Source organism: Halomonas sp. HG01 (genome assembly GCF_000968715.2).
Lineage (GTDB): Bacteria > Pseudomonadota > Gammaproteobacteria > Pseudomonadales > Halomonadaceae > Halomonas > Halomonas halophila.
Window position 1 is genome coordinate 1,398,990 of sequence record NZ_CP022134.1, and the last position, 113,060, is coordinate 1,512,049.

The 113,060-nt window shown below is 63.9% G+C and carries 105 protein-coding genes and 5 pseudogenes (2 of these 110 cut by a window edge); 71 read left to right on the forward strand and 39 right to left on the reverse strand.

The window, feature by feature from the left end; genetic code table 11:
• A protein-coding gene (locus tag UN84_RS06625; protein ID WP_237022372.1) for an ABC transporter substrate-binding protein crosses the window boundary here: on the reverse strand, positions 1-240 show its start. 894 nt of this gene lie to the left of the window's left edge; 240 of the gene's 1,134 nt are visible here — the first part of the coding sequence; its start codon is at positions 238-240; the stop codon falls past the left edge of the window.
• Entirely contained in the window at positions 230-2,020 is a 1,791-nt protein-coding gene (locus tag UN84_RS06630) for a chloride channel protein (protein ID WP_237022373.1), read from the reverse strand. The genes UN84_RS06625 and UN84_RS06630 overlap by 11 nt, the downstream gene beginning before the upstream one ends.
• Positions 2,021-2,114: 94 nt before the next feature.
• Between UN84_RS06630 and UN84_RS06635 the strand changes: the two genes are divergently transcribed.
• Positions 2,115-2,543, forward strand: a complete 429-nt coding sequence (locus UN84_RS06635) for a GFA family protein (RefSeq protein WP_046079600.1) — start codon at positions 2,115-2,117, stop codon at positions 2,541-2,543.
• Positions 2,544-2,619: 76 nt separating this feature from the next.
• Here the strand turns inward: UN84_RS06635 and UN84_RS06640 are convergent, their stop codons facing one another.
• Positions 2,620-3,828: an ammonium transporter gene (locus UN84_RS06640; RefSeq protein WP_046079599.1), complete on the reverse strand. Its 1,209-nt coding sequence runs from the start codon at positions 3,826-3,828 to the stop codon at positions 2,620-2,622.
• Between the two features lie 405 nt (positions 3,829-4,233).
• Complete coding sequence (locus UN84_RS06645) at positions 4,234-5,631, reverse strand: aminotransferase-like domain-containing protein (protein ID WP_046079598.1); 1,398 nt, start codon at positions 5,629-5,631, stop codon at positions 4,234-4,236.
• A 100-nt stretch (positions 5,632-5,731) separates the two neighbouring features.
• Between UN84_RS06645 and UN84_RS06650 the strand changes: the two genes are divergently transcribed.
• From UN84_RS06650 to UN84_RS06675, 6 genes are all read left to right on the forward strand, one after another.
• Entirely contained in the window at positions 5,732-6,331 is a 600-nt protein-coding gene (locus tag UN84_RS06650) for a LysE family translocator (protein ID WP_173834974.1), read from the forward strand.
• 96 nt (positions 6,332-6,427) lie between these two features.
• Positions 6,428-7,654: an RNA polymerase sigma factor gene (locus tag UN84_RS06655; protein WP_046079597.1), complete on the forward strand. Its 1,227-nt coding sequence runs from the start codon at positions 6,428-6,430 to the stop codon at positions 7,652-7,654.
• An 85-nt stretch (positions 7,655-7,739) separates the two neighbouring features.
• A complete protein-coding gene (locus UN84_RS06660) occupies positions 7,740-8,555 on the forward strand; it encodes a YciI family protein (RefSeq protein ID WP_046079596.1) in 816 nt (271 codons plus the stop codon).
• A gap of 15 nt (positions 8,556-8,570) precedes the next feature.
• Entirely contained in the window at positions 8,571-8,948 is a 378-nt protein-coding gene (locus UN84_RS06665; protein ID WP_046079595.1) for a YciI family protein, read from the forward strand.
• Positions 8,945-9,298 (forward strand): DUF1428 domain-containing protein, encoded by a 354-nt coding sequence (locus UN84_RS06670; RefSeq protein ID WP_046079594.1) that lies wholly within the window; start codon positions 8,945-8,947, stop codon positions 9,296-9,298. Before UN84_RS06665 ends, UN84_RS06670 begins: the two co-directional genes overlap by 4 nt.
• A gap of 4 nt (positions 9,299-9,302) precedes the next feature.
• Positions 9,303-9,779, forward strand: a complete 477-nt coding sequence (locus tag UN84_RS06675) for a VOC family protein (RefSeq protein WP_046079593.1) — start codon at positions 9,303-9,305, stop codon at positions 9,777-9,779.
• A gap of 9 nt (positions 9,780-9,788) precedes the next feature.
• Here UN84_RS06675 and UN84_RS06680 read toward each other — a convergent pair whose 3' ends face one another.
• Positions 9,789-10,694 carry a cation diffusion facilitator family transporter gene (locus UN84_RS06680; protein WP_046079592.1) on the reverse strand — a complete coding sequence of 302 codons (906 nt, stop codon included), beginning with the start codon at positions 10,692-10,694 and terminating at the stop codon, positions 9,789-9,791.
• A gap of 144 nt (positions 10,695-10,838) precedes the next feature.
• On the opposite strand from UN84_RS06680, the gene UN84_RS06685 reads away from it, so the two are divergent.
• From UN84_RS06685 to UN84_RS06725, 10 genes and pseudogenes are all read left to right on the forward strand, one after another.
• Complete coding sequence (locus tag UN84_RS06685) at positions 10,839-11,351, forward strand: GNAT family N-acetyltransferase (RefSeq protein WP_046079591.1); 513 nt, start codon at positions 10,839-10,841, stop codon at positions 11,349-11,351.
• 3 nt (positions 11,352-11,354) lie between these two features.
• Positions 11,355-11,432: pseudogene (locus UN84_RS17385) on the forward strand (hypothetical protein); the annotation flags it as partial.
• A gap of 130 nt (positions 11,433-11,562) precedes the next feature.
• Positions 11,563-12,273 carry a LysR substrate-binding domain-containing protein gene (locus tag UN84_RS06690; RefSeq protein ID WP_237022374.1) on the forward strand — a complete coding sequence of 237 codons (711 nt, stop codon included), beginning with the start codon at positions 11,563-11,565 and terminating at the stop codon, positions 12,271-12,273.
• A 3-nt stretch (positions 12,274-12,276) separates the two neighbouring features.
• Positions 12,277-12,486, forward strand: coding sequence for an amidase family protein (locus UN84_RS06695; protein ID WP_046079590.1), 210 nt, complete (start codon positions 12,277-12,279; stop codon positions 12,484-12,486).
• 58 nt (positions 12,487-12,544) lie between these two features.
• Positions 12,545-12,781, forward strand: coding sequence for a hypothetical protein (locus UN84_RS06700; protein ID WP_035595660.1), 237 nt, complete (start codon positions 12,545-12,547; stop codon positions 12,779-12,781).
• Positions 12,774-14,297: a sodium:solute symporter family protein gene (locus UN84_RS06705; protein ID WP_046079589.1), complete on the forward strand. Its 1,524-nt coding sequence runs from the start codon at positions 12,774-12,776 to the stop codon at positions 14,295-14,297. Before UN84_RS06700 ends, UN84_RS06705 begins: the two co-directional genes overlap by 8 nt.
• Before the next feature lie 517 nt (positions 14,298-14,814).
• Entirely contained in the window at positions 14,815-15,921 is a 1,107-nt protein-coding gene (locus UN84_RS06710) for a porin (RefSeq protein WP_152662865.1), read from the forward strand.
• 245 nt (positions 15,922-16,166) lie between these two features.
• Complete coding sequence (locus UN84_RS06715) at positions 16,167-16,514, forward strand: DOPA 4,5-dioxygenase family protein (RefSeq protein ID WP_035595651.1); 348 nt, start codon at positions 16,167-16,169, stop codon at positions 16,512-16,514.
• Positions 16,515-16,787: 273 nt separating this feature from the next.
• Complete coding sequence (locus UN84_RS06720; RefSeq protein WP_046079587.1) at positions 16,788-17,678, forward strand: hypothetical protein; 891 nt, start codon at positions 16,788-16,790, stop codon at positions 17,676-17,678.
• A gap of 128 nt (positions 17,679-17,806) precedes the next feature.
• Positions 17,807-18,283 carry a hypothetical protein gene (locus tag UN84_RS06725; protein ID WP_152662864.1) on the forward strand — a complete coding sequence of 159 codons (477 nt, stop codon included), beginning with the start codon at positions 17,807-17,809 and terminating at the stop codon, positions 18,281-18,283.
• Between the two features lie 24 nt (positions 18,284-18,307).
• Here UN84_RS06725 and UN84_RS06730 read toward each other — a convergent pair whose 3' ends face one another.
• Both UN84_RS06730 and UN84_RS06735 read right to left on the reverse strand, forming a co-directional pair.
• The gene (locus UN84_RS06730) at positions 18,308-18,754 is read right to left on the reverse strand and encodes a DCC1-like thiol-disulfide oxidoreductase family protein (protein ID WP_052719369.1); all 447 of its coding nucleotides are present in this window, start codon (positions 18,752-18,754) and stop codon (positions 18,308-18,310) included.
• A 259-nt stretch (positions 18,755-19,013) separates the two neighbouring features.
• Complete coding sequence (locus UN84_RS06735) at positions 19,014-19,979, reverse strand: integron integrase (RefSeq protein ID WP_046079585.1); 966 nt, start codon at positions 19,977-19,979, stop codon at positions 19,014-19,016.
• Between the two features lie 249 nt (positions 19,980-20,228).
• On the opposite strand from UN84_RS06735, the gene UN84_RS06740 reads away from it, so the two are divergent.
• On the forward strand, positions 20,229-20,912 hold the full coding sequence (locus tag UN84_RS06740) for a sigma factor-like helix-turn-helix DNA-binding protein (protein ID WP_173834975.1): 684 nt from the start codon (positions 20,229-20,231) through the stop codon (positions 20,910-20,912).
• Here UN84_RS06740 and UN84_RS06745 read toward each other — a convergent pair.
• Positions 20,856-21,233: pseudogene (locus tag UN84_RS06745) on the reverse strand (integrase core domain-containing protein); the annotation flags it as partial. The gene UN84_RS06740 and the pseudogene UN84_RS06745 sit on opposite strands and share 57 nt — an antisense overlap.
• Before the next feature lie 100 nt (positions 21,234-21,333).
• Between UN84_RS06745 and UN84_RS06750 the strand changes: the two are divergent.
• Positions 21,334-23,352 carry a type I secretion C-terminal target domain-containing protein gene (locus UN84_RS06750; RefSeq protein WP_237022375.1) on the forward strand — a complete coding sequence of 673 codons (2,019 nt, stop codon included), beginning with the start codon at positions 21,334-21,336 and terminating at the stop codon, positions 23,350-23,352.
• A 102-nt stretch (positions 23,353-23,454) separates the two neighbouring features.
• Positions 23,455-23,787, forward strand: a complete 333-nt coding sequence (locus UN84_RS06755; protein WP_046078518.1) for a hypothetical protein — start codon at positions 23,455-23,457, stop codon at positions 23,785-23,787.
• Positions 23,788-23,870: 83 nt separating this feature from the next.
• On the opposite strand, the gene UN84_RS06760 is transcribed toward UN84_RS06755, so the two are convergent.
• The 5 genes from UN84_RS06760 to UN84_RS06780 form a co-directional block, all read right to left on the reverse strand.
• Positions 23,871-25,787, reverse strand: a complete 1,917-nt coding sequence (locus UN84_RS06760; protein WP_046078519.1) for an EAL domain-containing protein — start codon at positions 25,785-25,787, stop codon at positions 23,871-23,873.
• Positions 25,788-25,790: 3 nt separating this feature from the next.
• The gene (locus UN84_RS06765; RefSeq protein WP_046078520.1) at positions 25,791-26,507 is read right to left on the reverse strand and encodes a transglutaminase-like cysteine peptidase; all 717 of its coding nucleotides are present in this window, start codon (positions 26,505-26,507) and stop codon (positions 25,791-25,793) included.
• Positions 26,508-26,582: 75 nt separating this feature from the next.
• Positions 26,583-27,746: a cation diffusion facilitator family transporter gene (locus UN84_RS06770; RefSeq protein ID WP_046078521.1), complete on the reverse strand. Its 1,164-nt coding sequence runs from the start codon at positions 27,744-27,746 to the stop codon at positions 26,583-26,585.
• Positions 27,747-27,809: 63 nt separating this feature from the next.
• Entirely contained in the window at positions 27,810-28,964 is a 1,155-nt protein-coding gene (locus UN84_RS06775; protein WP_146909757.1) for a 1-acyl-sn-glycerol-3-phosphate acyltransferase, read from the reverse strand.
• Between the two features lie 28 nt (positions 28,965-28,992).
• Positions 28,993-29,925 carry a recombination-associated protein RdgC gene (locus UN84_RS06780; protein WP_046078523.1) on the reverse strand — a complete coding sequence of 311 codons (933 nt, stop codon included), beginning with the start codon at positions 29,923-29,925 and terminating at the stop codon, positions 28,993-28,995.
• A 159-nt stretch (positions 29,926-30,084) separates the two neighbouring features.
• Between UN84_RS06780 and UN84_RS06785 the strand changes: the two genes are divergently transcribed.
• The 8 genes from UN84_RS06785 (at position 30,085) to UN84_RS06820 (ending at position 41,302) form a co-directional block, all read left to right on the forward strand.
• On the forward strand, positions 30,085-30,504 hold the full coding sequence (locus UN84_RS06785) for an acyl-CoA thioesterase (protein WP_046078524.1): 420 nt from the start codon (positions 30,085-30,087) through the stop codon (positions 30,502-30,504).
• A 205-nt stretch (positions 30,505-30,709) separates the two neighbouring features.
• On the forward strand, positions 30,710-33,412 hold the full coding sequence (gyrA, locus tag UN84_RS06790; protein WP_046078525.1) for a DNA gyrase subunit A: 2,703 nt from the start codon (positions 30,710-30,712) through the stop codon (positions 33,410-33,412).
• Positions 33,413-33,435: 23 nt separating this feature from the next.
• The gene (gene serC / locus UN84_RS06795) at positions 33,436-34,539 is read left to right on the forward strand and encodes a 3-phosphoserine/phosphohydroxythreonine transaminase (protein WP_046078526.1); all 1,104 of its coding nucleotides are present in this window, start codon (positions 33,436-33,438) and stop codon (positions 34,537-34,539) included.
• 91 nt (positions 34,540-34,630) lie between these two features.
• Positions 34,631-35,722, forward strand: a complete 1,092-nt coding sequence (gene pheA, locus UN84_RS06800) for a prephenate dehydratase (protein WP_035599783.1) — start codon at positions 34,631-34,633, stop codon at positions 35,720-35,722.
• 1 nt (position 35,723) lies between these two features.
• Entirely contained in the window at positions 35,724-38,066 is a 2,343-nt protein-coding gene (locus tag UN84_RS06805; RefSeq protein WP_173834977.1) for a bifunctional prephenate dehydrogenase/3-phosphoshikimate 1-carboxyvinyltransferase, read from the forward strand.
• A complete protein-coding gene (gene cmk / locus UN84_RS06810) occupies positions 38,063-38,752 on the forward strand; it encodes a (d)CMP kinase (protein WP_046078529.1) in 690 nt (229 codons plus the stop codon). Before UN84_RS06805 ends, cmk begins: the two co-directional genes overlap by 4 nt.
• A 177-nt stretch (positions 38,753-38,929) precedes the next feature.
• Positions 38,930-40,609, forward strand: coding sequence for a 30S ribosomal protein S1 (gene rpsA / locus UN84_RS06815; RefSeq protein WP_035593551.1), 1,680 nt, complete (start codon positions 38,930-38,932; stop codon positions 40,607-40,609).
• A 315-nt stretch (positions 40,610-40,924) separates the two neighbouring features.
• Entirely contained in the window at positions 40,925-41,302 is a 378-nt protein-coding gene (locus UN84_RS06820; protein WP_035593549.1) for a histone-like nucleoid-structuring protein, MvaT/MvaU family, read from the forward strand.
• An 85-nt stretch (positions 41,303-41,387) separates the two neighbouring features.
• Here UN84_RS06820 and UN84_RS06825 read toward each other — a convergent pair whose 3' ends face one another.
• A complete protein-coding gene (locus UN84_RS06825; RefSeq protein ID WP_046078531.1) occupies positions 41,388-42,182 on the reverse strand; it encodes a helix-turn-helix transcriptional regulator in 795 nt (264 codons plus the stop codon).
• Positions 42,183-42,493: 311 nt separating this feature from the next.
• Here UN84_RS06825 and UN84_RS06830 point away from each other — a divergent pair, with 311 nt between their 5' ends.
• Positions 42,494-42,793 carry a hypothetical protein gene (locus tag UN84_RS06830; RefSeq protein WP_046078532.1) on the forward strand — a complete coding sequence of 100 codons (300 nt, stop codon included), beginning with the start codon at positions 42,494-42,496 and terminating at the stop codon, positions 42,791-42,793.
• A gap of 29 nt (positions 42,794-42,822) precedes the next feature.
• Here the strand turns inward: UN84_RS06830 and UN84_RS06835 are convergent, their stop codons facing one another.
• Genes UN84_RS06835 through UN84_RS06850 form a run of 4 tightly spaced genes read right to left on the reverse strand, consistent with a single transcriptional unit; the run spans position 42,823 to position 45,472 of the window.
• A complete protein-coding gene (locus tag UN84_RS06835; protein WP_046078533.1) occupies positions 42,823-43,695 on the reverse strand; it encodes a DNA replication terminus site-binding protein in 873 nt (290 codons plus the stop codon).
• Between the two features lie 4 nt (positions 43,696-43,699).
• The gene (gene yacG, locus UN84_RS06840) at positions 43,700-43,930 is read right to left on the reverse strand and encodes a DNA gyrase inhibitor YacG (RefSeq protein ID WP_035593542.1); all 231 of its coding nucleotides are present in this window, start codon (positions 43,928-43,930) and stop codon (positions 43,700-43,702) included.
• A 43-nt stretch (positions 43,931-43,973) separates the two neighbouring features.
• Complete coding sequence (coaE, locus tag UN84_RS06845; protein WP_046078534.1) at positions 43,974-44,603, reverse strand: dephospho-CoA kinase; 630 nt, start codon at positions 44,601-44,603, stop codon at positions 43,974-43,976.
• A 17-nt stretch (positions 44,604-44,620) separates the two neighbouring features.
• Positions 44,621-45,472, reverse strand: coding sequence for a prepilin peptidase (locus tag UN84_RS06850; RefSeq protein WP_046078535.1), 852 nt, complete (start codon positions 45,470-45,472; stop codon positions 44,621-44,623).
• Between the two features lie 177 nt (positions 45,473-45,649).
• Here UN84_RS06850 and nagZ point away from each other — a divergent pair, with 177 nt between their 5' ends.
• A complete protein-coding gene (gene nagZ, locus UN84_RS06855) occupies positions 45,650-46,663 on the forward strand; it encodes a beta-N-acetylhexosaminidase (RefSeq protein WP_046078536.1) in 1,014 nt (337 codons plus the stop codon).
• Between the two features lie 35 nt (positions 46,664-46,698).
• The gene (locus tag UN84_RS06860) at positions 46,699-47,277 is read left to right on the forward strand and encodes a hypoxanthine-guanine phosphoribosyltransferase (RefSeq protein ID WP_035593534.1); all 579 of its coding nucleotides are present in this window, start codon (positions 46,699-46,701) and stop codon (positions 47,275-47,277) included.
• An 82-nt stretch (positions 47,278-47,359) separates the two neighbouring features.
• Here UN84_RS06860 and UN84_RS06865 read toward each other — a convergent pair whose 3' ends face one another.
• From UN84_RS06865 to UN84_RS06875, 3 genes are all read right to left on the reverse strand, one after another.
• Positions 47,360-47,800, reverse strand: coding sequence for a DUF411 domain-containing protein (locus UN84_RS06865; protein ID WP_046078537.1), 441 nt, complete (start codon positions 47,798-47,800; stop codon positions 47,360-47,362).
• A 153-nt stretch (positions 47,801-47,953) separates the two neighbouring features.
• The gene (locus UN84_RS06870; RefSeq protein ID WP_082090830.1) at positions 47,954-49,645 is read right to left on the reverse strand and encodes an AMP-binding protein; all 1,692 of its coding nucleotides are present in this window, start codon (positions 49,643-49,645) and stop codon (positions 47,954-47,956) included.
• 76 nt (positions 49,646-49,721) lie between these two features.
• The gene (locus UN84_RS06875; protein WP_035593526.1) at positions 49,722-50,165 is read right to left on the reverse strand and encodes a MerR family transcriptional regulator; all 444 of its coding nucleotides are present in this window, start codon (positions 50,163-50,165) and stop codon (positions 49,722-49,724) included.
• A gap of 223 nt (positions 50,166-50,388) precedes the next feature.
• Between UN84_RS06875 and UN84_RS06880 the strand changes: the two genes are divergently transcribed.
• From UN84_RS06880 to mmsB, 3 genes are all read left to right on the forward strand, one after another.
• On the forward strand, positions 50,389-51,555 hold the full coding sequence (locus UN84_RS06880) for an acyl-CoA dehydrogenase family protein (RefSeq protein ID WP_046078539.1): 1,167 nt from the start codon (positions 50,389-50,391) through the stop codon (positions 51,553-51,555).
• Between the two features lie 78 nt (positions 51,556-51,633).
• Positions 51,634-52,773, forward strand: coding sequence for an enoyl-CoA hydratase/isomerase family protein (locus UN84_RS06885; protein ID WP_046078540.1), 1,140 nt, complete (start codon positions 51,634-51,636; stop codon positions 52,771-52,773).
• 60 nt (positions 52,774-52,833) lie between these two features.
• Positions 52,834-53,730, forward strand: coding sequence for a 3-hydroxyisobutyrate dehydrogenase (gene mmsB / locus UN84_RS06890; protein WP_046078541.1), 897 nt, complete (start codon positions 52,834-52,836; stop codon positions 53,728-53,730).
• Between the two features lie 127 nt (positions 53,731-53,857).
• Here mmsB and UN84_RS06895 read toward each other — a convergent pair whose 3' ends face one another.
• Positions 53,858-54,442, reverse strand: a complete 585-nt coding sequence (locus UN84_RS06895) for a cupin domain-containing protein (RefSeq protein ID WP_035593518.1) — start codon at positions 54,440-54,442, stop codon at positions 53,858-53,860.
• Between the two features lie 209 nt (positions 54,443-54,651).
• Here UN84_RS06895 and mobA point away from each other — a divergent pair, with 209 nt between their 5' ends.
• The 7 genes from mobA (at position 54,652) to UN84_RS06930 (ending at position 59,884) form a co-directional block, all read left to right on the forward strand.
• Positions 54,652-55,254, forward strand: a complete 603-nt coding sequence (gene mobA / locus UN84_RS06900) for a molybdenum cofactor guanylyltransferase MobA (RefSeq protein WP_272899150.1) — start codon at positions 54,652-54,654, stop codon at positions 55,252-55,254.
• Positions 55,251-55,838 carry a molybdopterin-guanine dinucleotide biosynthesis protein B gene (mobB, locus tag UN84_RS06905; RefSeq protein ID WP_046078542.1) on the forward strand — a complete coding sequence of 196 codons (588 nt, stop codon included), beginning with the start codon at positions 55,251-55,253 and terminating at the stop codon, positions 55,836-55,838. Before mobA ends, mobB begins: the two co-directional genes overlap by 4 nt.
• On the forward strand, positions 55,835-57,085 hold the full coding sequence (gene moeA / locus UN84_RS06910) for a molybdopterin molybdotransferase MoeA (protein ID WP_173834978.1): 1,251 nt from the start codon (positions 55,835-55,837) through the stop codon (positions 57,083-57,085). Before mobB ends, moeA begins: the two co-directional genes overlap by 4 nt.
• Before the next feature lie 10 nt (positions 57,086-57,095).
• Positions 57,096-57,905, forward strand: a complete 810-nt coding sequence (gene moaC, locus UN84_RS06915) for a cyclic pyranopterin monophosphate synthase MoaC (RefSeq protein ID WP_046078545.1) — start codon at positions 57,096-57,098, stop codon at positions 57,903-57,905.
• Positions 57,906-57,907: 2 nt separating this feature from the next.
• The gene (gene moaE, locus UN84_RS06920) at positions 57,908-58,369 is read left to right on the forward strand and encodes a molybdopterin synthase catalytic subunit MoaE (RefSeq protein WP_046078546.1); all 462 of its coding nucleotides are present in this window, start codon (positions 57,908-57,910) and stop codon (positions 58,367-58,369) included.
• Positions 58,366-59,358: a GTP 3',8-cyclase MoaA gene (gene moaA, locus UN84_RS06925; RefSeq protein ID WP_046078547.1), complete on the forward strand. Its 993-nt coding sequence runs from the start codon at positions 58,366-58,368 to the stop codon at positions 59,356-59,358. Before moaE ends, moaA begins: the two co-directional genes overlap by 4 nt.
• 232 nt (positions 59,359-59,590) lie before the next feature.
• The gene (locus UN84_RS06930; protein ID WP_035593505.1) at positions 59,591-59,884 is read left to right on the forward strand and encodes an H-NS family histone-like protein; all 294 of its coding nucleotides are present in this window, start codon (positions 59,591-59,593) and stop codon (positions 59,882-59,884) included.
• A gap of 211 nt (positions 59,885-60,095) precedes the next feature.
• On the opposite strand, the gene UN84_RS06935 is transcribed toward UN84_RS06930, so the two are convergent.
• Entirely contained in the window at positions 60,096-61,694 is a 1,599-nt protein-coding gene (locus UN84_RS06935) for a ribonuclease J (RefSeq protein ID WP_046078764.1), read from the reverse strand.
• 236 nt (positions 61,695-61,930) lie between these two features.
• Here UN84_RS06935 and purU point away from each other — a divergent pair, with 236 nt between their 5' ends.
• Positions 61,931-62,785 (forward strand): formyltetrahydrofolate deformylase, encoded by an 855-nt coding sequence (gene purU, locus UN84_RS06940; protein ID WP_046078548.1) that lies wholly within the window; start codon positions 61,931-61,933, stop codon positions 62,783-62,785.
• Positions 62,786-63,023: 238 nt separating this feature from the next.
• Positions 63,024-63,368, forward strand: coding sequence for a hypothetical protein (locus UN84_RS06945; protein WP_046078549.1), 345 nt, complete (start codon positions 63,024-63,026; stop codon positions 63,366-63,368).
• A gap of 141 nt (positions 63,369-63,509) precedes the next feature.
• Here the strand turns inward: UN84_RS06945 and dinB are convergent, their stop codons facing one another.
• Entirely contained in the window at positions 63,510-64,559 is a 1,050-nt protein-coding gene (gene dinB / locus UN84_RS06950; protein ID WP_082090831.1) for a DNA polymerase IV, read from the reverse strand.
• A 190-nt stretch (positions 64,560-64,749) separates the two neighbouring features.
• A complete protein-coding gene (lexA, locus tag UN84_RS06955; protein WP_046078550.1) occupies positions 64,750-65,412 on the reverse strand; it encodes a transcriptional repressor LexA in 663 nt (220 codons plus the stop codon).
• Positions 65,413-65,656: 244 nt separating this feature from the next.
• Between lexA and UN84_RS06960 the strand changes: the two genes are divergently transcribed.
• Positions 65,657-66,301, forward strand: a complete 645-nt coding sequence (locus UN84_RS06960) for a TetR/AcrR family transcriptional regulator (RefSeq protein WP_046078551.1) — start codon at positions 65,657-65,659, stop codon at positions 66,299-66,301.
• Positions 66,302-66,369: 68 nt separating this feature from the next.
• On the opposite strand, the gene UN84_RS06965 is transcribed toward UN84_RS06960, so the two are convergent.
• Positions 66,370-67,596, reverse strand: a complete 1,227-nt coding sequence (locus UN84_RS06965) for a type II secretion system F family protein (protein ID WP_046078552.1) — start codon at positions 67,594-67,596, stop codon at positions 66,370-66,372.
• A 27-nt stretch (positions 67,597-67,623) separates the two neighbouring features.
• A complete protein-coding gene (gene pilB, locus UN84_RS06970; RefSeq protein WP_046078553.1) occupies positions 67,624-69,408 on the reverse strand; it encodes a type IV-A pilus assembly ATPase PilB in 1,785 nt (594 codons plus the stop codon).
• 306 nt (positions 69,409-69,714) lie between these two features.
• Between pilB and UN84_RS17515 the strand changes: the two genes are divergently transcribed.
• Both UN84_RS17515 and UN84_RS06980 read left to right on the forward strand, forming a co-directional pair.
• Entirely contained in the window at positions 69,715-70,104 is a 390-nt protein-coding gene (locus UN84_RS17515) for a pilin (protein ID WP_336885272.1), read from the forward strand.
• 172 nt (positions 70,105-70,276) lie between these two features.
• Positions 70,277-71,731, forward strand: a complete 1,455-nt coding sequence (locus tag UN84_RS06980; RefSeq protein WP_046078554.1) for an O-antigen ligase family protein — start codon at positions 70,277-70,279, stop codon at positions 71,729-71,731.
• 193 nt (positions 71,732-71,924) lie between these two features.
• Here UN84_RS06980 and UN84_RS06985 read toward each other — a convergent pair.
• The 5 genes and pseudogenes from UN84_RS06985 to UN84_RS07005 form a co-directional block, all read right to left on the reverse strand.
• A pseudogene (locus UN84_RS06985) lies at positions 71,925-72,098 on the reverse strand (C4-dicarboxylate ABC transporter permease); the annotation flags it as partial.
• A gap of 55 nt (positions 72,099-72,153) precedes the next feature.
• On the reverse strand, positions 72,154-72,441 hold the full coding sequence (locus tag UN84_RS17330) for a transposase (protein WP_202020712.1): 288 nt from the start codon (positions 72,439-72,441) through the stop codon (positions 72,154-72,156).
• Positions 72,442-72,583: 142 nt separating this feature from the next.
• Positions 72,584-73,888 carry a TRAP transporter large permease gene (locus tag UN84_RS06995; RefSeq protein WP_046078555.1) on the reverse strand — a complete coding sequence of 435 codons (1,305 nt, stop codon included), beginning with the start codon at positions 73,886-73,888 and terminating at the stop codon, positions 72,584-72,586.
• On the reverse strand, positions 73,889-74,449 hold the full coding sequence (locus UN84_RS07000; RefSeq protein ID WP_046078556.1) for a TRAP transporter small permease: 561 nt from the start codon (positions 74,447-74,449) through the stop codon (positions 73,889-73,891). It lies immediately after the preceding gene.
• Positions 74,446-75,492 carry a TRAP transporter substrate-binding protein gene (locus UN84_RS07005; RefSeq protein WP_046078557.1) on the reverse strand — a complete coding sequence of 349 codons (1,047 nt, stop codon included), beginning with the start codon at positions 75,490-75,492 and terminating at the stop codon, positions 74,446-74,448. Before UN84_RS07005 ends, UN84_RS07000 begins: the two co-directional genes overlap by 4 nt.
• A 565-nt stretch (positions 75,493-76,057) precedes the next feature.
• Here UN84_RS07005 and pgm point away from each other — a divergent pair.
• Complete coding sequence (gene pgm, locus UN84_RS07010) at positions 76,058-77,692, forward strand: phosphoglucomutase (alpha-D-glucose-1,6-bisphosphate-dependent) (RefSeq protein ID WP_272899151.1); 1,635 nt, start codon at positions 76,058-76,060, stop codon at positions 77,690-77,692.
• 23 nt (positions 77,693-77,715) lie between these two features.
• Here the strand turns inward: pgm and UN84_RS07015 are convergent, their stop codons facing one another.
• The 5 genes from UN84_RS07015 to UN84_RS07035 all read right to left on the reverse strand — a co-directional run bounded on the left by UN84_RS07015 (position 77,716) and on the right by UN84_RS07035 (position 82,298).
• Positions 77,716-78,363: a transposase gene (locus tag UN84_RS07015; protein ID WP_046078559.1), complete on the reverse strand. Its 648-nt coding sequence runs from the start codon at positions 78,361-78,363 to the stop codon at positions 77,716-77,718.
• Positions 78,364-78,466: 103 nt separating this feature from the next.
• A complete protein-coding gene (locus tag UN84_RS07020; protein WP_082090833.1) occupies positions 78,467-80,563 on the reverse strand; it encodes a YjbH domain-containing protein in 2,097 nt (698 codons plus the stop codon).
• Entirely contained in the window at positions 80,551-81,324 is a 774-nt protein-coding gene (locus tag UN84_RS07025) for a capsule biosynthesis GfcC family protein (protein ID WP_161796800.1), read from the reverse strand. The genes UN84_RS07020 and UN84_RS07025 overlap by 13 nt, the downstream gene beginning before the upstream one ends.
• Positions 81,325-81,331: 7 nt before the next feature.
• Positions 81,332-81,928, reverse strand: a complete 597-nt coding sequence (locus UN84_RS07030) for a hypothetical protein (RefSeq protein ID WP_052719309.1) — start codon at positions 81,926-81,928, stop codon at positions 81,332-81,334.
• A gap of 163 nt (positions 81,929-82,091) precedes the next feature.
• Positions 82,092-82,298, reverse strand: a complete 207-nt coding sequence (locus UN84_RS07035) for a hypothetical protein (protein WP_161796801.1) — start codon at positions 82,296-82,298, stop codon at positions 82,092-82,094.
• A 478-nt stretch (positions 82,299-82,776) separates the two neighbouring features.
• On the opposite strand from UN84_RS07035, the gene UN84_RS07040 reads away from it, so the two are divergent.
• Together UN84_RS07040 and UN84_RS07045 are read left to right on the forward strand one after the other, a co-directional pair.
• Positions 82,777-83,907: a polysaccharide export protein gene (locus UN84_RS07040; RefSeq protein ID WP_046078562.1), complete on the forward strand. Its 1,131-nt coding sequence runs from the start codon at positions 82,777-82,779 to the stop codon at positions 83,905-83,907.
• A complete protein-coding gene (locus UN84_RS07045; protein ID WP_046078563.1) occupies positions 83,907-84,344 on the forward strand; it encodes a low molecular weight protein-tyrosine-phosphatase in 438 nt (145 codons plus the stop codon). The genes UN84_RS07040 and UN84_RS07045 overlap by 1 nt, the downstream gene beginning before the upstream one ends.
• A 360-nt stretch (positions 84,345-84,704) precedes the next feature.
• Here UN84_RS07045 and UN84_RS07050 read toward each other — a convergent pair whose 3' ends face one another.
• Positions 84,705-85,046, reverse strand: coding sequence for a four helix bundle protein (locus UN84_RS07050; RefSeq protein ID WP_082090836.1), 342 nt, complete (start codon positions 85,044-85,046; stop codon positions 84,705-84,707).
• Positions 85,047-85,144: 98 nt separating this feature from the next.
• On the opposite strand from UN84_RS07050, the gene UN84_RS07055 reads away from it, so the two are divergent.
• From UN84_RS07055 to UN84_RS07065, 3 genes are all read left to right on the forward strand, one after another.
• Positions 85,145-87,349 carry a polysaccharide biosynthesis tyrosine autokinase gene (locus UN84_RS07055; RefSeq protein ID WP_046078564.1) on the forward strand — a complete coding sequence of 735 codons (2,205 nt, stop codon included), beginning with the start codon at positions 85,145-85,147 and terminating at the stop codon, positions 87,347-87,349.
• A 167-nt stretch (positions 87,350-87,516) separates the two neighbouring features.
• Entirely contained in the window at positions 87,517-88,281 is a 765-nt protein-coding gene (locus tag UN84_RS07060) for a Wzz/FepE/Etk N-terminal domain-containing protein (RefSeq protein ID WP_152662838.1), read from the forward strand.
• Positions 88,282-89,491: 1,210 nt separating this feature from the next.
• The gene (locus UN84_RS07065) at positions 89,492-90,928 is read left to right on the forward strand and encodes an MBL fold metallo-hydrolase RNA specificity domain-containing protein (protein WP_046078566.1); all 1,437 of its coding nucleotides are present in this window, start codon (positions 89,492-89,494) and stop codon (positions 90,926-90,928) included.
• Positions 90,929-91,426: 498 nt separating this feature from the next.
• Here UN84_RS07065 and UN84_RS07070 read toward each other — a convergent pair.
• A pseudogene (locus tag UN84_RS07070) lies at positions 91,427-91,585 on the reverse strand (IS630-like element ISHsp2 family transposase); the annotation flags it as partial.
• A gap of 172 nt (positions 91,586-91,757) precedes the next feature.
• Between UN84_RS07070 and UN84_RS07075 the strand changes: the two are divergent.
• The 19 genes and pseudogenes from UN84_RS07075 to cysN form a co-directional block, all read left to right on the forward strand.
• A complete protein-coding gene (locus tag UN84_RS07075) occupies positions 91,758-92,423 on the forward strand; it encodes a sulfotransferase family 2 domain-containing protein (protein WP_082090837.1) in 666 nt (221 codons plus the stop codon).
• 104 nt (positions 92,424-92,527) lie between these two features.
• Positions 92,528-93,560 (forward strand): annotated as a pseudogene (locus UN84_RS17390) (IS30 family transposase).
• Between the two features lie 159 nt (positions 93,561-93,719).
• On the forward strand, positions 93,720-94,805 hold the full coding sequence (locus UN84_RS07085) for a glycosyltransferase (RefSeq protein WP_152662841.1): 1,086 nt from the start codon (positions 93,720-93,722) through the stop codon (positions 94,803-94,805).
• Positions 94,798-96,066: a hypothetical protein gene (locus UN84_RS07090; protein ID WP_152662842.1), complete on the forward strand. Its 1,269-nt coding sequence runs from the start codon at positions 94,798-94,800 to the stop codon at positions 96,064-96,066. The genes UN84_RS07085 and UN84_RS07090 overlap by 8 nt, the downstream gene beginning before the upstream one ends.
• 120 nt (positions 96,067-96,186) lie before the next feature.
• Positions 96,187-97,344, forward strand: coding sequence for a glycosyltransferase (locus UN84_RS07095; RefSeq protein ID WP_052719310.1), 1,158 nt, complete (start codon positions 96,187-96,189; stop codon positions 97,342-97,344).
• 8 nt (positions 97,345-97,352) lie between these two features.
• The gene (locus tag UN84_RS07100; RefSeq protein WP_046078567.1) at positions 97,353-98,366 is read left to right on the forward strand and encodes a polysaccharide biosynthesis protein; all 1,014 of its coding nucleotides are present in this window, start codon (positions 97,353-97,355) and stop codon (positions 98,364-98,366) included.
• A gap of 29 nt (positions 98,367-98,395) precedes the next feature.
• The gene (locus UN84_RS07105) at positions 98,396-99,508 is read left to right on the forward strand and encodes a polysaccharide biosynthesis C-terminal domain-containing protein (protein ID WP_046078568.1); all 1,113 of its coding nucleotides are present in this window, start codon (positions 98,396-98,398) and stop codon (positions 99,506-99,508) included.
• 12 nt (positions 99,509-99,520) lie between these two features.
• A complete protein-coding gene (wecB, locus tag UN84_RS07110; protein ID WP_046078569.1) occupies positions 99,521-100,666 on the forward strand; it encodes a non-hydrolyzing UDP-N-acetylglucosamine 2-epimerase in 1,146 nt (381 codons plus the stop codon).
• Positions 100,641-101,864, forward strand: coding sequence for a glycosyltransferase family 4 protein (locus UN84_RS07115; RefSeq protein WP_082090838.1), 1,224 nt, complete (start codon positions 100,641-100,643; stop codon positions 101,862-101,864). The genes wecB and UN84_RS07115 overlap by 26 nt, the downstream gene beginning before the upstream one ends.
• Positions 101,861-102,733 (forward strand): sulfotransferase family protein, encoded by an 873-nt coding sequence (locus tag UN84_RS07120; RefSeq protein WP_082090839.1) that lies wholly within the window; start codon positions 101,861-101,863, stop codon positions 102,731-102,733. The genes UN84_RS07115 and UN84_RS07120 overlap by 4 nt, the downstream gene beginning before the upstream one ends.
• A 25-nt stretch (positions 102,734-102,758) precedes the next feature.
• Positions 102,759-103,307: a sugar transferase gene (locus tag UN84_RS07125; protein WP_237022390.1), complete on the forward strand. Its 549-nt coding sequence runs from the start codon at positions 102,759-102,761 to the stop codon at positions 103,305-103,307.
• Position 103,308: 1 nt separating this feature from the next.
• A complete protein-coding gene (locus tag UN84_RS07130) occupies positions 103,309-104,472 on the forward strand; it encodes a DegT/DnrJ/EryC1/StrS family aminotransferase (RefSeq protein WP_046078572.1) in 1,164 nt (387 codons plus the stop codon).
• A 175-nt stretch (positions 104,473-104,647) separates the two neighbouring features.
• Positions 104,648-105,037 carry a hypothetical protein gene (locus UN84_RS07135; protein ID WP_052719311.1) on the forward strand — a complete coding sequence of 130 codons (390 nt, stop codon included), beginning with the start codon at positions 104,648-104,650 and terminating at the stop codon, positions 105,035-105,037.
• A 5-nt stretch (positions 105,038-105,042) separates the two neighbouring features.
• A complete protein-coding gene (locus UN84_RS07140) occupies positions 105,043-106,428 on the forward strand; it encodes a lipopolysaccharide biosynthesis protein (protein ID WP_161796802.1) in 1,386 nt (461 codons plus the stop codon).
• A 585-nt stretch (positions 106,429-107,013) separates the two neighbouring features.
• The gene (locus UN84_RS07145; RefSeq protein ID WP_046078573.1) at positions 107,014-108,780 is read left to right on the forward strand and encodes an SLC13 family permease; all 1,767 of its coding nucleotides are present in this window, start codon (positions 107,014-107,016) and stop codon (positions 108,778-108,780) included.
• A gap of 253 nt (positions 108,781-109,033) precedes the next feature.
• Positions 109,034-109,882 carry a 3'(2'),5'-bisphosphate nucleotidase CysQ gene (gene cysQ / locus UN84_RS07150; protein WP_046078574.1) on the forward strand — a complete coding sequence of 283 codons (849 nt, stop codon included), beginning with the start codon at positions 109,034-109,036 and terminating at the stop codon, positions 109,880-109,882.
• A 186-nt stretch (positions 109,883-110,068) separates the two neighbouring features.
• Entirely contained in the window at positions 110,069-110,986 is a 918-nt protein-coding gene (gene cysD, locus UN84_RS07155; RefSeq protein WP_046078575.1) for a sulfate adenylyltransferase subunit CysD, read from the forward strand.
• Positions 110,987-111,163: 177 nt separating this feature from the next.
• Positions 111,164-111,508 (forward strand): four helix bundle protein, encoded by a 345-nt coding sequence (locus UN84_RS07160; RefSeq protein WP_046078576.1) that lies wholly within the window; start codon positions 111,164-111,166, stop codon positions 111,506-111,508.
• 73 nt (positions 111,509-111,581) lie between these two features.
• Positions 111,582-113,060, forward strand: partial view of a sulfate adenylyltransferase subunit CysN gene (gene cysN / locus UN84_RS07165; RefSeq protein ID WP_046078577.1) — the 5' portion only. 453 nt of this gene lie beyond the right edge of the window; the window shows 1,479 of its 1,932 coding nt (coding positions 1-1,479); its start codon is at positions 111,582-111,584; the stop codon falls past the right edge of the window.

The window sequence follows — 113,060 nt, forward strand, 5'->3', positions numbered from 1 at the left end:
GCGCAGCGCCGCCAGCCCGCCGTCGTAGCGTTCCACCGCGACCGGGATGCCGGTGGCCTCGGTGAAGGGGGCGAACAGCGCGCGTCGCTGGGCCCGCTCGTAGGCGCCGCCCCAGCTCAGCACCGTCAGCGGCCCGGTGCCGGTCGCAGGGCTCGTCTGGCCTGTCTGACCCGGCGCCATGCCGCCTGCGGCGAGGCCGGACAGCAGCGCCATCACGGCCAGTATTCGTCTAGCCCGCACCGTGCTCCTCCTTTCGTAGCTCGTCGCTGTAGCGCAGGAAGGCCCGGGCGATGCTCGACTCATAGACCACGCCGTGGAAGACGTCGTCCTCGTCGACCACGGCGATGGCCTCGCCGGTCATCTCCTGCAGCTGACGCATGGCGGCCCAGATCGAGGCCTCGGGCCCCAGCACCGGACGCGGCGTGGCCGGGCAGTCGGCGATGGGGGCGTCGCCCCGGTCCTGCTCGCGCATCACCTCCAGGTCGGCCAGCGTCAGGCTGCCGCGGTAGCGGCCGTCGGCGTCGACCCGATAGGCCTCGCCGTGGCCCGCCTGACCCAGGGCGTGAATGGCCGCCGTGACCGTGGTCTCGGGACGCAGCGTCACGCCCTCCTGGCTGAGCAGGTCGCCCAGTCGGGCGTCCTCCAGCACCGCCCGGCCGCGGCCGGAGGACAGGTCCAGCCCCCGGGCCGTCAGCTGGATGTCGAACAGCGAGCGGCCGAACAGCTGGGCGGCGATGGGGCTGGCCAGGGTCACGCTGGCCAGCGCCGCGGTGGTCAGCGCGTAGCTGCCGGTGAGCTCGAAGACGATCAGCAGGCTGGTCAGCGGCGCGCCAATCACCGGGGCGGTGACCGCCACCATGCCGCAGATGGCATAGAAGACGAAGGTGTCCTGGGCGGCTCCGGCCAGGCCTATCAGGGTGCCGCACAGCGCCCCGAACAGGGTGCCGATTACCAGCGCCGGGCTGAACACGCCGCCGCCGAAGCCCATCCCCAGGCACAGCGCCGTGGCGGCCAGCTTGAGCCCCATCACCACCGCGAGCTCCACGCTCCCGAAGGCGCCGGCGATGGTGGCGAAGCGCAGCGTCTCCTGGCCCATGCCGAGGATATCGGGCACCCACAGCGCGGTCACGCCGAGCCCGGCGCCGGCCAGCGCCGGGCGCAGCGGGGCGGCCAGCGGCAGGCGCCGGGCCAGCCGGCCGATGCCGAGGATGGCGTGCATGTAGCCGCCGGCCACCAGTGCCCCCAGCCCGCCGATGACGAGAAACACGCCGAACTCCCAGGGGCGGGGAATGGCGAGCTCGACCACGTGGAAGAGGGCGCCACGGTCGAGCACCTCGGCGGCGATCACGTGGCCGACCAGGGCGGCGGCCGCCACCGGGGCGAAGGCGCGCAGGGCGTAGTGGCGCAGTACCACCTCGTGGGCGAAGACGATGCCGGCGAGCGGGGCGTTGAAGGCGGTGGCGATGGCCGCGGCCACGCCGCAGGCGATGGTGATGTTGTCCTCGGAGCGGCCCAGCCGCAGCAGGCGGGCGCCCGCCGAGCCGAGGCTGGCGCCCATGTGGACCAGCGGCCCGTACTGGCCCACCGACGCGCCGGCGCCCAGCGACACCAACCCCGACAGCGCGGACAGTGCCCCGGCGCGTGGCGGCAGGCGGCCGCGGCGGGTCTGCACGGCGGCGATGGCGTCGGCGGGCGTATGGGGGCGGCCCTCGGGAATGGCGCGATGCAGCTGGCCGACGATCAGCCCGCCCAGCGTCGGCACCAGCACCGTGGCCACGGCCAGCCACTCGGGGTGGGCGAACATCATGCGCCCGCGTGGCGACACCAGCAGCAGGTCATTGAGCCATACCACGGCGCCGACGAAGCCCACGGCGAGCAGCGCCGCCAGGCCGCCGGTCACGCCGCCCAGCGCCACCAGCCCCAGAAAGCGCAGCACGCCCCGCGCGCCGCGGCCCTCGACTTTCCCTGTATCCGCTCGGGTCATGTTGAAGGTGTAGGCGCTGGGGCGTGGATGGTCCACTCGCCGCGCGTTTGGGCATGGCATTGGGGGAGGGGCCGGCCGACGGGGCACTACACTGAAGAAGCCAGGCGAGACGTCATCGGAGGGCCATGCAATGAGCGAACATCACACGGGCGGCTGCTTCTGCGGCGTCGTCCAGGTCGAGGTCGAGGGCAAGCCGGAGGCCATGGGCTATTGCCACTGCGAGTCCTGCCGGCACTGGTCGGCGGGCCCGGTCAACGCCTTCACGCTATGGAAGCCGGAGGCGGTGCGCATCACCCGGGGGGAAGACGCCCTGGAGAGCTTCGAGAAGACCCGCGCCAGCCGACGCCGCTGGTGCCGCCACTGCGGCGGGCACGTGCTGACCGAGCATCCCGGCATGGGGCTGGTCGACGTCTATGCGGCGCTGCTGCCCGATCTGGACTTCACGCCTCAGCTGCACGTGCACTACCAGGAATCGGTGCTGCGCATCCCCGACGGGCTGCCCAAGATGAAGGACGTGCCGGCCGAGCTCGGCGGTTCCGGCGAGACGCTCGAGGAATAGGACGGGCCGAACGGCTTGAAAAGAACGCGGGGCCCGATGGGCCCCGCGTCGTGATCGGACAGGCGTCGGGCCCGGCTCAGTCCATCGAGGTGGCGCCGATGCGGTGAATGCTGAGGTCGGCACCGTCGAATTCCTCTTCCTCGCTCAGGCGCAGGCCGGCCACCTTGGCGATCGCGCCATAGACCACCAGGGCGCCGATCACGGCGACGGCCACGCCGGCCAGTGAGCCGATCAGCTGAGCCATCAGGCTGACGCCGCCCAGGCCGCCCAGCCACGATTGTCCGAAGATACCGGCGGCGATGCCGCCCCACACGCCGCACACCCCGTGCAGCGGCCACACGCCCAGCACGTCGTCGAGCCGCTCGACGCGGTTCTGCGCCCACTCGAAGAGCACCACGAACAGCGCGCCGGAGACGCCGCCGGTGATCAGTGCACCGATCGGGTGCATCAGGTCGGAACCGGCGCATACCGCTACCAGGCCGGCCAGCGGACCGTTGTGAATGAAGCCCGGGTCCTTCCTGCCCAGCACCATGGCCACCAGGATGCCGCCGACCATGGCCATCAGACTGTTGACCGCCACCAGGCCGCTGATGCCGTCCAGTGTCTGGGCCGACATCACGTTGAAGCCGAACCAGCCGATGGTCAGGATCCAGGCGCCCAGCGACAGGAAGGGAATATTGGAGGGGGCGAAGGCCACCACCTTGCCGCCGCGGTAGCGGCCGCGACGGGCGCCCAGCAGCAGCAGCGCCACCAGCGCCACCCAGCCGCCGAAGGCATGCACCACGACGGAGCCCGCGAAGTCATGGAAGCCGGCGCCGAAGGTCGCGGCCAGCCAGGCCTGCAGCCCGACGTTGCCGTTCCAGACGATGCCCTCGAAGAAGGGGTAGACCACGCCGACGATCACCGCGGCGGCGAACAGCATCGGGTAGAAGCGGGCGCGTTCGGCGATGCCGCCGGAGACGATGGCCGGAATCGCCGCGGCGAAGGTCATCAGGAAGAAGAACTTGACCAGATCGTAGCCGTTGCCGGCGGTCAGTGCCTCGGCACCCTGGAAGAAGTGGGCGCCATAGGCGATCTGGTAGCCCACGAAGAAGTAGACCAGGGCCGACACGCCGAAGTCGGTCATGATCTTGACCAAGGCGTTGACCTGGTTCTTGTGACGCACCGTGCCGACCTCGAGAAAGGCGAAGCCGGCGTGCATGGCCAGCACCATGATGGCGCCTATCAGCAGGAATAACGTGTTGGCGCTCTGGGTCAGCGACTCGACAGCACTGGTGATATCCACGGGATGATCTCTCTTGATGCATGAAGGGAACGGAATGCGCTGGAGAGATGCAAGACATGTTCCAGAAAGGCGCGTTTTTCGTGCTCACAGGAAATTCAAGGCACCGGTGGGCGGCATCCTGTGGTCTATCACGATGCCGATGCACCCAATGAGTGCTCGTTGCCGCGGCTGCTCACCCGGATGGTGCGTTCCGGCCAACGATCGCGTTCGGCCAGGTTTGGTGCGAAAAGTCGGCGAGCGATGGCCAGGGCTAGGCCCGCTCCCGGCGGGCCAACGCACTTCCCACCTCCCCGTGGGTTGCAAGGCGAAAATCGGTGAAAAGACGGAGTTTACGCGGTGTAAATGAGGGCTTTGAGCCGATTTTTAACGCCGTATGGGCGAGCGCAGACCGTTTTCGTGAAGCACCTAGAGCGTCTGCCAGGGCGAGGTGGGTGGCTCGCTCAACAGCTCGTCGACGATGGTCAGCGCGTGTTTGAGCGTCTCGCGGGTCTCGGCCGGCCCCAGGCACAGGCGGATGGCCTGAGGTGCCGGCTCGCTGCCCATGCAGAACGGCTCGGGGGTGGACACCTTGACCCCGCGGCGGGCGAGCAACGCCTGCACCTCGCTGCTGCGGCGGCCCGCCGGCAGCGGCAGCCAGATCAGCGACGAGCCCTCGCGGCTCTGCGGCCCGTAGTCGGCCAGGCGTTCAAGGGCCAGCGTGCGGCGCGCGGCAAGTTCCTCGACCTGCCAGCGCAGCAGCTCGCGACTGTCAGGATCCTCCATCCAGCGGCAGGCCGCCTCCACCATCAGCGGCGGTACCATCCAGCTCTGGGAGCGCAGCGCCGAGCACAGCCGCTCCTGCAGCCGTTCGGGCACCGTGAGGCTGCCGATGCGCAGGCCGCCGGCCATCACCTTGGAGGTGCTGAAGACGTGCAGCGTGCGCTCCGGCGCCAGGGCGATCAGCGGCGTGCCGCGCTGCTCTTCGGGGAGGTACTGCACGGCGTCCTCGATGATCCAGATGTCGTGCTCCCGGGCCAGGGCGACCAGGCGTTCGCGTCGGGCCTCGCCGAGCCGCGCGCCGGTCGGATTGTTGAGATCCGGCGTGGAGTAGATCAGGCGCGGCGGCTGGCGGGCGCACAGCCGGGCCAGGGCGTCCATGTCCATGCCGTCGGCGTCCATCGGCACCGCCATCGGGCGCAGGTGAGCCTGCTGGGCGGCACACACGAAGCCCGGGTAGGTGAGGGCGTCGGCGGCCACCAGGTCGCCGGGCTGGGCGAGGTGATGCACCAGCAGGTGGATGCCGTGCTGGCCGCCCTGGGTGATCAGCAGGCGCTCCGGGTCGTCGGGCAGACCGAGACGACCCTGCCAGGCGGCGATGCGCGCCCGCTGGGCCTGGCTGCCGGCCTCGGGCTGATATTCGGTGGCGGCCTGCAGGGCCTCGGGGGACGCGGTAATGCCCTCGAGGGCGCGTTGCAGGCCGCGGGCGCGCAGCGGGTGTGGAGGCGGCAGACTCATGCTGATGTCGATCACGCCGTCGCCCGCCGGCTGGCCGGCGCGGAAGAAGGGCAGGTGATCCTCCTCGGCGGCGCGGCGCACGTAGGTGCCGCTGCCGACCCGGGATTCCACCCAGCCCTGGCGTTGGGCCTCGGCATAGGCGCGGGTGATGGTGCCGACGGTCACGCCGAGGCGATCGGCCAGCTGACGCTGTGGCGGAAGCTTCTCGCCCGGGGCGAGCTCGCCGTTGCCGATCGCCGCGGCCATGGCCTCGGCGATGCGGCGATAGCGCGGGCCGCCGTCGGGCAGCGCGGGTGTCCAGATTGTCATGGTGACAATAAAACCTTTGACGGCGTAATTGTGCCCATTATGCTCAGAAAAGCCGGCAGAAAGGAACCAATTAACTCAAAAATGTAGGGGTACAATTTCGATGGACACTCTGGCCGCCCTGGGGCCCGCCGCCCTGTTCATGATTTCCATGACGATCACGCCGGGGCCCAACAACATGATGCTGACCGCCTCCGGGGCCAACTACGGCTACCGGCGCACCCTGCCGCACCTGCTGGGCATCATGGGCGGCTGCTTCGTACTGTTCACGGCGGTGGCGCTGGGCCTGGGACTGGTCTTCGAGCGCTTCCCGATGGTGCAGACGGCGCTACGCGTGGTTGGCAGCCTCTACCTGCTGTACCTGGCCTGGGGCATTGCCACCGCGCCGCCGCCCAGCTTCGGCGACACCGAGGGCCGCCCGCTGAGCTTCTGGCAGGCGGCCGCCTTCCAGTTCGCCAATCCCAAGGCCTGGGTAATGGGCCTGACGCTGATGGCGAGCTTCCTGCCCGAGGGCGGCAATACCGTGATCAACGCACTGCTGCTGGCCGGGGTCTCCGAACTGATCGCCTTCCCCTGCATCTCGCTGTGGGCCGGCTTCGGCATGGCCATCGGCCGCTGGCTCAAGGGACCGCGCGCCTGGCGAGCGTTCAACGGCACCATGGGCGCGCTGACCGCCGGCTGCGTGGTGTTCATTCTTGGCTGAGGGCGGGGCTGCCCGCGCCTCTCGGCATGATGGCGGCTATGCTGGTGGCTGACGTCGAGCGCGTCACTACTCCGCGGCGCCCGGAGCCGACCAGCCATGCCGGACCATGTCTCCATCGCCTCACTCTATCGCCAGCACGCCCCGAGCGTGCTGGCGACGCTGATTCGTCACCTCGGCGATTTCGATGCCGCCGAGGAGGCGCTGCACGACGCCTTCACCGCGGCGGTGTCCCGCTGGCCGGAGGAGGGCATGCCCGACGCGCCGGTGGCCTGGCTGATTCGGGTCGGTCAACGGCGCGGCATCGACCAGATCCGGCGCCGGCAGACGGCTCGCCAGCATGCTCACTTGCTGGTGCTCGACCAAGGTGAGGCCGAGGGGAACCGCGATATCCAGGACGATCTGCTGCGGCTGTTGTTCATCTGCTGCCACCCCGTCCTGTCCATGCCGGATCGCCTGGCGCTGACCCTGCGCGAGATGGCCGGGCTGACCACCGAGCAGGTCGCCAGCGCGCTGCTGCAGCGGCCGGCCGCGCTGGCCCAGCGCATCGTCCGCGCCAAGCGCCGGCTGCGCACCGCCGGCATTCCCTTTGACGTGCCCGAGGCCGCCGATCTGCCGGTGCGGCTTCCCGGCGTGCTGGGTGTGATCTACCTGATCTTCAACGAGGGCTATTCGTCCAGCCGCGGTGAGCGAGTCGTCGACGTGCGGCTGGCCGATGAGGCGATCCGGCTCGGCGAGTCCCTGGCCGGCTTGCTGCCCCGAGGCGAGGTGTTCGCGCTGCTGGCGCTGATGCACCTCCATCATGCCCGACGCGAGGCGCGCCAGGATGACCACGGTGAGCTGGTGCCGCTGGAGGCGCAGGATCGCCGCCGCTGGGATGTTGGGGAGATCGAGATCGGGCATGCCTGGCTGGAGCGCGCCCTGGCGCTGTCGCCTGTCGGTGCCTATACCCTGCAGGCCTCCATCGCCGCCGTGCATGCCGAAGCGCCTCGCGTCGAGACCACCGACTGGGGGCGAATCGTGCGTCTCTACGAGGCCCTGCTGCGGATTCAGCCTTCGCCGGTGATCGAGCTGAATCGGGCGGTGGCCGTGGCCATGCGCGATTCCCCCGACGTCGGACTGGTCCTGCTCGATCGCCTGTCCCAGCGTCATCGTCTCGATCACTACCATCTTTTCCACGCTGCCCGCGCGGACTTGCATCGGCGCGCCGGCCATCTCGAGGCGGCCCGGCAGGCCTATCGGCAAGCCCTGGCGCTTGCCGTGCAGGAGCCCGAGCGGCGCTTGCTGGCGCGTCGACTGGAGGCGCTCGTCGGCGCCGGCGGGTGACGCGACGGAAAAAAATTTCGCCGGTCTGTCGATTCTCGGCGGCGCCGCACGACTCATGACTACCATCCCCCAGAAGAGTGATGTCATGCGATACATGCTGATGCGCAAGGCCGATGCCGCCACCGAGGAAGGCGTGCTGCCCAGCCAGGAACTGCTGCAGGCCATGGGAGACTACAACGAGCGCATGATCCGGGCCGGCGTCTTCGTCACCGGAGACGGCCTGCGACCCAGTCGGGAGGGCTGTCGCATCGCGTTTCGCGACGGCGAGCCGCGAGTCACCGAAGGCCCCTTTTCTGCCACCGACGACCTGCTGGCAGGCTATACCGTGCTTGAGGTGGACTCCCTGGAAGAGGCCGTCGAGTGGGCCAGGGACTGGCCGCGGGAGGACAGCGACGTCACGCTGGAACTGCGCCGCTACTTCACCTTCGAGGACTTCGCGCCGGGAGCAGGGCTGCAGCGGCATGCTGCCCAGGCGCGCATGCCTCGGGGGCTCCAGGTCCACCTGAGCTTTCCGGGCAGCTGCCGCGAGGCCATGGCCTTCTACGCCGAGGTCACCGGCGGTCATCTGGAAGCGGCCCTGACCTACGGCGAGACGCCAGCGGCCAAGGACGTGCCGCCCGAGTGGCACGACCGTATCGCCCATGCCTCGCTCAATGTCCGCGGTCATCGCCTGATGGGGGCTGATATGCAGGGCGATGGCGACCGGCCGCCCCAGGGCGCCCAGCTGTTTATCGACTACGACGACGTTGACCAGGCGGCTCAGGTGTTCCAGCGCCTGGCAGAGGGCGGTCAGGTGCTGATGCCGTTCGAGGCCACCTTCTGGGCCAGGGGCTTCGGCATGGTCAGCGACCGTTTCGGCGTGCAGTGGATGGTCGCCACCCCGAGCGATCAATGCCCCTGACGGGAGGAGAGGATCATGAAATACGTGGCGCTGGTGTACTACCAGGAGCGGTTGATCGAGGCCATGTCCGAGCGCGAGTGGCACGACCTCAACCAGGAATGCATCGAGGGTGTCGAGCGACTGAGCGAGCAGGGCCACTTCGTGGCCGGCCAGGCGCTGCAGCCGACAGGCAGCGCCACCAGCGTGAGAGTGCGCGACGGCGAGGTCCTGGTCTCCGACGGCCCCTTCGCCGAGACCAAGGAGCAGCTGGCCGGCTTCTATCTGCTCGAGGCCCGTGACCTCAACGAAGCGCTGTGCCTGGCCGGGCGCATTCCTCCGGCGCGCCTGGGCACCATCGAGGTGCGCCCGGTGCGCGACTTGCCCCCGAAAGACGAGACAGGAGAGACACCATGAGCTACGTGGATGGCATCGTGGCCGCCGTGCCCACCGCCAACCGGCAGGCTTTCATCGAGCATGCGCGCAAGGCGGCGGCGGTGTTCAAGGAGCATGGGGCACTCAAGGTGGTGGAGTGCTGGGGCGATGACGTACCGGAAGGCGAGGTGACGTCCTTCCCCATGGCGGTAAAGTGCCAGCCCGACGAGAGCGTGGTCTTTTCCTGGCTGGTCTGGCCGTCGCGGGAGGTGCGCGACCAGGCCATGGCGCGGATCATGGAGGACCCGCGCCTGTCGCCTGAGGTCAATCCCATGCCCTTCGACGGCAAGCGGCTGATTCATGGCGGGTTCGCGATGGTGATCGAGGAGTAGCCCCATGAGCCGTATCACTCCTTGCCTGTGGTTCGACGGACAGGCGATCGAGGCGGCGCGCTTCTACGTCTCGGTGTTTCCGGATTCCCGCATCGAGCGGGTGCTCGAGGCGCCGGCCGATACGCCGAGCGTGCCGGCGGGCGCGGCGCTGCTGGTGGCATTCACCCTCGACGGCTCGCGCTACCTGGGGCTGAACGGCGGGCCCGACGTACCGTTCAACGAGGCGGTGTCGCTGCATGTCGACTGCGCCGACCAGGCCGAGGTGGACTACTACTGGGAGGCCCTGAGCGAGGGTGGCCTGGCGATCCAGTGCGGCTGGCTTCAGGATCGCTGGGGGCTTCGCTGGCAGGTGGTGCCCCGCAGAATGCACGAGCTGCTGCACGATCCCGACCCCGAACGGGCCCGGCGGGCCATGGAGGCGATGATGCAGATGGAAAAGCTCGTCATCGCCGACCTGGAACGGGCCGCAGACGGCGGCTGAGAGGTGGCGTCAGGTCCAGGCCGGATCGGCGGTGAAGGACACCGTGAACCAGCGATGCTCGGCGGGAATGCACAGGCCCGCGGCGATGGCCGCGCGGATCTCGTCGAGCTCGGCCACGCCGCGTCCGGCGGCAAAGTCGGTCCGGGTGACGATATGGATCTCGATGAAGTGACCGCGGCCGGCCTTGGCCACGTGGCTGCTGTACTCCAGCAGGCCGTCCTGTTCCATCACCGGCGCCATGGCGGCGTGCACCTCGCGGTCGACCGCGCTCGGCGCGATCAGGAACACCTCCTTCATGGCGCGGCGCACGATGCCGAGCGGCACCGGCAGGAAGGCGAGGGTCAGGATCGCCAGCAGCAGTGAGTCCACGTAGGGCGTGAAGGCGGCGTAGCGGGTCTGTTGGAGAATCAGGGCGATGGCGAAGGCCACCAGCAGTGCGCCGGTGATCAGGGCAGCCAACAGCCAGCCCTGCATGTCGATGCGCACGAACTCCGAGTCGGCGTCACGGTTGAGCCGGCGCTGGTAGGCGAACATGGTGAAGCACGCCGAGGCGACGATCACGGCATAGATGATGGCCACGCCGAAGGCCAGTTCGTGGCCGCCCGACATCAATCCCTGCACGGCATTCAGAAACGCATAGAAGCACAGCAGCAACAGGATGGCGCCGTTGAGCGCCGCGGCCAGCGGTTCCAGGTGCCAGTAACCGTGCTGGAAGCGCTGGCTCACCTCGCGGGCGATCAGCCGCGTCACCACCAGCGCCAGGGCCGACATGGCCGCGTCGATGGTCGAGAAGACGCCGTCGAAGAGAATCGAGCGTGAGCCGGCCATGAGGCCGAAGGCGATGCCCAGGCTCGATACGAGCAGGGTCATCATGATGGAGCGCTTGAGGGCGCGTTGTTCGAGCGTAGTGGACATGGACCGCTTCCCTGTTGGCCAGACGTCGAGTCTAGCCGAGTCGCCTGCCTTTGGGCGATGCGCCTGGCGAGGCGACATGAGAATCGGGATACTGAGCGGTTTCGTCGTTTCTTCCCGTCGCTCGCCCCAAGGAGGCCCCCCGCCATGGATTCAGGCTTGTCACTCGCTCGCATCACCGTTCATTCGCCTCATGTGCCGACCCTGGCCGGCTGGGCCCACGACGAGTGGGGGCACCTGCACCCCGGTCGCAGCCGTGCCGCCGCCATCGCCACCTTCCGCGCCGACTGCGGCTCGGAAGGCGTGCCCTCGGTATTTGCCGCCATGGACGGGGAGCGCCCGGTGGGCATGGCCAGCCTGGTCGTCGACGACATGGACGACCGCCACGACCTGACCCCCTGGCTGGCGTCGGTCTATGTGCTGCCGGCGTGGCGGGGGCAGGGCATCGCCTCCGCTCTGGTGCGCCGCGTGGAAGCCGAGGCGCAGGCGCACGGCGTCGAGCGCTTCTATCTCTACACGCCGGACCAGCAGCCCCTCTATCGCCGCCTGGGCTGGGAAGACGTGGAGGATCGCGAGTACCACGGCGAGACCGTGACCATCATGCGGCGGGATCTCTCTCCGCGAGGCCCCGCGCCGTCTGCTGCCGCGCGGCCGGTCTGAGCCATGCAGTGGAGAGCGCTTCACTACTTCGACACGGTCGCCCGCTGTCGCTCGCTGCGCGAGGCTTCGGCACGGCTGCATATCGCGCCTACCGCCATCAGCCGTCAGATCGATCTGCTCGAGCACCAGCTCGGAGCGCCAGCTCGGAGCGCCGCTGCTCGAGCGTGGCCCCGGTGGTATCCGCCTGACCTCGGCCGGGGAACTGCTGGCGGTGCAGGCCAGACGCACTCTGCGAGACCTGGAGCGGGTCCAGGAACAAATCGGCGATCTCAAGGGGCTGCGCACCGGACGTGTCAGTCTGCGGGTGGCCGAGGGCGTGGTGGCGGGTCTGCTGGCGCCGACGCTGGCCGACCTGGGGCAGCACTACCCGCGCTTGCGCTTCGATATACAGATCGCCAGCGCCGGCGAGATCGTCGAAGCGCTGCGCAGCGGTGATGCCGATATCGGGCTGGCCTTCTTCCTGCCGCATCATGACGATATCCAGCCGTTTGCCAGCAGCAGTCTGGAGCACCATGTGGTGATGGCACCGAGCCATCCGCTTGCCGGCAGGGGGGAGCTGCGCCTGGCCGAGATTGCCGAGCACCCGCTGGCGTTGCCCGACGAACACTACGGCGTGCGTCAGGCCCTGGACGAGGCCGCTCGTGACCAGGGGGTCACGCTGATGCCCACCTTCCATACCGCCTCTCTGGAGACCCAGAAGGCTCTGGCGCTGGCCGGTGCCGCGCTGCTGATTCTTCCGCCCATGGCGGTGGCGCGGGAATGCCGCGACGGCCGGCTGGCGAGCGTGCCACTGGCGCCGGGCGAACTGTCGCGCACCCGTCTCGACCTTTGCCTGCATCGGCATCGTCAGCGCAGTTTCGCCACCGACGCCTGCCTGGGGCTGCTGGCCTCGGCGCTTCAGGGACTGGGGGATCAGGACTGATTCGTGTCGCAGGCTGAAGAGGGCAGTGGCCGGCCTGGGGGCGAGCAGCCGGCGCTGTCGCTCAACGCCGGTTTTTCCCGCGATGGCATGCCGTTAGGCGTGCAGCTGATCGGCCCGCGGCTGGCCGACCACTTCGTGCTGAAGCTGGCCAAGGTGCTGGAGACCCGTCTGGCGCTTGCGCCGAGCTGGCCTTCTCCCCCCGTGGCGCAGTAAGGTCCGCGTCCATCGTTCAGGCATTGCCTCACATCGTCATCGTGGGAGAGTTCTTGTCATGTCATCTCGTCTTGTCGTCCTGCCCACCAGTCGCGCCGGCTGGGGGCTGCTCATCGCTTTCGTCGCCCTGGTCGCCGCGGGCATCTGGCCGGTGATCGGCTGGGTGAATCGTGCCGTGCTGGTCCTCGGCCTGCCGCTGCTGGTGGTCTGGAGCTATGTGGTGATCTTTGCCTGCTTCGCCGTGATGCTGATCGCCAACCGCGTGCTCGAACGCAAGGAGGGGGAGCATGACTAGTCCCTGGCCGCTTCTCATCACCCTGGCCTACGTGGCCATCGCCATGGTCATTGGCCTGCGCGCCCGGGCCGGGCGACGCATGAACAGCCTCGAGGAGTGGGGCGTGGCAGGACGCAGCATGGGCCCGGTGACGCTGTACCTGCTGATCGCCGCCGGCAGCGTGAGCGCCTACACCTTCATGGGCGCGCCGGGCTGGGCCTATTCCAAGGGCGTGCCGGTGTTCTACGTCGCCGTCTATCTGGCCTACCTGGCGCTGGTGGCCTGGTACTTCGGGCCCAAGGTGTGGCGCTTCGGCCGGCAGTTCGGCCATGTCACCCAGGCCAGCGCCATCGCCGACCGCTACCAGAGCCCGCTGCTGGGGGCGCTGGCGGCGCTGGTGATGTCGATCGGCTCGGTGGCCTACGCGGTGCTGCAGACCATCGGTTCCGCCTACATCCTCAACGTGATGAGCGGCGGGGCGATCCCGATATGGCTGGCGGTGCCGCTGGTGCTGGCCTGCATCGCCGTCTACCTGTTCGTCAGTGGCCAGCGTGCCATCGGCCGTACCAACGCCTTCCAGGGCGTGCTGATGCTGGTGGTGGCCTGGGCGGTGGGGCTGTGGGCGCTGCACGGTGCCACCGGCGGGCTCGATGTCGGTGCGCTGTTCGGCCGGCTCCAGGCCGAGCACGGCGACTTCCTGACCCTGCCCGGCGGCGGTGGCGACATGAGCTTCAGCTTCTGGACCACCTCGATCATCGTCTCGATGCTTTCCTTCATGCCGCCGGTGTGGACCCAGTGGATGAGCGCGTCGTCCGCACGCACCATCCGCCGCAGTGCCACCTGGCTGCCGACCTACTACGTGGTGATCCTGCCGATGGTGGTGGTGGGCTTCATCGGCATCTTCGCGCTGCCCGACCTGGCGCGTAGCGACACCGTGGTCCTCGAATATGCCATGCAGTTCCTGCCGGTATGGCTGGTGGGGCTGCTCGGTGCCGGCACCCTGGCCGCGTCGATGTCCTCCAGCGAGCCCTTCATCCACTCGGTGGCGCTCTCCTGGAGCAAGGACGTGCTCCAGCCACTGCTGGGGCTCTCCGATGCGTTCACCGGCAAGCTGGCGCGCTGGATGATCGTGCCGCTGATGGCCCTGGTGATCGCACCGCTGGCGATCGCTGAACCCGGCAGCCTGGTGATGATCCTGCTGGTGGGGCTGGGCTTCGCCACCCAGGTGCTGCCGGCCTTCATCGGCATGTTCCTGTGGCCGCGCGCCTCGAAGTGGGGCGTGATGGCGGGCATCGTCAGCGGCTTCCTGGTGACCGTGGCCTTCACCACCGTGTGGAAGCATCCGCTGGGCATCCACGCCGGCTTCTGGGGGCTGATGCTCAATCTGCCGACGTTCGTCGCGGTGTCGCTGCTTACCCGGCCGGCCCCGAGCGAGGTGGTGGAGCGCTTCTTCCGCATCGCCGCGCCGAACGGCCTGACCCGGCTGGGCGGTCGCGAGCAGGGCGGCCGTGTCCTCGGCCGAGAGATCTCGTCATGATCCCCGCTGCCGGCCATCCCTCGGCGCTGGAGCCGCCGGCCCGGGTGAACGCGGTGATCCGCACCCTTCTGGCCGGCCTTGGCTAGCGGCCCATCGAGCGCCATCGGCCCCGCGTCAGCGGGGCCCGGACTGCCTGTGTCGTTGTCCTGACATCTAGCGCCTTTCCTCCATCTCTCCTCCAGCTCTCTTTTTTCTGCCGTTTTCGCGGCATTTTCCTTCATTTTGCTTCTTTTTCCTGCCCTGGCCACTTTGGCGGGGCGCAACGTCGTGCTCGATGCTACTGGCGTGATTCGATGTCGCAAAACAAATTAACTTGCTTACATTATGGATGACAAAGATTTGCTGGTTTATTATCTGTTCTGGCGTATTCGTTCATGCCAATTTCGCTCAGTGGTGGTGACCGATCCCGAATCCGCCGCGTTTTGCTTTCTCAATCGTCAATGTCGAGCCCAGGCTCGCAGTTACCAACAGGATCAGAATGATGTCGTTCAAGCGTAAACATGCCGTCACGGGTCTCATGCTCGCTGGAGTCATGGCCGGCCACGCCTCGCTGGCCCAGGCCGAGGTCACGCTGGTCGAGGCCAATCCCGACGGCGCGGGCTTCTGGGACCCGCTGGAGGTTCAGATCGGTGGCAGCATTCGCGCCCAGTACTTCAATGAGATGGGCAGCCAGGATGACGGCAGCTACAAGCACAACGTCTACGACGGCGGCAGTCGCCTGCGTTTCTCGGCCGACTACGCCGTCAACGACGACCTGACGCTGCTGGGCTACTTCGAGCCGGGCTTCGACCTGATGCACGTGCTGCGCCTGCACGGCCAGTACGACCGGGACGGCCGCCGCACTTCCCGGCGTCAGGCCTACTTCGGCGTCGAGAGCCAGCGTTACGGCACCCTGACCCTGGGTAAGCAGAACAGCGTCTACTACGACGTGGTCGGCGCCAAGACCGACGTCTGGGATAACGACATGCAGGCCCAGGCGCCGGGCGTCGGTCTGGACGGCGACTACGATGGCTCCTATCGCGCGCGTCGCAGCGCCAAGTATCGCTACGATGTCGGCCCCGCCTCGCTCTACGTCGGCGCGCTGTTCCAGGACGAGGACCTGCACGTCGGCAACGGCATCGACTACCGTCGCAACGGCGGCGGCGCCCTGGGCCTCGACTATCGGCTGACACCGGACCTGGTGCTCAGCGCGGCCTACAGCAACACCGGCGCCACGGTGCATGGCCAGGGCAGCGAACACTATCGTCAGGAAAACAGCGGCGCCGCGGTCACCTGGACGCCGAATCAGTGGTATCTCTCGGTGGGCGGCGGCTACTATCGCAACTTCGTGCCGTACATGACCGGCGATACCGACCGGTTCTTCCGCGGCGATGCCGCCGGTGTGGAGTATGTCGCCAAGTACGCGATCCTGCTGGACACTGCCGTGGTGAAGGAAGTGACTCCCTACGTCGCCGGCGACCGCCTGGAGATGCGCAACGGCAGCGACGATCACTACGATCACCAGTACGTGGGCGTTTCGACCCGGCTGCCGCACGGCTTCCAGGTCGATCTGGAACACACCTTCGCCGATACCTCGGATGACCAGGCCGACGCCACCCTGGCCCGCGTGCGCTACGACTTCTGATCCATTTCCCGTCCTCGATCTTCCCCCGGTCGCCGTCAGCGGCATCCCCGGCCGGGGGAGCTCCCATCAGGCCCTGCTCACGCGGCCCCTCCGCCTTGGCTGGCGTCTCCAGGCCGGCAGCATGACGGAACATCGCCTACCGTTCATACGAGGGGCAACGTCGGCTGCGGCTCACCGCTTCATGCCGTCATGGATCAGTGGTAGCGTTAAGATGTAAAGAAAAATTGCCGATAAACGAGGCTGAGATGAACGAACCGAAGCGCCCGGTGAATATTCACAAGGGCTACCATGCTCACGTCTACTTCGATGAAGAGACGGTGGACTTCGCATCCCGCCTTTGCGCGGAAGCGGGGGAGACATTCGGCCTGAAGGTCGGGCGCGTGCACCAGAAACTGGTCGGGCCGCACACCAGGTGGAGCTGTCAGATCACGTTCAGCCATAAGTCCTTCGACGCGTTCATTCCCTGGCTGGATGAACACCGCGGCAACCTGAGCGTGCTCGTTCACGCGCTGACGGGAGACGATTACGAGGACCATACGACCTATGCCTATTGGCTGGGGGATAGCGTGGAGATCAACCTGGACGGCCTCTAAACCGGAGGAGTCGCCCTGATCAGCCGCAGAACATGCCGCGGGCCGACTGGCCGGCGGCATTTTCATGAACCAGTGCGACCGGCCATTCGTGCGCCGCACGCATCGGTACCTCGCGCCACCGGCTGGAGACCTCGGGCTTCCTGCATGTGGTCGATTTCCTACAGGCTTGTCAGCGATAGCGCATTAAGAATGATGAAGTTTCTGTTAGTTTGGCCGGCCGCTTAGCCAAGACAAAGCGGTATCTATTCGAATCGAGTTAAAGGAAGTTCAAGGATGAACGAGCAATACGATGCCTTTTCACATGAGTCGACGGCGATCAGCGTGCGCAAGATCAAGTCAGGCCCGCCGCTGAGCTGGATCGTGGACGCGTTTCGGCTGGTTCGTGCGCACTGGAAGACGATCATTCCCGCTTACCTGATCGTGGTCGTGGTCTCCACGCTGCTCCAGGTCGTTGTCGGATCGCTTCAGCCGTACCATATCGGCATCGGAACGATGGTTGTCCTGGTGGCGGTGACTTTCCTTGCCGCTTTGTTGCAATCGGGCATGATGGCCGTCTTACACGGGGCGGCCGAGAATCGTCCCCGGGTAAGTGACGTGTTTCGTGGCTTCAAGGGAAGCAACCTCCTGGGCATGTTCCTGCTGTTCGTCAGTGCGCTGGCGATCTTCGCGGTCTTCGCGCTGGTGATGTTCCTGCTGATGAAGCTCTTCGGGGGGAGCTCGATGATGGGTGCCATGAACTCGTATGGCAGCCCTTATGGCTACTCCTATACCCGCATGATGGCGGAGATGATGGGCGGTTCGTCGCTGGTGGTCATCTTCTTCCTGGCCGGGGCCCTCATGGTGACGGCATTGCTCTTCTACGCGGTGCCGCAGATCATCGTGTCCGGCGAAAGCGTTTTTTCCGCATTGAAGAACAGCTTCCTGGCCACCTTCAAGAACCTTCTCCTGCTGCTGGTCTTCGGCGTTAACGCCGCAACGCTCTATGCTCTATTGCTGCTGGTTTCCATGGCCGGCGCTGCCCTCACCACCTCGATGGCCCTGATTGTCGTCGTCATGGTGGTAGTGATCTCGGGGTTCTTCCTGATCTTTAACGGGGCCTATTACCTCTCTTTCCGCGAGGTGCTGCTGGCCCGCCCGGAAGCCGCGAAGGTGGAGAACGCTTAAGCTAGATGGCGTGCCGCGCACCCACGAAAGCCGTGCATCATGATGCGCGGCTTTTTGGTGGATGGATCAGGAGCTCGAAGCTTCCAGGGAGCCGAAATGATATCTGGGGGTATTCCATCGGGGGGATCTTGAAACGAGGTCTCATCCCGGCATTGATGCTGTGCGGCACCGCTGCCGTGGCGGACGAGCTGGCCGAGGTCAACGGCGAGTGGCTCCATCGGCATGAGGCGGAGATCGTCGATCTTCTGCAGCACAACGAGACCTCCGTCGTGCCGGTCATCAACCTGCTCGGCAACACCTGGGCGGTGCGGGATGGCGTGCTGGGTAGCGAGGTATCCCCCTACATCGCCGAGGCCCTGGTGTATCGAACGGATTCCATGCTGGCCTGGTTCGCCGCGCATCGCTCTGCGCTGGACGCATGGCTGGCGAGTGTACCCGACAGCCTGTTCACGAATTACAGCGGCCGCGCGGCCTACGCCGAGTATCTGGCCGATCTGAAAGCCCGGCTTCTGGCGTCCCTCGAGGGCTATCGGGGAGAGCATCAGGCCGAGGCCGCACGCATCGCAGATGTGATCGCCACCGCCGAGGTGAGAGAAATCCGGTAGCGGGACATCACGACCCGCCGTCGCCTAGCGGCGCAGATTGTCGATGGGAGGGATGCGGCACAGCCGCAGCAGGGCGTTGCGACAGGCCTTGAGCCAGGGGTAGAGGCGGGCGGCTCGCCCGGGGCTGGCAAACAGGCGATACATCAGCCGGTTGAACACGCCGCTGCGGGTGCCGAGCAGGGTAAGGCGATGCAGGGCCTCGCTGCCGTGGTACCAGCGCTCGCCGATCTGCAGGGCGAAGCCCTGGTCCAGGTCGATGCCCTGGGCGCTGAGCTCGCGGCGGGCCTCGCTTTCCTCGCGCCCGTCGATCAGCTCCAGCTCGCCGACATCGCGGCGGATGCGGTACCAGAGCACATAGCGCCGACAGATCGGGCAGTCGCCGTCGTAGACCAGGCGCATCCGCCGGCCTGGCGCCTCGTCGCGCGCGGGCCTGTCGTGGCCGTATTCCAGATGATCGTTCGGTCCTGACATGCCGTGGCTCCCACCATGCGATGTGGCTTCCAGCCTACCTGTGCCTCGAACCGCTGCAAACCCGCCCATTTCTGCGCCATTCGGCATAGTTCAAGACGCGCCTTTTGCAGCCGATATCCCCTTCGAATAGGATCGGCTAATAAGGCTGCAGAAGACGGCCACAAAAGGGACTCAGGGGCTACCGCAGAGACGGCTGGAGTGTCGTCGCATCATGCAGGTCGGCAGGCGGTAGCGTGGCCGAGCATTCACGACGGCACGGCTAGTCCAGAGGGCTCCTGACACCCGCGAAGCCGCTTCCCAGCACATGAGTGTAGATCTGGGTGGTTTCGACGCTTTTGTGGCCCAGTAGCTCCTGAACCGTGCGTATGTCCGTGCCTCGGCTCAGCAACTGGGTAGCGAAGCTGTGTCGCAGGGTATGGCACGAACCCGGCCGCGGGAGATTCGCGGCACGCATTGCCTGTCTGACCGATTTCTGCACCGAGGAGGTATGGATATGGTGCAGTACCACTTTCCCGAAAGGGTCGAAGCAGGGTTTGCTGGAGGGAAATAGCCATTGCCACGCCAGCGACAGGCCGGCATTGGGATACTTACGATCCAGGGCATGGGGCAGGGTGACAGGAACCCGACCATTTTCGAGGCGACGGTTCAGCAAGTTCTGGGCCTCTGTTATTCGCTGTTGTATTGGCACGATGCAACCGGGGGGCAGCAGCGTGGTGCGATCCTTGTCGCCCTTGCCGGATCTCACCGTCAGCACTTGTCGATTGAAGTCGATATCTCGCACGCGCAACCGACAGGCCTCCGTCACGCGCAGGCCTGCCCCATACATCAGCGCGGCCATCAGATGCATCGGGCCTACAAGATGGCTCAGTACACGCATCACTTCGTCGTGCGACAACACTACCGGCAGCCGGCGAGGGCGCTTGGCGCGTGAGAACTCCCCGATCTCTCCCAAGGGCTGTTCGAGCACATGGCGATACAGGAAGACGAGGGCATTCAATGCCTGGTTCTGTGTGGCCGCAGCCACATGCCTCTCCACGGCCAGGTGCTCCAGGAAGGCGTGAACCTCGGAGGCTCCCATACCTGATGGGTGCCGTATCCCATGGAAACGAATGAAGAAGCGAATCCAGTAGCAGTAGGTCTTCTCGGTTCGCAGGCTGTAACGTTTCACCCGCAGGGTGGCCTTCACGCGACTCATCAGCTTCGGCGGCTTGCTGTGCGTATCCATGGTAGCCCTCTCTGGCATGGATGCCTATACAGTATTATTGGTGCCGGCAAAACGCGCAAGCACGCGAATCCTGCATAGGGGGCCGAGCTTTTCTTAGCTTTATGTGATATCAATGAGTTAGGTGTGAAATGGCTGGCTTGATAACGATGTTGAACGGGTCGGCGCGTTCATCCAATATCAGAGCGTTCCACCTAATCACTGTTAAGCCAAAGAATACCTAATTAGAGAACAGGATTAAGGATTTAGGAATTGAACCTCTTAGAAGAAATTGAAGACCTAGCCATTCGAACAGCCCAAGCCAGTTCTAGAAAAGAAAAGGATCGGAACACTGACATTATCAAGAAACGATTCTGTCTCAAGGGCGAAAATTTCTACACTCTTGAGGAAATCGGAGACTACTACGACATTTCTCGTGAACGAGTGAGGCAGATCGAAGCGAACACGATAAGCAACCTTCGTAAAGTTCTGTCTGGAGCAGCGCTTCAGAGTGGCGTGGCCGCCTCTGACACGGTTGTTCTTGAGTATGAAGGTCTGAAACAGGAGCTTTACGAACAAGATTATATACTTGTCGAGAACGATGTATTGCGCAGCATAGAGGAAAGGTTCTGCCTTAACGAAGATGCGGTTGTACTAAACGTGGTTCCTCTAGTGTTAGAGCTCCTAGGATTTTTTAAACTTCCAAATAAGATAAATGGCTACCCAGGGCAGATATTAAGTTGCTGGTGCTTGAGCGAAAGCTTTGATAGAAAATCAATTGAAAATGTGCTCAAGGCCCTAAAAAAATATAGGCCAAGGGCGGAGAAGATAAAGATATTTGACCTTATTGTTAAGGCAAAGAGAGAGCAAGGGGAAAAAATAGGCAAAGAGCTCCTTCATTTAATATTGAAAGTATGTGTCGGGTCCCGTGTGATTGACTACCCGCTTGGTGAATAACTTCGGCCGCTTGGCCTGCCATTCCTTCATCGCTGCAATCGGTGATTGATGATGCAGCGCCTTCTGAGGGATGTGGTGATTGTACAGCCAAGCGTAGCGTTTGAGCGTCTGCTCCAGATCCTCGCCTGAGGTATAGCGCCGGGTCGCCAGCACGTCACTGATGCGGCCGTTGAACCGCTCCACCATACCGTTCGTCTGTGGCCTTCCCGGCTTGATCAGGCGATGTTCGATATCATGGGCCTGGCACTCCTGGTCGAAGGGGTGGCGGCCGCTGGGCTTGCGCTCACCTGCCCGTGTGAAGCGATCGGTGAACGACTTGCCGTAGTACCTTCGGAACAATCTGGTGAGCGGCAGCCATCGTGACNTCGAAGACGGTGACGGCGACCGCTCCACCACCACACTGACCATCGACGTGGCCGACGTGACCCTGGTCGCCGATAACGCCAGCGAGACGGTGAACGAGGCCGCGCTGGACGATGTGGGCAGTGACCCGACGAGCCCTGCGGAGACGGCCAGCGGCCAGCTGGCGGTCGCCGGCACCGGGGTGACCTACACGCTCGACAGCGGCACGAACACCTACGGCACGCTGACGCTCGATGCCAACGGCAGCTACACCTACACGCTGACGCAGCCGTTCGACACCACGCCGGATGCCGATAATGGTGCCCACACCGAAATCGGCGCGGAGAGCTACGGCTACACCGCCACCGATGCGGCCGGCAACACGGTCACCGGCACCATCACCATCGACATCGTGGACGACGTGCCAATGGCAATCGCCCCCCAAAATGCCTACCTGGTCAATACGACCACTAATGCACTGACGGGGCTGCTGGATGTCGACGGGCAAGTTGAGGACAACTTCGGTGCTGACGGGGCAGGATCGGTTCTGTTCTCGGATTCATTGAATGGAGCCACGGCCTTGGACGCCGATGGTGATCCTCTGACGTCCGGTGGTCTGTCGATTACCTATAGCGTCTCGGCGGATGGTCAGACATTGACTGCCTCGACGTTAGCAGGAGAAATCTTCACGATCGATCTGAGCATCAATGACAGTGGGCAAGATACCTACGTTATCGAAATGTCGGGCACCGTGGATGGCGGGGCTAGCAGTATTGATTTCAGCGATGATAACTATGACTTCATCGGTGGGAATAGCGCGTGGGCGGGCTTCAATACCGCTGCCGATGATGATAGCCGTGACTTGTTGCTGACACCAATGATCGACGGTGCCAGTGCGGGATCTGTCAATACCAATGCCAATGAGGGTGGGGTAAGTGGCGGCAACTCAGTTGGTGCAAACGAAGCGATACGTGTTGATTATGTCGTCGACCTTAGTGGCACTCCTGTCAATGGAACGGACTATGAGGACGCTGGTGCCGATAACCATGTCTTCGATGGCCACTACCAGGTCAATGGGGCTGCGGCGACTTTTACTAGAACGTCTGGATCTACTGTCCTGTTCAAGGCTTTCGACGATGCCGATGGTGATAATACGGTAGGCGATGGCACACAAGACGATATCACCGCGGTTGGGATAAGCTTCGGCGGTGACTATGAACTGGTAGCCTATGACGGTACCGGCGGCCCATTCGTTACCAACGTGGGAGGAGAGGAGTTCATCGTTGTGTTCGCAGAGAACGGTGCTGGCAAGCTCGAGGCGAGCGTCGAAGGCATTGTCGGAGGGGCTCAGGTCTCGGTCTTCACTGCCGATGGCTATAACAGTGTCGAGTATCACTATGCTGCGGGAAATACCTTCAAGATCGGTGACTTCGGCACGACGGCCATCGAGCCAGGAGAGGAAGTGGCGTTCAGCGTGCCCGTCGAAATCGTGGATGGTGATGGTGATGTTGCGAGTAGCAGCCTCGATGTGCTGCTGCTTCCTGAAGGGACGCAGGACTACTCGAGCGAAAGCGCCGGTGTCTCCGTAACCGCGTCGGATGTGTCACCGGACATTATCGGGTCGGATTACGATGATATCCTGACCGGTAACGCTGACAGCAATATCCTGATCGGTAATGAGGGCAACGATACGATCAGCGGGCACGGCGGAGACGACCTGCTGATTGGCGGTGCGGGGGATGACATCCTCACCGGTGGTCCGGGTGCTGACGTTTTCGCCTGGAACCTCGGCGATGAAGGCATCAGCGCGACCCCCGCCGAGGATACGGTCACCGATTTCACGCCGGGTACCTTCGGCACCGATGCCAACGCGGACAAGCTGGACCTGTCGGACCTGCTGTCCGGCATGCAGGATGGTGAAGACCTGTCCAGCTATATTCAGTCGACCGATGATGGCACCAATACGACGCTGCATATCAGTACCTCGGGGGATATGACGTCGGGCGACGTCAGTGCGGCGGACCAGACTATCCAGCTGCAGAATGTGGTGACATCCGTGTCGGACCTTCAGAACAACGGCCAGCTCGATATCGAGTGAGTTCGGCTGGATCAGTCACCACTGCGCCCGGCCCATGCCGGGCGCGTTTTCTTGGTCCGATGCCTGCTAATATGCAGTCAGTGACCCAGAGGAGAGTGAATCATGTACGTCCAGCGTGACGAGGGTGGGAACATCCAGCTGGTGAGTCGCGAGGAGACGCCGGACTGCGCCGAGTTTCTGCCGGCGGATTCGCCGGAGCTGCTGGCGTTTCTGTCGGAGGGTGAGTCCGGCAAGGCGCGTTTCCAGGCCTCCGATCTGGCCTTCGTGCGAGTGCTGGAGGACGTGATCGCCCTGCTGATGGACAAGGGGCTCATTCGCTTCACCGAACTGCCCGAGGCGGCTCAGCAGAAGGTCATGGAGCGACAGTCATTGCGTCGCCGGCTCAATGGGCTGCACCTGGTGTCGGATCGTGAGGGCGGCGATGATGTGATCTGACCGTCCTCTTCGGGAGACTGAAGAAAGCCATGATTACACCGCCGGCCTTGTGGTCGGCGGTGTTCATTGGGGCGTGAAAACGGCTAGAAGCCGGTCTTGTCATTGTGGCGAATGCCCGGGCCGGTCACCCCGTCGAGCCCCAGTTCGAAGAGTGCCCGGGCCTGGTCGTGGGTCTCGACGCCCTCGGCGATGGCCAGGATGCCGAGCGAGTGGCAGAGCGTCGCCATGCCTCGCAGGATCGTCTGCTGTTCATGGCTTTCCGAGATGCCCTGCGTGAGCGAGCCGTCGATCTTGAGATAGGCGAGGCCAAGGTCGTGAAGGTTGGAGATGCGCGTGAACTCGGCGCCGACGTGCTCGAGCCCCACCCGGCAGTCCAGAGGCTGGAGCGCCTTGCACAGGCTGCGGAAGTGCTCGACATCCTGAATGGCCAGATTGCCGGGGATTTCGATCCACAGCCGACGGGCGGCCTCGGGGCGGGCGCTGAGACGCGCGCGAAGCTCCAGGGCGAAGCGAGCATCCCGCATCGCGTCGGCGGAAAGGTTGATACCCACCGGCTGATGGCGCTGGGTGATGTCCCGCAGGGCGGCATCGACGACGGCCAGGTCGAGCTGCGTCGTCATCCCCAGACGTGAGACCCAGGGGATGAACACGCCGGCGGCGTGCCACTGCTGCTTCAGGCGCAGCCGTGAGGGGCACTCGAAGTGCAGCAACTTGCCGTCGCGATCCAGTACCGGATAGTGGGCCAGGTCGACGCCTTCCTGAAGGGCGCCCTGGAGTGCCTCTCGCCATTCGGCATGGTTCTTGAACAGGCTGCCCGGCTGGTCGCCGTCGAGGATGACGATGTCCTGTTGTCCGTGGGATTCGGCCATCGACAGGGCGCCGTCGAGGCCGGCCAGCAGCGTGCCGCGATTGTCACCCTGGACATAGTGGCCGATCGCACCGGGTAGCAGGATGGCGGTGTCGCGGGCCTCGGCCAGCGCCTGAATCCGGGTGCTCAGCTTCTGCTGGGCGAAGGTCAGGTCGTCGAGCCCGGGCAGCAGCAGGGCGAAGTCGCTGCCGTTGAGGCGCCCGACCAGGCCGCTGCCGTGGTCCTGGGTCAGCTGTTCCAGCGAGGACACGAGCTCCTTGAGCAGGGCATCGGCGCCGGAATGACCGAGCCGCTCGTTGATGTCAGCCAGGTGGCTGACGCGGATCAGCGCCAGGCCTCCGCTGGCCCGGACGTCCTGGCTCTCCAGGTGGATCTGCAGCTGGGTGAGGAAGGCCTCGCGGTTCAGGGCGTCGGTCACCGCGTCGTGCTGCAGGCGGCGACGCAGTACATCGAGCTGCTGGCTCTCGCGCCCGAGCATGTCGCCCACGTCGCGACTCAGCTGGTTCATGGCCTCGACCACGTCACCCAGTTCCCGGGTGCGTGGCACGGGGGAGGTGGTGAAGCGGCGCATGCCGATGTCCCGTGCCTGCTCCACGACGCGGTGCAGGGGCAGGCGGATGCCGCGAATCAGCCAGCCGCCCAGCAGCAGGCCGAGGGTCCCGGCCAGCGCGAACCAACCGGTCAGCTTCAGGGTGCTGTGCCAGAGCGAGCGGTAGGCGTAGCTGTGCTGGCTTTCCACTGTCAGGGTGCCGAACTGCTGCCAGCCGTCCTGGATAACCGCCACGCCGGGCGCCACGTTGAAGTCGATCAGATCGACGAACCAGGCCGGGACATCGCCGATGGCCTCGTCGGCCTGACGGGCATCGATCAGCTCGCCGGTGGGGGTGCGCAGCTCGATGCGTCGATAGTAGCCGGTATCGAACTGGGCGGCGATCAAGAGCTCCAGGGTGACGTCGTCCTTCGGCATCTGGGTCATCGTCAGCGCCAGGGCGTTGGCATTGTCGGCGTTCTTGATGCGCACTTCCTGTTCGATGTAGGCGCGGCTCGTGGTCACGCCGATGAACAGGCTGGCTCCGAAGGACAGCAGCACCAGCCCGACGATGATCAACCACAGCTGCTTGATGAGTGACATGCGTTATCCCCCCTGGATGAATCCTTGCTGCCGCATGCGGTCGATGGCGCTGCGCCAACGCGAGAGACGCGCCACCGGATCGGCGCGCGACTGGCTGGAGCCCCCGGCCCACAGGCCGCTGCCGTTGAAGCTGAACAGCGGGTCGAGATCGGTGCGTCGGCTGGCCGGCGTGATCGACGTCACCAGATTGTCCAGCACCATGGGTTCCGCGCCGGGCGAGGCATAGTAGCCGAGCACCATGTGCGCCTGGGTGATCCGGCTGCGGCCGATGCGAGCCTTGACGTAGATCAGTCGCAGCTGTGACTCGGGCACGTCCAGCTCGCGCAGCGACACGTACTTGGCGATGGTGAAGTCCTCGCAGTCGCCGGCGCCGCGGCCCAGCGTCTCCAGCGGCGTGGCCCAGTAGTCTTCCTGACCCCAGACCCTTTCATCTTCCAGCCAGCGCACCCGGCGGTTGACGAAGTCGTTGACTCCGCGCAGCTGGGCGTCGATGTCGGCACCCCTCAGCTCGTCAAGCATCGCCAGCCATTCTTCCAGCACCGAGACGCCGTTCTCGCCATAGGCCTGACGCATGCTGACGCGCAGGCGCGCACGGTCGAGGCGTGCCTGAGCGTCGGCGGTATGCAGGCCCAGGACGCCCGCCGTCAGCAGACCGCCCAGCAGGGCCAGGCAGCGCCGGCGGCCGGGCGATATCGGGCCGGGGCGAAGGGCGTCGGACATGTCGTCCCGCTAATGAAGGATGGTGGCCTGCATCTTAGGCGGGTAGTGGCATCAATGCGAGAGCATGAATCGCGCTCAGGCGCGTCCCGGCCCTTGCCAGAGCCGCAGCCGGCCCAGCCAGTCGAGGTCGGCGGCCGCGCGCCGCAGGTCGGTCGCGGCATCATCCAGATCGAGCGCCTCCGGTGCCGTCAGATACAGCGACACGTCGATGCGATCGTCCAGGTAATGCAGGTCCAGGTCGATGCGGGCCCGCCAGGCCGGGGAATCGCCCCAGGCATCGTCGAGCAGCGACTCGACATCGTCACGCAGCGGCAGGCCCGGGCGCCGGCTGTGCTCGGTCTGGCCTTCGTCGTCCTCCGGGTCGATATGGAAGGTGATGTCGGCCAGGTGAGGCATGGCCTCGCGCAGTCGGCGGCTGACGGCATTGCCGATCTCGTGGGCCTCGGACACGGTGACCCGCGGTGGCACTACGATATGCAGGTCGAGCAGGGCGTCGCCAGCGATGCGGCGGGTGCGCAGCTCGTGGACGCCATGGACACCGGGCACCGTCTCGGCGGTGCGCTTCAGCAGCGCCTGCTCGTCCTCGGGCAGCGCCGTGTCGATCAGCTCCTGGCTGGACTCCCACAGCAGGCGCCCGCCGATCCGGCCGACCATCACGCCGACGACGATCGCCGCCAGTGCGTCCATCCAGGCGTACCCCAGCTGGGTCGCGACCAGGCCGACCAGTACCACCAGGGTGGAGAGCGCGTCGGAACGGGAGTGCCAGGCGTTGGCCTCGAGCAGGCGTGAGCCGATACGCCGTGCGGCGCGCATTGTGTAGTGATAGATCGCTTCCTTGGCGAGTAGCGAGGCGAGCGCGATGGTGATCGCCCATCCGCCGGGGGCGGGGATCGCGTCGCCGCCGATCAGCCGGCCCAGGCTCGCCCAGGCGATGGCACCGGCGACGAAGATCAGCACGCCGCCGAGCCACAGCGTGGCCAGGGTCTCGATGCGGCCGTGGCCGTAGGGATGTCCCTGATCGGGCGCCTGGCGGCCGAAATGCGTGGCCGCCATCACAAACAGATCGGTGAGGATGTCGGAGAACGAGTGAATGCCGTCGGCGACCAGTGCCGCCGAGCCCACCATCAGGCCGGCGATGAGCTTGGCCATGCCGACCAGGAAGTCCACCACCGCGCCGACCAGCGTGACTTTGTGGGCTTCCCGAGCCTGGGTGGCTCGCTGTTCGTGGCTCGGGGTCATTCAGGCTCTCCTGTCGGCGCTGGGGCGACGCTCCCTGTCACCCCACAGCATACGACAGCCGGGCTATATCCTGCCGTGAACGTGGCGTACCGGATTGGCGTACTGGGCCAGCCACCAGTCGCGCAGTTCCGCCGGCACCTCGGCCAGGCGAGCCTGGAAGCGGGCGCGATCGGCGTCGGTGACCTCGCTCAGGTCGAGCAGCTCCGGGGCGTCCCCCAGCGCCTCGAGGGCCAGGTAGTGACTGGGGAAGAGGTGATAGCCGCCCAGTACCTGGCGGTCGATCTCCGCGGCGACCGCCTCGGGGCTGTCGAAGTCCGCCGAGAGCGGGGTGCCGAAGCGCAGGTGCACACGGCCCTTCTGACCGGTGATGCCGGCGACGATGGAGCGGATGTCCTCGAACTCGCTCTTGTCGTAGCCGCCGCTGGTGTGCACGGCATGCAGCTCGCGGGCCTTCTGGACGTCGCAGGGGTCGTACTCGTAGCTGATCGATACCGGCACCACGCGCAGCTCGGCGATGGCCTCGCCGATGCCGGCATCGCGGTCCTCGCTGCGTCGCGCCATGCTCAGCATCTTGACGATCGCCGGGTCGGTGCCGTCGATGCCGTCCTTGGCGCGGCCCTCGCGCTGGGCCATCCAGATCGAGTGGTTGTCGCCGGTGATCGAGTGGCGGATATAGGCCGAGAGCTTCTGATAGGCGGCCAGCATGGCGCGCTTGCCGCGGGCACTGCGTGGCACGATGAAACTCTTGTTGAGCCGCATCAGGTCGGTGACATAGGGCTTCTGCAGCAGGTTGTCGCCGATGGCGATGCGCACCGTGTTGCGATCCGCCAGATAGAGGGCGTAGTTGACGAACGCCGGATCCAGCGAGATGTCGCGGTGGTTGCCGATGAACAGATAGGCCGTGTCGGGTTCCAGCCGTTCGAGGCCATCGACGCGAAAGTCGGTGGTCGAGTTGCGGATCATCCGCTGCATGTAGGACGCGATGCGATCCTGGAAGCCGCGGATGGAAGTGACGCCGCGCACCTCGCGGCGTACCGCGGCGCTGGCGATGGCCCGCGACAGTCGCGGCATCCACCTGGCCAGGCGCGGCAGGCGGAAACGGGTCAGGGCATCGAGCAGTTCCGGATCACGGGCGAGGCGCTCGAGGACCTCGGGCACTTCGTCGTCATGATAGGGCCGAATCTCGGCCCAGGGATCGTTGTCGTGTTGGTCTTGCATGGTCGTCATGAGCGCGGGGCCGTGTCGGTCAGGCGGAAGGGGTGGCCTGGCCGGCCTGGGCTTCGCCGCCCAGCCAGGCCAGCAGGCGCTCGATGCCGTCGGCCAGCGCCTGGGTCATCAGCATGAAATCGGTTTCCAGTCGCACCAGGGCGTCGTCGCCGTCGTCGGTCTGGCCGGCCTCGTCGATCAGGGCGTCGTCGAAGCGCAGCGACTTGACCGCCAGGTCGTCGTGGAGCACGAAGGTCAGCCGGCCCTCCAGGCCCAGCGCCATCTTGCTGGCCTGGCGGCCGCTCTCAAGCAGCTGCTGGATCTCGTCGCTGTCGAGGTCGACCTGGCGGGCCCGCAGCACGCCGTCGTCGCCCTTGGCCTTGAGCTCGACCTGGTCGCCGAGTGCCATGTCCTCGGGCCGGGAGGCGGCATCGCCGAGCCAGGTGGTCATGGCGCGCATCGGCAGGGTCTGGCTGGCCAGTGGCGTGACCTTGAGGCTGCCCAGCGTCTCGCGCAGCAGATCGAGCAGCTCCTCGGCGCGCTTGCGGCTGCTGGTATTGACGGCGATCAGGCCGCGGCGGGTGTCCCACCACAGGTCGACCTTCTGGCTGCGAACGAAGGCTCGAGGCAGCAGTTCCTCGTAGACCTGCTCCTTGAGCGTGAGCTTTTCCTGGCGGCGCAGCTTGCGGCTCTCGGCGACCTCGATCGCCTCGACGCGCTCCTCCAGCTCTTCCTTGACCACGGCGGCCGGCAGCAGGCGTTCCTGGCGCAGGGCGGTGATCAGGCGCTGGCCCTGCAGCTCGTGGAGCAGCTGAGTGCCGGCCCGTCCGGCGGGGGCGCACCAGCCGAGGCGGCGCGCCTCACTGCCGCCCAGCGGGCGAAACGCCTGCTCGCCGAGCGCTTCCTCGAGGCGGGCGGCGTCCAGCGCGGGCGCGTCGTGCAGGCGATAGAGATGCAAGTGCTTGAACCACATGAATGAAGCGTTTCCTGGGCGAAAAGGAGGCACATTATGGCGAATGGGGAACGGGGGTGCCAGCACGCGAACGGCATCGGCTTCAAACTGCTGTTTGAATGTCGGCGGCGGGCCTGACTAGAATCGGTTTTCCTTCTTTCATGGTCCCGGGAGATTCTCATGGCTGATCGTCGTTCCACCATTTCGCTGCGCGTTCGCGGCTACCACCTGGACGGCTACGGCCACGTCAACAACGCCCGCTATCTGGAATTCCTAGAGGAGGGGCGCTGGAGCTTCTTCGACGAGCGCCCGGCGCTCGGCGAGGTGGTTCGCCGGGGGGAGGTGGCCTTCGTCGTCGTCAATCTCAACATCGACTACCGGCGTGCCGCCACGGCCGGCGACGAGCTCGAGGTCGTCACCGGCCTGGCCGAGCTTGGCAGCCGCAGTGCCCGCATGCACCAGGACGTGCGCCGGGCGCGTGATGGCAAGACCGTGGCCAGCGCCGACATCACCTTCGTGCTGCTGGACGTGGCCACCAACAAGGCGGTGAGCATCAGCGGCGATCTGTACGAGGCTCTGGCGCCGCTGGTTGTCGAATGAGGTGCCGCGGCGGCACGAGAAGGCGTCAGCGTCTCCTCTGGCGGGGTATCGCCGTCGCGGCATGCCAGGACGCCGTGAACGGCGATGGCCCGTCAGACCGCTGCTTTGCGGCGCCCGGAGTGGTATGATGCTCGGCTGAAATGGCGCGCCGTCTCACGGCCAGACGGCGCGCCAACCTCTTGCAGTGCAAAGGATTCGACGACCCATGGGTGACATCGCCAGAGAGATTCTGCCAGTCAACATCGAGGACGAGCTCAAGCAGTCGTACCTCGATTACGCGATGAGCGTGATCATCGGCCGTGCGCTGCCCGACGTGCGCGATGGCCTGAAGCCGGTCCACCGCCGTGTGCTGTACGCCATGCACGAGCTGGGCAACGACTGGAACAAGCCGTACAAGAAGTCGGCGCGCGTCGTCGGCGATGTCATCGGTAAGTACCACCCTCACGGTGACAGCGCCGTCTACGACACTATCGTGCGCATGGCCCAGGACTTCTCCATGCGCCACGTGCTGGTGGACGGCCAGGGCAACTTCGGTTCCATCGATGGCGACAACGCCGCCGCGATGCGTTACACCGAGGTGCGCATGGCCCGGCTCGCCCACGAGCTGATGGCTGACCTCGAGAAGGACACGGTCGACTGGGTCGACAACTACGACGGCACCGAGCGCATCCCCGACGTGCTGCCGACCAAGGTGCCGAACCTGCTGGTCAACGGCTCCTCGGGCATCGCCGTGGGCATGGCGACCAACATCCCGCCGCACAACATGACCGAGGTGATCGACGGCTGCCTGGCGCTGATCGACGATCACACCCTGTCGGTCGACGACCTGATGGAGTACATCCCCGGTCCGGACTTTCCCACCGGCGGCATCATCAACGGCCGCGCAGGCATCCTCGAGGCCTATCGCACCGGCCGCGGGCGCATCTACGTGCGCGCCCGTCATACCATCGAGCATGACGACAAGACCGGTCGCGATCACATCATCGTCACCGAGCTGCCGTACCAGGTGAACAAGGCGCGGCTGATCGAGAAGATCGCCGAGCTGGTCAAGGACAAGCGCATCGACGGCATCGCCGAGCTGCGCGACGAGTCCGACAAGGATGGCCTGCGCGTCGTCATCGAGGTCAAGCGCGGCGAGTCCGGTGAGGTGGTGGTCAACAATCTCTTCGCCCAGACCCAGCTGCAGAACGTCTTCGGCATCAACATGGTCGCCCTCGAGGGCGGCGAGCCGCGCACGCACAATCTCAAGGAAGTGCTCGAGGCCTTCATCCGCCACCGCCGCGAGGTGGTCACCCGGCGCACCCTGTTCGAGCTCAAGAAGGCCCGCGAGCGGGGTCATATCCTCGAAGGCCTGACCGTCGCGATCTCCAACATCGACGATGTGATCGAGCTGATCAAGGCCTCGCCGAACGCCGCCGAGGCCAAGGAGAAGCTGCTCGGCCGCAGCTGGTCGCCGGGTCAGGTCACCGGCATGCTCGAGCGGGCCGGCGCCCACTCCTGCAAGCCCGAGGACCTGGAGGAAGGGTTCGGCCTCAACGACGCGGCCACCGAGTATCGCCTCTCGCCGGCCCAGGCCCAGGCGATCCTCGAGCTGCGCCTGCATCGCCTGACCGGCCTCGAGACCGAGAAGCTGCTCGACGAGTACCTGAAGATCCTCGAGCGGATCGCCGAGCTCACCGAGATACTGGCCAGCGCCGAGCGCCTGCTGGAAGTGATCCGCGAGGAGCTCGTCGCCGTGCGCGATCAGTTCGGCGAGACGCGTCGCACCGAGATTCAGGCCAGCCATCTCGACCTGTCCATCGAGGATTTGATCGCCGAGGAAGACATGGTGGTCACCGTGTCCCGCTCCGGCTACGCCAAGACCCAGCCGCTGTCCGACTACCAGGCCCAGCGTCGCGGCGGCCGCGGCAAGTCCGCCACCTCGATGAAGGACGAGGACGTCATCGAGCATCTGCTGGTGGCCTCGACCCACGACACCGTGCTGCTGTTCTCCAACCGCGGCAAGGTCTACTGGCTCAAGGTCTACGAGATGCCGGCGGCCAGCCGCGGCTCGCGCGGCAAGCCGCTGGTCAACCTGCTGCCGCTGGACGAGGGCGAGTCGATCAACGCCATCCTGCCGGTGCGCGAGTACGATCCCGAAAGCTACATCTTCTTCGCCACCGCCAAGGGCACCGTCAAGCGCACCAGCCTGGAACAGTTCTCCCGGCCGCGCAGCGTGGGCCTGATCGCCATCGAGCTGGAAGAAGACGACCGCCTGGTCGGTGCCGCCATCACCAGCGGTTCGGACCACGCCATGCTGCTGTCGTCCAACGGCAAGGCAATCCGCTTCGAGGAAAACGACGTGCGCGCCATGGGCCGCACCGCCCGCGGCGTGCGTGGCATGAAGCTGCAGGGCGGCGCCGAGGTGATCAGCCTGATCATTCCGCAGAGCCAGCGGATCGACACCGAGGGCGAGGACGCGTCGGTCGATAGCGTCGAGGACGTCAATGGCAACGGCGGACAGATCTACATCCTTACCGCCAGCGAGAACGGCTACGGCAAGCGGTCCCGCCTCGAGGAATTCCCGCTGCGTGGCCGCGGCGGCCAGGGCGTGATCGCCATGCAGACCAGCGAGCGCAACGGCGCCCTGGTGGCGGCGATGCAGGTCTACGGTGCCGACGAGATGATGCTGATCACCGACCGGGGCACCCTGGTGCGGACCCGCGTCGACGAGGTATCGATCAGCTCGCGTAACACCCAGGGCGTGATGCTGATTCGCCTGGGCGAGGCCGAGTCGCTGGTCAAGACGGTGCGCATCGACGAGCCCGAGGAAGACGCGGCGCCCGCCGAGGACGCAGAGGGTGACGAGAGCGGCGCCCCCGATGCCGAGGCCGGCGGTGAGCCGTCGGCCGCGGACGACGAGCAGTAATAGCTAACGGAACGACAACGCTGATGACACGCCATTTCAATTTCTGCGCCGGCCCTGCTGCCTTGCCGCAACCGGTGCTGGAACGTGCCCGAGACGAGCTGCTGGACTACCAGGGGCGCGGTCTCTCGGTGATGGAGATGAGCCATCGCTCCGCCGAGTTCGTGGCCATCGCCGAGCAGGCCGAACGCGACCTGCGCGAGCTGCTGGCGATTCCCGACAACTACCGGGTGCTGTTCACCCAGGGCGGGGCGACGCTGCAGTTCGCTTCCGTGCCCTTCAACCTGCTGGGCCGGGGCGGCAGCGCCAATTTCGTGCATACCGGGATCTGGGGCAAGAAGGCCATCGCCGAGGCGCGTCACCTGTTCGGTGCGGCGCCGGTGGTGGCCTCCAGTGAGGCGAACGGCCACAGCGCCGTGCCACGCCAGGCCGATATCGCGCTGACCGATGACGCCGCCTATCTGCACTACACCGCCAACGAGACTATCGGCGGTATCGAGTTCGATTACGTGCCGCAAGCGGTGCGCCCGGACGGCACCGAGGTGCCGCTGGTGTGCGACATGTCGTCGAGCATCCTATCCGGGCCGCTCGATGTCTCGCGGTTCGGCGTCATCTATGCCGGTGCCCAGAAGAACATCGGCCCGGCGGGCCTGACGCTGGTGATCGTGCGCGACGACCTGCTCGACCAGGCCTGCGCCGAGATGCCGAGCCTGATGGGCTACAAGGCACAGGCCGAGGCGGGCTCCATGGTCAACACCCCGGCGACCTACGGCTGGTACCTGGCCGGTCTGGTGTTCCAGTGGCTCAAGCACGACATCGGTGGCCTGGCGGCCATGGATGCCCTCAACGCGCGCAAGGCCGAGAAGCTCTACGCCGCTATCGACGGCAGCGACTTCTACTCGAACCCAATCGCCCGGGCCAATCGCTCGCGGATGAACGTGCCGTTCGTGCTCGCCGACGACCGGCTCGACAAGGCCTTTCTGGCGGAATCGGAACATGCGGGACTGCTGAACCTCAAGGGCCACCGCAGCGTCGGCGGCATGCGGGCCAGTCTCTACAATGCCGTGCCCGAGGCCGCCGTGGACGCCCTGATCGACTTCATGGCCGACTTCGAACGACGCAACGGGTGAGGTGGGGGCGGGCGTCCATGCGGCGCCCGCCCTCGCGCCTGATATCTCCGTATGACAACGGGGCGTGGCCCCGAGACAAAGGGAACCACCGATGAGTGATGCCCCCATCAATCTCGATTCGCTGCGGCAGCGGATCGACGAGCTGGACACCGACATCCTGCGTCTGATCAGCGAGCGAGCCGAGTGCGCCCGTCGCGTCGCCGAGGTCAAGACCCAGGGCGACCCCAAGGCCGTGTTCTATCGGCCCGAGCGCGAGGCCCAGGTGCTGCGCCGGATCATGGAGCTCAACCCCGGGCCCCTCGACGGCGAGGAAATGGCGCGCCTTTTCCGCGAGATCATGTCCGCCTGCCTGGCGCTCGAGCAGCCGGTCAAGGTCGCCTACCTGGGCCCCGAAGGCACCTTCACCCAGCAGGCCGCGCTCAAGCACTTCGGCGAGAGCGCGGTGAGCCTGCCGATGGCGGCGATCGACGAGGTGTTCCGCGAGGTCGAGGCCGGCGCGGTGAACTACGGTGTGGTGCCGGTGGAGAATTCCACCGAGGGCGTGATCAACCATACCCTGGACTCCTTCATGGACTCCGGCATGGGTATCTGCGGCGAGGTGGTGCTGCGCATTCACCATCACCTGCTGGTGGCCGACACCACGCGTCGCGACAAGGTCTCGCGGATCTACTCGCACCCGCAATCCTTCGCCCAGTGTCGCAAGTGGCTGGATGCCCACTACCCCCACGCCGAACGTATTCCGGTATCCTCCAACGCCGAGGCCGCACGCCTGGTGAAGACCGAGTGGCACAGCGCCGCCATCGCCGGCGACATGGCCGCCAAGCTCTATGGCCTGACGCGACTGGCCGAGAAGATCGAGGATCGCCCGGACAACTCCACGCGCTTTTTGATCATCGGCAATCAGCCGGTGCCGATGTCCGGCGAGGACAAGACCTCCATCGTGGTCGCCATGCGCAACCAGCCCGGCGCCCTGCACGACCTGCTCGAGCCGTTCCACCGCCACCAGATCGACATGACCCGCCTCGAGACGCGTCCGTCGCGCAGCGGCGTGTGGAACTACGTGTTCTTCATCGACTTCAAGGGCCATCGCGACGAGCCCCGCGTCGCCGCGGTGCTCGAGGAAGTGCGCCTGCGCGCCGCCGAGCTCAAGATCCTGGGCTCCTACCCCCAGGGCGTGCTCTAGGATGCAGCAGAAGGCAATGCCCTCCCGGCTGCTGATCGTCGGCCTCGGCCTGATCGGCGGCTCGCTCGCGGCGGCCCTTCGCAAGGCCGGTTTCGGGGCGTCTGAGAAAGGCGCGGCCGGCTTCGGGGCCGCTGAAGGGGTCACGGCCGGCTTCGGGGCCGCTGAAAAGCGTGCCGAGATCCTGGCCTGCGATCCCGACGCCGACGAGATCGCTCGAGGCATCGAGATGGGGCTGATCGACCGCGGTGACACTCGGCTGGCCTCGCTGCTCGAGGACGTCGACCTGGTGGTGCTCGCGGTGCCGGTGCTGGCCATGCGCCAGGTGATGGGCGAGCTCGCCGCGGCCGGCGCCGTCGAGCAAGGCCTGGTGATCACCGACGTGGGCAGCACCAAGGGCGCCATCCGTGAGGCGGCCGTGGAGGTGTTTGGCGGCATGCCGGCGAGCCTGGTGCTGGGCCATCCCATCGCCGGCTCCGAGAAGAGCGGCGTGGCGGCGGCCAACCCCGAGCTTTACGTCGGTCACAAGGTGATCCTGACGCCCGAGCCGAGCACCGATCGCGCCGCCCTGGGCAGCGTGCGCGCGCTGTGGGAAGCCGCCGGCGCCGAGGTGCTGGAGATGGACGTGGCGCGCCACGACGAGGTGCTGGCCCGCACCAGTCATCTGCCGCACCTGCTGGCCTTCTCGCTGGTGGATACCTTGGCACGCCAGGACGAGCGTCTCGACATCTTTCGCTACGCCGCCGGCGGCTTTCGCGACTTCACCCGCATCGCCGGCAGCGACCCGGTGATGTGGCGCGATATCTTCGTCGCCAATCGCGACGCCGTGCTGCATGCCCTCGACGACTTCGAGGCCGGTGTGGCCCGGCTGCGCGAGGCGGTCGAGGGCGGCGACACCGATGCCATGCTGGCGACCTTCGATCGCGCCAGTCATGCCCGGCACTACTTCGATTCCCTGCTTAACCAGACCAGTTACCAGGCGGAATACCAGATGCAAGCACAAGACCAGCTGCGCTACCGGGTCAGCCCCGGTGGCGGCGTGACCGGGCGCATCCGCGTGCCCGGCGACAAGTCGATCTCCCACCGCTCGATCATGCTCGGCGCCCTGGCCGAGGGCGTGACCGAGGTCTCCGGCTTCCTGGAAGGCGAGGACAGCCTGGCCACCCTGCAGGCGTTCCGCGAGATGGGCGTGGCCATCGAAGGGCCGCACCAGGGGCGCGTCACCGTTCACGGCGTCGGCCTGCACGGCCTCAAGGCGCCGGCGGGACCGCTCTACGTGGGTAATGCCGGCACGGCCATGCGCCTGTTCGCCGGGCTGCTGGCCGGCCAGTCGTTCGACACCGAGCTGACCGGCGACCACTCGCTGACCAAGCGCCCCATGGGGCGCGTGGCCGATCCGCTGCGCGAGATGGGCGCGGTGATCGAGACCGCCGAGGGCGGTCGCCCACCGATGAAGATCAAGGGCGGCCAGCCGCTCAAGGGCATCGACTACGACATGCCGATGGCCAGCGCCCAGGTGAAGTCCTGTCTGCTGCTGGCCGGACTCTACGCCGAGGGCGAGACCCGGGTGCGCGAGCCGGCGCCGACCCGCGACCACACCGAGCGCATGCTCAACGGGTTCGGTTATGAAGTCGGGCGCGAAGGCGATACCTGCTGGCTGCAGGGTGGCGGTCGCCTGACCGCGGCGCCGATCGACGTGCCGTCGGACATCTCCTCGGCGACCTTCTTCCTGGTGGCGGCGGCCATCACGCCGGGGGCCGATCTGGTGCTCGAGCACGTGGGCACCAATCCGACCCGCATCGGGGTGATCAACATCCTCAAGCAGATGGGCGCCGACCTGCGCCTCGAGAACGAGCGCGAGGTAGGCGGCGAGCCGGTCGCCGACCTGCACATCCGCTATGCGCCGCTCAAGGGCATCGACATTCCGGTCGACCAGGTGCCGCTGGCCATCGACGAGTTTCCGGCGCTGTTCGTCGCCGCCGCCAACGCCGAGGGCACCACCCGGCTGCGCGAGGCCGCCGAGCTGCGCGTCAAGGAATCCGACCGCCTCAAGGCCATGGCCGATGGCCTCTCCGCGCTGGGCGTCGAGAACCGCCTCTATGAAGACGGCATCGATATCGTCGGTCGTCGCGAAGGGCAGGGCGGCGACGGCCCGAGCTACGGCGGCGGACGCATCGACAGCCTCGGCGACCACCGTATCGCCATGGCCTTCAGCGTGGCGGCGCTGCGTGCCTCCGGCGAGATCGTCATCGACGACTGCGCCAACGTGGCAACGTCCTTCCCCGGTTTCGTGGACCTGGCCCGCCGCGTCGGGCTGACTCTCGCCGAAGAGCAGGAGGCCTCATGAGCGATCAGGCGCCGGTACTGACCATTGACGGCCCGGGCGGAGCCGGGAAGGGCACCATCAGCCGGCTGGTGGCCGAGCGGCTGGGTTGGCACCTGCTGGACAGCGGGGCCCTCTACCGGCTGACCGCCCTGGCCGCCACCAAGCACGACGTGGCCCTGGACGACGAGCCGGCGGTGGCGGCGATCGCCGAGACGCTGGATGTGGTGTTCCTGGCCGAGAACGGCGAGGCGAGCGTCCTGCTCGAGGGCGAGGACGCGACCCGCACCATTCGCACCGAACAGGTCGGTGACGCCGCCTCGCGCGTGGCCTCGCTGCCGGCGGTGCGCGAGGCGCTGCTCAAGCGCCAGCGCGACTTCCGCCAGGCCCCGGGGCTGGTCGCCGACGGGCGCGACATGGGCACCGTGGTGTTCGTCGAGGCGCCACTGAAGATCTTCCTCACCGCCAGCGCGGAGGAGCGGGCGCGGCGGCGCCAGCGCCAGTTGCGAGAGGCAGGGGTGGATGCTAGTCTATCGAGTCTTCTCAAGGAGATTCAGGCACGCGATGCACGCGATATGCAGCGCAGCGTGGCCCCGCTCGTACCGGCCGAAGACGCCGTCGAGCTGGACACCACGAGCCTGACGATACCGGAAGTGGTGGATCGGCTGACGGAGCTGCTGGCCCGGCGTGGGCTCGCCTCCGACACCTGAGCTCCCTTGCGGCGCCCCCGGAACGATGTGATGACGTGGTCGGGCACCTATGTGTCCCGTGAGCCCGGCCAGGTCGAACCAGCGCCAACATCCCCGGGGGCAGTCTGAAATGGCCCGTACTCGCTGGTGGTACGGAGGAGCGGCCCTGCCGCACAACGTTGATCACGTAGGAACATCATGAGCGAAAGCTTTGCTGAACTGTTTGAACAGTCTCTCCAGGACATCAACATGGAGCCGGGCGCCATCGTCGCGGCTGCCGTCGTCGACATCGAGGGTGACTGGGTCACCGTCAATGCCGGCCTGAAGTCCGAAGGTCAGATCCCCGCGGCCCAGTTCCGCGACGACAACGGCGAGCTGACCATCGCCGTCGGCGACGAAGTCCACGTCGCCCTGGAAGCCGTGGAAGACGGCTTCGGCGAGACCCGTCTGTCTCGCGAGAAGGCCAAGCGCGCCGAGGCCTGGAAGGTTCTGGAAGCGGCCTTCGAGAAGGAAGAGATCGTCAAGGGCGTGATCAACGGCAAGGTCAAGGGCGGCTTCACCGTCGACGTGGATTCCATCCGCGCCTTCCTGCCGGGTTCCCTGGTCGACGTGCGTCCGGTGCGCGACACCACGCACCTCGAGAACAAGGAACTGGACTTCAAGGTCATCAAGCTCGACCCGAAGCGCAACAACGTTGTCGTTTCCCGTCGTGCCGTTCTCGAAGCCGAGAACAGCGCCGAGCGTGAAGCCCTGCTCGCCACCCTGCAGGAAGGCCAGCAGATCGTCGGTATCGTCAAGAACCTGACCGACTACGGCGCCTTCGTTGACCTGGGCGGCGTCGATGGCCTGCTGCACATCACCGACATGGCCTGGAAGCGCATCAAGCATCCGAGCGAGATCGTGTCCGTGGGCGACGAAGTCAGCGTCAAGGTGCTGAAGTTCGATCGCGAGCGCAATCGCGTCTCCCTGGGCCTGAAGCAGCTGGGCGAGGATCCTTGGGTCAACATCAAGGCTCGCTACCCGGAAGGTACCAAGGTGCACGCCACCGTCACCAACCTCACCGACTACGGCTGCTTCGCCGAGCTGGAAGAGGGTGTCGAGGGTCTGGTTCACGTCTCCGAAATGGACTGGACCAACAAGAACATCCATCCGTCCAAGGTCGTTCAGGTCGGTGACGACGTGGACGTCATGGTGCTGGATATCGACGAAGAGCGTCGTCGTATCTCCCTGGGTATCAAGCAGTGCACCGCCAACCCGTGGGAAACCTTCAACGCCCAGTACAACAAGGGCGACCGCGTTGCCGGTACCATCAAGTCGATCACCGACTTCGGTATCTTCATCGGTCTGGAAGGCGGCATCGACGGCCTGGTTCACCTGTCCGACATCTCCTGGACCGAAACCGGTGAAGAGGCCGTTCGCAACTTCAAGAAGGGCGACGAGGCCGAAGCCGTCATCCTGTCCATCGATCCGGAGCGTGAGCGCATCTCTCTCGGTATCAAGCAGCTGGACAGCGATCCGGTCGCCGAGTACCTGGCCGTCAACGACAAGGGTTCCATCGTCACCGGCCGTGTGGTCGAGGTCGATGCCAAGGAAGCTCACGTCGAGCTGGCGACCGATGTCGTGGCCGTGCTCAAGGCCTCCGAGATCAGCGCCGACCGCGTCGAAGACGCGCGCAACGTGCTGAACGAGGGCGACAGCGTCGAGGCCCGCATCGTCGGCGTCGATCGCAAGAATCGTCAGATCAGCCTGTCCGTCAAGGCCAAGGATCAGGACGACACTCGTCGCAACATGACCAAGCTGCGCGAACAGCAGGAAACCGACCAGGATGGCCCGACCACCATCGGCGACCTGATCAAGCAGCAGATGGGTCAGGACTGAGATTCCCGGGCTCTGCCCATGCAGTGAATCTTGGCAAGACCGGAGGCGCCGCCCGCGAGGGCGGCGCCTCTTTTTTCGTTTGGGGTCCTGTCCGAGAGGCCGGGCGTCTTCCGTTTGTGAGCCAACCGATGACAGGCGTTGAATCGCTGCTATATAAAAAGCGTTAATAAAATGCATTTTATGAGTGAGTTGGCGCTTTATATTTAAACGCCTCGGTGCGTGAGTTAAGCATTGTGTAAACGTTGCGTTATATGCCGATAGACGCAATAATGTCGAGGCATTCCCGAGACTCCTCCCTAGACAAGGAACTTTTACATGTCCTCACTGCTCAGCAACTACATGCAGAAAGAACAGCAGCTCAAGCAACTTCAGGACGAACTCGATCGACTGGAGAATGACGAGCGCCTCAAGGCCGAGCTGGAATTCAAGACCAAGCTCGAAGCCCTGATGAAGGAATTCGACAAGAGCGCCAATGACGTCATCGAACTGCTGAATCCGAAGCCTGGCGCCGCGCCGAAGGCCGCAGCCCCCAGCGCCGGCACCCGTCGCAAGCGCAAGCTGAAGATCTACAAGCATCCGCAGACCGGTGAAGTCGTCGAGACGCGCGGTGGCAATCAGAAGACCCTGAAAGCCTGGAAGGACGAGTTCGGTGCCGAGACCGTCGAGTCCTGGCTGGTGCGCACCGAAGATTGAGCACGATCGCCGGCCGAGCGACATCGGCAGACGGCAAGAGCATTCAGTAAAGACGCCGCCCGAAGGGGCGGCGTCTTTGCGTGCATCACAGCAGTGGGATGCGAAGTTCCAGACCGTGGCCGGCCTGCAGCAGCAGCGGCGCGTCGCCACTGATGGGCTCTCCCTCTCCGGAAACTCCGCGACAGGCCATGTAGAGCACGGCGGCGTCCAGTTGGCCGATGTCCTGCAGTGGCACGCAGGCGTGGCGCTGAGCCGGCAGATGAAGCGTGCGGAAGGCCGGCGGTAGTGCCAGGTTGGCGTCTCCGCCGCTCAGCTGCACGCCCAGGTCGAGTCGGGGCAGGGCGCCTTCCAGCGGTCGGTCGTGAAAGATGGCCACGGGGTGAGCCTTGTCGAGCCGAGCCGGCAGCGCTTCGGCGCCCGGGGTGTGACGCAGCCAGTCGCGCAGGTCGTCGCGAAGCCTGTCCGGGCGGTAGAGGCGTGTCAGCACGGCCTTGTGCGAGGGCTGTTCCCGAATGTCATAGTGAAAGTCTTCCGTCGCGTTCAGCCGGCGCTTGAGCGAGACGCGCACCGCCTGGCGAAACCGACGCGGAGACTGTTCGTAATGGCGCTGAAAGGCGCGTGAGAATGCGGAGTGATTCCGGTAGCCGCAGACGCCGGCAATCTGATTGATGTTGCTGGAAGTGTGAATCAGCAGGCGTGCCGCCTTCTCGAGCCGTAACCGGTCGCGATAGGCGCCCGGCGATAGTCCGAAATAATGTCGGAACCGGCGCCTGACCTGTGATGAGGAATAGCCCATCTTGCTGGCCAGCTCTTCGATTCCCTTCTGGCTGCCCATCGTGTCTTGCAGCCATATTTCCGCGCGCATCATGTCCTGGCACATGGCCTTCCCCTCGTACTGCGTTGTTCCCCGTGCGCCGCTAGTAATTCTTGGCTAGCAGATCTTGTGCCGGAATGTTGCCTGCGGTGGCAGTTGATATCGTTGTAGGGCCACAGTCACTGTTTTATGCCGCCTAACGGGGGGCGAAGGCAAGTTTGCCTCCGGGTATTGAGCGTTTCTGCACATAATGCGGGCGAGAACCGTCAGGCAGGTGCTTGTCGCAGAGCCGAGGGGTATAATCTCTGGGTATCTCGCCTGGCCATGGCCCTCGTTGTCGTCCTTCTCTGGCCAGGCCTTGAACCGACTGGTTGCGAATGAAACAGCACAAATTTCAAAAGCCCATGGATGAGCGTGAGAAGTTACGCAAGTTCCGTGAACTCGATGATGCCTTCGCCGAGGCATTGCGCGAACTCGAGACCCCCGGCGCGGCCCTGGATATTCCCGCCGAGCCTTCCTCTACGGATGCACCGCATGCACGGCAGGTGGAATCGTCGGAGAGCCGCCAGCAGCTCTTCGAGCGCCGTCTCCGTGAGCTGATGCAGGATTATTCCCAGCAGGAAGACAGCGTCAGCGATCTGCTGCAGACGCTTCAGTCACTCGGGCGTATTGCCTGAGGCGCCTCACCTGAGACCCGGTGCGGCCGTCAGCGGCGGTAGCGATAGACCCTGAGGCTCGGGAGCAGCGGCTCCTGTTCCAGTCGCTCGTCGCGGCGACGCGCACGCGTGCGCGTCTGGGGCGGGTGGTCGGGGGGCTGGTTGTGATCCGGCAGACGCCCGTCGTCGGCCGGGACGAACAGCGGCAGTGCCACGTTCATGGCGCGTCGCCGATGGCCGTCTTCCAGGGGCTCGCGAAAGAACAGGTTGGCCCGCATCAGTGGCGCCTGGGTCTGCACCTGAGCCAGGGGCTCGCCGTCCGGAATGCCGGCCAGCTGACGCAGCTGGATGCGCACGTGCGGGGCGTCGGTATCCAGGGCCAGCAGCTTCTGTTCGGCCTCGCGCACGCTCAGTCGCTTGATGGAGCGCCCGCTCGAGTACCAGGCGAAGCGCACCCTGGCCACCGGCGCCGGGGCCAGCGGAATGGCTCGCCAGCACTGCTTGAGATGCAGCCTCGCCAGGCCGCTGCCACGTAGATGGGTATGCAGCTCGGGATGGCGAAAGGGCAGCACCGCCTTGATCTCGGGCAGCAGTGAGGGCTCCTCCTCCCGGATCCTGGCCAGCAGGTCGGCGAACGCCTGCTTGGTGTCGTTAACCCGCCGGGCGGCCTCCATGACCGCCGGCGTGGCGGCCACCAGGCCGACATGACTGCGCGTGCTGCGTCCGTCCTGCCCATCCTGATACCAGACGTCCAGCAGCGCCTCGTGCAGCCAGGCGGCATCGGCCTCTTCACGCCCGAAGGCCCAGGCCTGGCCACCCTCGTGACGCCAGGTGTTGACCAGTGTCTCGCTGGCCTCGACCAGGCCATCGAAGGCGGCCTCCAGTCGGGCCAGCAGCTGGTATTCGGGCGCGGGGGTGGTCATCGGCTCAGACGCCGCCGTCGCGGTCGGCGCGGGCCAGCAGGGCGTCGATGTCGGTCTCGTCCATGGCGGGCTCGCCGGCGATGCGATGCGATTCGTCGGCCCAGGCGCCCAGGTCGAGCAGGCGGCAGCGCTTGCTGCAGAAGGGGCGGTAGGGATTGTCCTCGCTCCAGGCTACCTTGGTGCGGCACTGGGGGCAGGCGACCTCGAGGGGGCGCTCGGACTCGGCTTGGCTCATAGGGATTCTCTCGGCGTCAGTCAATCGAGGAAAGGATGACGAATCAGCGCGCCGGGGGCAAACCGGAAAGCGTTCGATAGTGCCGGTCCAGCTCGGCCACCCGGGCGGCCAGGCCGGCCTCGTCGGTGGCGTTGTCCAGCACGTCGTCGGCGCGGGCCAGGCGCGTGTTGCGGGGCATCTGGGCGGCCACGATGGCGCGGGCCTGGGCGTCGTCGACGCCATCGCGGGCGGCGGTGCGTTCGATCTGCAGCGTCTCCGGCACATCGACGACCAGCACCCGGTCGACCAGTGTGTGCTGGCCCGACTCGAACAGCAGCGGCGAGACCAGCAGCGCGTAGGGGGCCGGGCTTTCGCGGAACTCGGCGAGGCGTTCGAGCAGGCGTTCGCGGATGCGCGGATGCGTCACGGATTCCAGCCAGCGCCGCTCGGCCTCGTCGGCGAACACGATCTCGCGCAGGGCTCGGCGATCCAGGCGGCCGTCCGCCTGCAGCACTTTCGTGCCGAAGCGCTCGGCGATGGCGGCGAGGGCAGGCTCGCCGGGCTCGACCACCTCGCGGGCGACGTCGTCGGCGTCCACCCAGGGAATGTCGTGCGCGGCGAAGGCGCGGGCCACGGTGGACTTGCCGGACGCGATGCCGCCGGTCACGCCGATGATCAGGGTCGTGTCGCTCATCTCTCTGTCATCTCCCATCACATCATCAGGGTCAGGTAGTGGGCCATCAGCGGCTCACCGACCAGCAGCGCGATCCAGCCGGCCGCGGCGAGCCAGGGGCCGAAGGGCAGGGGGGCGCCGCGCAGTCGCGGCACGGCCAACTGGACGATCACGCCGACGATGGCGCCAGCCCCGGCGGCCAGGATCAGCACCAGCGGCAGGTAGACCCAGCCCAGCCAGGCGCCCAGCGCGGCGAACAGCTTGAAGTCGCCGTAGCCCATGCCTTCCTTGCCGGTCACCAGCTTGAACAGCCAGTAGAAGCCCCACAGCGAGAGATAGCCGGCCATGGCGCCGATCACCGCGCTCGGCAGCTGCAGCGGCTGGAACAGCAGCTGGTACAGCAGGCCGGCCCACAGCAGCGGCAGGGTCAGGGCGTCCGGCAGCAGCTGGGTGCGCAGGTCGATGGCCGCCATCGCCAGCAGGCTCAGGCAGGCGCCGAGGACGAACAGCCCCTCGAGGGTGGGGCCGAACAGTGCCGTCACCGCGAGCGTCAGCAGGGCGCCGGCCAGCTCCACCAGTGGATACTGGGGGCTGATGCGGGTGCCGCAGCGAGCGCAGCGCCCGCGGCGTTTCAGCCACCCGATCAGCGGCAGGTTGTCGTGCCAGGCGATGGGGGCCTCGCAACGTGGGCACATCGAGCGCGGCGTGGCCAGGTTGAAGGTCGTGGTGTCTTCCGCCTCGAGCTCCAGCGCCTCGCGGGCCTCGGCCCGCCACTCCCGCATCAGCATCACCGGCAGGCGAGTGATCACCACGTTGAGGAAACTGCCGAGGCACAGGCCGACGATCGCGGCCAGCGGCCACAGCAGGCTAGGGGGAAGATCGACAGGCAAGGGATGCTCCTTATCCGCGAGGAGAGGGTGGTAAAGGGTGATGCGCATATTCTACGGAGGTGGCGACGGCTTGTCCGGGGTCTTCTATCTTCACATGCGAGGCGATATCGGGGCGGACTGTCGTCGGCGCCGGCTTTGGTCTAGAATCGCCTCCCTTCATCCGTCAGGAAGGCGAACATGACCCAGACGCTCGGACCGGTGATGCTGGACCTGGAAGGGACGCAGCTGCGCGATGAGGAGCGAGCGCTGCTGGCGCGACCGGCGGTCGGTGGCGTGATCCTCTTCGGCCGCAACGTCGAAGACGCCGCCCAGGTACGTGAGCTGTGCCGCTCGATCCGCCAGGTGCGCCCTGAACTGCTGCTGGCCATCGACCAGGAAGGCGGGCGGGTGCAGCGCCTGCGCGAGGGCGTGACCCGGTTGCCGGCTATGGGGCGGCTGGGTCGCGAGCACAAGGCGGCCCCCGAGGTCGCGCGGCGCCTGTGCCAGGATGCCGGCTGGCTGCTTGGCATGGAGATGGCGGCCTGCGGGCTGGATCTCAGTTTCGCCCCGGTGCTCGACGTCGACGATGGCCAGTCCACGGTGATCGGCGACCGCAGCTTCGGCGCCGATCCTGAGGTCGTGACGCGCCTGGCCGGCGCCTTCGTCGAAGGCCTGCACGAAGCCGGCATGGCCGCGGTGGGCAAGCATTTTCCCGGCCATGGCGGTGTGGTTGCGGACTCCCACCACGAGTTGCCGGTGGACGAGCGGTCCTTCGAGGCGCTGCGCGAGCGCGATCTGGTGCCCTTCGCTGGGCTGTCGGCACGTCTGGGAGGCGTGATGCCCGCTCACGTGGTGTACTCGGCCTTCGATCATCGGCCCGCGGGTTTCTCGCCGGCCTGGCTCGGGATGCTGCGCGAGTCGCTGGGCTTCAAGGGCACGATCTTCTCCGATGACCTGAGCATGGCCGGTGCGACCAGCGCCGGGGCGCCCGCCGAACGCGCCCGCCAGGCCCTGGAGGCCGGCTGCGACATGCTGCTGGTGTGCAACGATCGCGCCGCCGCCCTCGAGGTGGTCGAGGCCTGCGAGGGACGCACCACCAAACGCGCCGCCAAGCTGCGCTACGGCCGGGCCCGGCCCGATCTCGACGCGCTCGGCGCGCTGTCCCGCTGGCGTCGGGTGCATGCGCACCTCGAGGCCATGGCCGCCGACTGACGGTTCCCTGAATTTCGACATACGACGAGCTTCCGATGCCCAAACTCGATGCCAATGCCCTTCCGTCCCTGGCGGACATGCGTGAGGTCATGGATTCTGCCGATTGCCTGATCAGCCAGGAGGAGGTCGAGCGTGCCCTGGATCGCATGGCCGACGAGATCGCCAGCGATCTCGGCGACAAGCTGCCGGTCTTCTACTGCGTGATGAACGGCGGCCTGATCACCACCGGGCACCTGCTGACCCGCCTCGGTTTCCCGCTCGAGGTCGATTACCTGCACGCCACGCGCTATCGCGGCGGCACCCGCGGTGGCGAGCTGTTCTGGCGCGTCTCGCCGGAAGTGCCCATGGCCGGCCGCCACGTGGTGATCGTCGATGACATCCTCGATGAGGGCTCCACGCTCGCCGCCATCCTCGACTACTGCCGTGAGGCCGGTGCCGCCAGCATCTCCACCGCGGTGCTGGTCGACAAGCGTCACGATCGCAAGGCGATGCCGGATCTCAAGGCCGACTACTGCAGCCTCGAGGTCGAGGATCGCTACGTGTTCGGCTTCGGCATGGACTACAAGGGCTACTGGCGCAACGCGCCGGGGATCTTCGCGCCCAAGGGCATGTGATCGCCGCCGTCGTGCGACGGTCGCCAATGAAAACCCCGCGAGCCCGAGGCTCGCGGGGTTTTTTCGGCCTTGAGGATAGCCGTTACAGCGTCATGAACGGCGAGGCCTGCTGGTCGCGGAACTGATAGACCTCGTAGGGGGCGTTCTGCGGTCCCGGCATGCCCGGGGTGCCACTCGGCATGCCGGCCAGGCCGATGCCGTCGGTGTCGGGCCGCTGCTCGAACAGCGCCTCCACGGCGGCCATCGGCACGTGGCCTTCGATCACGTAGTCGCCCATCTCGACGGTGTGGCAGGAGCCCTGGCCGTAAGGGACGCCGGCGTCCTGCTTGATCTCGCCGAGGGGCTGGTCATCGACCACGGTCACGTCGATCCCCAGGCGCTCCAGATGGCGCGCATAGCCGTCGCAGCAGCCGCACTGGGGATTCTTGTAGAGGATGGCGGTGTCCGGCAGTGCCGCGTGGACGGTGGTGGCCCCCAGGGCGAGACCGGCGGTCAGCATGACGTGCGACAGGCGGGGTGTCATGGTCGTTCTCCCGATGAGTGATAGCGCGAAACAGGGGCGGGCGGCACCGTGCGGCGTTCCCCTGAAGTGATGGCCGAAGTGTTGTCTGAGGTGTTACAGGTCATTGAAGCCGGAAGTCGCCCAGTGTGGCAATCCCCCGGCGTCGTTCGATGATCATGCCAGCCCCAGCTCGTGCGTCGCCTCCTCGCGCATCTTGAACTTCTGGATCTTGCCGGTGACGGTCATCGGAAACTCGTCGACGAACTTCACGTAGCGCGGGATCTTGTAGTGGGCGATCCTGCCCTGGCAGAAGGTCTTGAGCCCGTCTTCGTCGAGGGGCTGGTCGTCGGCAAGCTTGACCCAGGCCATGACCTCTTCGCCGTATTTATCGTCCGGTACGCCGATCACCTGGACGTCCGAGATCGCCGGGTGGGTGTAGAGGAAGTCCTCGATCTCGCGCGGATAGATATTCTCGCCGCCGCGGATGATCATGTCCTTGATGCGCCCGACGATGGCCACATAGCCGTCGTCGTCCATGGTGGCCAGGTCGCCGGTGTGCATCCAGCCGGCTGCGTCGATGGCCTTGGCGGTCGCCTCCTCGTTGTGCCAGTAGCCGAGCATCACGCTGTAGCCCCGGGTGCACAGCTCGCCGGGCTCGCCGCGCGGGACCGCGGCACCGGTGCCGGGATCGACCAACTTGACCTCCAGATGCGGATGGATGCTGCCGACGGTGGTCACGCGTTTCTGGAGCGGTGCATCGGTGCGGGTCTGCAGGCTCACCGGACTGGTCTCGGTCATGCCGTAGCAGATGGTCACGCCCTGCATGTGCATGCGCTCGATCACCTTGCGCATCACCTCGATGGGGCAGATCGAGCCGGCCATGATGCCGGTGCGCAGGCTGGAGAGATCGAAGTGCTCGAATTCGGGATGCTCCAGCTCGGCGATGAACATGGTCGGCACGCCGTAGAGCGCGGTGGCGCGCTCCTCGGCCACCGCCGCCAGGGTGGCCTGCGGATCGAAGCCGTCACCGGGATAGATCATCGCCGCGCCGTGGGTCATGCAGCCGAGATTGCCCATCACCATGCCGAAGCAGTGGTAGAGCGGCACCGGGATCACCATGCGGTCGGCCTCGGTGAGGTCGAGGGTGCGGGCGACGAAGAAGCCGTTGTTGAGGATGTTGTGGTGGGAGAGGGTGGCGCCCTTGGGGGCGCCGGTGGTGCCGGAGGTGTACTGGATGTTGATCGGCTCGTCGAACTCGAGCCCGGACTGACGCTCGGCCAGCTGCTCGTCACTGATCCGGTCGGCGTGCGTGAGCATCGTCTCCCAGCTGTGCATGCCGAGTCGTGCCCGGGCGCCATCCAGGCAGATCACCCGCTCGAGCTCGGGCAGGGTGGCGCTCTTGAGGTCGGCGGGGGTGGCGTCATCGAGCTCCGGCACCAGTTCGGCCAGCATCGCCACGTAGTCGGTGGTCTTGAACTGCCCCTGCAGGATCAGCGTCGAGGTGCCGGACTGGCGCAGTGCATACTCCAGCTCGTGGGTGCGGTAGCTGGGATTGATGTTGACCAGGATGGCGCCGATCTTGGCGGTGGCGAACTGGGTGATGGCCCACTCGGCGCAGTTGGGCGACCAGATGCCGACCCGGTCGCCCTTGGCCACGCCCAGCGCCATCAGGGCGCGGGCCGCGCGGTCGACGTCGGCCTGAAGCTCCCGCCAGCGATAGCGCAGGCCCTGGTGGCGGCTGATCAGGGCGTCCCGGTCGGGAAAGCGGGCGACCGTGTCGTCGAAGCAGTCGCCGATGGTCTGGCCCTTGAGGGGCGTGTCGCTGATGCCGCTCAGATAGCTGGCGTGTCGGGTCTGGCGTGGCATGGTGGCTCTCATTGTTGTGTTATCTCGGGACATGGCTGTGTTGTCTCGGGAAACCCTGCCGCACTGGTCGCTCCGGTTACGGGGTGTCCTCCAGCTGGCGCAGCACCTCTCGCGCCCGCTGATCCACGTCGTCGATCTCCAGACGCATCAGGCGGATATCCTCGAGCTGGCGCTCCAGGTTGGCCCGCTTCTCCGCCAGCAGCTCCAGCAGCCGCCGGAGCTGGCGCGCGTTGCCGTCCGGCATGGCGTCGTACATCATCACCACCTCGCGGATCTCGGCCAGCGAGAAGCCCAGCCGCTTGCCGCGCAGGGTCAGCTTGAGGCGCACGCGATCCTTCTCGCGGTAGATGCGCTTCTGCCCCTGGCGGGTGGGGGCCAGCAGCCCCTCCTGCTCGTAGAAGCGAATGGTGCGGGGCGTGACCTCGAAGATCTGGGCCAGCTCGCCGATGGTGTAGGTGCGCTGCTGCCGGGGCAGGGCGTCGTTCTCGCTGTCCTGTGCCTGGGAGGGCGTTCGCGTCATGTCGATCGTTCCTGTAGCCGGGTGGTCCACCGGCGGTTTCCCACCTCGTCCGAGAAACCCTAGACGAGGTTTACGTTAACGTAAAGTGCTTGTTAGACCATGGCGGGATATGGGATAACCCAAGCAGTTGCTAGGTTGGCGATAGCCGCAGGGAAGGACCCGCGGGTGCGCATCGCCGGCCCGGCATTCGGCCGTTCCCGATTCTCTCGACGGAGGTGTCACCATGGATTTTGCGCTGACCGAAGACCAGCGAGCGCTGGCCGATGCGGCCGCCGACTTCGCCCGGGCCGAGCTGGCCGACCATGCCGCCGACTGGGATGCCCGCAGCCATTTTCCCGTCGACGTCATTCGTCGGGCCGGCGAGGCCGGCTTCCTCGGCCTCTACACGCCGGAGGAACACGGCGGGCTTGGACTGTCGCGACTCGATGCCTCGCTGATCTTCGAGCGCCTCGCCCAGGGCTGCATCGCCACCACCGCCTATCTCACCATTCACAACATGGTGACCTGGATGGTCGCCAGCTGGGGCAGCGATGCCCTGCGCGAGCGCTATCTGCCGGCCATGATAGCGGGTGAGGCCCTGGGCTCCTACTGCCTCACCGAGCCGGGCGCCGGCTCGGACGCTGCCAGCCTCACCACCCGGGCGGTGCGCGATGGCGATGACTATGTCATCAGTGGCTCGAAGATGTTCATCTCCGGCGCCGGTGCCACCCAGGTGCTGGTAGTGATGGCGCGCACCGGCGAGCCGGACAGCGGCGCCGGCGGCATCTCGGCGATCCTGGTGCCGGCCGATGCCGCCGGCATCGAGGTCGGCAAGAAGGAAGACAAGATGGGCTGGAAGAGCCAGCCCACCTGCCTGATCAGCTTCGACGGCGTGCGCGTGCCGGTGGGCAACCGGCTGGGCGAGGAGGGCGAAGGCTTTCGCTTCGCCATGAAGGGGCTCGATGGCGGCCGGCTCAATATCGCCAGCTGCTCGCTGGGCGCGGCCCAGCAGGCGCTCACGCTGTCGCGGGACTACCTGGGCGAGCGCAAGCAGTTCGGGCGCGAGCTGGCGAGTTTCCAGGCGCTGCAGTTCAAGCTGGCCGACATGGCCAGCGAGCTCACCGCGGCGCGGCTGATGGTGCGTCACGCCGCCTGGCGGCTCGACCAGGGCGACCCGGAGGCCACCGCCCACTGTGCCATGGCCAAGCGCTTCGCCACCGACATGGGCTTCAACGTCTGCAACGAGGCCCTGCAGCTGCACGGTGGCTATGGTTATATCCGCGAATATCCCCTCGAGCGGATGGTACGCGACACGCGCGTGCACCAGATCCTCGAGGGCACCAACGAGATCATGCGGCTGATCGTCGCCCGTCGGTTGCTGGCCGACGGCGTCGTCGAGGGCCTGCAGTGACCTGACACCATGGCAGCGACCGGCTGACAGTTGTCGCCCCTGTACGGACTATCTCACACGGACTATCAGGAGACAGTGATGTCGGACCCCGTGGTCAGCTTCGACGAACTCCCCACGCGCGGCGGCGGCCGGATCGGCGTGGCGACCCTCAATGCGCCCAAGGCGCTGAATGCGCTGTCGCTGGAGATGATCCGGCTGCTGGAAGACAGGCTGGAGGCCTGGGCGCTGGATGAGCGGGTGGTGGCGGTGTGGCTGGAAGGCACCGGCGGCAAGGCCTTCTGTGCCGGCGGCGACGTGGTGGCGCTGTATCGCTCGCTGGCCGATGACGAAGCCCGTGACGAGACCTTCGCCACGCGCTACTTCACCGCCGAGTACCGGCTGGATCACCGCATCCACACCTATCCCAAGCCGCTGCTGGTGTGGGGTGACGGCATCGTCATGGGCGGCGGCCTGGGGCTGCTGGCCGGCGGCTTCCAGCGTGTGGTCACCGAGACCACTCTGATCGCCATGCCCGAGATCACCATCGGGCTCTACCCGGACATCGGCGCGAGCTGGTTCCTCAATCGCATGCCGCCCGGCATCGGCGCCTACCTGGGGCTGACCGGCGCCCAGCTCAACGCCCGCGATGCCCTGGACCTGGGGCTGGCCGATCGCTTCGTGCCCCGCGAGCGCCGCGATGACCTGCTCGCTGCCCTGGCCGAGGCCGATCATGGCGATCACTCCCCGGCGGCGTGCCGGTTGGCCGTGGAAGGCGTGCTCGACCGCTTCGAGGCTCGCGAGCAGGCGCCGGAGGGGCAGGTCTGGCCGCGGCGCGATCATCTGCAGTCGCTGATCGGCGAGACGAGTGCCGCCGATGCCGTGGCGCGCATTCTTGCCGACGACCGCGACGATGCGTGGCTCACGGCCAATCGTCAGCGCCTCGCTGCCGGCTGCCCGCTGACCGCGCACCTGGTATGGCGGATGCTCGAGCGGCATCGCCATACCGGGCTGGCCGACGCTTTCCGCGACGAGCTCGGGCTCTCGGTGCAATGCTGCCAGCGCGGCGATCTGGCCGAGGGCGTGCGCGCGCTGCTGGTCGACAAGGACAAGTCACCCCGCTGGTCCCATGCCGACGTGGCCAGCGTGCCCGAGGCAGACCTCCAGGCGATGCTGGCCTCGCCGTGGTCGAGTGAAGCACATCCGCTGAGAGATCTTGGGGTGGGTCAGCGTATCGGTTAATGGCGTCTGGAGACGCCCAGTGCAGGTTTATCCCATTAGAACAAGACAAGGAGCCACGCCATGAACATCGCCTTTATCGGACTCGGCAACATGGGGTCGCCGATGGCCGCCAACCTGCTGAGCGCGGGGCACGACGTCTGCGTCTTCGACCTGGTCGAGGCCGCCATGGCGGACCTCGAGGGGCAGGGGGCCAGGCGCGCCAACAGCGCCGAGGCGGCCTGTCGCGACGCCGAGGTGGTCATTTCCATGCTGCCGGCGGGCGCCCACGTGCTCGGCCTTTATCTGGGCCGCGACGGGGCGCCCGGGTTGCTCGATGCGCTGACGCACAAGCCGCTGGTGATCGATGCCTCGACCATCTCGCCGGACGATACGTGCCGGGTCGGCGCAGCGGCCGCCGAGCGCGGGCTGAGCTATCTGGACGCGCCGGTATCCGGCGGTATCGGCGGGGCCAAGGCCGGGACGCTGACCTTCATCGTCGGTGGCTCTGAGGCGGGCTTCGAGAAGGCCCGGCCGGTGCTCGAGGCCATGGGCAAGAACATCTTCCACGCCGGGGACATCGGGGCGGGGCAGGTCGCCAAGATCTGCAACAACATGCTGCTCGGCATCCTGATGAGCGGCACCGCCGAGGCGCTGGCGCTGGGGGTGAAGAACGGGCTCGATCCGGCGGTGCTGTCCGAGATCATGAAGCAGAGCAGCGGCGGCAACTGGGCGCTCAACGTCTACAACCCCTGGCCGGGGGTGATGGAGGGCTCGGCGGCGTCGCGCGACTATCAGGGCGGCTTCCTGACCGACCTGATGGCCAAGGACCTGGGGCTGGCCTGGGAGCTGGCGCTCAAGACCCGGGCCAGCGTGCCTATGGGCTCCCAGGCGCGCAACCTGTTCGCGCTGCACAGCGCCCAGGGCAGCGGCCAGCTCGATTTCTCCAGCATCCAGTGGCTGTATCGGGCGGGAGAGTAGCCTCCGCTAGATCCGCTTGGTCACTTCACTTGGCCACACCACTTGGGGTCAGACCCTTAAGCGCCCTTAGGAACTCCGTTCCTAAGGGCGCTTAAGGGTCTGACCCCGGGCCGGTACCCCTCACCGTTTACCCGTGATGCAGCTCTTCCCCGCCGTCGGAGAACGACGGCGGGGTATTGGCGCTGACGATCACGCATTCCTCGTCGCCGACGTTGCGAAAGCGGTGGGGCAGCCGTGAATCGAAGTAGTAGCCATCCCCGGCCGACAGCTCCTCCACCTCGCCGTTGACGGTGATCTCGATCCGTCCAGAGATCACCACGCCGCCTTCCTCGCCTTCGTGTTCCAGCATTTCCTCGCCGCTGTCGGCCCCGGGCGGATAGCGTTCGTGGAGCACCGACATGCGTCGATCCGGGCGGCGTGCGGCCACCAGACGCCACGACAGCTGGCCGTCGCCGATCTCGGTGAGTTCCGACGCCTTGTAGAAGGGCCGGGGATGGCTGGTCTCCTCGCCGGCGAAGAAGGTGCTGATCGACACCGGCAGGGCATCGAGGATCTTCTTCAGCGAGCTCACCGAAGGGCTGACGCTGTTCTGCTCGATCAGCGAGATGCTGCTGTTGGTCACCTGGGCGCGCTTGGCGAGCTCGCGCTGGGAGAGCCCTTTCTCCTTGCGCAGCTGGCGCAGCCTTGCGCCGACATTGAAGCCTTCATCCATCGTGGTCTTTCGCGGCCGGGCCGCGATCCTGTTGCTGGTTGGGGCGTGGAAAATAATTGACGAATGATACCCTCTCCCCGTGCCGGCGATAAGTCGGCATTCCCCCACGGGTCGGTTTCGGAACGCAAGTTGACCCTATGGTCATGGCACCCGCCGCGACGCTGAGGCATCATGACGCGATATGCAGAACGTCTGGACGGAGCCTGTTCGTGATCGATCGTGATGCGCTCACCGGCCTGGTACTGGCCGGCGGGCAGGGGCGTCGCATGGGGGGATGCGATAAGGGCCTCGAGGCCTTCGCGGGTCGCCCCCTGATCGCCCATGCCGTCGCGCCGCTGGTCGGGCGCGTGGCGGAGCTCCTGATCAGCGCCAACCGCCATCCCGAGGCCTACGCCCGGTGGGCCGATCGGGTCGTCGCCGACGTCGAGGCGGGATACATGGGCCCGCTGATGGGCCTCTACAGCGGGCTGCGGGCGGCTGCCACCGACTGGGTGGTGGTGGTGCCCTGCGATTGCCCGGCGCTGCCGGACGATCTGGTGGCGCGGCTCATCGCGGGCCGAGGCGACGCCGATATCGCCGTGGCCCACGACGGCGAGCGGCTGCATCCGGTCGTGGCGCTGATCCGACGCGACCTGGTCGACGACCTGGGCGAGGCCCTCGCCGTCGGCGAGCGCAAGGTGGGGCGCTGGTTCGCTCGCCATGCCTGGTGCGCCGTCGACCTGTCGGACCGTGCCGACGCCTTCGCCAACCTCAATACCCTGGATGACAAGCGGCGCATGGAAAGGCGCCGCAGGGAGACGCCGCGCCCATGAGCGATATACCCATCGGGGCCGTACCCCTGGAGGCCGACCTGCCGCTGCTGGGCATCGCCGCCTGGAGCGGCACCGGCAAGACGACCCTGCTGGAGCGACTGCTGCCCGCGCTGCGCCAGCGCGGCCTGCGCGTGGCGGTGATCAAGCACGCCCATCATGCCTTCGACGTGGACCAGCCGGGCAAGGACAGCCATCGCCTGCGCCAGGCCGGCGCCGAGCCCATCCTGGTGGCGTCCCGCGCCCGGGTCGCGCTGATGATGGAGACCCCCGATCGCGAAGAGGCCGATCTCGCCGAGCTGATCGAGATGGTGCGCCCCCAGCGGCCGGACCTGGTGCTGGTGGAAGGCTTCAAGGCCTGGCCGTTGCCCAAGCTCGAGCTCTACCGCGAGGCGGTGGGCAAGCCGTTGCGCGCGGCCGGGGACGGCTGGATCGTGGCGGTGGCCAGCGACGGGGCGCCTGAGTTGCCCGACGACGTCGAGCGGCTGGACCTGAACGATCTCGACGGCCTTGCCGACTGGGTCGCCGACTGGCCAACGCGCTGGGCCGGTCGGCGTGGCCCGCGAGGCGAGGGCACGGCATCATGACGCTGTCCTGTTTCGACCTCGACGAACGGACCCTGTCGCCGGACGAGGCTCGAGAGGCCCTGCTGGGCCTGGTGTCCGGCCCGCTGCCCGCCGAATCGGTGTCCCTCGGTGCCCTGCATGGCCGGGTGCTGGCCGTCGCGCTGGACTCTCCCATCGACGTGCCCCAGAACACCAATGCCGCCATGGACGGTATCGCCCTGGCGTGGACATCCGGCGAGGGGACGTCGCGCTGGCATCGGGTCGGCGAGGTGCTGGCGGGGCGCCGGCGCGAGACGCCGCTTGGTCCCGGGGAATGCGTGACCATCACCACCGGGGCACCGCTACCGCCGGGCGCCGATACCGTGATCATGGGCGAACAGCTGAACGCGTACGGCGATGCCGTCGAGGTCGAGCGCCCCGAGACCGTTCGCCTGGGCCAGAACGTGCGCCAGGCCGGCGAGGATATCGCCCGCGGCCAGCGGGCGCTGGCCGCCGGTACCCGGTTGGGGGCGGCCGAACTGGGCCTGCTGGCCTCGCTGGGATTCGCCGAGGCGGCCGTTCATCGTCGGCCACGGGTGGCGATCTTCTCCACCGGCGACGAGGTCACCGCCCCGGGCGAGCCGCTGCCCGCGGCCGGCATCCATGATGCCAATCGTTTCTCGCTGGCCGGCCTGCTGACGGAACACGGTGCCGAGGTCATCGACCTGGGCATCCTGGCCGACGATCGCGACGCCCTGGTCGCGTCCCTCGACGGCGCCGCCCGCCACGCCGACCTGGTGCTGACCAGCGGCGGCGTGTCGGCAGGGCAGGCCGACTACACGCGCCAGGCGCTGGAGTCGGTCGGTCGGCTGGCCTTCTGGCGCATCGCCCTTCGCCCCGGCCGGCCGCTGGCCTGCGGCACGCTCGGCGAGCGCGAGGTGCCGTTCATCGGGCTGCCCGGCAATCCGGTGGCGGCGATGGTCACCTGCCTGCAGTTCGTGGCGCCGCTGCTGAAGCGGCTGCAGGGGCGTCACGATCTCGCCCCCCGGCGCGAAACCGCCCTGGCCGAGGTCGCGCTGACAGGCCGCGTCGGTCGCACCGACTTCCTGCGTGCCACCTGCCGCAGCGACGCCGAGGGGCGGCGCTGGGTGCGGCCCACCGGTGCCCAGGGCTCCGGTATCCTGTCTTCCATGGTGGCCGCCGACTGCCTGATTGAGATCGACGCGGCCCGCGCCGCGGTCGAGCCCGGCGAGCCGGTGGTCATCCAACCCCTTTTCCGACTGACATGAGGCGCCCTTCATGAGCCTGACTCACCTCAACGCCCGCGGCGAAGCCCACATGGTCGATGTCGGCGACAAGGCCGAGAGCCGTCGCGAGGCGCGTGCCTCCGGGACGATCCGCATGCGTCCCGAGACCCTGGCGCTGCTGGCCGATGGCGACCTGCCCAAGGGCGACGTGCTGGCCACGGCGCGTATCGCCGGCATCCAGGCCGCCAAGCGCACCCACGAGCTGATACCGCTGTGCCATTCGCTGGCGCTGTCCAAGGTGAGCGTGGACTTCGAACTCGACGAGGCCAATGCCAGCGTCCACGTTTCCGCCACTTGCCGGCTCAACGGTCGTACCGGCGTCGAGATGGAGGCGCTGACCGCCGTGTCCGTGGCCTGCCTGACCCTCTACGATATGTGCAAGGCGGTGGACAAGACGATGGAGATCGGCGAGATCCGACTGGAGGCCAAGACCGGCGGCAAGTCCGGTGATTACGCCCGAGAGGCCGAGGCCGACGAGGTGCCCATCGTGACCGGGGAGGGCGAGGCCGGTGAGGTCTCGCTGGGCGCGCGCTGCGCCGCCGGCGAGCCCTGTATCCTGGTCAAGTGCCTGGCCGAACTTCGCGAACGACTGGGCGTCGGCGAGGTGTCGCTGCCCTTCGACGCGCTCGAACGAGCCGACGTGGGCGGGCTCAAGGCCGCCCTCAAGGCCATGGACAAACGCTTCGCCGGCCTCGAGGAAGGGCGCGTGCTGTGCGCCGTGAATCAGGTCATGGCGGGCAATGCGACGCCGCTGACCGCCGAGGACGAAGTGGCCTTCTTTCCCCCGGTGACCGGAGGCTGACCATGTCACGTGTGCGAGTACAACAACAGGCCTTCGACGCCGGCGAGGAACAGCGCCGGTTGATCGAGACGCGCACCGATATCGGCGCCGTGGTCGCCTTTACCGGCCTGGTGCGTGACTTCAACGAACGCCCGGACGTGCAGGCACTGAGCCTGGAGCATTATCCGGGCATGACCGAAGCGGCCCTCGAGGCGATCGTCGACGAGGCCGAATCTCGCTGGCCCCTGCAGGGCATGCGGGTCATTCATCGTGTCGGCCGTCTTGGGCCCGGGGATCCCATCGTGCTGGTGGTGGTCGCCAGCGCCCATCGGCGGGCGGCCTTCGAGGCTTGCGATTTCATCATGGATTATCTCAAGACCCGTGCTCCCTTCTGGAAGAAGGAGCACACCGCCAGCGGTGACTACTGGGTGGCTGAGCGCCAGACCGATCATCGCGATGCCAAGCGCTGGGAGGTGTCATCATGACCGATGAGCTCATCGACGACTTCGGTAGACGCGTGCGCTACGTGCGCATCTCGGTCACCGATCGCTGTGATTTTCGCTGCGTCTATTGCATGAGCGAGGAGATGACCTTCCTGCCGCGAGCCCAGGTGCTGACCCTCGAAGAGCTGACGCTGGTGGCCCGGGCTTTCACCGAGCTCGGGGTGGAAAAGGTTCGCCTGACCGGCGGCGAGCCGCTGGTCAGGCGCGACATCGACCGTCTGGTGGAGGACATCGGTGCACTGCCGGGGCTCAAGGACTTCGCCATGACCACCAACGGTGCGAGCCTGCCCAAGTATGCCCGTCGCCTGCGCGAGGGCGGCCTCGAGCGGCTCAACATCAGCATCGACTCCCTGGACCCCGAGCGTTTCCGGCGGCTGACGCGCACCGGCGATCTGCAACGAGTCATCGACGGCATCCGCGCCGCCAAGGCGGCCGGCTTCGAGCGGATCAAGCTCAATGCGGTCATCCTCAAGGGCCGCAACGACGACGAGGTCATCGATCTGGTGGACTTCGCGCGCCGTGAGGGGCTCGATATCAGCTTCATCGAGGAGATGCCGCTGGGCGAGGTCTCGGACCATGGGCGCGAGGAGACCTTCTGCTCCAGCGACGAAGTGCAGGCGCTGGTCGAGACACGCCATACGCTGCTGCCGACCACCGAGTCGACGCTCGGGCCGTCGCGCTACTTCCGCATGCCCGACAGCGATACTCGGGTGGGCTTCATCTCGCCGCACAGCCACAACTTCTGCTCCAGCTGCAATCGGGTTCGCGTCACCGCGGAAGGCCGGCTGCTGCTGTGTCTCGGCAACGAGCATTCGGTGGACCTGCGGGCCGTGGTACGCCGCCATCCCGGCGATATCGAGGCCCTCAAGGCCGCCATCGTGGCGGCCATGCCGCTCAAGCCCGAGCGCCATCATTTCACCACCGATGGCGATGTGCAGGTGGTGCGCTTCATGAACATGACCGGCGGCTAGTCATTGCCTTTCGGCGCCGGGCCGGAGAATTGTCTATTGCCCCGGTGCCGTTTTCCTGCTTGCTAATCCCCTTGCTTTTTTCTCTTCGCGGTTCACGGTTTCGTCTACTTTCCCGGCGACTATTCCCGAGCACCGGCCCTCGGCTTTTCTTGCCAAAAACGCTGTTGAGCATATACTTTTAATGGTATCGGCCGAATGTGGCCCACCATCAACCTGCGTCCTGGAGGGGGCAATGTCCGAGCAGACCCTGGAGCGTATCGCGCGCAACAAGAACGTGGCCCGTGCGGCGGCCCGCCAACTCAGCATGGAGCAACTCCATAAGCTGGCCGAAGTGATTGGTGAAGTCATCGAACAGAAGAATGACGAGGAGCGTCAGCGCCAGGAAGAGGAAGCCGAAAAGGCTCGCAAGCTCGCCGAAATCCGTGAGCAGATCAACGAGGCGGGCCTTTCCGTCGAGGATCTCGTGCCGGAACAGCCCCAGCGCAAACGCGGCCGTCCGCCGAAGAAGGCCGCCGACAAGGCGTAAATTCAGCGCTGAGTGACAAGAAAACCCCGAAGGTTTGGCCTTCGGGGTTTTTCTTTTGTGGGAAGCCTCTCATGGGCCATCTCTTTGGGGTCATCTCTTGGGGTCAGACCCTTAAGTAGGCTTTGGCGCGGAGCACCAAAGCCTACTTAAGGGTCTGACCCCGGCAGCCTCGATAGCGCCGATATATGACATGCCGGTTGCGTGCCCCCCTTTATCCCGACACTTCCGCTTCGGCCGCGAGTATCTGCAGATGGATCTCGGGCATTCGGCGCAGGTGGTCGCCGAACCAGGCGAGCATGCGTGGCCGCAGGGCGAGGCGCAGGTCGGCCAGGGATTCCACCTGGATGTCGTCCAGGCAATCGTCGAGCCAGTCGATGAAGGCGTCTTCGTCCAGCGGGCTCGTCTCGCTGGCATCGAGCAGCAGGCGTCCGATGCGGGTCCAGCCCTGTTCGGTGGCCATCACCGTGAGCGCCAGGTGCAGCTGGCCCTGGCCATGCCGGGCCTCTCCGCCGCCGAGGCCGGGCAGTCGGGCGACCTCGTCCTGATGGATGATGCGCGGCGTCTGGGCATGGCGAGTCTCCAGGTGGAGGCCCTCGCCGTCCAGGCGAATCATGTCGCCGTTGCGCGGGATCAGCGGCGCCGCGATGCCGAGCGACTGCGCCAGGCTCTGGTGGGCCTGCTGGTGGCGGGGTTCACCGTGCACCGGCAGCAGATGGCGGGGGCGCGTCCAGCCGTAGAAGGTGGTCAGTTCATCCTGGGCCGGGTGGCCGGAGGCATGCAGCTCCGCGTGGTTGCTCTCGTCGAGCAGCGACACGCCGAGATGCCTCAGGCCGCGCTTGAGACGCTCGATCAGGCGTTCGTTACCGGGAATCGCCTTGGAGGAGAAGATCACACTGTCGCCGGCTTCCAGCTCGACGTGCGGGTGGCGACCACGGGCCAGGCGTGACAGTGCCGCACGGGGCTCGCCCTGGCTGCCGGTGGCGATCACCAGTACCTCCTCGGGGGGCAGGTAGCCCATGTCGGAAATCGGCACCAGCGGCGGCATGTCATCCAGATAGCCGAGACCACGCGCCACGCCGACCATGCGTTCCATGGAGCGCCCCATCAGTGCGACACGCCTACCACAGCGCGCGGCGGCGCGACCGATGGCCAGCACCCGGGCCAGATTGCTGGCGAAGCAGCTGACCACCACGCGTCCCCGGCAGCCTTCGATGGCCTGAGCCAGGGCATCGGCGACCTCACCCTCGCTGCGGGAGTGGCCGGGTAACGGCGCATTGGTGGAGTCGCCCACCACCAGGTCGACCGGCGCCAGGGCGCGGTATAGTTCGGCCTCGACGGCGGGGCCGATCAGCGGTTCGGGATCGAGCTTCCAGTCGCCGGTATGCAGCACACGATGCGAGCCCGCGGTGATCAGCAGGGCGCAGCTTTCGGGAATCGAGTGGGTCAGTGGCAGGTAGCGCAGGCCGAAGGGGCCGACGCTCAACGCCTCGCCGGGCTCGATGACGTGAATCGCCGACTGCGACAAGCCGCGCTCGGCGAACTTGGCGCGCAGCAGCCCCGCGGCCAGCGGCGTGGCGTGGATCGGGCAACCCCATTGCGGCCACAACCAGGCCGCCGCACCGATATGGTCCTCGTGCCCGTGAGTGATGATCAGCGCTTCGGGGGCGATGCCCAGGGTGTCCAGGGTGGCAAGGTCCGGCACCTGCAGCGGGCTGTCCGGCAGGTCCTGGCGGATCATCATGCCACAGTCCACGGCGATCCAGCGGTCCTCGTGCTCCTTCTCTGCGTATCCGTAGAGATTGAGATTCATGCCGATCTCGCCGCAGCCACCCAGCGGCAGGAAATGCAGGGGCGGGCGGCGGCGGGGGCGGATCTGGACGCGGGGTTGTGGCATCAAGGGAACGTCGACGGAAAATGTGACGATCACTATACGGGATGGTGGCGCGGCGTCACAACGCGCCTCGTCAGGTGACGAAGGTCTGACTCGACGGACAGGATTTCGCTACAATGGGGGATTGTTCGATTCATCCAAACTACGGTCTTTCGATGTCACACTATTACCGTCTCGTGGTTTCCTGCCCCGACAATCTGGGGATCGTCTCGCGTGTTTCCAGCTTCATAGCCGGGCAGGGCGGTTCCATCACCGAGGCCAGCCAGCACTCCGACCTGGAGTCCGGGCGCTTCTTCATGCGCTACGTGATCCTCGCCGATTCCATCGGCATGTCCGCCGAGTCGCTGCGCGATGCCTTTGCGCCGATCGCCGACGAATTCGAGATGGACTGGTTGCTGACCGACACCCAGCAACGCCAGCGGTTAGTGCTGATGGTCTCCCGCGAGAGCCACTGCCTGGTGGACCTGCTCTATCGCTGGACCGCCAACGAGCTGGACTGCGACATCGCCGCGGTCATCTCGAACCATGAGGACATGCGTTCGCTGGTGGAGTGGCACGGCATTCCCTATCACCACGTACCGGTCGACCCTGCCGACAAGTCGGTCGCCTTCGCCGAGGTGCAGCGCCTGATCGACGAGAGTCGGGCCGACAGCATCGTGTTGGCGCGCTACATGCAGATCCTGCCGCCGAGCCTTTGCGAGCGCTACGCCGGCCGGGTGATCAACATCCATCACAGCTTCCTGCCGTCCTTCGCCGGGGCCAAGCCCTACCATCAGGCCTATCGGCGCGGCGTGAAGCTGATCGGTGCCACCTGCCACTACGTGACTCAGGAGCTGGATGCCGGCCCGATCATCGAGCAGGACATCCATCGAGTCAGTCACTGCCACACGCCCAATGACCTGGTGCGCTTCGGCCGCGACGTCGAGAAGACGGTGCTGGCTCGAGGGCTGCGCTGGCATCTCGAGGATCGCGTGCTGGTGCATGGCAACAAGACGGTGGTGTTCGCCTGAATCGACCGGGCGCCGGAGCTATCGCCGGCGCCCGGTCGCTCACGCCCCGAGAGAGTGGCAGTACCGCCCGAGCGTCTTGTGACTTATCGGGCATCGTCGATTGTTTCCAGGCGTAACAAAATGTTCTTGCATGGAAACTTTAATCCGATAAGGCGTCGTTCCTGCCACGTGATGTGACGATGCGTCGCTGCCCGTTTTGGCATAATGGTAGGCGATTTCTGCCTGGCTACGACTTCCCATGACCATGACGGCTACTCCCGTGGCGCGTTCGGCTCGCCTGATCCGCCGACAGATGCTTCGCCATAATCGTTTCTTCGGATTGCACCAGCTCTGGTTCGGCCTGTTGCTGACGCCGGTGATGACCTATGGTCTGGCGCTTTTCTTCGATCCGACCGGCTGGTGGCTCCTCGGGGTCGGGCTGCTGGGTGCTCTGGTGCTGGTCGAGCTGATGTTCCTGCCGCGGCGCGTGGTGATCCATCGCCTGTCGGCCAAGGAAAGCTATGACGAACGGGTCCGAGAGGCCCTGCGTCATGGTGTGTCGTTGCAGGAGGTCAAGGTGGTGGATCGAGAGGAGACGCCGTGAAAGGCGACCCATGGCTCTACCCAGGTTGGGGTCAGACCCTTAATTCCGCTTTGGAACAGAGTTCCAAAGCGGAATTAAGGGTCTGACCCCGTAGCAACTGACGGCTTCCAGCACACTTAAGGGGCTGACCCGGAGGCAGTCTTAAAACGCCAGCGTCAGCTGCTGGCGGGCGGCCTCGGGCTGTAGCCTGACGCCCACGCCCAGCAGTCGCACCGGGCGCGAGGCCCGGGCCCAGGCCTGTTCCAGCAGGCGATGATAGCTGTCGCGGTCGATGGCCTGGCCGCGGCTCTCCAGGGTGGTCAGGCTGAAGTCATCGAAGCGCACCTTCACGAACAGCCCGGCGATCGCCGGCTCCCCGTGGCGAGCCACCCGCAGGGCCAGCTTGTCGCACAGCGGTGCCAGCGCCTCCTGGGCGCTCGGCAGGTCTGGCAGGTCGCGGTCGAAGGTGGTCTCCACGCTGATCGATTTCCGCTCCCGCTCCACCTTGACCGGACGCTCGTCGATACCTCTGGCCAGCTCGAACAGCCGCTGGCCGAACTTGCCGAACTCCTCCAGCAGCCGTTCCCGCGGCAGGCGGCGCAGGTCCGCGCAGGTGGCCACGTCCAGCGCCTCCAGGCGGGCCCGGGTGGCGGGTCCTACCCCGTGCAGCTTGCCGACGGGCAGGCTCGCCACGAAGGCCTCGACACGGTTCGGCGGAATCACCGTCAGCCCGTCCGGTTTCTCCCAGTCACTGGCCACCTTGGCCAGGAACTTGGACGGAGCGGCACCCACCGAGACGGTGATGCCGGTGCGCGTCAGGCACTCCTGCTTGATCCACTGGGCCATCCAGGTGGCGCTGCCCTGGAAGCCCTCGACGTCGGTGACATCCAGATAGGCTTCGTCCAGCGACAGCGGCTCGACCAGCGGCGTGAGCTCATAGAACACGGCCTGAATCTGCCGGGAGACCTCGCGGTACTTGTCGAAGTCGCCCGGCAGCAGGGTGAGGTGAGGGCAGAGTCTCAGGGCCTGGGCCGTGGGCATCGCCGAATGGATGCCGAAGGCCCGGGCCGGATAGTTGCAGGTGGCGATGACCCCGCGATGTTCGCGCGAGCGGCCGATAGCGATGGGAATATCGCGCAGGCTCGGGTCGTCGCGCATCTCGACGGCGGCGTAGAAGCAGTCGCAGTCGGCGTGCAGGATCTTGCGCGTCAAAGCTTTTACCTCATCACTAGAACGCTTTCTGAGCGCAGTCCAGGGCTAGGCCCGTTCCCTACGGGCCAACGCACTTCCCACATCCCTGTGGGTCGCAAGGCAAAGCTCGACGAGGATGCGGAGTTGACGAGCCGTTCAATGAGCATACCGAGGAGAGCTTTAACGCCGTATGGACAAGCTCGGGAAGTGCCTAACCTAAAGCCTGGCCGTTGCCGCCGCGGATGACCCCTACACCGATGCCCTCGATCTCGAAGGCGTCATGGCGCAGGTCGACCTCGATGGGATCGAAGTCGGTATTCTCCGCCTCGAGACGCACCTTGTGGCCCTGGCGGTGGAAGCGCTTGACCGTCACCTCGTCTTCCAGGCGTGCGACCACGATCTGGCCGTCGCGGATGCGCTCCGTACGATGCACGGCAAGCAGGTCGCCTTCCATGATGCCCACATCCTTCATCGACAGGCCGCGCACCCGCAGCAGGTAGTCGGCCTTCGGGGTGAAGTATTCCGGGGGCAGCGGGCAGTAGCGGTCGATGTGCTCGGCGGCCAGGATCGGGCTGCCGGCGGCGACCTCACCGATGATCGGCAGACCCTGGCTCTGGCTCGGCTCCTCACCCGCAGCGCCCTCCGTGACCTCGGCTTCCTGGGCCGGCAGGCGAATGCCGCGGGAGGTGCCACGGATGACACGGATGACACCCTTGCGCTCCAGGGCGCGCAGGTGTTCCTCGGCGGCATTGGGTGACTTGAAGCCCAGGGCGCGTGAGATCTCCGCTCGGGTCGGCGGATAGCCCAGCTCGTTCATGGTCTTGACGATGAAGTCATAGACGTTCTGCTGGCGTGACGTGAGGGGGCGAGTCATGCGGCCTCCGGAGCGGATGGAATGCGATTATTGATCAAGTATACAGCATGGCCATTCATCCAGTAAAAGTCTCGTGATGCCGCGCTGGCATGGGCGCTGGCTCGCCATGTCGCCGCCGGCCCGATGCGTATCAAGCGTATGACGGTTGACCTCGAGGCCCTTGGCGCTGCACTCTCATGGAACATGGACAGTTTGAAACATGCGTTTCCTCACGCCTGAGACCACATAATACCGGATCGACTCGATGGCCCAGCCCGATACCGTCACTCGCATTCTCGATACCGCCGAGGTGTTGTTCGCCGAGCGCGGCTTTGCCGAGACCTCGTTGCGCAACATCACCAGCAAGGCCAAGGTGAACCTGGCCGCGGTCAACTATCACTTCGGTTCCAAGAAGTCGCTGATTCAGGCGGTGTTCGCCCGCTACCTGGACCCTTTTACCGAACGCTTCCATCGTGCGCTGGACGAGCTCGAGGCGCGGCACGCTCGTGATGGCAGCCGGATTCCGCTCGAGGAGCTGCTGGAGACCATGGCTCGCACGGTGCTCGAGGTGCCGGCCGAGCGCGACAGCCTGAAGGTATTCATGCGTCTGCTGGGATTGGCCTACAGCCAGGCCCAGGGGCATCTGCGCGGCTATATCCAGTCGCAGTACGGTGACGCCTTCAATCGGTTCATCGAGCTGGTACGGCTGGCCACGCCGGAGCTGCCCGACGCAGAACGCTTCTGGCGGCTGCACTTCATCCTCGGCTCGGTGATCTTCACGCTGTCCGGCCTGGATGCACTGCGCGACATCGCCGAGCATGACTACGGCGAGCGAGTCTCCGTTCACGAGCTGGTGCAGAAGCTGCGGCCGGTGGTGGTGGCAGCCATGCAGGCGCCGTTGCCGGAATAGCGCCGAGCTAATTCAATTCGGGATCAGACGCTTAATTGCCTTCTCCCATCTTGGGGTCAGGTGACAGGTTAAATCACACTCCCCAGCTCGAAGATCGGCAGGTACATCGAGATCACCAGGCCGCCCACCAGCACGCCCAGCACCACGATGATGAACGGTTCGAGCAGCGAGGTGAGGGCGTCGACCTTGTTGTCGACCTCTTCCTCGTAGTAGTCCGCCACCCGGTTGAGCATGGCGTCCAGGGCGCCGGCTTCCTCGCCGATGCCGACCATCTGCACCGCCAGCGGCGGGAACTGCTCGGTCAGGCGCATGGCGAAGTGCAGCTGCTGGCCGGTGGCGACGTCGTCGCGGATCTGTTCCACCGCGCGCTCGTAGACCTTGTTGCCGGAGGCGCCGGCAGCGGTCTGCAGCGCCTCCACCAGCGGCACCCCGGCGCCGAAGGTGGTGGCCAGGGTGCGTGAGTAGCGGGCCACGCAGGACTTGTCGAGGATGTCGCCGATCACCGGGATGCGCAGCGCCAGGGCATGCATGCGGTAGGCGAAGGCCTCGGAGCGCTTGATGCCGGCGCGGATCAGGACGATGGCCGCGACTACCGCACCCAGCGCCCACGGCCAGTACTGCTGGGCCAGTTCGGAGAGCTGGATGGTCATGCGCGTCATCGCCGGCAGTTCGGCGCCGAAGCCGTGGAACAGGCTCTCGAACTGCGGCACCACCTTGATCAGCAGGATCGCGGTGACGCCGATGCCCACCGTGACCACCGCCGCCGGATACCACAGCGCCTTCTTTACCCGACCCTTGAGCGATTCCACCTTTTCCTTGTAGGTGGCCACCCGTTCGAGCATGCGATCCAGCGAGCCGGACTGCTCACCGGCCTCCACCAGATTGCAGAACAGCCGGTCGAAGTAGAGCGGGTGACGCCTCAGTGTCTCGGAGAAGCTGGCGCCGGCGGCCACCTCGTTCATCAGCTCCTGCACCAGGGCGCGCATGGCCGGCTTCTTCATGCTCTCGGCGACCACCTGGAAGGCCTGCAGGGCCGGCACGCCGGCGCGGATCATGGTGGCCATCTGGCGAGCGAACAGCATGATGTCGCGGGGCTTCACCTTGCCCATGCCGTTGCCGCTCTTGCGGCGGATGGTCTTGACGATGATGTTCTGGCCGGAGAGTTCCTTCTCGACCTCGACGCGGCTCCTGGCGATGATCTCGCCGCTGACCTTGCGCCCCTGGGGCCCCTTGCCGGACCAGCGCCAGCGATACAGCTTGAGCTTCTGGGCCTTGTTCAGGCTGGCGGTTGCCATGGTGTGTTCCCCGCGTTGCGAATGTTTCTAGTCCTTGGTGACCCGGTTGACTTCGGCCAGGCTGGTCATGCCCTGCATGACCTTGAACAGGCCGCTGCGACGGAGGTCCGGGTGGCCCTCCTCGCGTGCCTGGGTGTCGAAGTCCATGGCGTTGCCATGGGTCATGATCAGCTGGCTCATGGCCTCACTGATCGGCACCACCTCGTAGATACCGACCCGGCCCTTGAAGCCCTGGGTGCAATGCTGGCATCCCACCGGTTCATAGATGGTGGCGCTTTGTACTTCTTCCTCGCTGAAGCCCTGAGCCAGCAGCGCCTCGTGCGGGATGTCGGCGGGCTGCTTGCAGTCAGGGCACAGCCGCCGGGCCAGGCGCTGGGCGATGATCAGGCTCACGGAGCTGGCGATATTGAACGGTGCCACGCCCATGTTGGCAAGCCGGGTCAGGGTCTCGGCCGCGGAGTTGGTATGCACGGTGGACAGCACCAGGTGCCCGGTCTGGGACGCCTTGACCGCGATTTCGGCGGTTTCCAGGTCGCGGATCTCGCCGACCATCACCACGTCCGGGTCCTGGCGCAGAAAGGCACGCAGGGCGCTGGCGAAGTCCAGCCCGATCTTGGGCAGCACGTTGACCTGGTTGACGCCGGGGACCTTGATTTCCACCGGGTCCTCGGCGGTGCAGATGTTGCGTTCGATCTCGTTGAGAATATTGATCCCGCTGTAGAGCGTGACCGTCTTGCCGCTGCCGGTAGGGCCGGTGACCAGGATCATGCCCTGGGGATGATCCAGCACGTCTTCGTACATGGCGCGCTGCTCGGGCGTGAAGCCGAGCTGTTCGATGCCCATCTGGGCCGAGCCGGGGTCGAGGATCCGCAGCACCAGCTTCTCGCCGTAGACCGTGGGCAGCGAGTTGACGCGGAAGTCGATGGAGCGGCTCGACGAGACCTTGAGCTTGATGGCGCCGTCCTGGGGCAGGCGGCGCTCGGAGATGTCCAGCCGGGCCATCACCTTGAGGCGCGCGGCGATGCGGCTGCGCATGGCGAAGGGCGGATGGGCCACGTCGTGCAGGATGCCGTCGATGCGGAAGCGCACCCGGTAACTGGTTTCGTAGGGCTCGAAGTGAATGTCCGAGGCGCCACGGCGGATGGCATCGAGCAGGATCTTGTTGACGAACTTGACGATCGGCGCGTCGTCGCCGGCGGTCGCCGCTGCCTGCTGTTCGTCGCTGGCATCGACCACGCCCTCGTCGAACTGCAGCTCGCCCACGGCGTCATCGACGTTCGACAGCTCGTCGAGCATCGAGGATTCGCTGCGCGCCAGATAGGCCTCCAGCACCGGGCCGAGCTGGTCGACAGGGGCCAGGATGCCTTCCAGCGTCAGGCCGGTGGCGAACTGCAGCTCGTCGAGCTGGGCCAGGGTGCTGGGGTAGGGCACCGCCACCGTGAGTCGGTGCCCTCGGCGATGCAGCGGCAGCACGCCGAGTTTGCGCAGCAGCCTGTCGGGGTAGTCGGCGGCGTCCGGCAGGCTTTCCAGTCGCAGCGCATCCAGATCGATGATCGGCAGGCCATATTCCCAGGCGGCCGTGAGCGTCGCGGAGCGGGCCTGGACCAGGCCCGTGGTGATCACGTGCTCCAGCAGCGAGGTCTCGGCATCCCGGGCTTCCTGCTCGGCACGCTGTGCTGCCGCTTCGGCCAGCAGGCCCTCCGCGACCAGCCGGTGCGCCAGTCCGCGCATGCCGTGGGAGCGGCCGGCGCCAGAAGGCGGCGCCTGAGAAGAGGTCTGATGTTCGGTGGCGGGAGGGCGATAGTCGTTCATGAGGCTCCGGGGGCTGCCTGGTCGCCGTGAATGCACGGCGGGCCGACATCGTGAAAGGGCTTGAAGCCGATTCTAGTCGTTTCGTGTGGTCAGCGACCATAGCTGTCAGCAGTCATTCATCCCTGGGCGTGGTCTCCTGTATAAGGAAAAAGAATGAGTAAAGTCTGATATATTAGAAAGTGCGAGTGTGATGAGCTTGCAGGATGGCAGGCCGTAACTTAATGTAAGCGCCAAAGCGGCGGGCTGTCGTCGTGCGATAGGCGGGCACCGGCTCGCGTGACCTGAATCGAACGAGGGGTGTAGGTAATGGCAACACAGGGCATGAAACGAGGCATTCGGAGCGCTCAGGGCGGCTTTACCCTGATCGAGCTGCTGGTGGTTGTGGCAATCGTCGGTATTCTGGCCGCAATTGCGATTCCACAATACCAAGATTATACCGAAAGAAGTGCAAATAGGGCATGTGAAGTTGATGCTCGTTCTTATGCAACAGCCATCGCAGCTTGGTACGCTGACCCATCATCCGATGATGATGCGCCTACTACTTCCGAGGTTTTGGGTGAAGAGTATGATTCGGGAGATGGGCTTAATCCCTCTTGCTCGTCATTGTCTCAAGATGGTGGTGTAGTAACTTATACTGCTGCTGACCCAGGGACTATTTCTGGTGAGACAATAACTGCGTGGGATACTAGCAGCTGATAAAACCTAGTCGCAGACATGCCAAGTTAAAGAAAATGGCCGGCCTTTTGCCGGCCTTTCTTTTGGGTTGACCGGTGAAATAGGAGGGGTGGGACCTGATCAATGGGGCAGTAGTAAGGTCTCGCATGTATCCTAAGTGCATTGAGGTGCGTCTCCGATCAATGAGAACGATATGACAAGGACGCCTGCCGCGGCTTTTATGCCACTTGCCGTGATCCTGTTCTTTTTGACGGCAGGGGTCTTCCTGCCCTGGCAGCTATGGTCGCTGCCGCCCTATGACCTTCAGCGTGTCTTTCAGGGCGGAGCGCTGGCATGGCTGGTGGCGGTCGGCGGCTTTCAGGCCCGCCGGCCGCTTTACCGCTCCCTGGCGGCTGCCGCGTTTGCTCAGCGACTGGTGTCGGCCACCGTGGCGCTTCTGATGCTGTTGGCGGCAGCTCTCTCGCCGTTTCCCGGCATCGGGTTGCTGGAGCTTGGTTATCTGCTGGCACTGGGCGTTTCAGTAGCCGTGCTGGCGATCCATGCCGCCAGGCTCACGACGCTGTGCTGGATGTTGACGGGCGGGCTGCTGGCGCTGTTCATGCTGGCTTACGGGGTCTTTGCCATCGATCATGTCCGTGTGGCCTGGGCCGTGGCCGATCGTCATGACTTCGGGCCGGGGTTCGCCAATGTGCGTTTCTTCGCCGATGTGGCGGTGGGCGTGATGCCACTCTCACTGCTGTATGTCGTATCCCGTCAGGCGCCTTCCCGGGTCGCGGCGATGCTGTGTCTGGCACCGTTGACGGTTTGGTGGTGGCTGTTGTGGGTGTCCGAGAGCCGAGGGGCGCTACTGGGATTGGTCGTCGCCGGCCCGTGTGCGCTATGGCTGCTGGGACGTGGCGCCCGCTGGCCGGTCGGCCTGTTGGCGATCTCCGGTGTTATGGGCTTGCTGGGCTGGTGGTATCTGAACCCGATTGGAGGCGCCGGCGCCAGCGCTATCTTCGTTCGTGACATTACCTCGGGTAGCGGTCGACTGGCGCTGTGGCGGGATGCGCTTGCTTATTCGGTTGAGCACTTCCCGCTGGGCCTTGGCCCTATGGGGTTTGCCGCAGATGGCCACTTGCGTTCCGCTCATGTGCATAACCTGCTGCTCAATACCGCAGCGGAGTGGGGACTGCCGTTGGCGCTATCGTGGCTGGCGCTGATGCTGCTGGGCTGCCGAGCACTGATTCGAAAGGCGCGTGACATGCCCGAGAGCAGCAAGCCGGTATTTGCCTGTCTGGTGATGGCGTTCGTCGGCATGATGGTGAATGTTCAGGTGGCCGGAGCGCAGGTCGTGCCATTGAGTGCGTTGGTGATTGTGCTGGTCACGGGGCTGGTGTTCGGCTATCGCCCGGGCTCCGGCGCGAGCTCAGCCCCTCGCGCCAAGGCGCCTGTGCCCATCGGCGCGACGTTGGCATGGGCGGCGTCGGTGCTGATGATCATCTACCTGTTGATTGCTGGATTGGCGTTATATCGGCTGGCGGTGGATTCGACACCCGAATGTTTTCGAGAGCTTGGAAGGGCGTACTTATACCCGCGCTTCTGGTCGCAGGGACGCCTGGAGTGCATGCAGCTTGTCGCCCCTGAGCACTGGCTGTTCCGGCAATGAGTAGAGGTATCTCCGCAATGTTGTCGTCGCGGTCGGCATCTTCGCTGGTGATGGCAATCTGGATGCCGCCATGGGGTCAGACCCCTGACGGCGGCGATATAGCGAGTGAAGTACCCAGTGACAGGCCCGGTGGCTTGGCCGGGGTCCGACCCCATGGAGACCCTCTTTAAACGGCCGTCGTCCACCCGATGTTCTACCCCGACAGCACCGTGGGCGGCCACAGCGCGATCTGCGGCCATACGCTGATGATCAGCGCGGCCAGGCACATCAGCAGGAAGAAGGGGGCGGCGGCCAGTGCCACACGGCCGATACTTTCGCCGGTCAGGCCCTGAAGCACGAACAGGTTGAAGCCCACCGGCGGGGTGATCCAGGTTTGGGGTCAGACCCCTAAGTAAATTGAGGGGTCTGACCCCTAAGCTGGTCTAAAGGCTTGCCGCGACGGGTCTGCTGTCGGATCTCGTCGAGCAGTCCAGCGGGAAGGTCGGTATCGAAGAGGTGGCGATAGCGCTCGCAGCGATGTTCAGGTCGGCAGGCGAGGTCGTGATAGGCGGCGTGGGCAGCAAATGCACGTGATTGGTCATCAGCACATAGGCATGAATCTCAACCTCGCAGATATGGCGAACCTCATCGAGCATGGCGAGGTATTGCATGGCATCACGGCGATGAACGAAACAGGCGCCGCGGTTGTTGCCGCGATGGATCACGTGCACGGGCGTTTCGGGCAGCAGCAGCCTGTGGGGCGGGCCATGGCGCACCCTCCGATGCTATGGGGATGGCGCTCAGTATAGTGGCCTCAGCCCGCTTTGGGGTCAGACCCCTAAGCAGGCTGAGGGGTCTGACCCCAAATGGGGATTAGCCCGAGAGGGCGGCAGGCAGCCACAGGGCGATCTGCGGCCATACGCTGATGATCAGCGCGGCCAGGCACATCAGCAGGAAGAAGGGGGCGGCGGCCAGTGCCACACGGCCGATGCTTTCGCCGGTCAGGCCCTGAAGCACGAACAGGTTGAAGCCCACCGGTGGGGTGATCTGCCCCAGCTCCACCATGATCACTAGGAAGACGCCGAACCACAGCGGGTCATAGCCGGCCTGGATGATGATCGGCAGCGTGATCGGCAGGCTCATCACGGTGATCGAGATACCGTCCAGGAACAGGCCCAGCAGCACGTAGAACAGCGCCATGGCCAGCAGCAGGGCGATCGGCGAGAAGCCCTGCTGGGCGATCCAGCCGGCCAGATCGCTGGGCAGGTGCAGATAGCCCATGGCAGTCGAGAGCAGGGCGGCGGCCACCAGCAGGCTGCACACCATCACCGAGCTGATCAGGGCGCCGCGCAGGGCGTCCATGAACAGCGCCACCGTCAGCTGGCGTTCCCACAGCAGCAGCGCCAGGGTGGCGGCGCAGCCGACCGCGGCGGCCTCGGAAGGGGTCGCGATGCCGGTGTAGATGGCGCCCAGCACGATCACGATCAGCCCCAGTACCGGCGACAGGTCGCGCAGCGCCTGGAGCACGCCGCTGCCGCTGTCCTCGGCCCTGGGAGCCAGGCTCGGGTTGAGCAGACAGCGCAGCCCCACGTAGCCGACATACAGCACGGCGATCACCAGCCCCGGCAGCACCCCGGCCATGAACAGCTTGCTGATCGAGACCTCAGCCTGCACGCCGTAGACGATCATCACGATCGACGGCGGGATCAACAGCCCCAGGCTGCCGGCGCCGGCCAGCGAGCCGATCGACAAGTCGCGGTCGTACCGACGCTGCTCGAGCTCGCGGGTTGTGATCTTGCCGATGGTCGCCGTGGTGGCGGCGCTGGAACCGCTGACGGCGGCGAACAGCGTGCAGCCGAGCACGTTGGTGTGCAGTATGCCACCGGGCAGGCGACGGGTGAGCGGTGTCAGGCCGCGGAACAGCCGCTCGGAGATGTTGGAGCGGAAGATCAGCTCGCCCATCAGGATGAACAGCGGGATCGCCGAGAGCTCCCAGCTGTTGGCGGCGCGGAACAGGATCTTGGACAGGATCAGGCCGATGCGGTTGGCATCGAAGTCGCCGAGCCCCCATAGCGAGAGCATGGCAACGATGGTCAGGCCGGCGAACACCCAGCTGCCCAGCGCGAGCACGACGAGCAGCAGGCCGATGACGCCGGCCCCGACGAATAGCGTTTCCATTCAGAGGTCTCCGCCGTCGAAGGCGTGGCGCTGCACCAGGATGCGCAGCGAACGGATGACGAGCACCAGACACAGCAGGTAGAGACCGACCAGCACCGTGCCCTGGGGAATCCACAGCGGGGTCTGCGCCAGGGTCTCGCTGACGATGCCGCGCTGGAAGCTGCGCTGCACGGCGATGGTCCAGTAGTGGGCCAGCCAGCCGAAGGCCAGCAGGGCCGAGACGCTGGCGAACAGCTCCAGCGGCCAGCGCCAGGCCTGGGGCAGCCGCTTGAGCACCAGCGCCACGCGGATCAGCCCGCCCTTTTCCAGGGCGTAGGGCAGGCCGAGGAAGGTCATCGCCGCCACGGCATAGCCGATGTACTCGTCGAGGATGAAGGTGGAGCGTCCGAACAGGCGCAGGCCGATCTCGAGCAGGATGTGGCCGAGCATGTAGACCACCAGCAGCATGGCCAGGCCGGCTCCCAGCGCCGCGAGGGCGCTGATCAGCCGGCCAAGGGCATCCACCAGCAGGGCGGCGACGCTGGGAAACGCGGCGCCGTCACGACGATGCTGTGAACTCATTGGGCGGTCTCTTCGTCGCTCTCCTGGCCGTCGTTCCCCTTATGAAATTCCTCGAGGATGCGTCTGGCACGCTCGCCGGTGCTCTCGACCCAGTCGTCGACCACCGGCTGTGCGGCCTCGGCGAGGGCGGCCTGGAACTCGGCCGGTACCGGATCGTGAATGTCGATGCCGTGCTCCTCGAGCTGGGCATAGTTCTCGGCCACGCGCTGCTTCACCACTTCCCAGTTGTGGGCGTCGGTTTCCTCGGCGGCCTGGAGTACGGCCTGCTGTTCTTCCTCGCTCAGCGATTCGAAGGCGTCGCGGTTCATGTGCACCATGTTGAGCGGTACGGCGTACTGGATCGCGCTGAAGTCGCTCAGGTGCTCCCAGAAGCTGCCGTTGGCGCCGGCCTCGGCGGAGGTGAGGACCGCCTCGATGCCGCCGGTGGCGAGCTGGGGCACCACGTCGGCCCAGGAGAGCTTCACCGGCGATGCGCCGGCGCTGACCAGGGTGGCGGTGCCGTTGCGGTCATAGCTGCGGATCTTGAGGCCTTCGAGCGCCTCCATGCTGGTGATGGGCTCCTCGGCCCAGATGCCGCTCGCCGGCCAGGGCGAGGCGTAGAGCAGGATCTGGTCGTTATCCTCGAACACCTTGGCGTATTCCGGGCGGGCGATCTCGTAGAGTCGATGGGCCGCTTCGACGTCGTCGGCCAGGAAGGGCAGCGAGGACAGCAGGAAGATGGGGTCGATGCCGCCCAGCGTGCCGGAGAGGCTGTCGGCGATCTGCACGGCGTTGTCGGCCACGGCGTAGAAGTGATCGCCGGAGCGGAAGCCCAGCGCGCCCCCGGTGTGCAAGGTGATGTCGACCTCGCCGTCGGTCAGGGTCTCGACGCGGTCGATGAACCAGGCATCGCCCTCGGCGTGGATCGAGCTGGCGTTGTATTCGTTGGAGAAGTCCATGTCGGCAGCTTGGGCCGGCACTGAGGCGGCGAGGCCCAGGGCCAGCAGCGGCGCGGCGAGGCGAGACGAGCGGGCACCCTGCGGGCGTTTCGGGGAGACGGCCATCGATGCATCCTTATGTGTTTGTAATCATTGGCTCTGACAGCATCCAGAATCCGGCCGTGAAGGGGCGGTGCGTTTGCGACCTGTGCGGTTCCGATTGCGGCACGCGGGCAGGGGCTAGCCGTCACGCCGGATCGTTCGAATCAGGCGATAGCCACGAGAAAGACGGTGATGATGCGCACTGGGCAGAGCGGAGGATGATCGGTAACACGCAGGCGGTGGCGCGCTCACGGATGCGAGGAGGAGGCCGGGAAGGAAGCGCTGCGAGACGTGTGGCTGGAGAGAATCGACAAGGCCGGTCTTGTTGTTGGAGGAGGCCTTGAATACAAGAGGTGTTGTCCTTGTTGTCGCGCCGTTGGCTTGTTGTCGTTCGAATGGCCGCCCTTGGACGGCCATTCGAACTGGAGCCGGCGAGTTCAACTGGTCCCTATGGGGCCTTTTTTTGTGTCTGTTCGCCGAGAATGATGGAGGGCTGGCGGGCATCGAACAACGCGACCTTAGTGGTAGGGCAAGGACCAGGGCGCTGAGCCCTGGCTGATGGGGCTCGTTCGGCATCTTCGTTCGGACTGTGGCACCATGGTGGCCGGGAGATAGGCACAGGGCGCCTGATGAAGAGGGAGATAGCGACATGCAGGACGTGATTCAGGCGTTTCACGATATTCAGCCCGACCCGGCCGATCCGGCCCAGGCGGTGAGCTTTGGCACGTCCGGCCATCGCGGGCGTTCTCTGGTGGGCTCCTTCAACCGGGCTCACATCCTGGCGGTGGTCCAGGCCACGGCCGACTATCGCCGCCAGGCCGGCATCACCGGCCCGCTGTATCTGGGCCGTGACAGCCACGCGCTGTCGCGCCCGGCCTGGGAGACGGCGCTGCAGGTGCTGATCGCCAACGGCGTGGAGGTGCGCATCGAGCGCGACGGCGAGCTGACTGCCACCCCGGTGGTGAGCCGGGCGATCCTGGCTCACAACGCCGAGGCCGATGCCGCCCCGGCCGATGGCTTGATCGTCACGCCGTCGCACAATCCGCCCGAAGACGGTGGCATCAAGTACAACCCGCCCCATGGCGGCCCCGCTGAAGGCGACGTGACCGGCTGGATCGAGCGTCGCGCCAATGAGCTCCTCGCCCAGGGCCTGGAGGGCGTGGCCGAGGTCACCCTGGAAGAGGCCCTGACGCGGGCGGTGCACCACGACATGGTGGGCGAGTACGTCGATGGCCTGGCCTCGGTGGTGGATCTGGACGCGATCAAGAACGCCGGCCTCACGCTGGCCGTCGACCCCATGGGCGGCACCGCGCTGCCGGTGTGGCAGGCCATCGTCGAACGCCACGGCCTCGCCCTCGAGGTGGTCAACACCGAGGTCGACGAAAGCTTCGCCTTCATGCCGACGGACCATGACGGCAAGATCCGCATGGACTGCTCGAGCCCGGCCGCCATGGCCAACCTGCTGGCGATGAAGGAAAGCTTCGACCTGGCCTTCGGCAACGACCCGGATGCCGACCGCCACGGCATCGTCGACGCCGCGGGACTGATGAACCCGAACCACTACCTGGCGGTCGCCATCGACTACCTGCTGACGCATCGCTCCGGCTGGGACGAGACGTTGAAGGTCGGCAAGACGCTGGTGTCGTCGTCGATCATCGATCGCGTGGTGACGGCGCGAGGCCGCGAGCTGCACGAGGTGCCGGTGGGCTTCAAGTGGTTCGTCGATGGCCTCCAGCGGGGCTGGTTGGCCTTCGGTGGAGAGGAGAGCGCCGGGGCGAGCTTCCTGACCCTCGATGGCCGGCCCTGGTCGACCGACAAGGATGGCATCCTGCTGTGCCTGCTGGCCGCCGAGCTGATGGCCGTGACCGGTAAGCGCCCCAGCGAGGCCTATCGCGAGCTGACCGAGCGCCACGGAGCGCCTCACTACCGCCGCGTCGATACCGCCTGCACGCCCGGGCAGCAGCGGGCGTTCAAGCGCCTGGAGCCATCGAGCCTTGCGGTGACCACCCTGGCGGGAGACCGGGTCGAGCGCATGCTGGTCAATGCGCCCGGCAACGATGCGCCGATCGGCGGGCTCAAGGTGGAAACCGCGAACGGCTGGTTCGCCGCGCGCCCCAGCGGCACCGAACCGCTCTACAAGGTCTATGCCGAAAGCTTTCGCGGCGAGGCCCATCTGCAGGCCCTGATCGAAGAGGCCCAGACCATGCTGGACGCCGCGCTGTAGCGACGGGCGCCAGCAAATGGGGGTCAGACCCCTAAGGGGATTGAGGGGTCTGACCCCCTAAATTGCCCCAGGGGCTTGCCGCGACGGGTCTGCTGTCGGATCTCGTCGAGCAGTCCAACGGGTAGGTCGGTATCGAAGAGGTGACGATAGCGCTCGGAGCGATGCTCAGGTCGGCAGGCGAGGTCGTTATAGGCGTCGTGGGCGGTGATCAGCGGGTCGTGTCGGTCGAGGGCGTTGGCGGCATAGCTCGACCAGCGGTAATCGGCCGGGTGAGACACCATGCCTGCTCGCACCGGGTTCAACTCGATGTAGCGGTAGCAGGCGAAGAGGTAGCGGGTCTCGGTCACCAGGCTGGAACGGTAACGCCCCTCGAACAGGCCGCCAGTGCGCCTGTGGCGGCGATTGAAGTACTGGGCATAGCGCTGACCGAGTCCTTTCATCATGGTGCTGATGCCATCGGGCTCACCGCGTGGCGTGGCCAGCAAATGCACGTGATTGGTCATCAGCACATAGGCATGAATCTCAACCTCGCAGATCTGGCGGGCCTCATCGAGCATGGCGAGGTATTGCATGGCATCACGGCGATGAACGAAGCAGGCGCCGCGGTTGTTGCCGCGCTGGACCAGATGCACTGCTGTCTCGGGCAGCAACAAACGGGTCGGGCGAGCCATGATGTGTCTTCCGGTTCCTTGGGATGGCGCTCAGTATAGTTCACTCAGCCTGCTTGGGGGTCAGACCCCTAAGCAGACTGAGGGGTCTGACCCCAAGGGGAGATTAGTCCCAGGTTGCTTCGTACTCTTCCCAGTAGCGGCCGAGGTCGCGTTCCTCGGTGATGGGATAGAGGGCGTGGCGGCGGTTGAGGCGGGCGCCGCCGTCGCGGGTGAGCGGCTGCCAGGCGATGGTGGCGCTGCTGCGGCTGGAGCGCACGAAGAAGGCATCCAGCGGTACGGTAATGTAGAAGGCCTTGTCGAAGCTGCCCTCGCCGAAGTCGTCGCCGGCGTCGGTGAAGGTGGCCCAGGCGCCGATACGTGTGCCGTTGTCGAACTCGCGGGACAAGTCGATGGTGGTGCCATAGTCGCCTGCCAGATACCGGCCCACGCTGAGCTTGGCGAGGATATCTTCGTAGCCGGTGTCGACGTAGGCGGTGGCGTGTCCGGTCCAGGTCTCGTAGTCGCGCAGGCCGAACTGCTGGTCGAAGTCGCGCTGGCGGACCCAGTTGAGATCCAGGCCCACGGCCCAGTCGGCGTCGAAGGGGCGATAGAGCACCTCGCCGCCGGCGCCGGCATACATCATCTCCAGCAGGCCGCCGTAGCCCATGGCGTAGAGATCGTCGCCGAGCTTCGCGGTGCGGGTGTATTGCAGGTTGCCGATACCCAGATCGGCTTCGGCGAGGTAGTCGCCGATGTAGGTGCGTACGCGCGGCAGGTCGGAGTCGGCGATGTACTCGTACTTGTCGAGGTTGTCGGCCAGGGTGCCGGTCACGCTGCCCGAGAACCAGCCGTTGCGGTCGGTGGCGTATTCGCCCGAGGCGTAGGCGGAGAGGCGGTAGAGATAGCCGTCAGGGCCGCCGAAGTTCTGTTCGATGGAGGGGCCGATGCGCCAGGAGGCACGTTGGGCATCGCCCTGGTAGATCGAGTCGCCCGCTGGCTCCTCCAGCCGCGCATGGGAATAGACTCCATAGCGATAGGGGGTATCATGCGAGGCGCTCCCGGCGGCGGCCTCGAAAGCGTCACGATCGTGCACGTCCTCGCGCAGGGCCAGGCCGCGACGCTGCCAGCGGTAGCGGAAGGTGTCGACGCCGTCATCGGCCTTGGCGCTGAGGATGCGGTTGGCACGGCCCTCGCTCTGTGAGAGGGCACGATAGGTCGTGGGCTCGCCGATGACCGTCAGCGTATCGTCGTGGCGGTGGATCTCGTCGACGCGAATGCCGGCATTGCGTTGCAGCGACTCGGCGGTGGAGGCCCAGTCAGGGTCGGCCGGGGCGTTCATGGCGCGGGGCGGCGGGTCGCGCTTGACCTGGGACAGCCCCGCCAGGTTGGTGGAGAAGCTCAGCCCGACCATGGCCGTATTGCCGCGTTCCCAGCCGCTGCGCAGCTCGATGTTATCGCTGAGCCGCAGACGTGCACCGACGTTGAACCGAGAGTCTTGGGCCTGGTCGTTGTCCTGTGGCTCGTCGGTGTAATCGTTGCCTTCGTATTCGAGCTGAAGAATCAGCGGATCCCAGGGCGTCTGGTATTCGACGCCGCCGAACACCGCCATGGAGCCTCGGAACAGCTGGTCCAGGGCGAACTCGCCGCCTTGGTCACCGCCGGCATCGCCAGGTCGCTCATCGAAGCGCTGATCGAGCCAGCCGAGGGGAGAATCGACGTCGCTGGCGTTGCCCAGATAGCCCCAGCCCAGACCGAGGCTGAAATCGAGAGAGTTCCAGCGCTTGCTGGCGACCAGATATTCGGCCCCGAACAGGGTGGTGCCACCGGCATCGCGAAGGCCCAGGGCCAGCTCGGGCCAATAGCGGCTCTCCTGATGTAGGCGAAATTTGGCATCGATGCCCTTGTCCAGGTTGTTCCTGTCTCCGTCCGACGCGGCATACTCGCGATTTTCCACCGAGACATAGCGAAACCCGACTTCCATCCAGTCGAGCGGCTGGATGAATACGCTGTAGCGGCGATAAGGTGCCGTTCGGCTCCAGCTCGCGGCGAAGTTGCCCACCTCGTTCATCCGCGCGCTTGGCGTCTGCATAAGACCCACACCGCCGAAATCGCTCTGGCCGGTGCCCGGGCCTTGGGCCACGGCGGTATGAGAAACAAGCAGCAGTGGGGTCAGACCCCAAAGGGAATTGAGGGGTCTGACCCCAAAGATCAGTTTGGCCATAGGGTGCAGTCGTCGCCGGGCAGTCGGGTGGCCAGGAAGGCGGCCAGTTCACGGTTGATGAGTCGAGCCTCCAGGGAGTGCTCGGGGAGTTGCGCCACGATTCTTGCCCCCGGGGCCAGGGCCGCGTTCTGACGGTTCCAGGCGGCGACGCCGAGGATGCGCGTCTCGCCGCGTGGCGAGACAAGGCTGATCGTGTCCAGGCTGCGTGTGTCGGCGGCCGGCAGTTGATCGAGCAGGCTGCTGACGGTCAGGCCGGGGCGCCATGCGATGCGCTTTACGCCAGCCAGGGTCCAGGCCTCCACCCATTCCGGTGGGCGGCAGGTGCCGAAGGTCGCGATGTCGGCCATCGGCGGATTGCGGCGCAGCGCTCCGGCCAGCGTGAGCAGACCCAGCGGCTCGGCGCTGCGGGCGGGCTTGGCGGGCATGTCGCGCAGTTGCTGTGCCCAGCGTGCCAGCGTGTCGGGCAGCTGCCGTTGTCCCCCGGCCGCCAGTACCGGCCCGAGGCCATCGATCTCGGCGATCAGGCGGGCGCGCTGGTCGGCCATTTCCGCAGCATCGTCCTGGCGTAGCGCAAAGCTGTAGGCCCAGTCGAACGGCGGCTGCTCTGTGGTCTGGCGCTCCTGCTGCCAGCTCAGCCAGGCATCGACCAGCGTCACAGGCGCTTCGGACTGCGCCATCGCGAATGTCGCCGATGTCAGTGAGGCGCCGAGCAGGACGGTGCAGAGGAACGGTTTCAATAGGGTTTGCATGCTGCGGGTCATGTCGGTCTTACCACCAGTGTCGCGCGACGCGCCATGCGACGTCCGGAGCATCCGGCCAGGGCGTCTCGGTGGCGGCCCAGAGGCGTTGCGTCTCGGGGTCGCGCCAGTAGGTTGCGCTTGTGGTGTCGCCAGTCGTCCAGTGCCATTCGATATGGCAGGGTTCGAGGCGACGTTCCCCCAGCGGCAGAGCGGTGAGTCGTGCCGGTTCGCAGTGGAGCCTGCCGCTGGCCTGGTAGCGCTGCATGTCCCCGGCGGCATCCTCGACATGGCGAGTCAGCGTGACCGTGGTCTGGGGTGTCTGCTGCCAAGGCGCAGTGGGCTGGTAGGTCGAACCGAGCAGCCGGGTATTCGGGCCCTGGAAGGCATGCAAGCCGCCATCCGAGAGTTCGAGGATGACGCCTTCTCGCGCCGGCCAGTAAGTCATGTCGCCGGCCTGGGTGCCGAGCACCAGCAGCCCCTCAATATCGCCGATCGATGCATCGAGCGAGGCGTAAGGGAGCGCTTGTGCTTCGGCCTGGATATCCCCTCCGAAGAGGATCGCGCTGAGCGAGGCGCCGAGGGGTGTCGAGCCGGAACTGGCGCAGCCGCTCATCAGAACGGCCATTGCCACACAGCACGAGGCCGCCCGTAGGCGGCCTCGTGATCGGCCCTGTGCCTTGAGGTGGCTCATGGCGTTTAGTTGGTGCCGGTAGTGCCGGTGGTGCCGGTCGTTCCGCTGCTGTCGCCATCGCCGCCGCTGGAGGCGGCCGCGACGCCGGCGCCCACTGCTACGGTACCAGCCACGGCCAGACCGGTGAGGGCGGCGGTGGAGAGCCCGGTTGCCGCGGCCAGGCCGCCGGCGGCAGCGCCACCAGCGGCCGCGCCTGCACCAGCACCGGCCGCGCCAGCGGCACCAGTGCTTGCTCCGGCACCTGCCCCTGCTCCGGCGCCGGCTCCACCAGAGCCCGCTCCCGCAGCGCCAGCGCCGGTTTCACTCTGAGCCATGGCCAGCGGAGACGCCGCCATACCAGCGATGGCGAGGTAGGCCAGTCCTTTCTTGAGCATCCTGAAATCTCCCTTGCGTGAGTGTGCGTGCTGCCTTTAATGGGACATGCTAATGCTTTTGCCGGCTGTAGGGTAGACGTTGTCGTGCCTTTAACAGCGACGTTAATGCGTTTTCTTGAAGCTTTGGTGTCAGTTTTTCATGAAGATATAAGCAGAAAAACTATTTGTAGGATATTTCTTACGCAAAGAGTCGGTGTTCTCGGAAGGTCTTGGAACCAGGGGGTTGGAAGGCTGGTGATGTCATAGCGGGGTCATGTATGATCCGCAAGCTTTTCATTTTGAAAACACTGAAAATGAAATTTTGGCACGTTGCCAATCGATGACAGGCCTCGGGGATGCGCCATGACACCTCGGGGCGGTAGCGTGCCCCGACGATAAACCAGTCCTTCTTTATACAGGCAGTCCTGCATGCGTCATTCAACGCCTCTCAAACTTCTTGTCAGCCTGCTTGGTACCGTCTGGCTCTCGGGGTGTGCCTTTGCTCCAGGCAGCCATTTCGACGCCGACGTGCAGAGCGCGCCCGTCGACGACCTCGTCGACGTGGAGCCCATCACGCTGGGGCTGATCTCCAGTCAGCAGGAGTTGCCGCAGGATCAGGCCTTGAAGCGCATGAGCGATGCCCAGCGCGATGCGCTGGATGCCTACGACTACCGCATCGGCAAAGGCGATGTGCTGAGCATTATCGTGTACGACCATCCCGAACTGACGATCCCCGCCGGTAGCGAGCGCAGTGCCGCCGAATCGGGCAACACCGTTCAGCCGGACGGCTCGATCTACTATCCCTACATCGGCGAGGTGGCCGTCGAAGGCAAGACGGTGTCGGAAGTCCGTCAGACGATTTCCGCTCAGCTGGCGGAATTCATCGCCGCGCCCCAGGTGGAAGTCCGCATCGCGGCCTACAACTCGCAGGACGTGCTGGTGAGTGGTGAAGTGGGGGAGCCTGGGCGCCTGCCGATCACCAATGTGCCGATGACGGTGCTGGATGCGCTGAGCATGAGCGGTGGGCTGGGTCCTCGCGCCAACTGGCGAGGCGTGCAGCTGACGCGTGATGGCGAGACTCGAACGCTCGATGTCTATGACATGCTCCATGATGGCAACCTGGCCAACGACATCCTGCTCGAGGACGAAGACGTGCTGCACGTGCCGGACCTCGGCAATCAGCAGGTGTTCGTGATGGGCGAAGTGGGCGAGCCCCAGGCGCTGCCCATGGGGCGCTCGCGGATGACGCTGACCGAAGCGCTCAGCCGTGCCGGCAGCTTCAACGAGGCCCAGGCCGATGCCAGCGGTATCTTCGTGTTTCGTCGCAACGTCCAGCGTGAGGACAAGCTGGCGACCGTCTACCAGCTGGATGCCCGCAATGCGGCGGCCATGGTGCTCGGCACCCAGTTCCGGCTGGAGCCCTCCGATGTGGTCTACGTGACGACCAATGCGCTGGGCCGTTGGAACCGTACCGTCAACCAGCTGCTGCCCACGGTGACCGCTCTTTATCAGGTGACGCGCACGGCGCGTGATGCCAACGACCTGCGGGATGATTTCTGATGTTCCAGCACCTGCTCGTCGTCTGCACCGGCAATATCTGCCGCAGCCCGGTAGGCGAAGCCATGCTCAAGGCCCGGCTGCCGGGCCGGCACATCGAATCCGCCGGCCTGGGCGCCCTGGTGGGCCAGGGCGTGGAGACCACAGCGAAAGAGCTCGCCGAAGCCGACGGCCTGAACGTCGAGGCCCATCAGGCCCGCCAGATCACCCAGGAGATGCTGCAGCGCGCCGACCTCATCCTGGTGATGAGCGAAGGCCAGCGCCGCGCCATCGGCGAGATGGCGCCCGCCGCCCTGGGCAAGACGATGCTGATCGGCCGCTGGCTCGACGGTGGCAAGGGTCTCGAGATTCCCGACCCCTACCGCAAGAGTCGCGAGGCCTTCGAACACGTGCATCAGATGTTGAAAGACGCCACTGAGGCCTGGGTGGCCAAGGTCTGAGCGGCCAAGGCGCCAGGCAGCCAAGCAGCCAAGCAGCCAAGCAGCCAAGCAGCCAAGCAGCCAAGCAGCCAAGCGGCCAAGCAGCCAAGCAGCCAAGCAGCCAAGCAGCCAAGCAGCCAAGCAGCCAAGCAGCCAAGCAGCCAAGCAGCCAAGCAGCCAAGCGGCCAAGCGGCCAAGCAGCCAAGCAGCCAAGCAGCCAAGCAGCCAAGCAGCCAAGCAGCCAAGCAGCCAAGCAGCCAAGCAGCCAAGCAGCCAAGCAGCCAAGCAGCCAAGCGGCCAAGCGGCCAAGCGGCCAAGCAGCCAGCGGCCGTGCGCTGAACACGAGTGGCCAAGTGACGAGTGGTCCGGCGGATGAGAGCGTTAGCGCCGCATCTTGGCCATCAGGCCGTAGAGCATTCTGGAAATATCTCGTGTTTCCTCGGCCCATTGCTGGCCAAGAGTTCTGTCTATATAACCGATCTGAATACCGATATAGATTTGAGCTCTGAGTTCAGCACATGATCCCTTGGCGTAGCTCAGAAACTTGACGCGATCACGATCGCTGTCTCTTTCATAGCCTTCGGCGATGTTGCTGACAATAGATAGGGCGGATCTTGTGATTTGATCCTTGAATCCGAAGTCACGCGATTTATCAAACTGTTGATAAACTTCCACGCAAAGCTTGGCAGATCGCTTCCAGACCAATAAATCCTCAAATTTCATTTTTGCCAATCCGATGGCGCCATTGAGCCTTCAAGATAGCACTTGCTAGCTTGGCGGCTTGGCGCTTGTAGCTTGGCGCGCGATGCAAAGTACCCAATATGACTGACTCCCACCTGAACTCTTCGCAAGCCCGATCGTCTGCTTCCGGGGCCGACGACGAAATCGATCTGGGCCGGCTGTTCGGCCTGCTGCTCGACCACAAGTGGTGGATCATCGGTATCACCACCGCGTTCGCCATCATGGGCGTGGCCTATGCGCTGCTGGCGACGCCGGTGTATCGTGCCGATGCCCTGGTGCAGGTCGAGAAGAAGGCCGGCATGAGCAATCCCCTCGAAGACGTGAAGTCGATCCTCGGCGAGCAGCCGTCGTCGGACACCGAAGTGGGCATCCTGCGTTCGCGCATGGTGCTCGGGCGTGCCATCGACCAGCAGCAGCTCACACTCCAGGTGATTCCGGAGCGGCTTCCCGTGGTGGGCGATTTCCTGGTGCGCCATGGCGTCGAGCGCCCCGGTTTCGCCGAGGCCAGCGTGTGGGCGAATGAGCAGATCAATGTCAGTCACTTCCAGGTGGCGTCGGACTTCATCGGCGAGCCGTTCGAGCTGACCGTGCTCGGCGATGAGCGCTATCGGCTGAGCCTGGAGGGTCGCTCGCTGGGTGAGGGGCGGACCGGCGTCGACGAGGCCTTCCTCGACGGGGCGGTCAACCTGCGTATCGCCGAGCTGCAGGCCGGGGAGGGCGCCACCTTCACCCTGAAGAAGTCTTCACGGCTGGCGGTGATCAACGATCTGCGCGCTCGCTTCAGCGTCAGTCAGCAAGGCCAGGACAGCGGCCTGCTGAACCTGTCGCTGAGCGATACCGATCCCCAGCGTGCCACGCGCGTACTGGATGCCATCGGCGAGGTCTATCTGACCCAGAACATTCAGCGCCAGGCGGCCGAGGCCGAGAAGAGCCTCGCGTTCCTGGAGCAGCAGGCACCGCAGGTGCGCGAGCAGCTCCGCGAGGCGGAAGATCACCTCAACCAATACCGCACCGAACGCGACAGCGTCGACCTGTCGCTCGAGACCCAGTCGATCCTCGAGCGCATCGTGGACCTCGAGAAGCAGCTGAACGAGCTTTCGTTCACCGAGGCGGAAATCTCGCGGCGTTTCACCACCAGCCACCCGACCTACCAGGCCCTGCTCGAGAAGAAGCGGCAGCTGCAGAACGAGCGTGACCAGCTCGAGGAGCGGGTGAAAACGCTGCCCGAGACCCAGCAGCAGGTGCTGCGGATGAGTCGCGACGTGCAGGTCAACCAGGAGGTGTATGTCCAGCTGCTCAACAAGATCCAGGAGATGAAGATCGCCCGGGCCAGCACCGTCGGCAACGTGCGCATCCTGGACGACGCGGCGGTACAGCCGGCGCCGGTCGAGCCCAAGAAGCCGCTGATCGTGGTGCTGGCCACGCTGCTGGGTGGCATGCTCGCGGTGGGGCTGGTGCTGGTGCGCGGGCTGCTGCGCCGCGGCGTGGAATCGCCCGAGCAGATCGAGGACGCCGGCCTTCCCGTCTACGCCACGGTGCCGCTCTCCGACGAGCAGAGCAAGCTGGTCAAGCGCGTCAAGCGTCGCAACGACAAGCAAGGCCAGAACATCAGCACCGGCATTCTGGCCGAACGGGCACCGGCGGACACCGCCATCGAGGCGATACGCGGCCTGCGTACCAGCCTGCACTTCGCGATGCTGGAGGCCGGCAACAACCTGCTGGCCATCACCGGCCCGAGCCCGGGCATCGGCAAGAGCTTCGTTTCCATCAACCTGGCGGCGGTGTGCGCCCAGGCCGGGCAGAAGGTGCTGGTGGTCGACGCCGACATGCGCAAGGGCCACGTTCACCATGCCTTCGGCGGCCGCAGCGACGGCGGCCTCTCCGAGCTGCTCTCCGGCAAGGCCGCGCTGGCCGAGGTGATCCGCCCCGGCGGCATCGAGGGTCTCGACTACCTGTCCCGCGGCAGCGCCCCGCCCAACCCCTCCGAGCTGCTGATGCAGGAGCGTTTCAGCCAGTTCCTGGCCGACATTCGCGAGCGCTACGACCTGGTGGTCATCGACACGCCGCCGATCCTGGCCGTGACCGACGCCGCGGTGATCGGCAAGCAGTGCGGCACCACTCTGATGGTCACGCGCTTTCAGATGAACCCGGTGAAGGAGCTGGAGATCGCCCGGCGGCGCCTGGAAACCACCGGCGTGCCGGTCAAGGGCGCCATCCTCAACGCGATGGAACGCAAGGCTGCCACCAGCTATGGCTACGGCTACTACAACTACAGCTACCGTTGAGGGGTGTGGCCGGGAAGTGCACGCTGTGGCTTTTGATGTATAATTCGGCGTTTCAATAACTTACTAAACATAACTAGGGCATGGGGACGCGTCCGACCGGAACCCCGGGGCGGTAGCGTGCCCGCGAGATGCCCAGCGACCGATGACGCCGAGACGAAATGACGCCAATGCCTGCCTCCCAAGACCCTCAGTCCCCACCGCCTCACGCCGACGACGAAATCTCACTGATCGACCTCGCCAAGCTGCTGGTGCGCCGCTGGAAGGCCATGGTCGGCATCTTCAGCGTGGTGGTGCTGATGGCCCTGGCCTACGCCCTGATGCAGCCTTCCAGCTATACCTACACCTCCATCTATCAGGTGGCGGAGAGTGGCACGGGCGAGCCGCTGGAAACGCCGGCGGCCCTGGTGGCGCGCACCCAGAACCTCTACCTCGGCCCGGCAACGCGTGAGCTGATGGCGGCCGAAGGCGTGGAATCCCTGGGCTTCGACACGCGTGTCTCCAATCCCGACGATACCGAGATCGTCAAGCTTTCCAGCACCGCGCCGGAGGTCCTGGCCGAGCGCGTCGAGGCGCATCACCGGCTGCTGCTCGACAGGCTGGAAGAAGGGCAGCAGGCGCGAGTGGAGCGCCATCGCCAGGCGTTGGAACGCCAGCTCGCCGGCGTCGAGAACACGCTCGAGCACAGCGGCGAAGGCGCCTCGGAGCGTATCGCCAGCACTCTGTCGCGCAAGTTCGAACTCCAGGCCGAACTGGAAGGGCTGATGGCCGGTGAAACCGCCCAGGCGGCCGTGCAGAGCCTCGAGCAACAAGGCACCAGCCGCGCCCTGATCCTCGCCCTCGGCGTGGTACTCGGCGGCATGCTCGCGGTGATGGGCGTCTTCCTGCTGCACTTCGTCAGCCTGGTACGCCAAAGCCTCCACGAAGACGGCTAACTTCCAGGCCAGCCAAAAGCCACAGGCCACGTCACGACGCGGCACCCAGGCCAGCCAAAGGCAAAGGCCAGCCAAAAGCCACGGGCCACGTCACGACGCGGCACCCAGGCCAGCCAAAGGCAAAGGCCAGCCAAAAGCCACAGGGTCAGACCCCGGTTGCCCCCGGTGACGCGCGAAGGCCCGATCCCCCTCGGCGTCACCGCACCCGGGGTCTGACCCGTCACGACGCGCCACCCAGGCAAGCCAAGAGGCCAGGGCACCCAGGCAAGCAACAAAGCCACAGGGTCAGACCCCGGCGGTCCCCGGTGACACGCGAAGGCCCGGTCACCCTCGGCGCCACCGCACCCGGGGTCTGACCCGTCACGAAGCAGCACCCAGGCACGCCAAAGGCAAAGGCCAGCCAATAGCCACAGGGTCAGACCCCGGCGGCCCCCGGTGACACGCGAAGGCCCGGTCACCCTCGGCGCCATCGCACCCGGGGTCTGACCCGTCCCGAAGCCGGCACCCAGGCCAGACCAAAGGCAAAGGCTAGCCACAAAGCCACAGGGTCAGACCCCGGCTGCCCCCGGTGAGACGCGACTGCCCGATCCCACTCGGCGCCACCGCACCCGGGGTCTGACCCGTCCCGAAGCTGGCACCCAAGTAAGCCAAAGGCAAAGGCCAGCCACGAAGCCACAGGGTCAGACCCCGGTTGCCCCCGGTGACACGCGAAGGCCCGATCCCCCTCGGCGCCACCGTACCCGGGGTCTGACCCGTCCCGAAGGCGGCACCCAGGCAGCCAAAGGCAAAGGCTAGCCAAAAGCCACAGGGTCAGACCCCGGCTGCCCCGGTGAAACGCGAAGGCCCGATCCCCCTCGGCGCCACCGCATCCGGGGTCTGACCCGTCCCGAAGGCGGCACCCAGGCCAGCCAAAGGCAAAGGCCAGCCAAAAGCCACAGGGTCAGACCCCGGTTGCCCCCGGTGAAACGCGAAAGCCCGATCCCCCTCGGCGCCACCGCACCCGGGGTCTGACCCGTCACGAAGCAGCACCCAGGCAAGCCAAAGGCAAAGGCCAGCCACAAAGCCACAGGGTCAGACCCCGGTTGCCCCCGGTGAAACGCGAAGGCCCGATCCCCCTCGGTGCCACCGCACCCGGGGTCTGACCCGTCCCGAAGCCGGCACCCAACCAGCCTAAAGGCCGGGGCACCCAGACAACCCAAGAGGCCCGGTCATGGACGACTACCCTCGACTCCACCACCACGGCGCCGCCTCGGGCGTTACCGGCAGCTGCCACCGCCTGCAGATCGCCCCGGACCGCGCCCTGCTGGTCGACTGCGGCCTCTTCCAAGGCCAGGATGCCGAGCATCGCGACAGCCTAGAACAGCACCGGGTGCGCTTCCCGGTCGATGACCTGCTGGCTCTGGTGGCCACCCATGTGCATATCGATCACATCGGCCGGCTGCCCTACCTGCTGGCGGCGGGCTACCAGGGTCCCATCCTTTGCTCGGTGCCCTCGGCCAGGCTGCTGCCGCTGGTGATCGAGGATGCCCTCAAGATCGGCTTCACCCGTGATCGTGCCTTGATCGAACGCTTCCTCGAGGAAGTAACGCAGCGCCTGGTGCCGCTCGACTACAAGACCTGGCATACCGTCCTCGATGACGAGCGCCACCGCCTGCGGGTCAAGCTGCAGCGGGCCGGGCATATCCTCGGCTCCGCCTATGTGGAAGTGGAAAGCCTCGACAAGGCCCATGGCCAGCCGCATCGCACCGTCTTTTCCGGCGACCTCGGCGCGCCCCATGCACCGCTGCTGCCGGCGCCGCGCTCGCCCTGGCGTGCCGATACCCTGGTGCTGGAGAGCACCTACGGCGATCGCCGCCACGAGGACCGCCGGCACCGCCAGGCCCGGCTGAAGGCGGCCATCGACCGCGCCCTGGAAAACGGCGGCACGGTGATCGTGCCGGCCTTCAGCATCGGCCGCACTCAGGAACTGCTCTACGAGCTGGAAGGGCTGATTCACCGCGGCGCCGCCGGCCCCTGGCACGACCTGGAGATCATCGTCGATTCGCCCCTGGCGGCGCGCTTCACCGAGGTCTACCGCGAGCTCAAGCCCTGGTGGGACGCCGAGGCCCATCGGCGGCTACGCGGCGGCCGCCACCCGCTCAGCTTCGAGAATCTCTATACCGTAGCCAGCCACGAGGAGCACGAGCGCACCGTCGACTACCTGGCCACCAGCCACCGCCCCGCGGTGGTGATCGCCGCCAGCGGCATGGCCACCGGCGGCCGGGTGATCAATTATCTCAAGCGCATGCTGCCCGACGAGCGCCACGCCGTGGTGTTCATCGGCTACCAGGGCGCCGGCACGCCGGGCCGTGACATCCAGCACTACGGCCCCCGCGGCGGCTGGGTGGAACTCGACGGCCAGCGGGTCGACATCCGCGCCCGCATCGAGACCGTCAGCGGCTACTCCGCCCACGCGGACCAGCACGACCTGCTCAACTTCGTCACGCGCATGCGCTATCCGCCGTGCCATGTGCGCCTGGTGCATGGCGAGCCCCACGCCCAGCAGGCCCTCAAGGCCGAGATCGAACGCTGGGCCGAGCAGGCCGGCCATGAGATCGAGGTGACGCTGGCCTGGGCCCCCTTCAATAGCAATGCGCTTGGAACTTGAGACCGCCATCCATGGTACAAACCTTTGTCCGACGAGGAACCATGGCTCAAGTACTTCACCAACGCGCCAAGACCACGCACGCCATCCGAGAAGACATACAATGATCGTCAGCTTCGGTCGCGGAGTTGTGTCGCCGTTAAAACCTCAACCCGAAAACAGTGCGTAAGTGGCGTCAGCGCTCTTCTATCGAAGGTGAGCGCATGGGGCCTAAACAGCCGAGTTTCACGTCGTTTTCAGACCTTGAGGAGTCGGCGGCTGTCAACTTTCGGTACAGCAACTAATTTTCATTAGATGACTGCCCTTTCGCTTTGCAGCGCTTCATCCCTCATCTGACGCGTTCTAGCTTGCATCGGCTGTATCAACGCCACGATATTAGATACTATCTCTCCTAACCGGCCACAAACCGCCTGATGGAATGTTTGTGGCCGGTTAGGAAATATGGTATCTGATGAATGAGGCGGGCTTAAGCCATCGTGATACTGCATATCGGCGAATCTACAATATCTTACTGATTTGGTTGATCGTATGGCTCTGATTACTCGGGAGGATGACATGAGCGCGCCTGCGTAGAGGTCGCTTCTCACCGTGGTGATAAGCCGATGTCAGCGTATGCTGCTCAGACTCAGTGAGAGGGGCGACGAAGCGGCGCCTTGCCATGGCGTCATCCCTGTCAGTGTACCAAATCGACACTACACGAAAACTTAATTTTAGGCACCTAACAAGCAGACGGTTAATTTAAAGGTTCAGAATATTCGGTTGTTTTTTGCGTTGTATACTTCCCATTTGCGCCTATTAAAATCTTGTGGTGACTTTTTCAAGGAGTGACAGTATGGGTCTTAAAGAGTTTCTGGATAGCTATAGAGAAAATAAGAAAGTGAAAAGTTCTTTTTTCTCGAACGTCCCAATGCTGTATGTGGAGAAACGATACATTGAACAGTCTTTGAAGAGAGGTTGGATTTTTCTGCACGTCCCTAAGTGTGCTGGCACTTCATTAAAAAAAACTTTAGATATTTCTTTTAACGGCCATCCTCTATATAGGGATATTGAAAGTTACAAGCCATCGGTAAAAGGGATAAAAAAAGTATCTGTGGTCAGGGATCCCGCAGAAAGGTTGGTTTCTGCATATAATCATATACGCAAAGGCAATGGTGTTAATGCCTATATGGACAGCTTAGTTTTGTCGCGGTTTAAAGACATAAATGACTTTATCGATCAGTGGCTAAACGAGGAGACAATATATCTTTGGCCTCATTTTATACCGCAGTATGAGTTTTTGCTGGATAATAATCATGAGATTGCCATGGATAAAATATTTAAAGTGGAGAGGTTGAGCCAAAGTATTGGTGAGATAGAAAAAACTTGCGGGGTCAATGTTTCTAGTTTGAGCGTAAAAAACCCCTCTTCCGGAGTTAGTTTAGAGATGTTAAGCGGAGGATCGTTGGATAAAATCAAAAGCCTTTATAAGAAAGATTATGTTGATTTTGACTACTTGTAAATAATGTTGGTGCATTGTTGAAGTGCCCCCCCTCCATAGCTGCTCAGGGCTTGGTCGCAAATTCTGAGTGCAACACCTGACCAAACCGGTAAGGTGTTGACTTTCTGCCATATGCTGAACTCTGCACCGAAGAACGTACCACGATCCAGGTCAGCCTCTCGCAGGGCTTAAGCATCGGGAAGGTTGCAGCTCGACTCGAGCGGTCTCAGTCGACAATCAGTCGAGAGATACGTCGCAATGGGGCGTCCGATGGGAGATACCGTGTGCCACATGTGCGCAGCGTCGACAAGACTGCCGGGCAGCCTGTCGGCCAAGGCGAAAGCTGCTCCCTGGAAGCCCTCGTCCCGCTCTGATTCAGCACATTCTGCGTCAGCGCTTGTCCCCCGAGCAGACTAGGGCAGGCTCAAGCATAGACTATCCCTGACCTCCGAGACGCCTACGTCTGCCGTGAAACGATCTACAACGTCATCCATGGGTTGTCCGTCGGCAAGCTGCGAAAAGAGCTGATCCAGTGCTTTCGTCAAGGAAAAGCGACTCGCAAGACGCGGCGTGGGCAAGTTTACCGGCGCAACCAGATCCCTGGGTCAGCATTCACCTCCGCTCACCCGAGGTGGAGAAACGTGAATTCCCGGGGCATTGGGAAGGCGACCTGATCAAAAGCAACGGCAATGCATAGGCTATCGGCACCCGCGTCGAGCTGAAAAGCGGTTATCTGATCTTGGCGAAGATCACGATGCGACCTCTACCTCTACCTCTACCTCTACCTCTACCTCTACCTCTACCTCTACCTCTGCTGTGGAAGGCTTTAGCGCTGCGCTGAACCGCATGCCGTTTGCTGCACGGAAGAGCATGATGTATGACTCGCACGCCCAGATTACCCAGAATATCGGTGTTGACATCTATTTCTGTGACCCACATAGCCCGTGGTAGAGAGGGGCCAACGAAAATATCAATGGGCTCATATGGCAGTACTTGCCCAAGGGAACGGATCTATCGGTCTATAGCCAGCAAGAACTGGATGAGATCGTATTTGAGCTAAACATGCACCCGCGAAAGTGCTTCGACTTCAAATGACCTATTGAGATGATGAGCGAGCAGATGGCGGATTACCAAGAGGCTCCATCATCGACACATTGACGGTGTTGCGCTCAGTGTCTGCACCGCCCTTTTTTTACCTTTAATTCTGTTATCTGGCATTGTGTTGTTGTTTTTTGAGAGTGTGATTAATTTTTTGTGTTGCTCGGTTTGCATTGATGTGGTTGCTTTGTAAGTCAGTTCTAGCGTTGAGGGCTTAAAATGAAAGTTGCATATTTGCAGCCTTTGGTTGCTTCATATCGCCAAGAGGTGGTCAATTCATTGAATGACAGCTTTGAATTAATTGTTATGGCATCATTAAAGCAGTCGAGTGAATCAGGGTTTAGCTCAGGGGTAGGCTCTGACATAAAAGTTATAGACTGCCCTTTTCAAGGTTTTTTCAATGAGAAGTTGAAATACCAGTCGAATGTTATTAAATCCATTTTGAAAGAGAAGCCTGATATTGTAGTGGCATGTGCTAACCCCAGGGATTTGACTTATTGGTTTGTTCTTCTTTTGTGCAAAATCCTGGATATAAAGCTTTATTCGCATGGCCAAGGACCTTACAGGAAGGGCAAGGTTTCCTTTGCCCATAAGATGGCATACAAGGCAATAGTTTCTTTGAGCAGAAAGTTCTTGTGTTATAATCAATATTCTGAGAGGGTTTTAAAAAATATTGGCTGCAAGGAAGGGAAGATATTTTCCCTTGACAACTCCATACATCTAGATCATGTGGTTAAGCCTGTTGAGAAAAAATACAGCGGGAGTGCTATTCTTTTTATTGGCAGGCTTAGGGAGGGGAGTAATCTAGAAATCTTGATAGAAGTTATGCAGGAACTTAATCTTCAAGGATTTAATTTTGAGTTATATGTTATTGGAAGTGGGGATCTTGAGTCTTATTATAGAGAGAAGTATAGCCATGATTGGATAAAGTGGTTTGGTAAGATATATGATCATGGGAAGATTGCTAGCATAAGTAAAGATTGTTTAGCTGGGTGTTATCCAGGTGATTCTGGACTGAGTGTTGTGCATATGTTTGGGCTGTCTCTTCCTCCGATCGTTCACTCTAACCTTCATGAACATATGGGGCCTGAACCTTTTTACATTTCTAATGGAAAAAATGGATTTTTTTTTAATAAAGATGACCCCTATGAATCCTTGAGAGAGGTTTTGTTGAAAGTCATTGGTTTGGATGAGGGTGAGCTTTCAAGAGTTGGTGAAAGTGCTTATGAACAGTATGTTGATCTTAATTCTCCACCTTTAGGCGAAAGGTTGGCTGAGTTGATAAAAGGTGATGTTCGTGTCTAGTGTGGTAAAGCTAAAAAAACAAAACTTGATTTTCTTTTTCTTGAGCTCTTTGTCATGCGTGGGGGCTTTCTTTGCTGGAAAGCTAGGTGTTGAAACTTTGTCGGTAGTTCTTTTATGTTTTACCGCTGTGTTGCAAACCTTGTGGGCCCAAAAGAAAAACCTGTTCCACATGACGTGGATGCTCGGGATGTATATTTTTGTTTTTACACCTTCCATGGTTCTTTCATATGTTGGCGTTTATATCGATTTATACGTGTACGTAGCCTCTATTTTTTTATCTGGTGTGGCTCTGTTTTTTTCATATGGGAAGCTTTTTCGGGAGAGAGGTGGTTGTCTTATACATGTTAAGAAAAAGCATGCGTATTTATACTTTTTTTTCTTGTTGTTGACGATGGTTTTTTCTGTTGCCTTTGGAAGGGTTGCTTTTTTTGTATTGTATCCATTTTGTGCATTTCTATTTTCTTTAATCATCCAGGGTATGCCCTTTAGGAAAGGCCTTTTTTGCTTGATAGCACTAATTGGCTCTGTGTTTGTTTATATTAATTTTGTGTGGACAGGCTTTGGGAGGTTGCTTCTTGCTGGGTGGATGATTGTGCCAGTTATTGTTTTTGTTTATCAATACAGATTGCCTTTTGAGAAGTTTTCTTTTTTGATCACAACATCAATGGCCAGTATATTTGCATCATTATTACGGTTCGATGGTGTTAGCGTTTTAGCCATTTTTAGTGCTGTTGCAAGAGATTCGACAACGGCGCCATTAAGATACGCTCAAGATGTTTACCACTCCTTTATGACTGGCGCTTTGGGTTTAGATTTTTCTGGAATTTTTGACCAGTTTCTGTTGCTTGTCCTTGGGGTTTTTCCTAGAGAATGGTGGCCCGGTAAGCCGTATGGTTTTGGCTATGAATATACCTTGCAAGAACTGTCACCCGACTTGGCCGAAGCTGGGCACTCTATTGCAGCGCTTTTTATTGGGGAACATCTTTATTATTTAGGGCCGTATCTAGGTTTCTTTTCAGCTTTTCTAGCAATTCTTTTGGTTGTTTTGATTTTTAATTTTTTTCACTCGTTTGGAAAAAAAACTGTCGGAGGAATATATACAGTTCCAGCTAGTATGTGGGTAATGTCTTTTGTGTGGAATGGTATGGCAACCTTCTCTCAGCGCTTTCAGCAAAGTGTTGTTATTATTGTTGTTGTGATGTTTTTAATCATTCTTCGCAGGAGATTGAAAAAATTAAAGAGGGGGGTGGTGGCGGGATGAGGCGAAGTGTTTTAGCCACCTTAAGGGTTATATCTTTCCTTCACTCATTCTTTTGGGGAAGTTTTTTTGGGTTTGGGTGTGTTTTTATACCCAGGCGCATTTTTTATCCATGGGCTCGTTATGTTGATGCACAAAGGTAATCCGAAGATTCTTGCTTTTTCAACCTACTATCTGCCAGGGTATAAAGGTGGCGGTCCCATAAAAACTGTTGCTAATCTTGTGTCTACTACTTCTGGTGATTTTGATTATTACTTGGTTTGTAAAGATCGTGACTTAGGAGACGAGAAGAGCTATCCAGGAGTTTTTTCAGGCAGATGGAGTAAAGCAGAAGGTAGCGATATCTTTTATTGTTCGCCGAGGGTGAAAGGGGTGTGGCAGATCGTGTTGCTGATGCTGCGAGAAAAATATGATGTTGTTTATTTGAATAGCTTTTTCTCTCCTGTGTTTTCTCTTTTGCCCCTTGTGCTATCTAAGCTTACCGCAAGGCGGATAGTTCTAGGTCCAAGGGGCGTATTTTCACCCGGTGCGCTAAGCCTAAAGGCGAAAAAGAAAAGTGTATTTATCTCGGCTTTTAAGGTGGCGGGGCTTCATAGAAATGTTGTTTTTCAGGCTTCAAGCGAGTTTGAAAAGCAGGATATATATAGAGCTCTGGGAGATCAGGTGGATGTTTTTGTGGCTGAAGACATTGGCCTGTTAGAGGAGTCTGTCCCAGTTACAATTAAGCGAAGTGACTGTTTGCGCCTTGTTTTTATTTCACGCATTTCTCCAAAGAAAAACTTGCTTTTTGCTCTGCAGGTCCTCCAGGAGCTGAAGTGCAAAGTAGCGTTCGATATTTATGGTCCGGTTGAAGATCAAGAATATTGGGATGAGTGTTTAGGGGTGATTGACAACCTCCCTGACAATGTTGTTGTCAATTATCGGGGGGAGCTTCAGCCTAAAGAAGTGGTTGAAACTATTTCTCGGTATGATCTTTTTTATATGCCCACTAAAGGTGAGAATTACGGTCATGTCATAGCCGAGGCTATTTGTGCAGCTCTGCCGGTTTTGATCTCCGATCAGACTCCGTGGCGCAATCTCGAAGAGCAGGGTATTGGTTGGGATATCCCGCTCTCTGACCCACAGTGCTATGTGCAGGCAATAGAAAATGCTCATGCGATGACGGTGGATGACTATTCTCGGTTTCGCAATCGCGTGCTTGCTTGGGCCAAGGATAAATTCGAAAATCCTGAAGCTATTGAAGCCAATAAAGCCATGTTTGAGTATGTGTTGAAAAAATAGGAAAAGATATGTCGTTGGATGCAAGTAAGGTTTTAATCACCGGAGGAACGGGCTCCTTCGGCAAGACCATGGTCAACTATCTGCTCGATCATGGTTGCCGGGAAGTTCGCATCCTGAGCCGCGATGAAGCCAAGCAGGAAGAGATGCGGATCGCTTTTGTTCGTCCCGAACTGAAGTTCTACATCGGCGATGTGCGCGATCGGCAGTCGGTCGACAAGGCCATGCGCGGGGTGGATCTGGTGTTCCACGCGGCGGCGCTGAAGCAGGTGCCGTCGTGTGAGTTCTTCCCGCTGGAGGCGGTGAAGACTAACATTCTGGGAAGCCAGAACGTGATCGATTCGGCCGTGGAGGCCGGTGTGAAGAGCGTGGTGTGCCTGAGCACCGACAAGGCGGTGATGCCGGTCAACGCCATGGGCATGACGAAGGCGCTCATGGAGAAGACGGCACAGGCAGCCAGTCGGCAGCTGGGGGAAGGCGAAACGACCGTCTCCTGCGTGCGCTACGGTAACGTGATGTGCTCGCGTGGCTCGGTCATCCCACTGTTCATCAAGCAGATCAAGGAAGGCAAGCCGCTGACCATCACCGAGGCCAGCATGACGCGATTCATGCTCTCGCTGCCGGATGCCATCGAGCTGGTCAACTTCGCCTTCGAGAATGCGCACCAGGGTGACATCTTCATCAAGAAGGCGCCGGCCTGTACGGTCAAGCTGCTGGCCGAGACTCTGCTGGAGATGTTCGACGCCGATAACGAGTTGCGCGTCATCGGCATGCGCCACGGCGAGAAGCTCTACGAGACCCTGGCCAGCCGCGAGGAGCTACGTCGCTCCGAGGACATGGGTGACTACTATCGGGTCAGCTTTGATGACCGCGACCTCAACTACGGTAAGTACTTCACCGAGGGTGACGTGGAAGAGGCTGCTACCGAGGATTACCACTCCCACAACACCTATCAGCTCAACAAGCAGGAGCTCAAGGAGCTGCTGCTGACGCTGCCCGAAGTTCGCGACGCGCTCGAGGCTTGATTCTGCCCGCCAACCTATCTGGAGACTCAATGAAGATCGTCATCACCGGAGCCAACGGGCTGCTGGGCCGGCATATTCATCTACATCTGCGCGCTCGAGACGCCTATCGGGAGGAGCTGGTGCTGCTGGATCGGCATGCTTTCAATGATGATGCGACGCTGGCCAATGCCTTGAGAGATGCCGAATGGGTGATTCACTGCGCCGGCATCAACCGCGACAGCGACGAGAGGGTCGAGTACGGAAATCGTGAGTTGGCCGAGCGATTGACGCAAGCCTTGCAGGACGTTGGCACCTCACCTCATCTGTTCTATGCCAACAGCGTTCAGCGCGACCGTGATGCGGCCTATGGTCGTGGCAAGCAGGCGGCCCACCATGTGTTTGCCACTTGGTCTGAGCGTGCGGGTGGCCGTTATACCGAGCTGGTGCTGCCCCATGTGTTCGGCGAGGGAGGGCGCCCCTACTACAACTCGGCGATTCATACCTTCTGCCATCAGCTTGCCCAAGGTGAGGATCTGGCCATCAATGGTGGCGGTCAGCTGGAGCTGCTGCATGCCCAGGATATTGCAGCGGCCATCATGGCAGCCTTCGAGCGTGGCCAAACCGGCGAGCTGCGCTTGCAGGGGCGTACGATGAGCGTTGCCGCGGCGGCGGGCAAGCTGGTCGACATGCATCGCAGCTATACCGGCGACGTGATTCCGGATCTGCGTGATGCCTTCGACCTGCAGCTGTTCAACACGCTGCGCTCCTTCCTGTACCCCGGTTACTACCCTAAGGCGCTGAAGCTGCATAGCGATGATCGCGGAGCACTTTTCGAAGGCGTCAAGAACCGTAACGGTGGACAGGCGTTTCTTTCTACCACCAAGCCCGGCATTACCCGCGGCAACCATTATCACTTCAATAAGGTAGAGCGCTTCCTGGTGGTGAAGGGCCAGGCGGTGATCCGCATTCGCCACCTCCTGGACGACAAGGTCGAGGAATTCCACGTCAGCGGCGAGGCTCCGGCCTACGTGGACATGCCGACCCTGCACACCCACAGCATCACCAATACCGGGGAAGAGGAGTTGCTCACCCTGTTCTGGAGCCACGAGATCTTCGACCCGGATAACCCGGATACCTATTTCGAGCCGGTGCTTGGCCAATAAGCGAGCTAGCCAATGAAAGTCATGACCATTCTGGGCACTCGCCCCGAGATCATTCGCCTTTCGCGCGTGATGGCCGCTCTCGATCAAGTGGTGGACCACAAGATCGTGCACACCGGCCAGAATTACGACTACGAGCTGAACGATGTCTTCTTCGAGGAGCTGGGTGTGCGGCGCCCGGATCACTTCCTCAACGTGGATACCTCATCGTTGGGGCGTAGCCTGGGCGAGATCCTGATCAAGACTGAGCAGGTGCTGCTGGAAGAAAGGCCCGACGCCGTGCTGGTGCTGGGTGACACCAACAGCGCCATCGCCACGCTGATGGCCAAGCGCATGAAGATTCCCACCTACCATATGGAGGCCGGGAACCGCTGCTTCGATGCCAACGTGCCGGAGGAGATCAACCGCAAAATGGTTGACCACCTGGCCGACTTCAACCTGGTGTATACCGAGCACGCCCGACGCCATCTGATCAGTGAAGGGCTCTCGCATCGCTTTGTCTATCTGACCGGCTCGCCGATGCGCGAGGTACTGGAACAGATACTGCCCAGGATCGAGCAGTCCAGGGTGCTGGAGACCCTGGAATTGGAAGCCGGCAAGTACTTCATCGTCAGCGTGCACCGGGAAGAGAACGTCGATAGCCGCGACAACCTGCGTGAGGTCGTCGAGGCGCTGCAAGCGCTGCATGAGCGTTACGGCTACCCGGTGGTGGTGTCGACCCACCCACGCACCCGCAATCGACTCGAGAAGCTGGGATTGGCCGAGGACAGTGAGGCCATCCGCTTCCTCAAGCCGTTCGGCTTCCTGGATTACAACCACCTGCAGATGAACGCCTTCTGCGCCATTTCGGATAGCGGCACCATCAGCGAGGAAGCGTCGATCCTGGGCTTCCCGGCGGTGACGCTGCGTCGTTCCATCGAGCGGCCCGAGGCGCTGGACACTGGCGCCATCGCGCTCACCGGGCTCGACCAGGAAGTGCTGGTGGATGGGGTGCGGATCGCCACGGCGTCGCGTGAGGTATTTTCCGGTACCGAGCGCGAGATCCCCGAAGAGTATCGGGTGCGCAACACCTCGGAGCGAGTGGTCAGGCTGATCACCGGCACCGCCAAGCTGGCCAACCGCTGGCGCAACATGGATGAGTTCAGCCGCTATGACTGGTAAATCAGATCGACTGGATGTTGCTATAGTTCACCGTTACTTTTGGCCACAAAATTATCCCTATGCGATGATGCTGCGTTATATTGCTGAAGGCATGGCTGAGCGTGGATTGTCTGTGGCGGTGTACAGTAGCCATGAGCCGAATAGTCAACAAAAGGAGCAACGTCGAAAATGGTCGGTGAAAACTGGTATTTTTGTAAAATCGTTGCCGCTGTGGTCGGAGCGTAGTTTCAAGGTTTGGCAAAAGGCGGTGCAGGCGCTGTTTTATGCGCTATGGGTATTCACAGTTGCACTTCGTTGCCGCGCGCGTGTTATGTGGGTGGGCACAACTCCGCCACTTCTCATGGTCAGTGTACTACGCTTCGCACGCCTGTTTCGGCGCTTCAAGATCGTCTACCATTGCCAGGATATCCATCCTGAGGCACTGGCCATTAATGGAAATATTGGTCGGGGCAAGGTGTTAAGGGCTTTGAAAAAGCTTGATAGTGGTAATGTCCGGGCGGCAGATGCTGTCGTGACATTGTCGGAAGACATGAAAAAGACTCTGAGCGAACGTCCCTGCAATACGAGTAATGTTTGCATTATAAACAATTTTATTCTTGAGGATGTTCAAGAAAGGGAAGATTTGGTGGGTGAAAACCCTGCTCCTAAACTGCTGTTTTCTGGCAGTCTAGGTCGCTTTCAGAATTTGGAGTTTCTCACCCAAGTGGTGATTCGGTTGGCCGGTGACTATGGTGTCAAAACCACTTTTATGGGGGATGGCCCTATGCGCCGGGAAATGGAAGAGCAGGTGCAGCGTGCTGGCTTAGAGTCGTATGTTTTGTTTACTGGTCACCGTCCGCTTGACGAGGCCATTGACTCCATGCAGTCGAGTGACTTTGGATTGGTTTCGCTGGCAGAAGGCGTTGATCGTGTGGCCTACCCGAGCAAAACAGTCATGTATTTGGCCGCCGGCCTACCATGTATAGCTTTTGTCGATCCGCAGTCCTCGTTGGGAAAAATGATTCAGGATGAAAAGCTTGGTGTAGCGGTGGCCCCGGTCAGTGTGGAATATGTAGTGAATGTGCTGGGTGACTTTCTTCATAGGCAAGACTTAGAAGTGCGTAGCAAGTCTGACATTTCCGATTTTGCCCGGACCCACTTTTCACGTGAAGTGGTTGTGAAAGAAATGACCGATTTGGTGGCGGGGATGGTGACATGAAAAAAAAGCCGGTTTTCATAATAGGTGCCGGCCGCTCAGGTACCAAGTTTTTGCGCGATATACTGGCGGCCAGTCCGGAAGTGGTTCGTGTTCCCTACGATATTGGTTATCTCTGGCGTTATGGCAACGAAGGGCTGAACCATGACGAGATCGATCCCGACAGCGTGTCGAGAAAATCCATTCGGTGGATGCGAAAGAAGCTGCCCAAGCTTATAGACCGCAGTGTATACAAGCCAGATGCTAGCATTCTGGTGGAAAAGTCTGTACCCAACGCCTTGCGGCCTCGTCTATTGTATCGGGCTTTCCCCGAGGCCACATTTGTCCACTTGGTACGTGATGGACGCGCTGTTACTGAATCCGCTATGCGAATGTGGCGGACACCTCCTGAACGCCACTACTTAATGGATAAAATTAGATACTTTCCCTGGGGCAATATACGTTATGCTATTTGGTATGTTTGCAATCGGGCCTTCGGGAAAGTGAAAAATAGCCCCGCTGTCTGGGGGCCCCGTTACCGAGGCATTGAAAACGATATTCAATATGAATCTCTGCATGTTGTTTGTGCAAAACAGTGGTTCCATTGTGTTAGAGTTGCTTCGGAGCAGCTCGCAACTATTCCTCAAGATCAGGTTGTTTCAGTGCGCTATGAAGACATCATGGTGGGTACAGAATCACTGACTACCCTGTGTGAAAAGCTGGGTATAGATCCCGATCCAGTCGTACGGCGGCATGAGGAGATGCTGAGGCCAGGAGAAAATGAGAAGTGGCGAAGATCGCTCACTCCGGAGCAAATCAACGATATTCATAGCGTGTTTAAGGCATTGCCAGAATCGATAAAAGACTGGGTGTTTAGTGAAAAGGCTTCTTGACATTGTGGTGTCGCTGGCTGTTCTGGTGATTTTGTTCCCTCTGCTAGCAGCTCTATATATTTGGGTGTGTTTTGATTCCCCAGGGGGGGCATTCTTTCATCAGCTTCGGATGGGGAAGGACAGGAAGCCATTCTATATCCTAAAGTTTCGCAGTATGACGGTGAAGCCTGAAGCGGAATCAGGGAGATTTGATGTGGGCGATGCCAGCCGTGTGACACGCGCTGGCCGCATGCTGCGAAAGTTTAAACTTGACGAGCTGCCCCAGTTTATGAACGTGCTGAGGGGTGACATGTCTATTGTGGGACCAAGGCCAGAGATCAAGCAGTGGGTAGAAGCCTACCCGGAACGCTGGAAGACTGTCCTCCAGGTAAAGCCGGGCATTACCGACCCGGCGTCCATTCGATTTAGTAACGAAGAAGATGTCTTGGCCCAGTACGATGACCCTGTGACTGCCTATCGGGATATTGTGCTTCCTAAGAAGCTGGATATCTATGAAGCATATGTCAGTAATCGAACTTTGTGGGGCGACCTGAAAATAATTTTTGAAACTTTTGTGAAGGTGGTGCGGGGTTAATATGAGTGTTCCATTTTTCAAGCTTTCCCCTTGCGATGAAGAGCTAGACAATGTCCGTCAGGTGCTAGAGTCTGGATGGCTGACCACTGGGAAGTGGGCGCAGCAGTTGGAAGGGCTGTTTGCAGATTATTGCGGAGTACAGCATGCTCTCGCAGTTAACTCCTGCACTGCGGCGTTGCATTTGGGGATTGAGGCCCTAGGTATTGGTCCAGGCGACAAGGTGCTTGTCCCGTCGCTGACTTTTACTGCTTCGGCGGAAGTCATTCGCTATGTAGGCGCGGATCCAGTGTTTGTCGATATCGACCGCGATACGCTCTTACTTGATCCCCAAGTGGTGGATCGTACCTTGGAGCAGACCCCGGGAGCCAGGGCTGTGGTGGCTGTGCATTTCGGGGGGCAGTCCGTTGCACTGGATGGTGACGCCGGCTTGCTTGCTGTGTGCCGCAAACACAATGTAAAGCTGGTGCAAGACGCTGCTCATGCCTTTCCAGCCAGTGACACTTATGGCCCTGTGGGTAGCGTTGGTGATGTTACTTGTTTCAGCTTCTACGCTAACAAGACCATCACCAGCGGCGAAGGTGGTATGCTGGTGACTAATGATGACGAGGTTGCCAAGCGGGTGAAAATGATGCGCCTGCACGGGATTGACCGGGATGTCTGGGACCGTTTTACCGGTACCCGCGCTTCATCTTGGGTGTACGATGTGAAAGCGCCTGGCTTCAAGTACAACATGCCCGACCTTAATGCCGCCATTGCCGTAGCTCAGTTCCACAAGGCCGAGTCCTTCAGGCAAGCGCGCCAGGTTATAATCCAACAATATCGCCAGGCCTTTTCCGATATTCCTGGCCTGACCTTGGTGCAGTCGCGAGTGAAAGATGAGCAACACTCTCATCACTTGTTTCCTATAGTTCTCAATGAGAAAAGCCCGATCAGCCGTGATGATTTTATTAGCACTCTAGCTGACCGTGGTGTCTCCACGTCGGTGCATTACCGTCCGTTACACCAGATGAGCTATTACCGTGAAAAATATGAGCTCGATCCACAGGCTTTCCCTAATACGGAAGCCTACTGGCAGGGTTGTGTCTCGCTCCCAGCCTACCCGGCCATGAGCCAGGAAAGCATTGATCGAGTTATTACCGAAGTAACGCATCTGCTCACCCGATAACTGGAGCCTGCCATTGCTTGCGTTACCGAAGATGCCTGTAGGGATGGTTAGCAGAACTCCACGTCGCTTCACACCTTGCAATGACAGGGCAAGCCCTCAAGGCTCCTGCTACCTAGTCCGGAGAGTGGGCGATATCGGCCCTGTGTGCTGCTTGTCCCTCTGCCAGGAAAAGATCATGACCACCGGCTGCGAAGGCGGCATGGCCACTATCAGCGACGAAGCCCTGTTGTGGGCTTGGAAGGATCACAGTAATAGTTGGAAGGCAGTCTACGAGAGTGAATACCCACCCGGGTTTCGTTGGTTGCACGAGAGTTTCGGCACCCAGCACGAAATCGTCGCGAGTGGCGTACCTTGCGTCTCCGGTTCCTGTTCTGAGGACTATCGCGAGAAGGCTTTTGATGACAAGGAGTGGCGGCCCGAGAAGCCACTGCCCGTTGCACGTGAGCTGGGCGAGGCCAGCTTGATGCACATTTACCACCCTACGCTTACTGAGGCAGAGATCGACAAGACGTGTGATGTGTTGCGAGAGGTAATGGACGAGGCGACCGGGCATAACGCCAGATGAGGATCTTGTCGCTGGGCCAACGCCTGCTGGGCCGCCTGAAGGGCGAGATGGCGCTGACGCTGGCGCGAACCTTCCTGGCGAGGGGAATCGCGGCCCTGGGCAGCCTGGCGCTGGTGGTCGTGCTGGGGCGGCTCTATGGCTCGGCCGGGGTGGGCGTCTATGCGCTGGCCCAGGGGCTGTTGTTGGGAGCCGCCACCTTGGCGCGCTTCGGCATGAACCACGCGCTGATGCGCTACGTGGGCGAGGCTCCCCATTCCCCTTATGTCATGCGCTATCTGCGTTGGGCATGCCGCAGGGTGCTGGGGCTCAGTATCGTATTGGCCCTGGTCATCTTCTTCGGGCGTGACTTGCTGGCGCGGGGGTTCGGGACCGAGGGGTTGGCCGAGGTGCTGGTGGGCATCGCCGTCGCCACGCCCTCCTTTACTCTGGGGTTCCTGTTCTCCGGCTTCTTCAAGGGCATTCGCAGGCCGGCCACGGCTTGCCTGTTGGAGAATGGCTCGGTCGCGCTGCTGGCGGGCGGTCTGGTGGTGTTGCTGCATCAGTACGCTCGGTTGGAAGGCCTTGCGGTGATTGGCTGGGCCTATGCCGGTGCCGCCTGGTTGGTGCTGGGGCAGGGAAGTTGGCAGCTCTGGCGCTGGTGGCGTCGACAGGGCTGGGCGGCCCGGGATGGGGGCCCGTCGCCAAGTGTGGGTCGGCACCAGTTCGATGCCTCATCGCGCGCGTTCTTCGTGATGGGCCTGGCTGGGTTCATGCAGTCTGTGCTGAGCGTCATGGTAGCCGGTTGGCTGCTGAGCGAAGCGGGGCTCGGGCTGTTCAAGACCTCACAGCAGACGGCTATGCTGATCAACTTCATCCTGATCGTCATCAATGCGATCTTCCCGCCGCGCTTCGCCAGTTTGCACCGGGAAGGCAATATCCTAGCCCTCGGTCGACTTGCGCGACAGGGTGCCCTGCTGGGCGTGGCGATCGCTGCGCCACTGCTGCTGGTATGTCTGCTGGTGCCGGGCTGGGTGCTGGGGCTGTTCGGCAGCGAGTTTCCCCAGGCGGCGCCGCTGCTGAGAATCCTTGCCTTGGCCCAGTTGATCAATGTGGCGACAGGTTCTGTGAACTTTTTACTGAACATGACGGGGCATGAGGCCCTGATGCGCAATATCGCGCTGATCTGCAATGCCATCGGGCTGTCGATGTTCTTCGTGCTGATTCCGCTGTTCGGCCCGTTGGGGGCGGCCATGGCGCTGGCCTTCGTGTTGGTGGTACAGAACCTGGTGGCGCTGTATTTTGTGTGGCGAAAGCTGGGAATCTGGACCCTGCCCTTGCCCAATGTGTTGAGCGGGCTGGGTATATCGCCCGAAGCGGATGGGTCGTCGGTGGCAGGCAAGGAAAGTCGTTAATCGTGCCGGACGTGGTGCCTGTGCGGGACAGCGGGGGTGGCAGTGGCTTCGTTGCGGGCTTTTGCCTGTGGCTTGCCTGGGAGGCGCGTCGTGACGGGTCAGACCCCGGGCACGGTGGTGCCGAGGGGGATCGGGCCTTCGCGTGTCACCGGGGGCATCCGGGGTCTGACCCTGTGGCTTGGTTGCGGGCTTTTGCCTGTGGCTTGCCTGGGTGGCGCGTCGTGACGGGTCAGACCCCGGGCACGGTGGTGCCGAGGGGGATCGGGCCTTCGCGTGTCACCGGGGGCATCCGGGGTCTGACCCTGTGGCTTGGTTGCGGGCTTTTGCCTGTGGCTTGCTTGGGTGGCGCGTCGTGACGGGTCAGACCCCGGGCACGGTGGCGCCGAGAGTGGTCGGGTCTTCGCGTGTCACCGGGGGCATCCGGGGTCTGACCCTGTGGCTTTGTTGCTGGCCTTGGTGCAGGTGACGCGGTAAGTCTGACCCTGTGGCTTCGTTGCTGGCCTTGGTGCCGGTGGCGCGGTAAGTCTGACCCTGTGGTTTCGTTGTTGTTAAAAACCCCATTCTTCTCGCTTTGATATCTTCTTAATGCCCTTCGACGCTCTGTTTACGCTCGCCACGGTGCTGGCGGTGCTCGTTACGCTAGTGGCGACCCGCATCGCGCCGGACGTGGTGCTGATGGCGGCGCTGGCCGTGCTGGTGGTGAGCGGCATCCTGACCCCCGGCGAGGCCCTGGTCGGTTTCTCCAACCCCGGGGTGATGACCATTGCCACCCTCTATGTGGTGGCGGCCGGGCTCAAGGAGACCGGTGCCATTCAGTGGATCGCCCATGGCCTGCTGGGCCGGCCGAGGCGGCTGCGCCGGGCGCAGTTGCGGGTGTTGCTGCCGTCTGCAGGGCTGAGCGCCTTTATGAATAACACCACGGTGGTGGCGATGTTCATTCCCGCCATTCAGGAGTGGGCCGGCCGGCTCAAGCTGCCGCCTTCCAAGCTGCTGCTGCCGCTGAGCTACGCCGCCATCCTGGGCGGCACCTGCACGCTGATCGGCACCAGCACCAACCTGGTGGTGGATGGCCTGCTGCAGACCGAGCGCGGCCTGTCGCTTTCGATGTTCGAGTTGGCCTGGGTGGGCGTGCCGCTGCTGCTGGTGGGTGGCGTCTTCCTGATGCTGTTCGCCGACTGGCTGCTGCCCAACCGCCGGGGCGTGCTGGAGCAGCTGGAGCAGGCTCGAGAGTATGCGGTGGAGGTGGTGGTGATCGCCAAGGGGCCGCTGGTGGGCAAGACCATCGCCGATGCGGGGCTGCGCAGCCTCAGCCATGGCTACCTGGCCGACATCGAGCGTCATGACCGCCTGCTCACCGCGGTGCCGCCGGAGACCGAGCTGCAGGCGGGCGATGTGCTGGTGTTCATCGGCGCCCCGGAATGCGCCCGGGAGCTGCGCCGCATCCACGGCCTGCGCCCCGCCGGCGGCGACGTGCACAAGCTGGACATCGACCATCACCGGCGCTGCCTGGTGGAGGCGGTGATCGGCCCGGACTTCGCCGGGCTGGGCCAGACGGTGCGCGAGTCGCGCTTCCGCTCACGCTACCAGGCGGTGATTCTCTCCATCTCGCGCCATGGCCAGCGGTTGTCCGGCAAGCTGGGTGACATTCGCCTGCAGGTGGGCGATACCCTGCTGCTGGAAACCGCCCAGGACTTCGTCGACCAGTATCGCTACCGCAAGGACTTCCTGCTGGTGAGCGGGCTGAACGACTCCACGCCGCCGGACTTCCGCAAGGCGCCGCTGGCGATTGCCATCCTGGGGGCCATGGTGGCCGCCAGTGCCAGCGGGTGGCTGACCATCCTCGAGGCCGCGTTGCTGGCCGGCGGCGCCATGCTGGTGACCCGCTGCGTGCCGGCGAGCAAGGCGCGGCGCTACCTCGACCTGACCGTGCTGATCGTGATCGCCGCCTCCTTCGCCCTGGGGGCGGCCATGGCCAAGACCGGCGCCGCCGCCCAGATCGCCCAGTGGCTGCTGCTGATCGACGGCCTGGCCCCCTGGGCGGCGCTGGCCGCAATCTACGCGATGACGGTGATCTTCACCGAGCTGATCACCAACAACGCCGCCGCGGTGCTGATGTTCCCCATCGCCATGGCGGTGGCAGAGCAACTGGGCGTCAACGAACTGCCCTTCGCCGTGGCGATCATGTTCGCCGCCTCGGCGAGCTTCATGACCCCGCTGGGCTACCAGACCAACCTGATGGTGCTGGGGCCGGGCGGCTATCGTTTTCTCGACTACCTGCGCCTCGGCGCCCCGCTCAGCCTGATCGTCGGTGTCACGGCGGTGGGGTTGATACCGGTGGTGTGGCCGTTCTGACCGCTTCGCGGTCAGAAAGCCGGAAGCTTGAAGCTTGAAGCCGGAAGCTTAAAGCTTGAAGAGCGCCGCTTCGCGGCTGGAAGCTAGAAGCTAGAAGCTAGAAGAAACCCCAAGGTCAAAAGCTCATGTCCAAAGTTTGGGTTAAAGTGGTTTTTCTTCCAGCTTAAGCCCGCGAAGCGGGCGTTCTTCCAGCTTCGAGCTCCCGGCGAAGCCGGGGACTTCCAGCTTCGAGCTTATTTAGAAAGGAGTTTTCGTGACCAATTTCGTAACTGACGATCTGCGCTCCCGCTTGATCGAGGGTGTGCATGCCGCGGGCCGTGAGGTGATGGCCGTGTATCGGCGTGACTTCGAGGTGGCGACCAAGGGCGATGACAGCCCGCTGACCGAGGCGGACATGGCGTCGCATCATGCCCTGGTGGCGTTGCTCGAGGCGGCGACGCCGGGGGTGCCGATCCTCTCCGAGGAGTCCGGTGGGATTCCGTTCGCGACCCGTCGGGCGTGGGGCCGCTACTGGCTGATCGATCCGCTGGACGGCACCAAGGAGTTCATCAAGAAGAACGGTGAATTCACCCTCAATGTCGCGCTGATCGAAGACGGCGTGCCGGTGTTCGGCATCGTGCATGCGCCTGCCGTGGGCGACGCGGGCGGGACTACGTGGATCGGCCAGCACGGGCAGGGCGCCTGGAAACAGCAGCCCGGTGGCTCCCTCGAGTCGATCTCGGTACGTGCCTTGCCGGATCCCGAGCAGGCGGTCTGGAAGATCGTCGGTAGCCGCTCCCATGGTTCCGACGAGTTCGAGGCCTTCTGTGCCGGGCTGCCCGCCCACGAGCGCGTCTCCATGGGTAGCTCGCTGAAGCTGTGCCTGGTCGCCGAAGGCGCCGCCGATCTCTATCCGCGCCTCGCGCCCACCTGCGAGTGGGACACCGCCGCCGCCCAGGCCGTGGTCACCGCCGCCGGTGGTGACGTACTGAATGCCGAGACCCTCGAACCGCTGCGCTGCAACCAGCAGGACAGCGTGCTCAATCCGTTCTTTATCGTCTGTGGCCAGCGCGACGAGCGCTGGGAGCGCGCGCTCCGCGCGAGCCTGAAGCCGGAAGCTTGAAGAGAGCCGCTTCGCGGGAGCTTGAAGCCGGAAGCTTTAAGCTTGAAGAAACCCCAAGGTCAAAACCACGTTATCAAGTGGTGGGGTTGCACTGGCTTTTCTTCTAGCTTCCAGCCGCGAAGCGGCGCTCTTCCAGCTTCTAGCTAAATTCCTGACTGACATCACTTCCATTTCAAGGTTGCACCCATGTCTGAGATTTCGGCAGAACGTAAGACCCACCTCAAACAGCTCGAGGCGGAGTCGATCCATATCATCCGTGAGGTGGCGGCAGAGTTCCGCAACCCGGTGATGCTTTATTCGATCGGCAAGGATTCCTCGGTGATGCTACATCTGGCGCGCAAGGCTTTCTATCCCGGCGTGCCGCCGTTTCCGCTGATGCACGTCAACACCACCTGGAAGTTCCGCGAGATGATTGAGTTCCGCGATCGCATGGCCGAAGAGGCCGGCATGGAACTGATCGAACACATCAACGAGGAAGGCCGGGCCGCAGGGATCAATCCCTTCGATCACGGCAGCTCCAAGTACACCGACGTGATGAAGACCCAGTCGCTGAAGCAGGCGCTGGACACGCATCGCTTCGACGCGGCCTTCGGCGGGGCTCGCCGCGACGAAGAGGCCAGCCGTGCCAAGGAGCGGGTGTTCTCCTTCCGCGACAAGCACCACCGCTGGGACCCGAAGAGCCAGCGCCCCGAACTGTGGAACACCTATAACGCCAAGGTGAACCAGGGCGAGTCGATCCGCGTCTTCCCGCTCTCCAACTGGACCGAGCTGGATATCTGGCAGTACATCTACCTGGAATCCATCCCCATCGTGCCGCTTTACTTCTCCGCGCCGCGTCCGGTGGTGAACCGCGACGGCATGGACATCATGGTCGACGACGACCGCCTGCCGCTGGAAGACGGCGAAGTGCCCGAGGAAAAATGGGTACGCTTCCGCACCCTCGGCTGCTACCCGCTGACCGGGGCGGTGGAATCCACCGCCACCACCCTGCCCGAGATCATCCAGGAAATGCTGCTGACCCGGACCTCCGAACGTTCCGGCCGCGCCATCGATCACGATCAGGCAGGGTCGATGGAGCGGAAGAAGCGGGAGGGGTACTTCTAACGCGCCGGAGGCGCGTTAGAAAGCTGGAAGCTTGAAGAGCGGCGCTTCGCGCCTGGAAGCTGGAAGTCCCCGGCTGCGCCGGGAGCTAGAAGCCTGAAGCTGGAAGCTTGAAGAACCGAAGAACCCTCGCCTGTGCTTAGGCTAGCCTGTTGGAGTGGCCAGGAGGGAGGGCAGGACATGGACTTCGAGAAGCTTCAGGTGTGGAAGCGGTCGGCCAGGCTATCGGCCGAGCTCTACAAGGCGATGCGAGATCTCAGGGATTTCGGCTTCAAGGATCAAATCACTCGCTCAGGGCTTTCGGTCCCCAGCAACATTGCAGAGGGCATGACGCGTGGCACGGCCAAGGACAAACGACACTTCTTGCTGATCGCCAAGGGCTCATGCGCTGAACTGAGAACACAGATCTACATCGGTATCGATATCGGCTACATCGAAAAAGCCAATGGAAACCGGTGGATACAGGAAACAAGGGAGATTGCCGCCATGCTCTCGGGGCTGATCGGCAAGCTCACCATCGAATGAATCGGCTGGGTAGCTAATGGGGCTGGGGGGTCTTCCAGCTTCAAGCTTCCAGCTTCCAGCTAAGGGACGGGAAATGGCACACGCCTCGGACTTGATCTCAGACGACATCGAAGCCTATCTGAAAGAGCATGAGCGCAAGGATCTGCTCCGCTTCATCACCTGCGGTAGCGTGGACGACGGGAAGTCGACGCTGATCGGGCGGCTGCTGCACGATTCGAAGATGATCTACGAGGATCAGCTGGCGGCGATCACTCAGGCGTCGAAGACGGCGGGGACGACCGGTGATGAGGTGGATCTGGCGCTGCTGGTCGACGGCCTGCAGTCCGAGCGGGAGCAGGGCATCACCATCGATGTGGCGTATCGCTTCTTCTCCACCGATCGGCGCAAGTTCATCATTGCCGATACGCCGGGGCACGAGCAGTACACCCGCAACATGGCGACCGGGGCGTCGACCGCGAGCCTGGCGGTGATCCTGGTCGATGCTCGCCACGGGGTGCAGACCCAGACGCGCCGGCACAGCTTCATCGCCGATCTGCTGGGCATCCAGCACCTGGTGGTGGCGATCAACAAGATGGACCTGGTCGACTACTCCCAGGAGCGCTATGAGGAAATCGTCGCCGAGTACCAGGAGATCGCCGGCAAGCTCAATGCCCCGGACATCCGCTTCGTGCCGCTTTCGGCGCTCAAGGGCGACAACGTCGTCAATCCGAGCGAGGCGATGGACTGGTACCGGGTCGATGGAAAACAGAGCCCGGCGCTGCTCGAACTGCTCGAGACCGTCGAGATCACCCACGACCAGAACCTGCGTGACCTGCGCCTGCCGGTACAGTACGTCAATCGCCCCAACCTCGACTTCCGCGGCTATGCCGGGACCCTGGCCGCCGGCGTGATGAGCCCGGGCCAGAAGGTGAGGGCGCTGCCGTCCGGCAAGGTGTCGACCGTCGAGCGGCTGGTGACCTGGGACGGCGACCTGGAGGCCGCCTATCCCGGCGATGCGATCACTGTGACCCTGGAAGACGAGATCGACATCTCCCGCGGCGACTGGCTGGTCGCCGAAAATGATGAAGTGCCGCTGGCCACCAGCTTCGAGGCCGATATCGTGTGGATGCACGAAACGGCGCTCGAGCCCGGCAAGCTCTACGACATCAAGCTGGCGACCCGAGATGTGGCGGGCAAGGTGGCAGCGATCGACTATCAGGTCGACGTCAACACCCTGGAGCATCGTCACGCCGATCATCTGGACCTCAACGCCATCGCACGCTGCGCGCTGGAGCTGACCGCGCCGGTACCGGTCGACGACTATCGCACCAGCCCGGGAACGGGCAGCTTCATCATCATCGATCGGTTGACCAACATCACCGTGGGGGCCGGCATGATCCACCGGCCGCTGGAGAGCGAGCTGCCCTACGAGTTCCGCGAGCACGACAGCAAGGCCAGCGTGGTGTGGAACCGCACCAGCGTGACCCAGGCCATGCGCGAGCAGCTCAACGGCCATGCTGGCAAGTGCGTGTGGTTCACCGGTCTTTCCGGTTCCGGCAAGTCGAGCCTGGCC

Excerpts from the sequence above, each read along its gene's own strand:
- UN84_RS06635 (WP_046079600.1), top strand. The coding sequence starts at position 2,115 with ATGAGCGAACATCACACGGGCGGCTGCTTCTGCGGCGTCGTCCAGGTC.
- UN84_RS06645 (WP_046079598.1), bottom strand. The coding sequence starts at position 5,631 with ATGACAATCTGGACACCCGCGCTGCCCGACGGCGGCCCGCGCTATCGC.
- UN84_RS06650 (WP_173834974.1), top strand. The coding sequence starts at position 5,732 with ATGGACACTCTGGCCGCCCTGGGGCCCGCCGCCCTGTTCATGATTTCC.
- UN84_RS06655 (WP_046079597.1), top strand. The coding sequence starts at position 6,428 with ATGCCGGACCATGTCTCCATCGCCTCACTCTATCGCCAGCACGCCCCG.
- UN84_RS06660 (WP_046079596.1), top strand. The coding sequence starts at position 7,740 with ATGCGATACATGCTGATGCGCAAGGCCGATGCCGCCACCGAGGAAGGC.
- UN84_RS06665 (WP_046079595.1), top strand. The coding sequence starts at position 8,571 with ATGAAATACGTGGCGCTGGTGTACTACCAGGAGCGGTTGATCGAGGCC.
- UN84_RS06670 (WP_046079594.1), top strand. The coding sequence starts at position 8,945 with ATGAGCTACGTGGATGGCATCGTGGCCGCCGTGCCCACCGCCAACCGG.
- UN84_RS06675 (WP_046079593.1), top strand. The coding sequence starts at position 9,303 with ATGAGCCGTATCACTCCTTGCCTGTGGTTCGACGGACAGGCGATCGAG.
- UN84_RS06680 (WP_046079592.1), bottom strand. The coding sequence starts at position 10,694 with ATGTCCACTACGCTCGAACAACGCGCCCTCAAGCGCTCCATCATGATG.
- UN84_RS06685 (WP_046079591.1), top strand. The coding sequence starts at position 10,839 with ATGGATTCAGGCTTGTCACTCGCTCGCATCACCGTTCATTCGCCTCAT.
- UN84_RS06700 (WP_035595660.1), top strand. The coding sequence starts at position 12,545 with ATGTCATCTCGTCTTGTCGTCCTGCCCACCAGTCGCGCCGGCTGGGGG.
- UN84_RS06705 (WP_046079589.1), top strand. The coding sequence starts at position 12,774 with ATGACTAGTCCCTGGCCGCTTCTCATCACCCTGGCCTACGTGGCCATC.
- UN84_RS06710 (WP_152662865.1), top strand. The coding sequence starts at position 14,815 with ATGCTCGCTGGAGTCATGGCCGGCCACGCCTCGCTGGCCCAGGCCGAG.
- UN84_RS06715 (WP_035595651.1), top strand. The coding sequence starts at position 16,167 with ATGAACGAACCGAAGCGCCCGGTGAATATTCACAAGGGCTACCATGCT.
- UN84_RS06720 (WP_046079587.1), top strand. The coding sequence starts at position 16,788 with ATGAACGAGCAATACGATGCCTTTTCACATGAGTCGACGGCGATCAGC.
- UN84_RS06730 (WP_052719369.1), bottom strand. The coding sequence starts at position 18,754 with ATGTCAGGACCGAACGATCATCTGGAATACGGCCACGACAGGCCCGCG.
- UN84_RS06735 (WP_046079585.1), bottom strand. The coding sequence starts at position 19,979 with ATGGATACGCACAGCAAGCCGCCGAAGCTGATGAGTCGCGTGAAGGCC.
- UN84_RS06755 (WP_046078518.1), top strand. The coding sequence starts at position 23,455 with ATGTACGTCCAGCGTGACGAGGGTGGGAACATCCAGCTGGTGAGTCGC.
- UN84_RS06760 (WP_046078519.1), bottom strand. The coding sequence starts at position 25,787 with ATGTCACTCATCAAGCAGCTGTGGTTGATCATCGTCGGGCTGGTGCTG.
- UN84_RS06765 (WP_046078520.1), bottom strand. The coding sequence starts at position 26,507 with ATGTCCGACGCCCTTCGCCCCGGCCCGATATCGCCCGGCCGCCGGCGC.
- UN84_RS06770 (WP_046078521.1), bottom strand. The coding sequence starts at position 27,746 with ATGACCCCGAGCCACGAACAGCGAGCCACCCAGGCTCGGGAAGCCCAC.
- UN84_RS06775 (WP_146909757.1), bottom strand. The coding sequence starts at position 28,964 with ATGCAAGACCAACACGACAACGATCCCTGGGCCGAGATTCGGCCCTAT.
- UN84_RS06780 (WP_046078523.1), bottom strand. The coding sequence starts at position 29,925 with ATGTGGTTCAAGCACTTGCATCTCTATCGCCTGCACGACGCGCCCGCG.
- UN84_RS06785 (WP_046078524.1), top strand. The coding sequence starts at position 30,085 with ATGGCTGATCGTCGTTCCACCATTTCGCTGCGCGTTCGCGGCTACCAC.
- gyrA (WP_046078525.1), top strand. The coding sequence starts at position 30,710 with ATGGGTGACATCGCCAGAGAGATTCTGCCAGTCAACATCGAGGACGAG.
- serC (WP_046078526.1), top strand. The coding sequence starts at position 33,436 with ATGACACGCCATTTCAATTTCTGCGCCGGCCCTGCTGCCTTGCCGCAA.
- pheA (WP_035599783.1), top strand. The coding sequence starts at position 34,631 with ATGAGTGATGCCCCCATCAATCTCGATTCGCTGCGGCAGCGGATCGAC.
- UN84_RS06805 (WP_173834977.1), top strand. The coding sequence starts at position 35,724 with ATGCAGCAGAAGGCAATGCCCTCCCGGCTGCTGATCGTCGGCCTCGGC.
- cmk (WP_046078529.1), top strand. The coding sequence starts at position 38,063 with ATGAGCGATCAGGCGCCGGTACTGACCATTGACGGCCCGGGCGGAGCC.
- rpsA (WP_035593551.1), top strand. The coding sequence starts at position 38,930 with ATGAGCGAAAGCTTTGCTGAACTGTTTGAACAGTCTCTCCAGGACATC.
- UN84_RS06820 (WP_035593549.1), top strand. The coding sequence starts at position 40,925 with ATGTCCTCACTGCTCAGCAACTACATGCAGAAAGAACAGCAGCTCAAG.
- UN84_RS06825 (WP_046078531.1), bottom strand. The coding sequence starts at position 42,182 with ATGTGCCAGGACATGATGCGCGCGGAAATATGGCTGCAAGACACGATG.
- UN84_RS06830 (WP_046078532.1), top strand. The coding sequence starts at position 42,494 with ATGAAACAGCACAAATTTCAAAAGCCCATGGATGAGCGTGAGAAGTTA.
- UN84_RS06835 (WP_046078533.1), bottom strand. The coding sequence starts at position 43,695 with ATGACCACCCCCGCGCCCGAATACCAGCTGCTGGCCCGACTGGAGGCC.
- yacG (WP_035593542.1), bottom strand. The coding sequence starts at position 43,930 with ATGAGCCAAGCCGAGTCCGAGCGCCCCCTCGAGGTCGCCTGCCCCCAG.
- coaE (WP_046078534.1), bottom strand. The coding sequence starts at position 44,603 with ATGAGCGACACGACCCTGATCATCGGCGTGACCGGCGGCATCGCGTCC.
- nagZ (WP_046078536.1), top strand. The coding sequence starts at position 45,650 with ATGACCCAGACGCTCGGACCGGTGATGCTGGACCTGGAAGGGACGCAG.
- UN84_RS06860 (WP_035593534.1), top strand. The coding sequence starts at position 46,699 with ATGCCCAAACTCGATGCCAATGCCCTTCCGTCCCTGGCGGACATGCGT.
- UN84_RS06865 (WP_046078537.1), bottom strand. The coding sequence starts at position 47,800 with ATGACACCCCGCCTGTCGCACGTCATGCTGACCGCCGGTCTCGCCCTG.
- UN84_RS06870 (WP_082090830.1), bottom strand. The coding sequence starts at position 49,645 with ATGCCACGCCAGACCCGACACGCCAGCTATCTGAGCGGCATCAGCGAC.
- UN84_RS06875 (WP_035593526.1), bottom strand. The coding sequence starts at position 50,165 with ATGACGCGAACGCCCTCCCAGGCACAGGACAGCGAGAACGACGCCCTG.
- UN84_RS06880 (WP_046078539.1), top strand. The coding sequence starts at position 50,389 with ATGGATTTTGCGCTGACCGAAGACCAGCGAGCGCTGGCCGATGCGGCC.
- UN84_RS06885 (WP_046078540.1), top strand. The coding sequence starts at position 51,634 with ATGTCGGACCCCGTGGTCAGCTTCGACGAACTCCCCACGCGCGGCGGC.
- mmsB (WP_046078541.1), top strand. The coding sequence starts at position 52,834 with ATGAACATCGCCTTTATCGGACTCGGCAACATGGGGTCGCCGATGGCC.
- UN84_RS06895 (WP_035593518.1), bottom strand. The coding sequence starts at position 54,442 with ATGGATGAAGGCTTCAATGTCGGCGCAAGGCTGCGCCAGCTGCGCAAG.
- mobB (WP_046078542.1), top strand. The coding sequence starts at position 55,251 with ATGAGCGATATACCCATCGGGGCCGTACCCCTGGAGGCCGACCTGCCG.
- moeA (WP_173834978.1), top strand. The coding sequence starts at position 55,835 with ATGACGCTGTCCTGTTTCGACCTCGACGAACGGACCCTGTCGCCGGAC.
- moaC (WP_046078545.1), top strand. The coding sequence starts at position 57,096 with ATGAGCCTGACTCACCTCAACGCCCGCGGCGAAGCCCACATGGTCGAT.
- moaE (WP_046078546.1), top strand. The coding sequence starts at position 57,908 with ATGTCACGTGTGCGAGTACAACAACAGGCCTTCGACGCCGGCGAGGAA.
- moaA (WP_046078547.1), top strand. The coding sequence starts at position 58,366 with ATGACCGATGAGCTCATCGACGACTTCGGTAGACGCGTGCGCTACGTG.
- UN84_RS06930 (WP_035593505.1), top strand. The coding sequence starts at position 59,591 with ATGTCCGAGCAGACCCTGGAGCGTATCGCGCGCAACAAGAACGTGGCC.
- UN84_RS06935 (WP_046078764.1), bottom strand. The coding sequence starts at position 61,694 with ATGAATCTCAATCTCTACGGATACGCAGAGAAGGAGCACGAGGACCGC.
- purU (WP_046078548.1), top strand. The coding sequence starts at position 61,931 with ATGTCACACTATTACCGTCTCGTGGTTTCCTGCCCCGACAATCTGGGG.
- UN84_RS06945 (WP_046078549.1), top strand. The coding sequence starts at position 63,024 with ATGACCATGACGGCTACTCCCGTGGCGCGTTCGGCTCGCCTGATCCGC.
- lexA (WP_046078550.1), bottom strand. The coding sequence starts at position 65,412 with ATGACTCGCCCCCTCACGTCACGCCAGCAGAACGTCTATGACTTCATC.
- UN84_RS06960 (WP_046078551.1), top strand. The coding sequence starts at position 65,657 with ATGGCCCAGCCCGATACCGTCACTCGCATTCTCGATACCGCCGAGGTG.
- UN84_RS06965 (WP_046078552.1), bottom strand. The coding sequence starts at position 67,596 with ATGGCAACCGCCAGCCTGAACAAGGCCCAGAAGCTCAAGCTGTATCGC.
- pilB (WP_046078553.1), bottom strand. The coding sequence starts at position 69,408 with ATGAACGACTATCGCCCTCCCGCCACCGAACATCAGACCTCTTCTCAG.
- UN84_RS17515 (WP_336885272.1), top strand. The coding sequence starts at position 69,715 with ATGGCAACACAGGGCATGAAACGAGGCATTCGGAGCGCTCAGGGCGGC.
- UN84_RS06980 (WP_046078554.1), top strand. The coding sequence starts at position 70,277 with ATGACAAGGACGCCTGCCGCGGCTTTTATGCCACTTGCCGTGATCCTG.
- UN84_RS06995 (WP_046078555.1), bottom strand. The coding sequence starts at position 73,888 with ATGGAAACGCTATTCGTCGGGGCCGGCGTCATCGGCCTGCTGCTCGTC.
- UN84_RS07000 (WP_046078556.1), bottom strand. The coding sequence starts at position 74,449 with ATGAGTTCACAGCATCGTCGTGACGGCGCCGCGTTTCCCAGCGTCGCC.
- UN84_RS07005 (WP_046078557.1), bottom strand. The coding sequence starts at position 75,492 with ATGGCCGTCTCCCCGAAACGCCCGCAGGGTGCCCGCTCGTCTCGCCTC.
- UN84_RS07015 (WP_046078559.1), bottom strand. The coding sequence starts at position 78,363 with ATGGCTCGCCCGACCCGTTTGTTGCTGCCCGAGACAGCAGTGCATCTG.
- UN84_RS07020 (WP_082090833.1), bottom strand. The coding sequence starts at position 80,563 with ATGGCCAAACTGATCTTTGGGGTCAGACCCCTCAATTCCCTTTGGGGT.
- UN84_RS07025 (WP_161796800.1), bottom strand. The coding sequence starts at position 81,324 with ATGACCCGCAGCATGCAAACCCTATTGAAACCGTTCCTCTGCACCGTC.
- UN84_RS07030 (WP_052719309.1), bottom strand. The coding sequence starts at position 81,928 with ATGGCCGTTCTGATGAGCGGCTGCGCCAGTTCCGGCTCGACACCCCTC.
- UN84_RS07040 (WP_046078562.1), top strand. The coding sequence starts at position 82,777 with ATGCGTCATTCAACGCCTCTCAAACTTCTTGTCAGCCTGCTTGGTACC.
- UN84_RS07045 (WP_046078563.1), top strand. The coding sequence starts at position 83,907 with ATGTTCCAGCACCTGCTCGTCGTCTGCACCGGCAATATCTGCCGCAGC.
- UN84_RS07050 (WP_082090836.1), bottom strand. The coding sequence starts at position 85,046 with ATGAAATTTGAGGATTTATTGGTCTGGAAGCGATCTGCCAAGCTTTGC.
- UN84_RS07055 (WP_046078564.1), top strand. The coding sequence starts at position 85,145 with ATGACTGACTCCCACCTGAACTCTTCGCAAGCCCGATCGTCTGCTTCC.
- UN84_RS07060 (WP_152662838.1), top strand. The coding sequence starts at position 87,517 with ATGCCTGCCTCCCAAGACCCTCAGTCCCCACCGCCTCACGCCGACGAC.
- UN84_RS07065 (WP_046078566.1), top strand. The coding sequence starts at position 89,492 with ATGGACGACTACCCTCGACTCCACCACCACGGCGCCGCCTCGGGCGTT.
- UN84_RS07075 (WP_082090837.1), top strand. The coding sequence starts at position 91,758 with ATGGGTCTTAAAGAGTTTCTGGATAGCTATAGAGAAAATAAGAAAGTG.
- UN84_RS07085 (WP_152662841.1), top strand. The coding sequence starts at position 93,720 with ATGAAAGTTGCATATTTGCAGCCTTTGGTTGCTTCATATCGCCAAGAG.
- UN84_RS07095 (WP_052719310.1), top strand. The coding sequence starts at position 96,187 with ATGTTGATGCACAAAGGTAATCCGAAGATTCTTGCTTTTTCAACCTAC.
- UN84_RS07100 (WP_046078567.1), top strand. The coding sequence starts at position 97,353 with ATGTCGTTGGATGCAAGTAAGGTTTTAATCACCGGAGGAACGGGCTCC.
- UN84_RS07105 (WP_046078568.1), top strand. The coding sequence starts at position 98,396 with ATGAAGATCGTCATCACCGGAGCCAACGGGCTGCTGGGCCGGCATATT.
- wecB (WP_046078569.1), top strand. The coding sequence starts at position 99,521 with ATGAAAGTCATGACCATTCTGGGCACTCGCCCCGAGATCATTCGCCTT.
- UN84_RS07115 (WP_082090838.1), top strand. The coding sequence starts at position 100,641 with ATGAGTTCAGCCGCTATGACTGGTAAATCAGATCGACTGGATGTTGCT.
- UN84_RS07120 (WP_082090839.1), top strand. The coding sequence starts at position 101,861 with ATGAAAAAAAAGCCGGTTTTCATAATAGGTGCCGGCCGCTCAGGTACC.
- UN84_RS07130 (WP_046078572.1), top strand. The coding sequence starts at position 103,309 with ATGAGTGTTCCATTTTTCAAGCTTTCCCCTTGCGATGAAGAGCTAGAC.
- UN84_RS07135 (WP_052719311.1), top strand. The coding sequence starts at position 104,648 with ATGACCACCGGCTGCGAAGGCGGCATGGCCACTATCAGCGACGAAGCC.
- UN84_RS07145 (WP_046078573.1), top strand. The coding sequence starts at position 107,014 with ATGCCCTTCGACGCTCTGTTTACGCTCGCCACGGTGCTGGCGGTGCTC.
- cysD (WP_046078575.1), top strand. The coding sequence starts at position 110,069 with ATGTCTGAGATTTCGGCAGAACGTAAGACCCACCTCAAACAGCTCGAG.
- UN84_RS07160 (WP_046078576.1), top strand. The coding sequence starts at position 111,164 with ATGGACTTCGAGAAGCTTCAGGTGTGGAAGCGGTCGGCCAGGCTATCG.